We start from the raw sequence: 87,887 nt of genomic DNA, 5'->3' as shown, positions 1-87,887 counted from the left end.
AATGCGAAAGGCCGCCCCGAGGGGCGGCCTTTCTCCGTTTCGGCCTGGGCCGAAATCAGAACGTGGTCTTGACGGTCGCGGTCGCGAGGTAGGACGCGATGTCCGACGAGAGCGTGCCGGTTTCCTTGCGGATCAGGGTCAGCGCGGCGGCGCCGAGGCCGACGACGGCGGCGGTCAGCACGACCCAGTCAACGGTCACGGCGCCGTCTTCTTCGTTGCGGATCTTGCGGGCGATTTTGAAGAATTTCATGGGGTCTCTCCTTGGGGGCTCACTGGTTTCTCCGCGCTGCTGCCACCTCTGACCTTGGCTCGTTGCCTCGCGGTATGGGGATATATGGCCCCCGAATCGTGGCGGGATTTGGGCGGGGATAGGGTGATTTTACGAAGTGTTAACGTTCTTGTTTGAATTCAACACATTGAAATCGTTGAATTTGATGGGGCGGTTTGGGGCGAAAATCGTCCCGATGCGGCCTTCGCGCATCACGCGCGCGCCCGATTCCTCCGCAAGTCCCGTTTTCCTTGGATTTTCGGGGGTTTTTCGGGGATAAGGGAGAAAAGGGCAAAGACCCGGGCAGAGCAGGATAGCGCAAATGCGCCGCATATGGGCAGTCAGTATCGCGATTTGCGCGGCCTCAATGGCCGTGCCGACGCTGGCCGAGATCCGGCCGGCAACCCCCACCGTGAATTATTACAAGCCGAAACGTGTGCTGCCGCCGGCGCCGGGCACGACGCGGTTTCTCACGATCCAGATCAATCCGACGGAACAGGCCGCGGCGCTGGCCGCGCAGGCGGCGAAACCCTTCGCCCCGGTGACGAAGCTGCCGCCCGGTGCGACCGGCGCCGCGGCACCGCGCGCCGCCGCCCCCTCGAGCTACGCCTGGTTCTGGGATCAGGTCTCGCCCGGGATCGGCGATCGCTCCGGCCGCTTCTCCGCCGCGCTCGACGCGCTCGACGGCGGGCCGAACGGGCAGATCGTGCGCGCCCCGCGCCTCGACCATCTGCGCGACATCGCCAATCGCCACGGTCGCGACATCCTCGCCGCGACGATCGGCACCGAGGTCTCGCCCGCCTTCGCGCTCGCCGTGATCGCGACCGAATCGGGCGGGCGCGCCGATGCCGTCTCGAGCGCGGGGGCCGTCGGGCTGATGCAGCTCATCCCCGCCACCGCGACGCGCTTCGACGTCGACGACAGCACCGATCCGGCAAAGAACATCCGGGGCGGCGTCGCCTATCTCAACTGGCTGATGAAGGAATTCGACCGCGACCCGGTGATGGTGATCGCCGCCTATAACGCGGGCGAGAATGCGGTGAAGAACAACGGCGGCGTGCCGCCCTATGCCGAGACGCGCGACTATGTGCCGAAGGTGCTCGCCGCGTGGAAGGTGGCGCGGGGCCTCTGCCTCAGCCCGCCCGAACTGATGACCGACGGCTGCGTCTTCGCCGTGAAAGGGTAAGCATGACCGATCCGAAGCCGCTGGTGCTGGACGTCGACGGGACGTTCCTGAAGACCGATCTGCTGTTCGAGGGGTTTTGGGCCGGGCTCGGCCGCGACCCCTTCGCCACGCTCGGCGCCGCGGCGCGCCATTTCCGCGACCCCGCCCGGCTGAAGGCCGAACTTGCCCGGATCGCGCCTTTGCGCACCGATCTGATGCCGGTGAACCCCGAGGTCGCCGATCTCGCCGCGCAGGCGCAGGCCGCGGGGCGCGAGGTCTGCCTGGCCTCCGCCTCCGACCGCACGCTCGTGACGCAGCTCGCCACCGAAAAGGGGCTCTCGCCGCGGGTCTTCGCCTCCGACGGGGTGACCAACATGAAGGGCGCGACCAAGGCCGCCGCCCTCGTCGCGGCCTTCGGCGAGAAGGGCTTCGACTATGCCGGCAACGAGCCGGTCGACCGCAAGATCTGGGACCACGCCGAGACCGCGATCGTCGTCGGCGCCCCCGCCGAGGCGCAGGCGCTGCGCGCGCGCGGGCAGGCGGTGACCGAATGCACCGGCGGCTGGGCGCTCAAATCGCTCTGGAAGGCGATCCGCCCGCATCAATGGGTCAAGAACGTGCTGCTGATCCTGCCGATGATCGCGGCGCATCGCTTCGAACTGGCCACGCTGGTGCCGATCCTCTTCGGGATGATGGCGTTTTCCTTCGCCGCCTCCTCGATCTACATCGTCAACGACCTGCTCGACCTCGAGGCGGACCGGCTGCACCCGACGAAATGCCGCCGCCCCTTTGCCTCGGGCGCGGTGCCGATCCGGGTGGGGATGCTTGCCTTCTTCGGCCTCGCGGCGCTGGCGCTGGGCATCGGCGCGGCGCTGAACCCGGGCTTCCTCGGCATCGTCGTGCTCTACATGGTCACCTCGCTCGCCTATTCGCTGAAGCTCAAACGCATGCGCTGGGTCGATATCGCGACGCTTGCCGCGCTTTACACGATCCGCGTCGTCGCCGGCGCCGCGGCGGGGCAGGTCGAGGTTTCGGTCTATATGCTGATCTTCATCTTCCCGGTCTTCGTCGCGCTCGGCTGCGTGAAGCGGCTGACCGAGCTCACGCTCGCGAAGAATGACGAGCGTCTGCCCGGCCGCGGCTATGGCCGGCCCGACCGGGGCGACCTGCTCAATGTCGCGGGGCTCGGCGTCTTCGGCGCGCTTCTGATCTTCTTCCTCTACTCGGTCTCGGATCAGGGACGGATGCTCTACCCCGACACCTGGCTTCTGTGGCTCGCCATGCTGCCGATGGGCTGGTGGCTGATCCGCATGGTCATGCTCGGCTGGTTCGGCAAGCAGGATTACGACCCGATCGTCTTCGCGCTGCGCGACAAGTTCGGCCTCGGCATCCTGATGATGACGCTGAGCCTGATGTTCTGGGCCGCGGGCCTCTGGGCGAAGTGGTTCGGCGGCTAGGCCACGCGATCCCGGCGCAGGAAGGGCGCGAGCGGCGGCACGATCACCTCGGTGCCCGGGCGCAGATGCCGCGCGATCGCGATCAGGTCGCGGCGGCGAAAGGCGATGCAGCCGGCGGTGGGAAACGCTGGCCTGCGGCGCTGATGCAGAAAGATCGCCGAGCCCTTTCCCGGCGTCGCCTGCGGATAGTTCCAGTCGGTCACCAGCACGATGTCGTAAAGCGGATCGGGCCGCGCCAGGCGCTCATGGCTCGGCCGGAAGGGCGCCTTCACCGGCTGGTTGTAGGCGGGGTGATCCGCCGCGTCGCACCACAGATCCTGCGGCCCGATCGGGCGCGCCCAGCGCGCGGGCCGCTTCACCCGGTCGGCGCGGTAAAGCAGGCCGACGATCTTCCACCGCCCCGCCGGCGTCGCCCCGTCGCCCTCACGCTTCGCCAGCGTGATCCCGCCGCGGCCGATCTCGACCGGATAGCGCCGCCCCCGCCAGAGCAGCCCCGCGGGCGTCAGCCGCATCACAGGATATGCCCCGATTTCGCCGCCTTGGTCGCAAGATAGGCGGCATTGTGCCGGCTCAGACCGACCTTGAGCGGCACCCGCTCGACCACCTCGATCCCGTTCGCGGCGAGCATGTTCACCTTCTTCGGGTTGTTCGTCAGCAGCCGCACCTTGGAGAAACCAAGCTTCCGGAGCAGCCGCGCGCCAATGCGGAAATCGCGCTCGTCATCCTCGAAACCCAGCCGGTGGTTCGCCTCGACCGTGTCGAAGCCCTGATCCTGCAGGTCATAGGCGCGCATCTTGTTGGCAAGCCCGATGCCGCGCCCCTCCTGGTTGAGGTAAAGCAGAATGCCGGCCCCCTCGTGGCCCATCTGCGTCAGCGCCGCGTCAAGCTGCGGCCCGCAATCGCATTTCAGGCTCCCCAGCACATCGCCGGTGAAACAGGCCGAATGCAGCCGCGCGAGCACCGGCTGCGTGCGGTCGGGCGAGCCGATCTCGATCGCGTAATGTTCGGGGCCGCCGTCGTCGGGGCGGAAGATATGCAGCCGCCCCTTTTCCGCGGCGCGCATCGGCACGCGGGCGGCGGCCACCGGGGCGAGCAGCGTCTCGGCGGCAAGCGCGGTGAGCGTTTCGGTGGCATCGAGGCAGGTCAGCCCCTCGGGTGCGGGATCGGGCAGGGGGGCCAGCAGCGCGGCGGGCAGAAGCTGCGCCGATTTCGCCAGCGCGATCGCCGCGCGCGCATCGCTTGCCTCCCCCTCGCGCAGGCTCGCGAGCGGCCCTTTCATCGGCACGCGCAGATCGTCCGCCGGATCGGCGAGTGCGCGCAGCCAGGCGAGATCGGCGTCCTCCGGCACCCGGATCCGCGCGAGATCGTTGTTATAGACCCGCGCCTTCAGCGTCTCCGCCCGCCAGGAGGTCAGCGCCAGCGTGAGCGGGCCGAGCGCGCGCAGCGCCGCCAGCCGCTCGGGGCTCAGCGTCTCCACCGCGGCGGCGAGAAACCCGCCCCGGAACACGACGGGAAGGCCCATGCGCAGATCGGCGCGGGCCCGGTTGATGCGTTCGGCGGCGGTCAGGCCGAGGGGGAAATCTGTCGTCATGGCCCCGAATAGATAGCGACGGCTGAAACAAATTGAAACATCCCGCGGCTTCCCGTCACCTCCGCGTGAGAAAGATTTCACCCCTCTTGCCGTTCCCGTGATCGGCCGCCAGCTTTGCACCGAACGCAAGACCGCAATGACGGAGGCCGAGATGGCTGGTTTGAAGAAGATCCTCCTGGTCGATGACGACACCGATCTGCGCGAGGCGCTGGCCGAGCAGCTGGTCGCGACCGAGGATTTCGACGTGTTCGAGGCGGGTTCGGGCGCCGAGGCGGTGGAGAAGGCCAAGGCCGCGCTTTACGACATTGTCGTGCTCGACGTCGGCCTGCCCGACACCGACGGGCGCGAGCTGTGCAAGAAGCTGCGCAAGCAGGGGGTGAAATGCCCGGTGGTGATGCTCACCGGCCATGACACCGACGCCGACACGATCCTCGGCCTCGATTCTGGCGCCAACGACTACATCACCAAACCCTTCAAGTTCCCGGTGCTGCTCGCCCGGCTGCGCGCCCAGCTGCGCACCCATGAACAGTCGGAAGACGCGGTGTTCCAGCTTGGGCCGTATACGTTCAAGCCGGCGATGAAGATGCTGGTCGACGCCAAGGAGCGCAAGATCCGGCTGACCGAGAAGGAAACCAATATCCTCAAGTTCCTTTATCGCGCGACCGACGGCGTGGTGCCGCGCGACGTGCTCCTGCACGAGGTCTGGGGCTACAACGCCGGGGTCACGACCCACACGCTCGAGACCCATATCTACCGGCTGCGTCAGAAGATCGAACCCGATCCGCAGAATGCGCGGCTTCTGGTGACGGAATCGGGCGGCTATCGGCTGGTGGCCTGAATGCCGGCAGCGGGGGGTTCACACCCCCGCACCCCCGTGGAGTATTTCCTCCAAGAAGAAGCCAAGGCGCTTTCATCTTGCCGAAAATACCTCGGGGTGAATGCGCCGCAGGCGCAGAGGGGCAGCGCCCCTCACACCGTTGCCCCTCACACCGAAGGGTCGATATCCTCTTCCGCCTCTTCGAGGCTGAGGCCAAGCGCGTTGAGCCCGTCCTCGAGGTAATCGGCGAGCATCGGAATGCCGAGGAGGTAATCCTCCGTCGGCGCCGTCGCTTCCGCCCGCGCCGTCGCGATCGCCTCGTCGAGCTCGCTCGCGTCGAAGGTCTCCCGCCCGATCCACATCACCGCGGTCAGCGCGGCCTGCTCATCCTCGTTCAGCCCCGCGATGAAGGCGCGCAGTTCGCGCCCCTGACCCGAGCCGGGAATGTCGGAATCGAACTTCCGGGCGCGGATGATGATATGGGCGATTTTGGACGGGCTGATCGTCAGCATGGAAACCTCCGTGATGCCCTAATCTCGCGCCTGTGATCGCATTGCGCAAGCGCCAATCGGTCAGGACGGAAGTGGAACGGAGGGCTTTGTCGCGGGCTCGGGCGCAATCTCCTCGAAATCGAAATTATCGAGGCGATGCGCGCGTTTGCCGGCCTTTTCGGCGGAGATCTTGATCTCCTCGATATCCTTCGCGGCCTGCGCGAAATGGCGGTCGAGATTGGCGACGCGCCCGCCCAGCCGCTCGACATCGAGATAAAGCGCGGCGAGCTCGCGCCGGATCGCCCCGGCCTGCTCGCGCATGCGCGCGTCCTTCAGCACTGCGCGCATCGTGTTGAGCGTCGCCATGCAGGTGGTGGGCGAAACGATCCAGACCTTCGCGGCAAAGCCCTCGCGCACGAGGTCGGGGAAATTCGCGTGGAGTTCCGCATAGACCGCCTCGGAGGGCAGGAACATCAGCGCGCCATCGGCGGTCTCGCCCTCGATCAGGTAGCGATCGGCGATCGCGCGGATATGGGCGCGCACCGCGCCGCGCATCAGCCGCTGCGCCTCGGCAAGCTCGGCCTGCGTGCGGGCGCGGCGCAGCGCCTCATAGGCCTCGAGCGGGAATTTGCTGTCGATCACGATCGGCCCGGGCGGATTGGGCAGATGGATCAGGCAATCCGCCCGCCGCCCGTTCGAAAGCGTCGCCTGCATGGTGAAACTGTCGGCAGGCAGCGCCTTGAGCACGATGTCATGCAGCTGGATCTCGCCAAAGGCGCCGCGGGTCTGCTTGTTCGAAAGAATATCCTGCAAGCCCAGCACATTGCCCGAAAGCTTCTCGATATTCGCCTGCGCCTTGTCGATCGCGGCCAGACGCTGCTGCAGATCGCCGAGCGAGCGCGCGGTGCGCGTCGCCGATCCGTGCAGGCTCTCGACCATCGTGCGGTTCACCTCGGCGAGGCGCAGCTCCATCAGCTGCAGCATCTTCGCCTGGCTCGTCGCCTGCGCATCGGAAACGTGGTGCAGCCCGCCCGCAAGCTGCTGCTGCCCGTCGGAAAGCGCCTGCACCCGCTGGGCCAGCTGCATCATGTGCAGCCCAAGCGGCGCCACCACCTGCGCCGAGCGCGCCGAGGCCCGCCAGACGAGCAATAGCAGCAAAAGCAGCACGGCCCCCGCCATGAGCGCCGCGATCACCAGCGGATCGCCAAGGTCGATCCGATGCGCGCCGATCCCGATCATGTCCGCCCGAACAGCCGTTCGATATCGGCGAGCTTCAGCTCGACATAGGTCGGGCGGCCGTGGTTGCACTGGCCCGAATGCGGCGTCGCCTCCATCTCGCGCAAAAGCGCGTTCATCTCCTCGACGCGCATCTGCCGGCCCGAGCGCACCGATCCGTGGCAGGCCATCCGGCTCAGCACCGCCTCGATCTTCGCCTGCACGAGCTGGCTGTCGCCGAGATCGGCCAGCTCGTCGAGCACGTCGCGCAAGAGCGCCCCGGCGTTGATCTCACCCAGAATCGCCGGCGTCTCGCGCACCGCGATCGCCGAGCCGCCGAAGGGCTCGATCGTCAGACCCAGCCGTTCGAGCGCGCCCGCATGTTCAAGCAGCAGCGCCGCATCGCCCGAGGAGAGCTCGACGATCTCGGGGATCAGCAGCGCCTGCGCCGCGACACCCTTTTCCGCCATCTGCCGCTTCAGCCGCTCATAGACGAGCCGCTCATGCGCGGCGTGCTGATCGACGATGACGACGCCGTTTTCCGTCTGCGCGATGATGTAATTCTCATGCACCTGCGCGCGCGCGGCACCGAGCGGCGCATGGGTCAGCTGTGCGGTCTCGGGCGGCGGCACCTCGGCCCGGGCGCTGGGCGCGATCGGCGCGTAGCCGAGCGGCGCCTCGTCGAAGGCGGGGGCCTCGGTATCCGGCAGATCGAAGCCGCCGAAGGGCGCCTGCGCGGTGTAAGAGGCACGCATCGCGCCAAGGCTCGGGCGATCCATCTGATAGATCCGCGGCGGCAGATCGGCGGGCTCGGGCCGCATCGCGCCGAGCGTCGCCGTCGCCACCGTCGAGGACGCCCGATGCCCGGCCTGCGCCAGCGCATGGCGGATCGCGGTGACGATCAGCCCGCGCGGGATGCCCGACTCGCGGAATCGCACCTCGGCCTTTGCCGGGTGGACATTGACGTCGACGCGCTCGGGCTCGCAGCTGAGGAAAAGCACCGCGGCGGGGTGGCGGTCGCGGCTGAGGAAATCCATATAGGCGCCGCGCAGCGCGCCAAGCAGCATCTTGTCGCGCACCGGGCGGCCGTTGACGAAGAGGAACTGCTCCACCGCCGCGCCGCGCGAATAGGTCGGCAGCGCGGCATAGCCGGTCAGCCGGATCCCCTCGCGTTCCGCGTCGATCGCCAGCGCATTATCGGCAAAGGCGCGGCCGAGCACCCGGCCCAGCCGCCCCGAAAGCGCGCCGAAAAGCTCGCCCTGTTCGGCATCGGCGCGGAAGATCTCGCGCCCGGCGCCGCCGTCGCTGACATCGCGCAGGGTGAAGCTGACATAGGGCTCCGCCATCGCGAGGCGTTTGACGACATCGGCGATCGCCTGCGCCTCGGCGCGGTCGGTGCGCAGGAACTTGAGCCGCGCCGGGGTGGCGTAGAAGAGATCGCGCAGCTCGACCACGGTGCCACGGTTGAGCGCCGCGGGCTTCACCGGCGCGATCGCGCCCCCCGAAACCGAGATCACCGCCGCCTCGAACCCCTCGGCGCGCGAGGTGATGGTGAGCCGCCCGACCGCGCCGAGCGAGGGCAGCGCCTCGCCGCGAAAGCCGAAAGTGTGGATGTTGAGCAGGTCCGATCCGTCGATCTTCGAGGTCGCATGCCGCGACAGCGCGAGCGGCAGATCCTCCGCCGTCATGCCGCAGCCGTCGTCGGCGATGCGGATCAGCGTCTTGCCGCCCTGCGCATAGGTGACCTCGATGCGCGAGGCCCCCGCATCGAGCGCGTTCTCGATCAGCTCCTTCACCGCCGAGGCGGGGCGTTCGACCACCTCGCCCGCCGCGATGCGGTTCGCCGCCGCATCGTCAAGCTGCCGGATCACGGGGCGCGACGCGCCTATCTGGGGGGGCTGAGCATTCATTCCACAAGGGATAGCACAGCCCCGAACCGGCCCCAAGAGATTCGGATCAGAGCCCGCTCGGCCGCCCGACCACGACAAAGCGCAGCGCCTCCGCGTCGAGCATCCGCTGCGCCATCCGCGCGATATCCGCCTTCGTCACCGCGTTCACCTTGTCGTTGCGCGTAGCGATATAGTCGATCGGCAGCCCCTCGAGCTGCATCCCCGCAAGGATGTCGGCGATATTGCCGTTGCCGTCGAAGCGCAGCGGATAGGCGCCGGTCAGATAGGTCTTCGCGTCCTCGAGCTCCGTGTCGGTGACGGCGCCTTTCGCGGCCTTCGCCCATTCCTGCTTCACGATCGCGATCGCCTCGGCGGTCTTGTCGTTGGCCGAGGCGAAGCTGCCCTGCCAGGTCTCGGCCAGATCCTTCGGCACGAGATAGGTGTAGATCCCATAGGTCAGGCCGCGCTTCTCGCGCACCTCCTCCATCAGCCGCGAGGAGAAGCCCCCGGCGCCGAGGATCTGGTTGAAGACATAGGCGGCGAAGAAATCGGGGTCGTCCATCGCGAGCCCCTTCTGCCCGAAGATCACCACCGATTGCGGGCTGTCCCAGTCGACCTTGGTGACCCCGCCGGTCAGCTGCAGATCGGCACGCGGCGGCATTTCGGCCCCGGTCGCGGGCAGCGCGCCGAGCAGCCGGTCGAGCATCGCGCCCAGTTCCTCGGGGGTGATGTCGCCCACCGCCGAAACCACCAGACGATCCTTCGCCATCACCCGCGCCTTCGCGTCGAACATGTCCTCGCGGGTGAGCGCCTTCACGCTCTCCTCGGTGCCGTTGAGCGAGCTGCCATAGGGGTGATCGCCATAGGCGAGTTTGCGAAAGCTCTGCCCCGCGATCGCATTCGGATCCTTCGCATCCGAGGCGATGATCGACAGCACCTGACCCCGCACGCGATCGACCGAGGCCTGATCGAAATGCGGATCGGTGAGCGCGCCGCGCAAAAGATCGACCGCCTTGTCGCGGTTTTCCGTCAGCATCCGCGCCGAAATGCTCAGCGTGTCGTCGTCGACGTCGAACTTGAAGGCGGCGGCGAGCGCCTCCTGCGCGGCTGCAAAGCCCTGGCTGTCATAGCCGGCCGAGCCCTCCTCGAGCGTCGCGGTCATCAGGTTGATCGCGCCACGCTTGCCCGGCGCGTCGAGCGAGGCACCGCCGCGAAAGCGGATCTCGAGCGCGGTGAAGGGGATGTCATGCGCCTGCACGAGCCAGGCCTTGATCCCGCCGGGGGAGGTGACCTCCTCGATGTCGAGCGCCTGCGCCGGGGCGGCAAGCAGCAGCGCGGCGACGGCGAGCGCGGCGAGGCGGGCAGGGGCCCTGAGCAGAACGCGGATCATTGCGTCACCTCCGCACCCATCGCGGGCATTTCCGGCGCGGCCCCGGCCGGCGGCGGCGGGGCGTTCGCGCCGCGCTCGACATAGCCGGTCACCGAATCGTCGGGGTTCAGCAGATCGCGCGCCGCGGCCATCACGTCATCGGCGGTGACCGACATCAGCGCATCGGGCCAGCCCTGCACATCCTCGACCGAGAACCCCGAGGCGAGCGCCTCGCCATAGCGTTGCGCCAGCGCCATCGTGTCATCCTGTTCGTAGATCTCGCCCGCGCGGATCTGGGTGCGGATCCGCTCGAACTGCGCCGGGTCGATCCCGGTTTTCAGAAACTCGGCGAGCGCGGCGTCGAGCGCGGTTTCCGCCTCGGGCAGGCTCACGTCCGCCGCGGGCATCACGCCGATGCTGAAGGTGGTCTTGTCGATCGACATCCCGTCATAGCCCGCGGAGGCATAGATCGCGTCGCCCTTGTCGAAGACGAGCTTGCGCGAGAGCACCGAAGTCTGCGCATTGCCACCCAGAAGCTCGGCGAGGATCGTCAGCGCCGCGGCGGTCTTCTGATCGCCGGGGTTGCGCTCGGTGGCAAGGTAGGTGCGGCTCAGATAGGGCTGCGCGACGCGGTCATCCCGGTAGACGAGGCGCCGCTCGGCGCGCTGCGGCGGCTCCTGCGGGCGCATGCGCGGCGGAATGTCGGCGGAGGGTTCGAGCGGGCCGTAATATTCCTCGGCGAGCGTCTTCACCTCATCCTCGGTCACGTCGCCCGCAACCACCAGAACCGCGTTGTTCGGCGCATAGAAGCGGTGATACCAGGCAAGCGCATCGTCGCGGGTCAGCGCCTCCATCTCCTGGCGCCAGCCGATCACCGGCGTTCCATAGGGCGAATTGAGATATTGCGCCGCCCGCGCCTGCTCGCCGAACAAGGCGCCCGGATCGCTGTCGGTGCGCTGGTTGCGCTCGGCCAGGATCACGTCGCGCTCGGTCTTCCAGTCGTCGGGCGAGATCTTGAGATGCCGCATCCGGTCCGCTTCCATCTTCATGATGAGCGGCAGCCGGTCGGCGGCGATGCGCTGGTAATAGGCGGTGTAATCATAGCTGGTGAAGGCGTTGTCAGACCCGCCATTCGCCGCCACCGTCTTCGACAGCTCCCCCGCCGCCATCGTGTCGGTGCCCTTGAACATCAGATGCTCGAGGTAATGCGCGATCCCCGACTTGCCGCGCATCTCGTCGGCGGCGCCCGCCTTGTACCAGACCATCTGCACCACGACCGGGGCGCGGTGATCCTCGATCACCACCGCCTCGAGCCCGTTCGGAAGGGTGAAATGGCTGACCGGATCGGCCTGGGCCGGGCTGACCACGGCCGAGGTGACGAAAAGAACCGCAGTCGCGGCGGCAAGCGAAGCACGCAGCATGGAAACCTCTCTGTTGCGGCAACAGGTTACCGGGGCTGGCCCGGGAGGCAACCACGCATCGCCGCTTTGACGGACAGTTGAACGCGCGTTATTGCATCGCCTGCTGCGCAGTGCCCGAGGGCGGCGCGGCCGGCGTGCGCAGGCCAAGCCGGCGCCAACGCTCGAGTTCGGCCTCCTGGTCAAGCGCCATCGGCTTGTAGGCCTTGTAATAGATGTTCACCGCGAAGAGCTTCTCAAGCAGACGCCCGTCGTGATCCTTGCGATAGGCGTAATCCTCGGCGGCCAGGGTCTGGCGGATGTCGCCGGAGGCGCCGAAACGGTCCGCCCGCGCGAGAAGCGCCCCGTCGCCCGCCGGCACGCCCTTGCCCGTCGCGGTGACGCGGGCGGGGTTGCCGCCAAGCGCGGCGACGGCATCGGCCTCGGGCGTCGGATCGGTGAGATTGCTGCCGCCCGGCGTGGGCGCGGGCAGCTCGCTCAGGCTGTCGGGCATCTGCAGCGGTTTCGTCGGCAGGATGCCGAATTCATCCGGCCCCGCCGAATCGGAGCGCAGATGCATCAGCTGCGGCTCCTTGTTCGAGGAGCAGCCGGCAATGAAAAGCGCCGCGAAAAGCGCGATCCCGAGTTTGCCGATCATCTGGCGCATCCGCCGCTCCCTCATCCGTTCCGATCCCTCTTAGCCTATCGCTTCACATCCGTCACGCCCCAAAGGCGGCTCAGTGGCGGCGTTTCGCTCCTGCCTTCGCCGCCGACTTCGTGCCCGCCTTCGCCTTCGCCGAATCGTCGGGCGAAAACAGCACGAGGCCGATCGCGCCCAGGAAAATCGCGATATCGGCGACGTTGAAGGAATAGGGGTTGTGCCAGAAGGGCAGCGACATGTTCAGGAAATCGGCCACCGCACCATAGGCGAGCCGGTCGATCACATTGCCGAGCGCGCCGCCGATGAGCAGCCCCGCCGCCACCGTCACCCGCGCCGAATGCGCCCCGCGGGAGACCCAGCGCCCGACCCAGGCCGAGATCCCCAGCGCGAGCACGATCAGCCCCCAGCGCGTCCATTGATCCGCCCCCGCGAAGAGGCCGAAGTTCACGCCCTGATTCCACGCCATGCGGAAGTTGAGCCAGGGCGGCGCCACGTCGATCGACCGCCGCAGGTCGAGTTCCATCACATGCACGACCAGATATTTGGAAATCTGGTCGAGCAGGATCACCAGGGCCGCGACGCGCGCCGTGAGCTTCATGCCGCCCCCGTCAGTGCCGGAAGTGGCGCATGCCGGTGAACACCATGGCGAGGCCACGTTCGTTCGCCGCGTCGATCACTTCCTGGTCGCGCATCGAGCCGCCGGGCTGGATGATCGCGGTCGCGCCCGCCTCGGCCGCGGTGATCAGCCCGTCGGCGAAGGGGAAGAAGGCGTCCGAGGCGACGACCGAGCCCTTCGTCGGGGTCTCGGAGAGGCCGCAGGCCTCCATCATGTCCACGGCCTTGCGCGCGGCGATGCGCGTGCTGTCGACGCGGCTCATCTGGCCGGCGCCGACGCCGACGGTGGCGCCGTCCTTCACGTAGATGATCGCGTTCGACTTCACGTGTTTCGCGACCTTCCAGGCAAAGAGCAGATCTTTCAGCTCCTGCGCGCTGGGTTCGCGCTTGGTCACGACCTTCAGATCCGCCTCGGTGATCGCGCCATTGTCCTTGCCCTGCACGAGGAAGCCGCCGGCGACCTGGCGGAAGGTGGTGATCGCCGCCTTCGGGTCGGGCAGCGCGCCGGTGGTGAGCAGACGCAGGTTCTTCTTCGCGGCGAAGATCGCCTTCGCCTCGTCGGTGGCGTCGGGGGCGATCACCACCTCGGTGAAAATGCGCGAGATCTCCTCGGCGGTGGCGCCGTCGAGCGTGCCGTTCAGCGCGATGATGCCGCCGAAGGCCGAGGTGCGGTCGCAGTCGAAGGCGCGGGCATAGGCCTCGGCCAGCGTCGCGCCGGTGGCGACGCCGCAGGGGTTGGCGTGCTTGATGATCGCGACGGCGGGCTTCGCCGTGCCGAATTCGGCGACGAGCTCAAACGCCGCATCGGTGTCGTTGATGTTGTTGTAGCTCAGCTCCTTGCCCTGCCACTGCTTCGCGGTGGCGACGCCCGGCCGGTTCGAGCCATCAAGATAGAAGGCCGCCGCCTGATGCGGGTTCTCGCCATAGCGCAGGCTCTGCGCAAGCTCGCCGGCAAAGGCGCGCCGGCGCGGGGTTTCCTCGCCGATCGCCGCCGCCATCCAGGTCGAGACCGCCGCGTCATAGGCCGCGGTGCGGGCATAGGCGATCTGCGCGAGGCGCTGGCGGAACGGGTAGGTGGTGGCGCCGTCATTCGCATCGAGTTCCTCGAGCACCGCGGCGTAATCCTGGGTATCGACCACGGTCGCGACGAAGGCGTGGTTCTTCGACGCCGCGCGGATCATCGCCGGCCCGCCGATGTCGATATTCTCGATGCAGTCGTCATAGGCCGCACCCTTCGCCACCGTCGCCTCGAACGGGTAGAGGTTGACGACCAGCAGGTCGATCGCCTCGATGCCGTGCGCGACCATCGCGGCGACGTGCTCCTCGTTGTCGCGCAGCGCGAGCAGACCGCCATGCACCAGCGGATGCAGCGTCTTCACGCGGCCATCCATCATCTCCGGGAAGCCGGTGACCTCGGCCACGTCGCGCACGCTCAGCCCCGCCTCGCGCAGCGCCTTCGCGGTGCCGCCGGTGGAGACGAGCTCGACCCCGCGCGACGCAAGGGCACGGGCGAAGTCGATCAGCCCGGTCTTGTCGGAGACGGAAATCAGCGCGCGGGTGAGGGGGACGTTTCTGGTCATGGCTGGCAGTCCTTATGCTCAGAGGTCGGTTTCGCGGGGTCGCGGGGCGATATCGCGGGTCGCGGCGGGGGTATCCTGTGCTTTGGCCAAGGTCCAGCCGATTTGACAGCCGGGCTCGAACATCCGCCCCGAAAGCACGATCTGCTGCGTCGCGCGCGGGCGCAGGCGCCCCTTTTCGAGGTAAACGGAGGGATCGAGCGCCAGCTCGACCTCGCCGTCGAAGCGGAACACCCAGATCTCGCCGGATTTGAGCGCCATCGACACCGCCCAGCCACCCATGTCGAGCGTGGCGTCGACATCGGGGTGCAGGTGGAAGCGGATCTGATAGGCGACCCCCTTCAGCCCGCCGCGTTCGAGCACCGCCTCGAACCGCTTGCGATCCTCGGCGGTGGTGGCGGCAAGGGTCTCCTCGCCGCGCAGATGGCCGCCGTCGGGGCTCAGTTCAAGCGCGCGCAGATGGCTCAGCCCGTGGGTCGGGATATAGCCGTCATGGCCGAACAGCGCATGGCGTGCCGGATCGCCCTCGGGCCGCATCCAGACATCCTTCGGCGTCTCGTCGAGCCAGCTCTTCGGCACCCCGCCGAAACGCTGCTCGGGGCCAAGGCGGGAGGAGGAGAACCCCTCGATCGAGAGTGTCGAATGGCTGGCCGTGGCACGGCCGGCGCGCGCCCATTCCGGCCCGAAGATCGCGCCCGAGCCGCAATTGACGATCAGCGGCCGCCGCCCCGAGGTCAGCTCGAAGGCGAGCGTCGAGGCATGGGCATTGGCGGAGGCCGGCCCGCGCGGCGGCGCGCTCGCATCGACGACGATCGTGGTGCGCCCGGCATGCAGCCGCGCGAAACCCATCGCGAGCCCCTCGGGCGCGCCCTGCCGCGAGCCCGAGGCCGCAAGCGCCGCGTCGAGCCGCCCCTCGAGCCCGCGCCCGCCGCCGTGGAACCGCGCGAGCCCGCCATCGGCATGGCGCAGCGCGCGCAGCGTGGGGGCGATTCGCGCGATCGCGGCGAGGTGTTCGGGCGCCGGGGTGCGGCCCGCGCCGGTCAGCGCATCGGCGGCCCAGATCAGCAGCGTGAAAACCTCGAGCAATTCCTCGGGGTTGCGCGTCGGTATCCCACCCTCGGCGTCGATCTGCGCGGCGCATTCGCGCGCCAGCGCCTGCGCCGCGGGACCGGCATGCGCCTCCATCCCGGTGAGCGAGAGACCGGCATAGATCAGCCCGGTCAGCGCCTCGAACCGCGGCAGGCCGGGGCTGGCCGAGCGCCAGCGCCGCGCGAGGAACAGCGTCTGCTGCGCGAGGGTGCGAAAGAACCCCTCGGCCGCGGTGCGGTCGCGCCCGTTCAGGATCAGGATCGCGTGGTTGATGAAGCGGATCAGCCGCCGCCCGGTCAGATCCGGCGTCCAGCCCGGGCCGGTGCCGCCCGAAAACCGCTCGATCCAGCCAAAAACCCAGTCCTGCGCGCGGCTGCGCGCGGTGCGATCGCCCACCGCGGCCAGATCGTCGAGCCAGGCGCAGCCCTGCAGCGCGGCCTCGAAGCTCGGATCGGGCATCGGCAGATCCCAGATCGAGAGGCCCGGCCCCTCGATCAGATAGCCCGCAAAAAGGAAATTGCCGGCGACGAGCTGTCGGCCGCGCGCGTAGGAGCCGATCGTGCGCGGCTCGGGCTGGCTCACGAATCCGGTCGCGGGGCGCGCACGGGCGGCGCGCCGCGCCGCGAGCCGGTCGAGCGCGTGCTCCATCCGCCCCCGCGCGCTTCCCTGCGCCGATCTGCTGCCGCTGCCTGCCATCCGTGCTATCCCGTGCCCCGCCGGTTCGCGCGCACCATAATCCGCGCCCCGTCCCCTGTCACCGCCGATTTCCGCCTCAGGCGGCGGGCCGCAGATCGGCGATGAAGAAGCCGTCCATGCCGCCGCGCTCGGCCCAGAAATCCGGGCGCAGGCGCAGCGCGCCCTCGGGCGTGATCCACTCCGGCGCGATCCCGGGCAGCTCCGGCGCCGCGATGGTCAGCCCGGGGTGCCGTTCGAGTGCCGCCGCCACCTGCCGCTCGCCCTCCTCGGGCAGAAGCGAGCAGGTGCAATAAACCAGCCGCCCGCCCGGAGCGAGCCAGCCAAGCGCGCGGTCGATCAGCGCCGATTGCAGCGCGAACAGCGTCTTGATCCCCGCCGCATCCTTGACGAAGGGCAGATCGGGATGGCGCCGGATCGTGCCGGTGGCGGAGCAGGGCGCGTCGAGCAGGATCGCGTCGAAGGGCGCCGCGGGCGCCCAGTCGAGCGCATCGGCGGCGATCACCTCCGCCTTCAGATCGCAGCGCGCAAGGTTCTCGCGCAGCCGCGCGAGTCGCGGCTCGGAAATATCGAGCGCGGTGACCTCGGCCCCGGCGGCGGCAAGTTGCAGCGTCTTGCCCCCGGGCGCGGCGCAAAGGTCGAGCACCCGCATCCCGGGCCTTGCCCCGACCAGCCGCGCGGCGAGTGCCGCGGCCGCATCCTGCACCCACCAGGCCCCCTCGGCATAGCCCGGCAGCTCGGTGAGCTGTGCCCCGGGCGCCAGCCGCAACGAACCGGTCGGCAGAAGCTCGGCCCCCAGTCTCGCGGCCCAGGCCTCGGCATCCGATTTCACCGTGAGGTCGATCGGCGCGCCCATCAGATGCGCCGCCTCCATCCGCATCACCGCCGCCTTGCCCCAGGCCGACATCAGCCGCCCGCGCAGCCAGCCGGGCAGCGCCGGCGGATCGAGCCGCCCCCAGCGCTCGGTCTCGCCCGCGACCTTGCGCAGCACCGCGTTCACCAGGCCCGAAAACCCCTCCGTCCGCTTGCCCCCCGCATGGGCAAGCGCGACGGCGGCATTCACCACCCCATGCGGCGCCGTGCCGTCGAGGCAAAGCTCGACCGTCGCCAGCCGCAAAAGCGCGCGCAGATCGGGCGGCGGCGCCTTGCGCAGATGCGGCTTCAGCATCGCATCGGCGCGGCTCAGATTGCGCAGCACCTCGAGCGCAAGCCGGTTCGCCCGCGCGCGATCGGGCGGCGCAAGCGCGGCAAGCACGCCGGCCTGTTCGGCGAGGGTCTGCTGCCCCTCCGTCACCCCCGCAATCAGGGCGAGCGCGGCGCTCCGGGCGGGGTCGATGCTGGTCATGCCGGTTTCCCTTGTTGTTCGGGCGCGTCGACCGGCCTATATCCGACGTCAGAGAGAACCGCAAAGCCGGAGGCCGAGATGAGCGACGAACCCCGCAAGGATCTTCCCCCCGCGGCGCAGCGCGCGCTGGCCGAGGCCGAGGCGCGGCGCAAGGCCGCCCCTCCCGCCGATCTGCCGACCGAACTTGGCGGGCGCGACGGGCCGGAGCCGGTGCGCTTCGGTGATTGGGAAAAGAAGGGCATCGCCATCGACTTCTGAGTCGGTGCCTCTGATGGGCGAGGACGAACCATGCTGACCCCGGCGGATGCGGCATTTCTCGACGGGCTGCGCGCCGCCGGGATCGAGATCGGAGCGCCCGAACCGCGCTATCTCGAGGAGCCGCGGGGCCGCTGGCCCGGGCAGGCCGCCGCGGTGGCGAAACCGCATTCCACCGAACAGGTCTCCGAGATCCTGCGCCGCGCCCATGGTGCGCGCGTCGGCGTCGTGCCCTATGGCGGCGGCACCGGGCTCGTCGGCGGGCAGGTGATGGGGGAGGGGCCGCTGCCGCTCGTCCTCAGCCTCGAGCGGATGACCGCCTTGCGTGCGCGCGACGCGCAAAGCCTCGTGATCGAGGCCGGCGCCACGCTGCAGGCGGTGCAGGACGCCGCCGCCGAAATCGGCCGGCGCTTTCCGCTCACCATCGCGGCGCAGGGCACGGCGCAGATCGGCGGCTGCCTCGCCACCAATGCCGGCGGCGTGCATGTGCTGCGCTACGGCAATGCCCGCGCGCTCTGCCTCGGCCTCGAGGTGGTGCTCGCCGATGGCACGGTCTGGAACGGGCTCACCCGGCTGCGCAAGGACAACACCGGCTACGACCTGCGCGATCTGATGATCGGGGCGGAGGGCTCGCTCGGCGTGATCACCGCCGCGGCGCTGCGCCTCTACGAGCCGCCCGCGGTCGAGGGGCTGGCCTTCTTCGCCGTGCCCTCGCCCGCGGCGGCGGTCGCGCTTCTGGGCCTCGCGCAGGCGCGCTTTGCCGGCTGCGTCTCCGCCTTTGAACTGATCTCGCGCCAGGGGCTCGCGTTCCAGCGCGAGGTGGGGATGGAGCTGCATTTCCCCTTCGCCGAAGACCCCGACTGGATGGTGCTGATCGAACTGGGCCTGCCCGCGGGGATGGATGTCGAGGAAAGCTTCGCGGGCCTTTTCGAGGCGGCCGAGGATCTCGTCCTCGATGCGGTGATCGCGCAATCGGGCGCGCAGGTGGCGCAGTTCTGGGAGCTGCGCGAGAGCCTGCCGCTCGCCAATCGCCGCATCGGCGCGATCTCGAGCCACGACATTTCGGTGCCGGTGGCGTCGATCCCCGAATTCATCGCCGAGGGCGACGCGATGCTCGCCGCGATGGGCGACATGCGGATCAACTGCTTCGGCCATGTCGGCGACGGCAACCTGCATTACAACGTCTTCCCGGCGCGGGGCCGCAAGCGCGATGCGTATGACGCGCTGCGCAAGCCGGTGATGGAGGCGGTGCATGACCTCGTCGTGCATCGCTTCAACGGCTCGATCTCGGCCGAGCACGGCATCGGGCGTTTCAAGGTCGAGGAACTCGAACGCTACGCCGACCCGGCGAAGCTCGCGATGATGCGAGGGATCAAGGCGGCGCTCGATCCGCAGGGGATCCTGAACCCCGGGGCTGTGGTGCGGGGGTAGGGGCGGTTTGGGCGGTGAGCAGCCCGACGGCAACGCAGCATTGCGGTCGCAGCAATTTTCCGGAGCAGCCGTTGAGGCAGAGCGCAGCGAAATCATGGCTGGTTTAACCACAAGGGGCCGGGAGCCAATTGCGGCAGTTGCAGTATGGCGGAAGTAGTTTCCCACTGGAGCGGTCATCCGAATTCCGCCTAGCTGTCTGATTACACTTCAGTGAGCGGCCATTTCTTAAGATCAAACGACCGACAAACGGAGTTCGGCAATCGCTGGGACGAAGCGATCCGCAAGTCGCTGATCGCTCGTCACCAGAAGATAATCACGCTCTACAGCTTGGGCTACGATCCAGAGGTCGTTCTCATCGACTTGGAGAATCTGACCTGAGGCCCGATCTTGCCAGTTCTCCAGCCATCGGGGAGTGCGACGAGACAGGTCGAGGTAATGCTCAGCTAGGAGCGCCTTGACGTGGCCATATGCTTCGGCTGTATGGCGACCGACTTCTGCAAGTGGATACGCTGCTGCCTGAGTGAGCGTGTGACGGATATGGGAGACGTCCTGTCCGGCACGCTGGGCTGCTTCCATCCCGTAGCGAAGTTCGGCTAACACGACGGCCGAGAGATAGACGAGGTCGCTTTGGGCAAAGGCCTGCGCCCGCCCATGAACCGCCGCGAAATTGGGGCGGCGCGGATCGAACAGGACGGACACGAAATTTGTGTCGAGAAGAATCTGCTCCATCAGTCAAGGAACCTTGCGAGTGCATCATTTTCCTCAGCTGGTGCGGGCTTGAATACATCGAGCACCCAAGCGCCTTGGTTGGATGCATGATCTCGGGTCAGCCATTCGTAAAGTGGCACATATCCCTTCAGGTCCGCCGGCAGCCAGCCAGAGAAGCCATGCTGCACCGGTCGCTTACGACCTTCGAAATAGGAAAATAGCTGGCGTTCAAGACGTGGCGGCAGATCATAACCGTCAAGCACGAGTGCATCGATCCAGACGAGCAGGCGATCAAGACGCGAATCATACTCATTGCCTACGAGCACGGCATGGTGCTTCTCATCAAGAAGAGCTTCATATTCCCGCACGGCCGCACCAAGCTTAATCATATCCAATTTGCGTGGAAGCGGCATACTGCCGAGCATGACGTTGGTGAAATCATGATCGGTCGAATGTTCAGTGACGAAAGCATTGGCGAGCGGCCCGTTTAAGATCGCGGCCAGCGCTCGGATGTCATAGTCGCCAGTAGGCCAGATCCCAGTAAATTGCTGCGACGCCCAAAGCCCACTGTCATCGGCCGCCGCCGAGAGCCGCCATGGGCCCCGAGACGAGCGCTGGTTGTTGATCAGAACCTTGGGGTTGTCCCAGAGTCTTTGTAGCGGCCCTTGGCGATAGCTAAGCTCGGGATCGATGCTGAGCCACACCGTGTTCATCAAATGAAACGGGATAAGGCTATCGGCAGGCTTGTAGATTCCTCGTTCGCGCATCGGGCCAGGCGCATTAAACACGCCAGCACGCTGCGACCTCCATTGAAGTCCTCGGCCAATGTCCGCACAGTTACCTAGCCGGGGTGCGTCTTCGAGATAGGACCAAAGCGCGTCGAGTTCACCAATCCAGATGTTACCAGCGGGCGCAGCCCGAACCGAGTGACGCTGGGAAGTGACGGAGCCATGAGCGAGAAACCGTTCTCTGTCCGCATCGACAACAGTCTTGGCAATTAACCGAACGGGCTTAGTCAACGTTTCCACGGGACGCCGATCGGTCGCGATCACGAGAGCGCATGGATAGGTCGCCTTCTCGAAGATGCGATCGGGAAGCGAGACAAGCTCGATCCTGTCATAGGTGGCCGCAAGTCGTGCTCGGAGATTACGATATTGAGTCTGTTGCAGGACGCCACGTGGTAACACGAAGCCCAGCGCCTCGGGGCCTGCATCTATAGAGGCATGAAGCGCGACCATCGCCTTTGACGGCGAAACGGCGAAGGCCTCCGGATAGTCCTGCCGCTCCTCCACCGTAAAATCCTCGAACGGCGGATTGCATAGGATGAGCGTTGCACCTTCGAGGAAAGTGCCGAGGGCGCCGACCTTGAAAAGATCGGTTGAGCGGATGTGCCAGCCATTCGCATTGGGATAATCGGCCAGGATCAGCGAGAGCGTCGCCACCTCGCAAGCGAATGCGTCGAGTTCTGCACCCACCAGACGATCAACCAAGAATTGATGACGTCGTTCGGCCGGCCAATCCGGCGGCAGCAAGTCGCGGAGTTCGCGAAGCGCAGCGACCAAGAAAATCCCCGCGCCGGCGAAAGGTTCAGCAATCCGCACTGTTTCTGGATCGCAGCGCGAAAGATCGATCTGGCTCAGCACATACTCAGCCAAGGGGCGGGGCGTGCTATGTGTCCCGAAGAGCTTGCGGGTATCGGCTGTGACGAGCGTATTTTCGTAAACGAATGCCAAGCTGTCAGACGAGATATTCCGTAGCGTGATCGACGACCGAAGGCGCGCCCACGCAGATTCTATATCGTCGGCAGATACCGCGGCAACGTCGCTGCCGAGGAGGCCAAGGCTATAATAGCCTTGAATTCCGCTAAGGACGGCACTGGCATCATCGTGCGCCCAGTCCGCAGCGGCTGGATGCTCTCGATCAATCAAGATTTTGGCAGCGAGCAAGCGGAAAGTCAGGCGGAAAGCATCCTTCTGCCTTTCTTGCCCCGCGTCAGACGGCAGAAGCAGATCGAGCACTTCCGCCATGGTCCGATGGAGCTTGTGCTGGACCTCCTGCTCGATCGCCGGCAACAGCCCCAGATCGATGAAATCAACTTGGATCGGACCACGCGGCAGATCGAGCGACTTGGCGCGGTGGAGTGCCCGCGGAGTCCAGCTATCGCGGTAACGGCCAAACAGGTCGGAAAGCTGATCGACAGGAATTCGCTCAAGCAGGCGTGGCGCCTGGGCGCCAACTGCCCAAACGCCGACATCGCTACTGTCGATCGAAAAGAAGATCGGGGCGCCCAAGGCGCGATTGGCCATTACTGCGGCAGCACTGTCAGGCTCGCCTTCAACGACCCCGAAGGCGGCGGACCGGAAGGATTCCGGCGTCTGGGTGAAAGCGGCCAGCGCAACGGTGCGCGTCTGCGTAGCGGAATCGAGGACATCCGCGAAGCTATAGGCGCGGTGCAGCGCGTCGGCACTATAGCCCAAACCCAAGAGCTCCCGCTCGATCGAGACAAGCACGCTCATCGGATCCGCACCGCGCGAAACAGTGGAAGCTGCCCGCTCTGATCTTGGGGTGCGAATTCCACTTCGAGCACGTCAAGATGTGGGTCAAGATGCAGAAACAAGGTATCGGGCTCATTCACCCCGACATGGACTATGCCTTCAGAAAGTAGCTCGCCATGTTCCATGGCACGCAATGCCAACACGCAGCCGCGCAAAGCTGGAAAGGGCACACCCGAAAGAAGGTCGTGCAGCGCGTGCAGCAGATCCTTGTGCGCCTGCAACTCAATTCTGAACCGCTCGCGCAGAACCATAGCAATGCGCAGCAGTAAGACTGTTTGCCAGCTATAGAGCGCGGGCCGACCCGGACCGCCGGCCTCGATATCGGGCGGAACGAGATCGCGCCGATGAGCCCACTCCCTTAGCTGATTGGCGGTCAGGCCTGTCAATGTCTGCACCCGCCCCGCAGGGATCATGATCGCTATGCTCCTGAATGGGTATGATACCCTCTTGCTGCGACGAAGCGGGTATGAGACCCACTTTGCGGAGTGTAAACGGGCATCATACCCGCTTCAATCCTGTTCTCCGATGACGGGCAAGAAACCCCCATACTTCGCTTCGCACAACTTCAGTCGCGACGAGCGCTTCGCTGCTCGCCCTCTGAACGGCTGCTTGCGGGAATGCCGTCGCACAGCATGCGGCAGGGCTGAACGGCAGCAAAGGGCCGGAAGCGATCATATGCCCCTTCGGCCCTGCGTCACTCACGCCCCCTGTCTGCCCATCGCCAAACACGCCCCCCCGCCCCCCGGCCCAAATGAATGCGCCCTGCCGGGGGCGGCAGGGCGCGGCACTTTTGGTTCACGTGTTTGCAAGCAGCCGAACCATCAGGCCCGTTCTGGGTAGCGCGATTCGGGTTTCCGCTTCGTTAACGCCGTTAAGGCCCTCACGCATTTCCGGCGCTCAGGCGCCCTCGAATTCGCAGAGCACCGAGACCTCCATCCCGAGATCCTCGAGCAGCTTGCGCCCGCCAAGCTCCGGCAGATCGACGATGAAGGAACAGCCGACGATCTCGCCGCCCAGCCGCTCGATCAGCTTGATCCCCGCGCTGCAGGTGCCGCCCGTCGCCAGCAGGTCGTCGACGATCAGCACCTTCTCGCCCGGCGCGATCGCATCCTCGTGCATTTCCATCACCGCCTCGCCATATTCGAGACTATAGGCCTGCGAGATCGTCTGCCCGGGCAGCTTGCCCTTCTTGCGGATCGGCACGAACCCTTTCGAGAGCTGATGCGCGATCGCCCCGCCAAGGATGAAGCCGCGCGCCTCGAGGCCGACGACCTTGTCGATCTCCTCCCCCGCCCAGGGGTGCAGCATCTCGTCGATCGCCATGCGGAAACCCCGCGCATCGGCGAAAAGCGTGGTCACGTCGCGAAACAGGATCCCTTCGTGCGGGAAATCGACGATGGTGCGGATGTAGTCCTTGACGGTCTTGCGGGGGGTCATCTGTCAGGCTCCGAAAGTGGGTTTGACGGTCATCGGCGGCAAAGCCGCGGGGCGGACGGGGCAGCGGGCACTCACAGCACCCGGCCCATCACCGGCGCGAGCTTCGCCATCAGCTCCGGGTCGCGTTTCGCGGGCGCCGTCATGATCGCGCTGTCGAGCGCATGGCCACAGCCCGCTTCGCAATCCTGCGCCGGCTCGGCCAGCAGCCCGGGCAGCGCGGCGACCAGCGCGCGCGCCTTGTCGGCATTCGCCATCGCGGTGGCGACGACCTGCGCCACATCGACCGCGTCATGCTCGGGGTGCCAGCAATCGTAATCGGTGATCATCGCCACGCAGGCATAGCAAAGCTCCGCCTCGCGGGCGAGCTTCGCCTCCGGCATGCCGGTCATGCCGATCACGTCCGCGCCCCAGCTGCGGTAAAGCCGGCTTTCGGCGAGGGTGGAAAACTGGGGCCCCTCCATCGCGACATAGGTGCCGCCCTCGTGCACCGCGGTGCCGGTGGTGCGCGCCGCCGCCGCGCAGGCGGCCGAGAGCCGCGCGCAGGTCGGATGGGCAAAGGGCACATGGCCGACGAGCCCGGGGCCGAAGAAGGATTTCTCCCGCGCGAAGGTGCGGTCGATATATTGGTCGACGATCAGGAAATCGCCCGGCGCATAGGCCTCCTTCAGCGAGCCCACGGCGGAAACCGCGACCAGATCGGTGACCCCCATCGCCTTCATCGCACAGATGTTCGCGCGATAGGGCACGGTCGTCGGCGTATGCACATGGCCCCGCCCGTGGCGCGGCAGGAAGACCATCTTCACTCCGTTAAGCGTGCCGCTGAGCAGATCGTCCGAGGGCGCGCCAAAGGGCGTGTCGACCGCCTGCCACATGGCCCCCTCGAGCCCGGCGATGTCATAGACGCCCGAGCCGCCGATCACCCCGATGATCCGATCCATCGCCCTCTCCATGCTGTTTTGCGGGGCGAGATTAGGCGTGGTGGACGGCGGAGGAAAGGGCGTATTAAACTCGTCCGTCCGCCCCGGCGGAGGCATCCGGGGGAGGACGGAATGGAGAATATCCGCGGCGCGGCGCTGATGACCGTGGCGATGGCGCTTTTCGCGCTCGAGGACATGTTCGTGAAACGCGCGGCGGGGCATCTGCCGGTGGGCGAGGTGCTGATGCTCTTCGGGGCAGGGGGCATGATCGCCTTTGCGGCGCTCGCATTGGCGAAGGGGCAGCCGCTCTGGCATGCCGCGGTGGCGAGCCGGCTGATGCTGATAAAGGCGGTGTTCGAGATCCTCGGCCGCATCGGCTATACGCTCGGCATCGCGCTGACCCCCTTGTCGAACGCCTCGGCGATCTTGCAGGCGACGCCGCTCGTCGTCGTCGCGGGGGCGGCGATCCTCTTTCGCGAGCGGGTCGGGCCGCGGCGCTGGGCGGCGATCGGCCTTGGCTTTCTCGGCGTGCTGGTGATCCTGCGCCCCGGGCTCGAGGGCTTCGTGCCCGCCGCGATGTGGACGGTGCTCGGGCTTCTGGGCTTTGCCGGGCGCGATCTCTCGACCCGTGCGGCGCCGAAGGTGCTGACCAATTTCCAGCTCGGCATCTACGGTTTCGCCGCGCTGATCCCGGCCGGCGCGATCATCCTCGCCGTCACCGGCGGGGCCGCACCGCCCCCGGCCGCGGCGCTCGCCCCGATCGGCGGCGCCGTCGTCGTCGGCGTGATCGCCTATGCCTGCCTCACCGGCGCGATGCGCCTGGGCGAGGTCGCGGTCATCACCCCCTTCCGCTACACCCGGCTCATCTTTGCGCTGATCCTCGGCATGCTGGTCTTCGCCGAGCGCCCCGATGCGGCGACCCTCTTCGGCGCGGCACTGGTGGTGGCCTCGGGCGTCTACACGCTCCTGCGTGGCGCGCGCAAACAGGGGCTCTAGGGGGCGCTGCCCCCCGGCCTTCGGCCTCCCCCCGGGATATTTGGCCACTTTGGAAACGGGTTTCTACAGAGCTCAAATATCCCGGGGGAGCGCAGCGGGGGCGGGGCCCCCTCCTCAGCCGCCCGGGGGGCGATCGAGTTCGAAGGTCTCCGAGACGGCGGCGTAATCCTTATAGCCCAGCCGGCTGAGCCGGTCGGGCGGCAGGTAGCGGCCCTCACGCAGGCAATCGGGGCGGATATGCACCCCGGTCACCTCGCCATGGATCAGGAAATTCGAACGGCCGAGCAGCGGGATCACCTGCACCAGCCGGCATTCGAGGCTCGCCGGCGCCGCCGCCACCCGTGGGCAGTCGATCGTGATGCAGTCCGCCTTTTCGAGGCCCGCATGGGCGAATTCGTCCTCCCCCGCGGCGAGCGGCGCCGAGGAGGCGTTCATCGCGTCAATCAGCGCCGAGGTGACGAGATTGACGCAGAACACTCCGCTTTCGCGGATCTGGGCGCAGCTGTCCTTGGTGTCGCCGCGATCGGGCTTCGCCGAGGTCGAGGCAAAGACCACCTGCGGCGGCACATAGGCCACCGCGTTGAAGAAGGAATAGGGCGCGAGGTTGTCCCCCAGCGTGCCCCGCGTCGAGATCCAGCCGATCGGGCGCGGCGCCACGATCGCGTTGAACGGGTTATGCGGCAGGCCATGGCCGTCTCCGGGGCGGTAGAACATCGCTACTCCTTTGATTTGAACCTGACATTAGCGCGTGTTAGGCGCGTCATGCGAGGGATTCGGGGGCGGCATGTATCAGCTCGAGGAAGAGACCGAGGCCGACTGGTGGGAAGTGGAGGCGCTTTATGACCTCTGCTTCGCGCCCGGGCGCACGGCGCTGTCGTCCTACCGGCTACGCGACGGGGTGGAAAAGGTCCATCCGCTCTGCCTCACCCTGCGCGAGGACGGGGTGCTTGCCGCGGTGATCCGCTACTGGCCGGTGAAGGTCGGCGGGCAGCGCGTGCTGCTTCTGGGCCCGGTCGCGGTGCACCCGACGCGCCAGGGCGAAGGGCTCGGCGGCCTTCTGATGCACGAAAGCCTCGCCGAGGCGCGCCGCCTCGGCTGGGAGCGGGTGCTGCTCGTCGGCGACGCGCCCTATTACAACCGCTTCGGTTTCGAAAAGATCGAGGGTGTCGAGATGCCGCCGCCGACGAACCCCGACCGCATCCTCGCGCTCGAACTGCAGCCGGGCGCCTGGGACGGCGTGCGCGGGCGCGTCGAAAAGTTCACCGCCTGATCTGGTGCGCACCGGGGCGCCGGCCCATATTCGCAGGGCGGGATACCCCCGTCGCGAGGATGCCATGACCCCCGAGATCCTGTTGCCCGTGACCGATCCGACGGTCGTCTCCGAACTCGACGCGCTGGCGAAACGCCATCGCGCGGCCGCGGGGCCGGTGATGCAGGTGCTGAATTTCGTCGGCGGTTCCGCCGAGGGGCTGCTCGCGAAACTGCCGCAGCCGGTGCGCGACGGGCTCGAAGGCGCGACCGAACGCGCGCTCGATACCGCGATGGGGGCGGCGGCGCGCTCGCGCGGCGTGGTCGCCGACCGGCCCGACTGGGTGAACAAGCTGCTCACCACCGCGATGGGCGCGGCGGGGGGCTTCGGCGGTCTGCCCGGGGCGCTGGCGGAACTGCCGCTCACGGTGACGATGCTTTTGCGCGCGATCCAGGGCATCGCGGCGGAGCACGGCTTCGATCCGGCCTCGGAGGAGGTGCGGATCGAATGCCTGCGCGTCTTCGCCTCCGCCGGGCCGCTGGCGAAGGACGACGGTTCCGACATGGGCTTCGTCACCGCCAAGGTCACGATCACCGGCTCGGGCCTGTCGAACCTGATCGCGCGCGTGGCGCCGCGGCTTTCCGCCGTGCTCGGCCAGAAGCTCGCCGCGCAGACCGCGCCGGTGCTGGGCGCGGTGGCGGGCGCCGCGGTGAACTACGCCTTCACCAGCTATTATCAGGAGATCGCGCGGGTGCATTTCGGGTTGAAACGCCTCGCTCGCGAGAGCGGCGAGGACGAGGGCCTCCTACGCGAGGAACTGGTCGCGCGGATCACCCGGAAAAAGTGAGTTTTCCGCCTCCGGCGGGAGTATTTTAACCAAGAAGAAGACGCAGGGATTTCTTCTTGGCCCAAATACTCATCTGCCCCCGCCACCCGCGCGCGGTCGGTGGGTCAGAGCCCGGCGAGGTAATGCGTCACCACCGGGCGCACGCTTTGTGCGCCCTGCTTGCGCGCCTCGAGGATGAGGTGGCGCAGATCGTCGAGATTGGCGCGGCGGATCAGGTGTTTCACCGGGCCGATCGAGGCGGGGCGCATGCTCAGCGAACGGATGCCGAGCGCGGCGAAGGTCAGCGCCTCGATCGGGCGGCCGGCATCCTCGCCGCAGAAGCTCAGCGCGGTGTGGTTCACCTCGCAGCGCGCGATGATCCGCTCGAGGAAGGTCAGAAACGCGGTGTCGAGCGTGTCGTAGCGGCGCCGCACGCGCTCATTCTCGCGGTCGGCGGCGAAGAAGAACTGCTTCAGGTCGTTGCCGCCGATCGAGATGAAATCGCAGGCCTCGAAGAAGCTGTCGGGCGCAAAGCCGAGGCTCGGCGTCTCCAGCATCGCGCCGATCTTCAGCTCGGAGGGCACCGGCCGGCCAAGCGAGGCCTCTCGGTCGCGCTCGTGCAAAAGCGAGGCCTTCGCCGCGTGGAACTCGTCGGGGGTGGCGATGAAGGGGAACATCACCGACAGCGGCCGCCCCTCGGCGCCGCGCAGGAGCGCCTGCAACTGCATCCGCAGCACGCCCGGCTTGTCGAGCCCGACGCGGATCGCGCGCCAGCCCATCGCCGGGTTCGGCTCGTCCTGCGGCTTCATATAGGGCAGCACCTTGTCGGAGCCGATGTCGAGGGTGCGGAACTGCACGCGCTTTTCGCCCGCGGCATCCATCACCCGCTTGTAAAGCGCGGCGAGCTCCGAGCGCCGCGGCACCCGGGTGCGGATCAGGAACTGCAGCTCGGTGCGGAAGAGGCCGACGCCATCGGCGCCCGACCCCTGCAGCGAGGGCAGATCCGCCATCAGCCCGGCATTCATCATCAGCGAGATCGTCTGCCCGGAGAGATCCGTCGCCGGCAGCTCGCGCAGATCGGCATAGCGCTTCTGCGCCACCGCCTGCATCGCGATCTTGTCGCGGAAGGCCGCCGCGACCGTTTCCTCGGGGCGCAGATGCACGAAGCCCTGATCGCCGTCGACGAGGATCTGATCGCCGTTCAGCGCCTCCATCGTGATCCGCGTGGCATGGATCACCAGCGGAATCGCCAGCGCCCGCGCGACGATCGCCGCATGCGAGCCGACCGAACCCTCCTCGAGCACCACGCCCTTCAGCTTGCGCCCGTAATCGAGGAGCTCGGCGGGCCCGATGTTGCGCGCCACCAGCACCGGGTTGAGCGGCAGCTCCGCCCCGGTGTCGCTGCCCTGCCCGGTAAGCAGCCGCAACAGCCGGTTCGAGAGGTCGTCGAGATCGTGCAGCCGCTCGCGCAGATAGGGGTCGGTCGACAGCTCGAGCCGCGCCCGCGCGGTCGACTGTTCCTTTTCCACCGCCGCCTCGGCCGAAAGGCCAAGCGCGATGTCCTCGCCCATCCGCCGCACCCAGCCGCGCGAATGCGCGAGCATCTTGTAGGCCTCGAGAACCTGCCGCTGCTCCTTGTCCATCTGCGCGGCGCCGATCAGCATGTCGTCGATCTGCGCCTGCAGCGAGGAGACCGCCTGTTCCAGCCGCGCCTTCTCCGCCTCCGGATCGTCGCCGACCGGGTTCGTCACCACCACCCGCGGCTCGTGCAGCCAGACATGGCCCTCCGCCGCGCCTTCCTGCCCGGTGGCGCCACGGAACATGACCGGAAAGCGATGCGTCGCGCCGATGCCGTTCTGCTCGCCGGTGAAGGCGCCAAGCTCGGTCATTTCGGCCAGCACCATGGCCACGACCTCGAGCCCGTAAAGCTCGTCGTCGGAGAATTCCCGCGCCTCGCGCGACTGCACGACCAGCACGCCGAGCCTTTCGCCCACGCGCTGGATCGGCACGCCGAGGAAGCTCGAATAGATCTCTTCGCCGGTCTCGGGCATGTAGCGGAAGCCGGGTTCGGAGGGGGCGTTGCCGGTGTTCACCGGCTGGCCCGAACGCGCGACGCGGCCGACGAGACCCTCGCCCAGCCGCATCCGCGTCTGGTGCACGGCCTCGCGGTTGAGGCCCTCGGTCGCGCAAAGTTCGAGCGTCTCGGGGTCGCGGAAGAGGTAGATCGAGCACACATGGGTGCGCATCGAATCGGCGATCAGCGCCGTGATCCGGTCGAGCCGGTCCTGCGCGCCGCCGCCCGTGGCAAGCGTGTCGCGCAGGCGTCGCAACAGGGTGCGACTGTCGCTTTCGCTGCGATCGACCATGGCCCTAACTGCCCCCGACTCCTGACAAGGGCCTGATCCCGTTCAGCTCAGGCCGTTTTCTCCAGCTCGAATGCATCATGGAGGGCCTGCACGGCCAGTTCCATATATTTCCGGTCGATCAGGACCGAAATCTTGATCTCGGAAGTCGCGATGACCTTGATGTTGATGTTTTCCGCGGCGAGCGATTCAAACATGCGCGCGGCGACGCCGGCGTGCGAACGCATGCCGATGCCGACGACCGAGACCTTGGCGACGTCGGTGTCGATGATCAGCTCGTCATAGCGGATCTTGCCCTCGGCCTTCGCTTCCTCGAGCGCCTTTTGCGCGCGGGCGACCTGATTGATCGGGCAGGAGAAGGTCATGTCGGTGACGGCGCCCGGGTGACGCTCGTCATAGTCCTTCTCCGAGATGTTCTGCACGATCATGTCGACGTTTACGCCCGCCTCGGAAAGCGGCCCGAAGATCGCCTGCGCGACGCCGGGGCGGTCCTCGATGGTGAAGAGGGTGATCTTGGCTTCGTCGCGCGAATAGGCGACGCCGGAGACGACTTTCGATTCCATGATTTCTTCCTCACCGCAGACAAGGGTTCCAGAATTTTCGTCGGTATCCTCGAAGGAGGACAGCACCCGCAGGCGCACATTGTAGCGCATCGCCAGTTCCACGGAACGCGTCTGCAGCACCTTGGCGCCGAGGCTCGCGAGTTCGAGCATTTCCTCGAAGGCGATCTTGTCGAGCTTGCGCGCCTTCGACGAGATCCGCGGATCGGTGGTATAGACGCCGTCGACGTCGGTATAGATGTCGCAACGCTCCGCACCGAAGGCGGCGGCGAAAGCCACCGCGGTCGTGTCCGAGCCGCCGCGGCCGAGCGTGGTGATCCGGCCCTCGGGCGACAGCCCCTGGAAGCCGGCGACGACCGCGACCTTCATCCCTTCGGAGAATTTCGCGTCGATATTGTCGCGCGGGATCGAGACGAAACGCGCCGCGCTATGCGCCGAGGTGGTGTTGATCGGCACCTGCCAGCCCTGCCAGCTGCGCGCCGGCACGCCCATCTCCTGCAGGCGCAGCGCCATCAGCCCGGCGGTCACGTTCTCGCCCGAGGACACGACGGCGTCATATTCGCGCGCGTCATAGAGGGGGGAAGTCTGTTCGACCCAGCCGACGAGCTCGTTGGTCTTGCCCGACATCGCCGAGACGATCACGATGACGTCATAGCCGCGCTCGACCTCGCGTTTGACCTTCGCGGCCGCATTGGCGATGCGGTCGAGGTCGGCCACCGAGGTGCCGCCGAATTTCATGACGAGAAGCGGCATATTCCCCTCCAAAGTCGCGCCGGACCCCCTGTCCGGACGGTGCGCCCCTGCTAGCGGAAGGGGGCGACGCTTGCAAGAGTGCGGCTGCGTCGCAATCGCGCGATCGGCGGTCCTGGCGCCCGTTCCGGCGCCCTTTTGCCCGCCGCGAAAGCTTGTTCTCGCCGTGACGGGGACGTCGTGCGATCGTCATGCGACTGTCACGCAGGCGGAGTAGCCCGTTCGCGTCATGGTTGCGGAGGGGAAGATGAGTCTGGCTGAGGTCGAGGCACGGGAGCGGCGGGCGCAGGCGCGGGGGCTGTTTCGCGCGCTCGAGGTGCTGCGCGCGGATATGGCGCGGCGTGCGGGGGAAACGCTCGAGGGCTGGGACGAGCTGATCCGGCGCCCCGAATTCATGCCCTCGGCGCGCAATCTCGCCGATTATCTGGCGCTGCGCCGGGGCGATCTGGTGCCGTTCCAGGCGCCGCTCGCCTCGCTCGGGCTGAGCTCACTCGGGCGCGCCGAAAGCCATGTGCGCCCCTCGCTCGACGCGGTGCTCGCCTCGCTCGCGCTCATTGGCGGCGAGGGCGTGGCGGAATATCCGCCGGTCGAGATCTTCGCCGCCGGTCCCGCACGGCTCGCGGCGCGGCGCGATGCGCTTTTCGGCGCGCGCCGGGGCCATCCGAACACGCGGATCATGGTCACGCTGCCCTCCGAGGCGGCGACCAGCGCCGAGCTTGTCGCCGGGCTGATCGCCGAGGGCGCCGATTGCATGCGCATCAACTGCGCCCATGACGGCCCCGATGCCTGGTCGGCGATGATTGGCCATGTGCGCCGCGCCGCGGCCGAGGCCGGGCGGCGCGTGCCGGTGCAGATGGATCTGCCCGGGCCGAAGCTGCGGGTCGAGGAGGTCGCCCCCGGCAAGGCCGCGAAGAAGGAAAAGACCGACCCGGGCGAGACCGGCCGCCTCTTCGAGGGGGACAGGTTCGAGGTGGTCGACGTGCTCTCGGCGAAAGCCGAGCTGCCGCAGATCACGCTCAGCCATCCGGCGCTGATCGCCGCGCTGGAGGTCGACGGCGCGCTCTGGATCAACGACGGCAAGATCCGCGCGAAGATCCTCGAGGCGCATCCGGGCCGGGTTCTGGCCGAGATCACCAGCACGCCGAGCAAGGGCGCGAAGATCAAGGTCGAGAAGGGCGTGAACCTGCCCGGCGTCGATCTGCGGGTGCCGGCGCTGACCGAGGAAGACCTCGGCCATCTCGATTTCGTGCTGGGCCACGCCGATATCATCGGCTTTTCCTTCGTGCAGACCGGGGCCGACCTGCGCGCCCTCTTCGCCGAGCTCGAGGCGCGGGCGGAGCCGGTGGGCGAACGCTCCGGCCCCTCGCTGATGCTCAAGATCGAGACCCCGCTCGCGCTGCGCAACCTGCCCGCGCTGATCGTCGAGGCGGGCGGGCGGATGCCGGTCGGCGTGATGATCGCGCGCGGCGATCTTGCCGTCGAGATCGGCTTCGAGCGGCTCTCCGAGATTCAGGAGGAGATCCTCTGGCTCTGCGAGGCGGCCGAGGTGCCGGTGGTCTGGGCGACGCAGGTTCTGGAAAACATGGTCAAGGACGGCCAGGCGAGCCGCGCCGAGATGACCGATGCCGCGATGAGCCAGCGCGCCGAATGCGTGATGCTGAACAAGGGGGCGCAGCTCGGCGCGGCGGTGACCTTCCTGCGCGACGTGCTGGTGCGGATGGACCGGCATAACAACAAGAAATCGCCGCGGCTCGGCGCGCTCGGCCTCTGGCACGATTTCTGAACGGGGAGGGGGCTCCGCCCCCGCCGGCCAGGGCCGGCTCCCCCGAGGTATTTCGGGCAAGATGAAAGCGCTCGCATCCCTTCATCTTGCCGGAAATACCTCGGGGGGCTGCGCAAGCAGCGGGGGCAGCGCCCCCTCTGCCATCAGAACGGAATCGCGGTGCCGTCGTAGCTCTCGAAACAGCCGGTGGTGGCAAGGTCGAGCGCGGCAAAGCGTGCGCTCAGCCCCGCGACCGATTGCGCCGGCGTGATCTCCGCCTGCGGCCCGCCCATCTCCGTCTTCACCCAGCCCGGGTGATAGATCCCCACCGCGATCCCTTCGGGTTTCAGATCGGCGGCCAGATTGCGCCCGAGGTTCAGCGCCGCCGCCTTCGAGGCGCGGTAGATATAGCTGCCGCCCGGCGCCCGCGCATCCGAGGCCATCGCCGAGGAGATGATCGCGATCTTCCCCTGCGCCGCGCGCAGGTTCGGCAAAAGCGCCTGCACCGTCAGGAATACGCCGGTGACATTGGTGGCGAAACTGCGCTCCCAAAGCGCGGGGGCATAGCCCTGTTCGAGCGCCTGCCCCTTGTCGGCATAGACCCCGGCATTGCAGACGAGGAGGTCGATCGGCAGCCCGTTCAGCCGCCGCGCCAGCGCCTTCGCGCTCGTCGCATCGGTGACGTCATAGGGGATCAGGTCGCCCTCGGCGTGGCGCGTGGTGCCGAAGGCCGGGGTGCTGGTGTGGCGGTAATGCGCGAGAAGCGCCGCGCCGATGCCGCGGCTCGCGCCGGTGATGAGAATGGTCATTTTCCCTCCTTGCCTCGCCGCCATGATGGCGCTGCGCCGGGCGAGTTCAAGGGCGATTTCAACGGGATCCGTCGGGCGATCAGTTCGTCTTGCGCCGGCTCGGGAAGGGCAGGGGGGTGACCGGCACCCCCTCCTCGATCAGCGCGCGCGCCTCTTGCGGATTGGCCTCGCCATGGATCGCGCGCTCGGGCGCCTCGCCCGCATGCATCGCCCGCGCCTCGCGTGCGAAATCCTCGCCGACGTAATCGGAGTTCTCCTCCACCGCCCGGCGCATCGCGGCGATCGCCTCCTCCAGCGCCCCCTCGGGCGCGGAAAGATGCGGCGCCCCGGACGGCGGGGCCTCTGCGTCCACGGCCTCCGGCGCCGCGCCGGCCTTGCGCGCGGGGCGCACGGCGGGCGCCATCAGCGCCTTCTCGACCCGGGTCGAGCCGCACTGCGTGCAGCTCACCATCCCCGCGGCGCGCAGCTTCTCATAGGCCTCGGCCGAGGCGAACCAGCTCTCGAAGACATGGTCCTGGTCGCATTTGAGCGTGTAGCGGATCATCGTTGCGCCATCGGTGGGATCGCCCAGACATAGGCCATGGGGCGGGAAAAGCAAGCACCGCCGCCCGTGGCTCAGGTCCGCGGCAGGTTGCGCAGCATCACCGCAAGCTCGGGCTCCTGCACCGCCTTCGCGGCCTTCTTCGCCGACATCCATTTGCGCCGGCGCTGGCCACGTTCGGGAAACCGCGCCTCGAGCCGGTCGACGCGCACCGGATGCACCTCGACCCGGCAGGTATGCACGCGGCCCGGGGCGATCATCTTCGGGTAAAGATAGCAGCCGATCGCCGGGCCGGTCAGCGCGCCGATCACCCCGGCCTCTTCCCAAGCCTCGGTGAGCGCGGTCTCGCCGCCCGAACGGTCGGTCATCTGCCAGCCCTTGGGCAGAACCCAGCGTCCGGTATCGCGCGAGGTGATCAAGAGAACCTCACGTTTTCCCGCCTTCTTGCGGGTGCACAATGCCGCGAATTGAACCGGCACGACCCCGCGGGAATCCCGCAGCAGCGCCAGCTTTCGTTCAAACTTCATAACCTCGCCTGATCGGCCGTTCGGCCGGTTCTTGCTCCCTTGATGCCCGCAATATAAGGCAAAATGCCGCAAGTTTCCACCGCGTCACCGCGCCGGAACTGTGACAATTCACGAAAAGGCGGTGTTTTGGGCGTTCAGAGCCGGCTTTGCGCAAGGATTTCGCGCGCAAGTGTTGCCGGCCCGGCCCCGTCGCGCAGCGCGGCAAGCGCCGCCTGCGCCCGCGCGGCGAGATCGGCCTGCCCGGCGGGCGCGGTCTCGAAGGCCGCCGCCAGCGTCGCGGCATCGCGCACCGCCAGCGCCGCGCCGCCCGCATCGAGCGCGGCAAAGGCCGCCGCATGGTTCGCGACCGAGGGGCCATGCGCCAGCGCGCAGCCATAGGCCACCGGCTCGAAGGGCGTATGCCCCCCCTTCGGCGCAAGCGTGCCGCCGATGAAACAGATCCCCGCCGCCGCATACCAGTTCGCCATCTCGCCCATCGTATCGGCGAGCAGCACCGGCGCCCCGGGCGCGGCGCCACTGGTGCGGCTGACATGGGCGAGCCCCCGCGCCGCGATCAGCCGCGCGATCTCCTCCGCCCGGCGCGGATGGCGCGGCGCGAGGATCAGCCGCAGTTCCGGGTCATGCGCGCGCGCCCGGGCAAAGGCTTCAAGCACGATCTCCTCCTCGCCCTCGTGGGTCGAGGCGGCGAGCAGCGTCTTTTCCCGCGGCCAGGGCAGGGCGAAGCCGGGCGGCGGCGCGCTGATCTCGGTCTTCAGGTTGAGCCGGGGCAGCAGCCGCGCCGCGGGCAGGCCAAGGCTCTGGAAGGCCGCTTCCGAGGCCTCGTCCTGCGCCGAAAGCGCGGTGATCGTGGCCATCAGCCGCGGGCCGAGGCCGGTTTTGCGCCAGCGCGCGGCCGAGCGCGCCGACATCCGCGCCCCGATGACAAAGACCGGCAGCCCCCGCGCCGCCGCCATCGCGAAACGGTTCGGCCAAAGCTCGTTCTCGATCCCGATCAGCGCGGCGGGGCGGTGGCGCGCCAGAAACCGCGCCACGCTCCAGCGCGCGTCGAGCGGCGCTGCGCGCACCGCGATCCGGGGATCGCCCCAGCCCTGCGCCATCGCCCGCGCCGTCACCGTGTTCACCGTGACGAGGAGGCGCAGATCGGGCCGCGCCGCCTGCAGCGCCGCGATCAGCGGGCGCGCGGAAGCGAGTTCGCCATTCGAGGCGGCATGCAGCCAGAGCGCCCCGGGCGCGGCAGCCTCCCCGCCGCCAAGCCGCTCGGCCAGCATCGCGGCGGGCTCGCCCCCGCGCAGCACGCGGCCCAGAAGCCGCGCAAGCAGCACCGGCAGGGCGAGCGACAGAAGAAGGCGATAGAGGATCAAGCGGGGCTCCCGGGTTCGGCGGCATCAAAGCCGGGGCGGCGGGCGGATGCAAGCACCCGCGATGCTGCGCGCGCATTCGCGACCGGGCGCAAAGTCGTTTTGCGAAAATGCGCCTGCGCGCCCCCTTGCGAGGGGGCGCGTCCCTTGAGACCATCAAAGCTGAGACGCCCGGGGAGGGGCGACGGGGGAGACCGATGGAACGTTACGATTACGTCATCGTCGGCGCGGGCTCGGCGGGATCGGTGCTTGCGAACCGGCTCAGCGCCGATCCGCGCAACCGGGTGCTCCTGCTCGAGGCGGGCGGGCGCGACAATTACCACTGGGTGCATATCCCGGTCGGCTACCTCTATTGCATCGGCAATCCGCGCACCGACTGGGGCTTTGCCACCGAGCCCGAACCGGGGCTGAACGGGAGAAGCCTCGCCTATCCGCGCGGGCGCATTCTTGGCGGCTGTTCGGCGATCAACGGCATGATCTACATGCGCGGGCAGGCGCGCGATTACGACCTCTGGGCGCAGGCGGGCTGCACCGGCTGGGGCTGGGATGAGGTGCTGCCGCTCTTCTGCGCGCAGGAGGATTTCTTCCGCGGCGCAAGCGCGACGCATGGCGCGGGCGGTGGCCTCCGGGTCGAGGAGGCGCGCGTGCGCTGGCAGGTGCTCGACGCCTTTCTCGAGGCGGCGGAGCAGGCGGGCATCCCGCGCAGCGCCGATTTCAACGGCGGCGACAATGCGGGCTCGGGCTATTTCCACGTCACCCAGAAAAAGGGCTGGCGCTGGTCGGCGGCGACGGCCTTCCTGAAACCGGCGCTCGGCCGGCCGAACCTGCGCCTCGTCACCGAGGCCCAGGTCGAGCGGCTGACGATCGCCGAGGGGCGCGTCACCGGGCTGCGCTACCTCCGCGACAACGCGCCTTTCGAGGTTGCCGCGGGCGAGGTGGTGCTGGCCGCGGGCGCGATCGGCTCGCCGCAGATCCTCGAGCTTTCGGGCATCGGGCGGGGCGATCTGCTCGCCGCGAACGGCATCGCGCCGGTGGCCGAGGTGCCCGGCGTGGGCGAGAACCTGCAAGACCATCTGCAACTGCGGCTGATCTTCGGCGTGCAGGGGGTGAAGACGCTCAACACCATGGCGCATTCGCTGATCGGGCGCGCGCGGATCGGCGCGGAATATGCGCTTTTCCGCAGCGGGCCGATGGCGATGGCACCGAGCCAGGCCGGGATTTTCGCGCGCTCCTTCCCCGAAAAGGAAACCGCCGATCTCGAATGGCACCTGCAACCGGTCAGCCTCGACAAGTTCGGCGAGGCGCCGCACCGCTTCCCGGCGATGACGGCGAGCGTGTGCAACCTGCGCCCCGAAAGCCGCGGCTCGGTCCACCTGAAGGGGCCGGATTTCCGCGCCGCCCCCGCGATCGCGCCGAATTACCTCGCCACCGAGGGCGACCGCCGCGTCGCGGTGCAGGCGATCCGCAAAACGCGCGAGATCGCGGCGCAGCCCGCCTTCGCCCGCTTCCACCCCGAGGAGGTGAAACCCGGCGCCGCACTCACCGGCGCGGACGAGCTTGCGCGCGCGGCGGGCGACATCGGCACCACGATCTTTCACCCGGTCGGCACCTGCCGGATGGGCGCGGATCCGGGGGCCGTGGTCGACCCGCGGCTGCGGCTGCGCGCGCTCACGGGGCTGCGGATCGCCGATGCTTCGGTGATGCCCGCGATTCCCTCGGGCAATACCAACGCGCCGGCGATGATGATCGCGGAGAAGGCGGCGCGGATGATCCTCGAGGACGCGAAGGGCTGAAACGCGAAAGGGGGGCTGCGCGCCCCCCTCTGGCTGTCGCCATTCACCCCTGCGGAGTATTTTGCCAAGGAAAAGGCTTTTCCTGGTGCAAATACTCCCGCCGGAGGCCTCCGACGGCGGGGCTCAGCCCGCCGCGAGCCGTTTTTCCCGCGCCTCCCGCATCGCCGTATCCGAGGGCGAGATGAAGGTGTAGAACATCGGCACCACGAAGAGCGTGAACATCGTGCCGATCAAGAGGCCCGAGAACATCACGATCCCCATCGCCTCGCGCGCGGCGGCACCCGCCCCCTTGGCGAGCACCAGCGGCACCACCGCAAGCGCCATCGCCGCCGTCGTCATCAGGATCGGGCGCAGACGGGTCTTGGCCGCCAGCACGATCGCCTCGCGCCGGGTGTGGCCATGCTCCTCGCGCTGCTGATTGGCGAATTCCACCATCAGGATGCCGTGTTTCGTGATCAGACCGACGAGGGTGATCAGCCCCACCTGGCTATAGATGTTCAGCGTGCCGAGGCCGAGGTTCAGGGGCACGATCGCGCCGAAGATCGTCAGCGGCACCGCCATCATGATGATGAACGGATCGCGGAAGCTTTCGAACTGCGCGGCGAGCACGAGGTAGATCACCAGCACCGCGGCGCCGAAGGCGAGCATGATCGTATTGCCCTGCGTCACCTCGAGCCGGCTCTGCCCCGAATAGTCGATGAAGAAGCCCTCGGGCATCACTTCCTTCGCCACCGAGACGATCTCGGCCAGCCCGTCGCCGGTCGACTGCCCCGGCATCGGCAGCGCCGAGATCGTGGCGGAGTTCAGCTGGTTGAACTGTTCCACCGCGGCGGCGGCGACGCCCGTGGTGATCTTCACCACCGAGGACAGCGGTACCATGTCGCCGGTCGAGGCGCGCACGAAGTAATTGCCCAGCTCCTCGGGGTTGGCGCGATACTGTTTCGGCACCTGGGTGATGATGTCGTAGCTGTTGGAGTCGCGGTCGAACTGCGCGATCGAGGCGCCGCCGACCAGCAGGCCGAGCGTGGTGCCGACATCGGAAACCGGCACGTTCAGCGCCGCGGCGCGGTCGCGGTCGATCGTCACCCGGACCTCGGGCGCGTCATAGCTCATCGAGTTCTGCACGATGATGAACTTGCCCGATTTCTGCGCCTTCAGCCGGATCTCCTCGGCCACTTCCGCCACGCGGTCGGGCGAGTGGATCGACTGGATCACCACCGCGATCGGCAGCCCGCCGCCGGTGCCCGGCAGGGTGGGCGGCGCGAAGGCGAAGCCCTTGAGCCCGGTCGAGGCGTCGATCGAGCCCTGGATCTGGGTCTGGATCTCCTTTTGCGAACGCGCGCGATCGGCCCAGTCCTTCAGCGCCCAGATGTAGATGCCCGAATTGTCCGCCCCGCCGAAACCGGCGATCGAGAAATTCGTGCGCACCTCGGGGATGTCCTTCGTCGCCTGACCGATCCCGTCGATATAGCGCGCGGTGTAATCCGAGGTCGCATAGCGCGGTGCGGTCAGCATCGCGATCACCGCGCCCTGGTCTTCCTCGGGGGCGAGCTCGGTCGAGGTATGGGTGAACATGAAGCCCATCACGCCGATCAGCACCACCACGATCAGCACCGTCACCGGGCGATAATCGAGCGAGGAATTCACCCGCCGCTCATACCAGCCGGCAAAGCGCTCGAAGGTGCGGTCGACGAAGGCGGCGAAGCCGGTGGCATGCCCCTCCTTCAGGATCCGCCCCGACATCATCGGCGTGATCGTGAGCGCGATGATCCCCGAAAGCACCACCGACCCCGCAAGGGTGAAGGCGAATTCCTTGAAGAGCGCACCGGTCAGCCCGCCGGTGAAGCCCAGCGGCGAAAGCACCGCGGCAAGCGTGATCGTCATCGCGATGACGGCGCCGGTGATCTCCTTCATCCCCTGCACGGCGGCGGGGATCGGCTTCATCCCGTCCTCCATGTGGCGGTGGATGTTCTCCACCACCACGATCGCATCGTCGACGACGAGGCCGATCGCCAGCACCATCGCCAGCAGCGTGAGCAGGTTGATCGAATAGCCAAGCGCGAGCAGCACCGCCATCACGCCGATCAGCGAAAGCGGGATCGTCACGATCGGCATCAGCACCGAGCGGATCGAGCCGAGGAACAGCAGGATCACGACGACCACGATCGCCACCGCCTCGCCGATCGTCTTGAACACCTCGTCGATCGAGGCCGAGATCTGTTCGGTGGTGTCGTAGACGAGGGTGATCTTCATCCCCTCGGGCAGGGTGGAATTGATCGCGGGCAGCTCCGCGCGCACCGCCGAGGCGGTGTCGAGCGGGTTCGCCGAGGGCGTCTGCGAGATCCCGATGAAGGTGCCGCGCGAGCCGTTGAAGGTGACGATCTCGCCCGAGTCGTCGGAGGCGAGCTCGACCCGCGCCACATCGCGCAGCCGCACCACGCCGTCGGTATCCGAACGGATCGGCAGCGCGCCGAAGGCCTCGGGCGTCTGCAGCGTCGATTTCAGGGTGATCGCCTGGGCGACATATTCGTTTTCCGTCTTGCCGGGGGCGGAGAGGAAGTTCGAGGCCTTGATCGCGGCCAGCACTTCCGCCGCGGTCACCTTGCGCGCCGCGAGCTTGTTCGGATCGAGCCAGACCCGCATCGCGTAATCCGCCGCGCCGATCACGCTCACCTCGGCCACGCCCTGGATCGTCGACATCCGCGGCTTGATCACCCGGTTGAGATATTCGGTCAGCTGCTCGGGCGTCATGTTCGGGTTCTGCGCCGCGAGATACATCAGCGCGAAGCTGCGCCCGGTGCCCTTGACGATCACCGGATCCTTCGCGTCGGTGGGCAGGTCACCGCGCACCTGCTGCACCTTCGAAAGCACCTCGGTCAGCGCCGAGTCGGGGTTCGAGCCGAGCTTCATGTTGACCGAGACCACCGAGGCCGAGGGCCGCGAGGTCGAGGTGACGTAGTCGATGTTTTCCGTCGTCGCGACCGCCTCGGCGATCGGCGCGGTGATGAAGCCCTGGATCAGCTCGGGCGAGGCGCCGGCATAGGTCGTGGTGATCGTCACCACGGTCTCGTCGACCTCGGGATATTGTCGCACCGGCAGGTTGTAGAAGGCCTGGATGCCCAGAAGCAGCATGAAGGCGCCGAGAACGGTGGACAGCACCGGGCGGCGGATGAAGATTTCCGTGAAATGCATCGGGGCGTCCTCAGTTGCCGGCCGCGTCCGCCGCGGGGGCGGCATCGGGGCTGAGACTGTTGTCGATCACCACCGGCGCGCCCGAGGTCAGCTTGTTCTGCCCGGCGTTGACGACCTTGTCGCCCGCCTTCAGCCCCTCGGTGATCTCGATCTTCTCGCCCGAGCGGCGGCCGAGCTTGACGAAGACCTGCTTCGCGATCAGCTGCGCGGCATCGGCGCCCTCGGGCGTCTCTTCGCGCACGACGAAGACGCTGTCGCCGTAAAGGCTCGAGGAAACCACCGTCTGCGGCAGCGCGATCACGCCTTCCTCGGCGGGCAGGTCGACGCGGACATGGACGAACTGGCCGGGGGTGAGCTTGTCGCCGTCGTTGGGCATGTCGGCGCGCAGCGTGACGAGGCGCGAATTCGGGTCGATCTTCGGCTCGATGCCGGTGACCGTGCCGGAAAGCGAGAGATCGCCGACCTCGGTCGTCACGGTGACGGGCATGCCCGGGCCGACCTGGTTCGCCTGCTGTTCGGTCAGGGTGAAATCGGCGCGCATATGGCCGCGGTCCTGCAGCGTGGCATAGGTGGTGCCGGTGGTGACATATTGGCCGACCTCGATCTGCGGAATGCCGATCGTGCCGTCGAAGGGCGCGGTGAGCTGCTTCGTGGTCAGCACCGCCTCGATCTTGGCGACGTTCGAGCGCGCCTCGGTCGCCGAGGCCTCTGCGCTGTCGAGCGTGGTGGTCGCCGAGACGCCGCGCTGCGCGAGCTCGCGGGCGCGTTTCAGCGTGACCTCGGCGAGGTCGAGCGCGGCCTGCGCGGCGGCGAGATCGGCGCGCTCCTGGCGGTCGTCGATCTGCACCAGCACCTGGCCTTTCGCGACGACGTCGTTCGACTTGAAGCGGATCTCGCGCACCACGCCGGAGGCCTCGGTGGCGATGTCGGTGCCCTGCGCGGCGGTGGCGGTGCCGATCGCCTCGATCCCGGGCGTCCAGCGCACCGGCACCACCTCGGTCACCGAGACGGGGGAGGGCGCGGGCTTCATCGTCGCGAAATACTGCGCGATCATCTTCGCCTTGAAGAGGTTGAACCCGACGATGCCGCCGCCGACGAGGGCGAGTGCGAGGATCGCAATGATGAAACGCTTGATCATGAGGCTTCCGATCGTTCCTGCTGGTCCGGCGCCGGGCCGGTCTCCGTACTGTTCTGAACCGATCAGTTCAGACTACCGCGAGAGTGTCAATCGCACATCAAACTCTGTCGTGCAGTCGGAAAAGACAAGGTGCGGCGCGGCCACGCATTGCAAAGTTTGTGTGCGCCGATGCGCAAAGGTGGCTTGCTTAGTGCGATATTGTCTATTTTTTCGAGGGCGGGAGCGCGGTAACTTGCCCTTTACCCTCACCGGCTAGACTGGCCGGTGGCCCTGCGCGCGTCAATGCACTGCGCGCACCTCCAGTGGAGATTGCGATGTTCGACGAAGCCTTCCTGCCGTTGTTGCTGGCCGCGCAGGCCACGAGGATCGGGATGGAGGCGCAGACGGTGATCGCGATGCGGCTCGCGGGGATGGCCGGGCTCTGGGATTCCCCGCCCGACGAGATGCACCGGATGGTCGCGGAAAAGGCCGTCGCCGTGGTCGAGGCGGGCAGTGCCGCCACCCAGGCGACGCTGAGCGGGCTGAGCCCCGCGCGCGCGATGCATGCCGGCATGAGCACGATCGGCCGCTATACCTCGGGCAATGTGCAGCGTCTCGGCGACCGCGGCCCGACCTGGTCGATCTGGCCGCTCTGAGGGGTTTTCGCGATCCGTTAACCCCCCGTTAACCACGAGTCGCGAAGCTCGGGGCCGGAGGGTTCCATGTTCCGCAGTCTTTTCCGGCCTTTGCCATTTCTACGTCTGACGCTCGCGCTGGCCGCCTGCGGCGCCTCGCCGGCGCCCGCCTTCTTCGGCGCGACCCGCCATGACGTCACCTTGCAGGGCATCCGCTTCGCGGTGCTGGAAAAGGACGGCCGCGCCGAGGTGATCCGGCTCGACTATCTCTCGCTGCGCGACCGCGACCGGGTGCCGGCGCTGATGGTCGAGGCGGCGGAGCGCACCACCGGTTGCCGGGTGAAGCGGCCGGCGCGCGGCATCGGCCGCTCTCCGTCGCTGCCCGGCGACACCGGCGAGGCCCGGTTCGAGCTCGACTGCCCCGGCGCCTGAGGGGGCTGCGACAGCGCGCCGCGGGGGTGCGGGGGCGCGGGGCTCGGCGATCTGACTCAGATCAAAGTCTTGCGATGTGTAAAGATGATTGAACGATGCATGAAACGCGCCCAACGGAGGCTCCTTAATGTATCGTCTTTTCGGCATCATCTACGCGCTCGCCGGGCCCACCCTTGCCGGGATCCTGATCACCGCGGCGCTCACCATGAACATGGTCGACACCAAGTCCATGATCTATGCCGCCGTCGTGGGCTTCGTCGCGGCCCTGCCGATCGCCTGGATCGTGGCGCGGCAGATCGACCAGAACGCCTGAGGAGGGTTCCGCGCTTCGCCCCCCGGGGCGTAGAGCGCGGGCCGGGCGTCTTGCGGTTCGGGGGCGGGCGTGATTGTCTGCCCCCGAACGGCATTTTCATCCATCAGAGGTCATCATGACATCGCCCGCGGGCTATTCCCGTCTGCACATCATCCTGCACTGGCTCGTCGCCGTGCTCATCATTCCCCAGTTCCTGCTCAACGACGGCATCGGCGGCGCTTTCCGCGCGGCGATGCGCGGCGAGACGGCGGAAACCAGCCTGCTCGTGCCGCAGCACGTCTTCACCGGGATCGCGATCCTCGCGCTGGTGATCTGGCGTCTGGTGCTGCGCGCGAAGAACGGCGTGCCGCCGCTCCCCGAAGAGGAGGCGCCGGCGCTGAAACTCGTCGCCAATCTCACCCATTGGGGGCTTTACGCGGTGCTCGCGCTGATCGTCGTTTCGGGCGGCATGGCCTGGTTCGGCGGGCTGGGCTTCGCCGGCGGGGTGCATGAGGCGCTGACCACGGTGCTGCTGATCCTGATCGGCCTGCATGTCCTGGGCGCGCTGTACCAGCAATTCGTGCTGAAGACGAATATCCTCGACCGGATGCGCACGCCGCGCCTCTGATCCAACCTTCGACGAGGGCGACAGGGCCGTGCCGGGCGACCGGCGCGGCCTTTTTATCGCGCGAGGAAGGCGGCGACCGCCGCCTCGACGAGGCGCGGCTTTTCCGCATGAAGCCAGTGGCCGGCCCCGGCGATCGCCTCGAAGGCCGCCTGCGGGAACAGCGCACGCACCGCCGGCTGATATTCGGGGCGCATGTAGTCAGAGGCGCCACCATACAGGAAGAGCGCCGGCCCGCCGAAGGGATGCGCGCCCTGCGGCAGCGGCTCGGGCCAGTCGAGGATCGTCTCGAGATTGGCCTGCAGCGCGTCGAGGTTGAACTTCCAGCGCACCGGCCCCTCGCGCAGCTCGAGCGATTGCAGCAGGAAGGCGCGGGTGCCGGCATCCTCCACCGTCTCGCTCAGCCGCCGGTCGGCCTCCATCCGGCTCGTCAGATCGTCGATCTTCAGCGCCTTCATCGCCGCGATCAGCCCGCCATGCGCCGCCCCGTGGCGATAGCGCACCGGCGCCATGTCGGCCACGACGATGCGCTCGACGAGGCCCGGATGCGTCAGCGCCAGCATCATCACCGCCTTGCCGCCCATCGAATGGCCCAGCAGATCGCAGGCGCGGCCCTCCGCCTCGATCACCGCGGCCAGATCCTCGGCCATCGCCGGATAATTATGCGCGTCCGACCAGAAACTGTCGCCGTGGTTGCGCATGTCGAGCGCGAGCACGCGGCGCGTCGTGCTCAGATGTTTCGCGATCACGCCCCAGTTGCGCCCCGAACCGAAAAGGCCGGGAACGATCAGGAGCGGCGGCAGGGCGGTGTCGGAGCCATGGGCGATGAAATTCAGCATGGGCAAGAGGTAACGCCTTCGCGCGCCGGGTTCCAGTGCCCGCGCGCACAGGTTGCACTGCCCGGGGTGCACCGCTAGGCTCGCCCCGATCGCAGCGGAGGCCGGCATGGATCCCGTCACCCTCTCCCAGATGAACGAGCGCGTCTCGCAGCTCCTGGCCCAGCGGCTCGGCGCGCGGGGCCATTCGCTGCGCGAGCGGGTCGAAAGCCGCGCGCGGGTCTTGCCGCGCAAGGTGCGCCGCGCGGCGCAGGTGCTGATCGCGGCCCAGGCGCAGGCCGCCTCGCCGAAGATGATCCGCCAGCTCGATGCGGCGGCGGTCGCGCGCGCCTACGACACCTGCGTGCACCATCTCGCGCCGCTCGGCGCCGGGGCGCGGCTGCGCCGCTTCGCGCTTTCCGTGGTGACGGCGAGCGCGCTCGGCATCGTGGTGATCGGCGCGCTCGCGCTGATCGTGGCGCGGCTGCGCGGTCTGATCTGACATGCAAAAGGCCCCCGCGCGGGGGGCCTTTCGTCAGTACTTTGGATCGGATCACATGCCCGGATAGAGCGGGAACTTCGCGCAGAGCTCGGCGACTTCCTTGCGGACCTCGGCCTCGACCGCGTCGTTGTTGTCCTCACCATTGGCGGCGAGACCGTCGACGACCTTGATGATCATCCGCGCGATCTGGCGGAACTCTTCCTCGCCAAAGCCGCGGGTGGTGCCGGCCGGGGTGCCCAGACGCACGCCCGAGGTCACCGTCGGCTTTTCCGGATCGAAGGGGATGCCGTTCTTGTTGCAGGTGATATGCGCGCGGCCAAGCGCCTTGTCGGTCGCATTGCCCTTCACGCCCTTCGGGCGCAGGTCGACGAGCATGACATGGGTGTCGGTGCCGCCGGTGACGATGTCGAGGCCGCCCTTCATCAGCTCATCGGCCAGCGCCTGCGCGTTGGAGATGACCATCTGCGCATAGACCTTGAACTCGGGGCGCAACGCCTCGCCGAAGGCCACGGCCTTCGCGGCGATGACATGCATCAGCGGGCCGCCCTGGATCCCCGGGAAGATCGCCGAGTTGACCTTCTTCGCGATCTCTTCGTTGTTCGTCAGGATCATGCCGCCACGCGGGCCGCGCAGCGTCTTGTGCGTCGTCGTGGTCGCCACATCGGCATAGGGGAAGGGCGAGGGATGCGCGCCACCGGCCACGAGACCGGCGAAATGCGCCATGTCGACCATCAGCATCGCGCCGACTTCGTCAGCGATCTTGCGGAATTCGGCAAAGTCGATCTGCCGCGGGATCGCCGAGCCGCCGGCGATGATCAGCTTCGGCTGATGCTCCTTCGCAAGCGCGCGAACCTCGTCATAGTCGATCCGGCTGTCCTGCTTGCGCACGCCGTATTGCACGGCATGGAACCACTTGCCCGACTGGTTCGGCGCGGCGCCATGGGTCAGGTGACCGCCCGAGGCGAGGTTCATGCCAAGGATCGTGTCGCCGGGCTTCAAGAGCGCGTTGAACACGCCCTGGTTCGCCTGGCTGCCCGAGTTCGGCTGCACGTTGGCGAATTCGCAGCCGAAGAGCTGCTTCGCGCGGTCGATCGCAAGGTTCTCCGCCACGTCGACGAATTGGCAGCCGCCGTAGTAGCGCTTGCCCGGATAGCCCTCGGCGTATTTGTTCGTCATCACCGAACCCTGGGCCTCCATCACCGCCTTCGAGACGATGTTTTCCGAGGCGATGAGTTCGATCTCGTCGCGCTGACGACCGAGTTCGTTCCGGATCGAGCCGTAAAGCTCCGGGTCACGGGTGGCGAGGCTCTCGGTAAAGAAGCCAGCGTCGCGTTGGGCGGTCATGGGCGTCTCCTGAAGGATGTGGTCGCGGGTCGTTTATCGCAGAAATCCACGGCCCGAAAGCGCCCAAAACGACCAAAGGTCAATTTGCAGCGGCGTGGGCGGTGACGATTGACGTCTTGTGTTTCCGATCCGCGCTTGTCACATCTGGGGAAAATCGGGGGGCGGGGCGTGACCGGAACCAGCCATATCCATTTCGCCGCAGCGCGGGCGCCGGCGGCGCAGGCCGCCTGCGAGGATCTGATCGCGCGTTACGGTCAGGTGCCGCGCTATGCGGCCGACGTGATCGTGGCGCTGGGCGGCGACGGGTTCATGCTGCAATGCCTGCACGAGGGGACCGGCCTGCCGGTCTATGGCATGAACCGCGGCTCGGTCGGCTTCCTGATGAACGACTATGTCGCCGAGGATCTGCCCGAGCGTCTCGCCGCGGCCGAGTCGGCGGTGATCAAGCCGCTCGCGATGCGGGCCGAGACCGACGATGGCGTGGTGCATGAGGCGCTCGCGATCAACGAGGTCTCGCTTCTGCGCGCGGGGCCGCAGGCGGCGAAGCTGCGGATCTCGGTCAATGGCAAGGTGCGGCTGCAGGAGCTGGTCTGCGACGGCGCGATCGTCTCCACCCCCGCGGGCTCGACCGCCTACAATTTCTCGGTGCACGGGCCGATCCTGCCGATCGGCTCGGACGTGCTCGCACTCACCGGCATCGCGAGCTTCCGGCCGCGGCGCTGGCAGGGCGCGATCCTGCCCTCCTCGGCGGTGGTGCGCTTCGACGTGCTCGAGGCGGAGAAGCGCCCGGTGATGGCCGATGCCGATGGCCGCGCCTCGGTCAAGCCGGTGCTCTGGGTCGAGGTGCGCTCGGAGCCGAAGGTCGAACATCACATCCTCTTCGATCCGGGCCATGGGCTCGAGGAGCGGCTGATGCGCGAGCAGTTCGCGTAAGTTCTTCTGAATTTCCGGCGCGCCGATGAAGCGGCGCTAATCCTTCCGCCAGCTGTCCAGCTTGCGATAAAGCGTCGAGGGCGCGACGTCGAGATCGCGCGCCGCCCGCGGCACCGAACCGCCGTGCCGCGCGAGCGCCGCCTCGATCGCCTCGCGCTCGATCTGCGCGAGGCTGCGCGGCGTGCCGGTGCCGGGCGGCGGCGCGGCGGGCTCCGCCTCCGGCGGGCCGCTGTGCCCGTCGAGGGGCAGCATCCCGGCCTCGAGCGCGACCCCGTCATGCATCACCACCGCGGCGCGCAGCACATTCATCAGCTCGCGCACATTGCCCGGCCAGTCCTGCGCGCAAAGCACCGCCTGCGCCTCGGGGGCGATCCGCTCGAAGCTGCGCCCCTCGAGCGCGGCGTAGCGGCGCAGCAGATCCTCGGCGATCGGCAGGATGTCCTCGCGCCGCGCGCGCAGCGGCGGCATGGTGATCGGCACCACCACGAGCCGATAATAGAGGTCTTCGCGCAGCCGCCCGGCGCGCACCGCCTCGAGCGGCGGCATCGTCGAGGCGGCGATGATGCGCACATCCACGCGTTGCGGGCGGTCGGCGCCAAGCGGCTGGATCGCACCATCTTGCAGGAATCGCAGCAGTTTCGGCTGCAGCGCGGGGTCGAGCTCGCAGATCTCGTCGAGGAAGAGCGTGCCGCCCTCGGCGCGTTCGGCGGCGCCCGGACGGTCGCCGAGCGCGCCGGGAAAGGCGCCGCGGCGATGGCCGAAAAGCTCGGAATCGAGCCGTTCGGAGGGGATCGCGCCGCAGTCGAAGGTGATGAACGGGCCGCAGCCGCGCAGCGACAGCTGATGCACGGCCTGGGCGCAGAGCTCCTTGCCCGAGCCGCTTTCGCCCATGATGCAGACCGGCGCCATCGAGCGCGCCGCGGCACGAATGCGGGCATAGACCGCGCGCATCGCGGGCGAGCCGCCGATGAAGGCGCCGAGCGGCCCGGCGGGCTCGGCGCCATCGCCCGCGGGCGTGAGGTTCACCGCGGCGAAGGCGTTCTCGATCGCCGACATCAGCCGGTGTTCGCTCACCGGCTTCACGAGGAAATCCTGCGCGCCCGCCCGCATCGCCGTCACTGCGCGGTCGATCGAGCGGTCGGCGGTCAGCACGATCACCGCCGTTGCGGGGCGCAAGGCAAAGAAATCGCTCATCAATTCGATGCCGTCGCGGTCGGGCAGCATGAGGTCGAGCAGCACCACCGGCGCCTCGTGCTGGCGAAACAGCGCAAGCCCCTCTGCCGCGCTTGCGGCGGAAACCGTGGTGAAACCCGCGCGGCGCAGATGCGCCTCGTAGATCGCGCGCATCGAGGAGGTGTCCTCGATCAGCAGGATATCGGGGCGCGGCGGCGGCGGGGGGATGGGTGTGGCGAGGGTCATGGCAGCCCCCCGGGCGGCGTGAGCGCGCTGCGGCGCTGGGCGGTGAAATGGATCAGACGGTCGAGCTGCGAGAGCACCTCGCGGCCGAGCGGGCGCAGCAGCACGAGGTCGTCGCCATGGGCGCAGGCGTTGAGCGCCTCGCTGCGCGCGCGCAGCCGATCGGCGCCCACCGCCCCGGCGATCGCCACGAGCGTATGCGTCTCGGCGCGGATCGCGTCGCGGTCGATCTGGGTGAGCGCGGTGACGAGGTTGCGCTCGACCCGGGCGAGATCGCTGGCGAGGCGCTCGACCAGATCGGGGGCGCCCTCCGGCCCGGCGATTTCGATCAGCCGCTCGAAACGGCCGATGTCGAGCTCGGCGAGAGCGGCCGTCGCGGCGCGTTCGGGCGGCTGCGGCGCGCCCCGCCCGGTGGCCAGCACGATCGCGCGGGCGAGCGGCTCGACCCGGGTGAGCGGCTTCGCCACGATCGCATCGGCCCCCGCATCCTGCAGCGCCTCGCGATTGGCGCGCAGCACATAGGCGGTGCAGGCGACGATCGGCAGCGCGCGGTTCGGCCCGGGGCCCGCGCGCAGCCGGCGCATCAGCTCGATCCCGGAGAGCCGCGGCATCTCGACGTCGAGCACGGCGAGATCGTAGGGCAGCGCCTCGCACAGCCGCAGCGCCTCGAGCCCGTCGACCGCGAAATCGCAACTGGCGCCGAGCGTCGTGAGCATGTGATGCAGCACCGCGCGATTGACCGCGCTGTCATCGGCGATCAGCACGCGGCAACCGGCGAGATCGGGCAGCGGCCCCTCCTCCGGCGCGGGGGGCGGCAGGGCGCCCAGCGGCAGGGTGAGCGCGACGCGCGCCCCGCCTGAGGGCCGGTTCTCGACCTCGATCAGCCCGCCGAGCCGCCCCGCCATGTCGCGCGAGATGAACATGCCGAGCCCGTAGCCCGGCTTGCCGGTATCCTCGCCGCGCCCGCCATATTCGAAGAGCCGCTCGAGTGCGGCGGGGGAGAAGCCGGGGCCGTCGTCGAGCACGGTGATCCGCATCCGCTCGGGCGTGTCGAGCGTGGCGATCACCCGCACCCGGCCGCGATCGGTGTATTTGATCGCGTTCGAGAGCATGTTGGCGAGGATCCGCTCGAGCGCGAGCCGGTCGATCTCGAGCATCGGCGGCACGTCGGGGGCGAGGGCGACGTGGAAGTCGAGCCCCTTTTCCTGCGCCCGCCCCGACCAGCGCATCTCGAGGTCATAAAGCAGCCGCGCGGTCTGGATCGCCTGCCGGCAGGTGGTTTGTTCGGCGACGATGTCGAGCCCTTCCTCGATCAGCCGCGCCATCACCTCGCCCGCGGCACGCATCCGTTCGAGCTGCAGCCGGGTGGTGTCGTCGAGCGTCTCGTGCGAGATCATCCGCAGCCCGCCGAGGATGTCGGAGACGGCCGCGCGCAGATCGTGGCCAAGCAGGATGACCCGCGCCAGTTGCGCCTTTTCGTCGGAGAGGGGGGCGGGCTGCGAGGCGCCTGAAACCGTGAAAGAATTGCTCATGACCGAACCTTTGTCGGATCATTCCGACATGGCGGGCGCAAATCAAGAAATTGATGAAAGCGGCGGAAGAAATTAACCGTTTCCGGCGCCGTGCGGGAGGGCGGGGCGGAGGCCCGGGGGCCTCCGCCGATCGGTCAGCTGCGCGGCAGGCCCACGGCCTTCAGCGCGGCGGTGATCTCGTCGAGGATCGCGGGATCGTCGATCGTCGCCGGCATCTTGTAGCTTTCGCCATCGGCGATCTTCACCATCGTGCCGCGCAGGATCTTGCCCGAGCGGGTCTTCGGCAGGCGATCGACGACGAGCGCGTCCTTGAAGGCCGCGACCGGGCCGATCTGGTCGCGCACGAGGCCGACGCATTCCTTGATGATCGTGCGGTGGTCGCGGGTGCAGCCCTTGTTCAGGCACAGGAAGCCGAGCGGCATCTGGCCCTTGAGCTCGTCCGCGGCGCCGATCACCGCGCATTCGGCGACGTCGGGGTGCGAGGCGAGCACCTCCTCCATCGCGCCGGTGGAAAGCCGGTGGCCGGCGACGTTGATCACGTCATCGGTGCGCGCCATGATGTAGAGATAGCCGTCCTCGTCCTTGTAGCCGGCATCGCCGGTTTCGTAATAGCCGGGGAAATGGCTCAGATAGCTCTTCTTGTAGCGCTCCTCGGCGTTCCAGAGCGTGGGCAGCGTGCCGGGGGGCAGCGGCAGCTTGATCGCGATCGCGCCGAGCTCGCCATCGGGCAGCGGATGGCCGCCCTCGTCGAGGATCTGCACGTCATAGCCGGGCATCGGCACCGAGGGCGAGCCGAGCTTGATCGGCAGGAGTTCGATGCCAAGCGGGTTGCCCGCGATCGCCCAGCCGGTTTCGGTCTGCCACCAGTGGTCGATCACCGGCACCTTCAGATGTTCCTGCGCCCATTTCACCGTGTCCGGGTCGGCGCGTTCGCCGGCGAGGAACAGCGCCTGCATCTCGTGCAGCTTGTAGCGCTTGATCCAGTCGCCGTTCGGATCCTCGCGCCGGATCGCGCGCAGCGCGGTGGGGGCGGTGAAGAAGCTCTTCACCCGGTTGTTCTGAATCACGCGCCAGAACACGCCCGGATGCGGCGTGCCGATCGGCTTGCCCTCGAAGACGATCGTGGTCGCACCGGCGAGCAGCGGGCCATAGCAGATGTAGCTGTGGCCGACGACCCAGCCCACGTCGGAGGCGGCCCAGAACCGGTCGCCCGGTTCGATGTTGTAGATGTTCTTCATCGTCCATTGCAGGGCGACGAGATGGCCCGCGGTCGGGCGCACGACGCCCTTCGGCTGGCCGGTGGTGCCGGAGGTGTAGAGGATATAGGCGGGGTGATCGCCCTCGACCGCGACGCATTCGGCCGGTTTCACGCCATACTGGAAGCCGTGCCAGGAGAAGTCGCGGCCTTCGATCAGCTTCGCCACTTCCTGCTCGCGCTGGAAGATCACGCAGAATTCGGGCTTGTGGGCGGCGAGTTCGATCGCCTCGTCGAGGAGCGGCTTGTAATGCACGACGCGGTTCGGCTCGAGGCCGCAGGAGGCCGCGATGATCGCCTTCGGCGTGCAGTCGTCGATGCGCACGGCGAGTTCATGCGCCGCGAAACCGCCGAACACCACCGAATGGATCGCGCCGATGCGGGCACAGGCGAGCATCGCCTCGAGCGCCTCGGGGATCATCGGCATGTAGATGATGACGCGGTCGCCCTTTTCAACGCCGCGCATGCGCAGCGCGCCGGCGAGCGAGGCCACCCGCTTTTGCAATTCCTTGTAGGTGATGCCCTTGGTCGAATGGGTGATCGGGCTTTCGTGCATGATCGCGATCTGATCGCCGCGGCCGGCCAGCACGTGACGGTCCACCGCGTTCCAGCAGGTGTTGACCTGGGCGTCGCAGAACCATTCGTAAAGCGGCGCGTTGTCGTCGAACAGCGCCTTGGTCGGTTTCTGCACCCAGTCGATTTCCTCGGCGGCTTCCATCCAGAAACCGTTCGGATCCTGCATCCAGGCGTCGTAAACCTCTTTGTATCCCATCACATGCCTCCTCCAGACTGTAGGCTTGTTAAAAAGCCTGAAAGATTCCCGCAAGATTCTTGCGGGGGGTGAGGGGGCATTGTTGCGAAATATTTGCAGATCTTCGCGAGAACGTGACGCAAATTTTTGCAAACACGCTGAAATTATTCAATGTGACGCGGCGTCGCGAAGGTTTTGCAAATCTTCGCGACGCCGGGCGGGTCAGCCGTAGCTGGCGACCGGGGTGCCGGCGATCGCCGACATGTTGAGCAGGCCGCGGGTGGTGATCGAGGGGGTGACGATATGGGCGCGGTTGCCCAGGCCCATCAGGATCGGCCCGACCTCGAGCCCGCCGGCCTTCACCTTGAGGATGTTGCGCACCCCCGAGGCGGCATCGGTATTGGCGAAGACGAGGACGTTCGCCGCGCCCTCGAGCCGGCTTTCGGGCATCAGGCGCGCGCGGATCGCGGGGTCGAGCGCGGCGTCGATATGCATCTCGCCCTCATAGCCGAAATCGGGCTGGCGCTGGTCGAGCAGTTCGAGCGCGGCACGCATCCGCCGGCCCGAGTCGGTGTCGAGATTGCCGAACTGGCTGTGCGAGCAGAGCGCGACCTTCGGCACCAGGCCGAAGCGGCGGACGTGGCGCGCGGCGCCGAGCACGGTGGCGGTGATCTGCTCCGGCGTCGGCTCGTGATGGACATGGGTATCGGCGATGAAGAGCGGCCCGTCCTCGAGGATCATCAGCGAAAGCGCGCCCTGCGGATGCAGCCCGTCGCGCGCGAGCACCTGGCGGATGTAGTTGAGATGCCACAGATATTGGCCGAAGGTGCCACAGATCATGCTGTCGGCGTCGCCCAGATGCACGGCGAGCGCGGCGATCGCCGTGGTGTTGGTGCGCAGGATCGCGCGGGCGAGGTCGGGGGTCACGCCGCGGCGCGCCATCAGCCGGTGATAGGTCTCCCAATAGTCGCGATAGCGCGGGTCGTTGTTCGGGTCGACCACCTCGAAATCGGTGCCCGGGCGCAGCGGCAGGCCGATGCGTTCGAGCCGCGCCTCGATCACCTCGGGGCGGCCGATCAGGATCGGGCGATCGGTGGTTTCCTCGATCATCGCATTGGCGGTGCGCAGCACGCGCTCATCCTCGCCCTCGGCGAAGATGATCCGGCGCGAGGCGGTGGCGGCGGCCTCGAAGACCGGGCGCATCAGCAGGGCGGATTTGAACACCGAGCCCTCGAGCTTGCGCTTGTAGGCGGCGAGGTCGGCGATCGGGCGGGTGGCGACGCCGGTTTCCATCGCGGCCTTGGCGACGGCGGTGGAGACGACGCCGATCAGCCGCGGATCGAAGGGTTTCGGGATCAGGTAATCGGGGCCGAAGGTCATCTTCTCGCCGTGATAGGCGGCGGCGGCCTCGGCCGAGGTGGTGGCGCGGGCGAGCGCCGCGATCCCCTCGACGCAGGCCACCGACATCGCGTCGTTGATCTCCGTCGCGCCGACGTCGAGCGCGCCGCGGAAGATGAAGGGGAAGCACAGGACGTTGTTGACCTGATTGGGAAAATCGCTGCGCCCGGTGGCGATGATCGCCTCGGGGGCGACCGAGCGGACGGCGTCGGGGAGGATCTCCGGCGTCGGGTTCGCCAGCGCGAAGACGATCGGGCGCGGCGCCATGCGCGCGACATGTTCGGGCGTCAGCACGCCGGGGCCGGAAAGGCCGAGGAACAGGTCGGCGCCGTCGATCACCTCGCCGAGGCTGCGCTTGTCGGTCTTTTGCGCATAGGCCGCCTTGAGCGGGTTCATGTCCTCGGCGCGGCCCTCGTAGACGAGGCCGTGGATGTCGCACAGCCAGACATTCTCGCGTTTCACGCCGAGCTTGAGCAGCATGTTGAGGCAGGCGATGCCCGCCGCGCCGCCGCCCGTCGAGACCACCTTGATCTCGTCGAATTTCTTGCCGGCGATGGCGAGCGCATTGGTCGCCGCGGCGCCCACCACGATCGCGGTGCCGTGCTGGTCGTCGTGGAAGACCGGGATGTTCATCCGCTCGCGGCAGATCTTTTCGACGATGAAACAGTCGGGGGCCTTGATGTCCTCGAGGTTGATCGCGCCGAAGGAGGGTTCGAGCGCGCAGACGATCTCGGCGAGCTTTTCCGGGTCGGGCTGGTTCAGCTCGATGTCGAAAGCGTCGATATTGGCGAATTTCTTGAAGAGGACGGCCTTGCCCTCCATCACCGGTTTCGCGGCGAGCGGGCCGATGTTGCCCAGCCCAAGCACCGCGGTGCCGTTCGTCACGACCGCGACGAGATTGCCGCGCGCGGTGTAGCGCGCCGCGGTGGCGGGATCGGCCTTGATCTCGAGGCAGGCCTCGGCGACACCGGGCGAATAGGCGCGGCTCAGGTCGCGCCCGTTCGCGAGCGGCTTCGTCGCCCGGATCTCGAGCTTCCCGGGCTTGGGGAATTCGTGGTAATCGAGCGCCGGATGGCGCGCCGGATCGTGGCGGTCCTCGGACATGAGTCTCTCCCTGGGGTCTCTCCCCGAAACTGGTTTAGCCTTAAACTAGATGCTCGCCAGAGGAAATAGCCCGTGGTCCCCACGCCCGTCCCGGTGGGTGCAAAGGGCGTTTGACGGGTGCGCAGGGCGCGGGCCTCGCCGCGCCACCGCTTGCATCGGCGCGCGGCCCGGCGCAGAGTCCGAAACTGAACCACTTGGACAAATCACTCCGGAGGCCCCGATGTCCCTGCTCGAAGCCGCGCGCCGTGTGCGCGAGAATGCCTATGTGCCCTATTCGCGGTTCAAGGTCGGGGCGGCGGTGCGGGGCAAGTCGGGTGCCGTCTATGTCGGCGTGAACGTCGAGAATGTCGCCTATCCCGAGGGCACCTGCGCCGAGGCCGGCGCGATCGCGGCGATGGTCGCGGCGGGGGAGACCGAGCTCGTCGAGGTCGCGGTGATCGCCGACAGCCCGACGCCGGTGCCGCCCTGCGGGGGCTGCCGCCAGAAGCTTGCGGAATTCGGCCGCGGCGAGACGCCGGTGACGCTGGCCACCACCGACGGCGACCGGCTGGAGACGACGATCGGCGAGCTGCTTCCGGGGCGCTTCGACGCGGGCCACATGGATCGCGCCTGATGGATGCGCGCAGTGTCATCCGGGCGGTGCGCGATGGGGCCGGGCTGAGCGAGGAGGCCGCGCGCTGGTTCGCGACGGGGCTTGCCGATGGGGCGGTGTCGGACGCGCAGGCCGGGGCTTTCGCGATGGCGGTGCTGCTCAAGGGCATCGGCACCGAGGGGCGCGTCGCGCTGACCCGGGCGATGCGCGACTCTGGCCAGGTGATCCACTGGGATCTGCCCGGGCCGGTGGTCGACAAGCATTCGACGGGCGGCATCGGCGACAGCGTTTCGCTTTTGCTCGCGCCGGCGCTCGCGGCCTGTGGTGTCTATGTGCCGATGATCTCGGGGCGGGGGCTGGGCCATACCGGCGGCACGCTCGACAAGATGGAGGCGATCCCGGGCTATCGCGCGCTGCCCGGCGTCGAGGCGCTGCGCAAGGTGGTGGGCGAGGTCGGCTGTGCGATCGTCGGCGCGACCGAGGAGATCGCGCCCGCCGACAAGCGGCTTTACGGCATCCGCGACATTTCCGGCACGGTCGAGAGCATCGACCTCATCACCGCCTCGATCCTGTCGAAGAAGCTCGCCGCCGGGCTCGATGCGTTGGTGCTCGACGTGAAGGTCGGCTCCGGTGCCTTCATGGCGTCGATGGCTGAGGCCGAGGCGCTCGCGCGTTCGCTCGTCGCCACCGCGAACGGGGCGGGGTGCAAGACCTCGGCGCTGATCACCGACATGAGCCAGAGCCTTGGCCATTCGGCGGGCAATGCGCTTGAGGTGCTCGAGGTGATGGAGACGCTGACCGGCTCCTCGGTGAACGAGGCGCTTTGGGATGTGACCGCGGCGCTGGGCGGCGAGGTGCTGACGCTGGTGGGCAAGGCCGCGAACATGGACGACGGCGCGGCGATGATCGACCATGCGCTGGAAACCGGGCGCGCGGCGGAGTGTTTCGGCAAGATGGTCGCGGCGCTGGGCGGGCCGATGGATTTCGTCGAGCGCTACCCCGACCGGCTGCCCTCGGCGCCGGTGATCCTCGCGGTGCCGGCGCCGCGAGCGGGCTTCGTCGCCACGGTCGACGCGCGCGCGCTGGGCGAGGCGGTGGTGCATCTGGGCGGCGGGCGGCTGGTCGGCACCGACCGGATCAACCCCTCGGTCGGGCTGACCGGGCTGGCCACGATCGGCGAGGAGATGGCCGCGGGCGAGCCGCTCGCGCTGGTCCATGCGCCGGATGCCGCGAAGGGCGCGGCGGCGGTGGCGGCGGTGCGCGCGGCCTATCGGCTGGCCGAGGAGGCGCCGGAGGAGCCGGCGCTGCTGCATGGCCGGATCGGGCCGGAGGATGTTGCATGATGCCGCGTGCCTTTCTGATCGTGATGGATAGCGTCGGCATCGGCGGCGCGCCGGATGCGGCGCAGTTCTTCAACGACGGGCTGCCCGATACCGGGGCGAATACGCTTGGCCATATCGCGGCGGAATGCGCCGCGGGGCGGGCCGATGTCGGCCGCTGCGGGCCGCTGAAACTGCCGCATCTCGATGCGCTGGGCTTTTCGGCGGCGGCAGAGCTGGCCTCGGGCGCAAGGCCCGCGGGGATGGAGGCGACGCCGCACGGGCTTTGGGGGGCTGCGAGCGAGGTCTCGCGCGGGAAGGACACGCCCTCGGGCCATTGGGAGCTCGCCGGCGTGCCGGTGCCCTGGGAGTGGCATTACTTCCCCGAAAAGGAGAACAGCTTTCCGCCCGATCTCGTCGCCTTCGTCGCCGAGCAGGCGGGGACCGGGGGGATCTTGGGCAATTGCCACGCGCCGGGCACCGCGATCATCGAACGGCTCGGCGCCGAGCATATCGCGAGCGGCTGGCCGATCTGCTACACCTCGGCCGACAGCGTCTTTCAGATCGCCGCGCATGAGGAGAGCTTCGGCCTCGCGCGGCTCTTGCAGCTGTGCCGCGACATCGCGCCAAGGCTGCATGCGATGAAGGTGGGCCGGGTGATCGCGCGCCCCTTCGTCGGGCGCCCGGGCAGCTTCGTGCGCACCCCGAACCGGCGCGATTTCGCGATCGAGCCGCCGCGTCCGACGCTGCTCGACTGGGTCGAGGGCGCGGGGCGCGTCACCCATGCGATCGGCAAGATCGGCGATATCTTCTCGCATCGCGGCGTGACGCATCTGCACAAGGGCAAGAACGACGCCGATCTGATGGATCACCTGCTGCGCCTGGGCCAGGAGGCGGAGGAGGGTTCGCTCACCTTCGCCAATTTCGTCGAATTCGACAGCCTCTATGGCCACCGGCGCGATGTCGCGGGCTATGCGCGCGCGCTCGAATGGTTCGACGCGGCGGCGGGGCGGTTTCTGGCGCGGTTGCGGCCGGGCGATCTTGCGATCTTCACCGCCGATCACGGCAACGATCCGACCTGGTCGGGCACCGACCACACCCGCGAGCGGGTGCCGGTGCTGGGCCATGGCCTTGGGCCGAAGGCGATCGGGCAAGTGGGTTATGTCGATGTCGCGGCCTCGGTCGCGGCGCATCTGGGCGTGCCGGCGCAAGGGCCGGGGCGCTCCTTCATCTGAGAAACGAAAGACGAAACGGGGATGGCTATGGACGAATTCGTGACGGTGGTGGACCACCCGCTGGTGCAGCACAAACTGACGCTGATGCGCGAGAAGGATACCTCGACCGCGTCCTTCCGGCAGCTTCTGCGCGAGATCAGCCTGCTTCTGGCCTATGAGGTCACCCGCGGGCTCGAGCTGACGACGAAGACGATCGAGACGCCGCTTTGCGCGATGGATGCGCCGATCCTCGAGGGCAAGAAGCTGGCGCTGATCTCGATCCTGCGGGCGGGCAACGGGCTGCTCGATGGTATCCTCGAGCTGATCCCGGCGGCGCGCGTGGGCTTCGTCGGGCTTTACCGCGACCCGGAGACGCTGCAGCCGGTGCAGTATTACTGCAAGGTGCCGCCGATGCTCGACGAGCGGATGGTGATCATCGTCGACCCGATGCTGGCCACCGGCAACAGCTCGGCCGCGGCGGTGCAGCTGATGAAGGAGAAGGGCGCGAAGAACATCCGCTTCCTCTGCCTGCTGGCCGCGCCCGAGGGGATTGCGCGCATGCGCGAGGCCCATCCCGACGTGCCGATCGTGACAGCGGCGGTGGACGATCACCTCAACGATCACGGATATATTGTGCCCGGGCTAGGGGATGCGGGAGACCGCATGTTCGGCACAAAATAGGCCGTTTATTCTTTACTCGGAGACAATACTGCGGCATTTTCCCTATAACTTGTGATGGGGAAAAAGATGCGGTTTGGCGGGGTTCTGACGACGGCGCTGATGATGGCGGTCCTGGGCGCTTCGGGGGCCCGGGCTGAGCTGAATATCAACGGCCCGGCGGAGGTGCCGCCGCCCTCCTTCAAGGGCCGGCAATATGTCGACAGCGCCGGTTGTGTCTTCGTGCGCGGCGGCTTTGCGGGCAACGTGAACTGGATCCCGCGCGTCGGGCGCGACAAGAAGCAGCTTTGCGGCTACAAGCCGACCTTCCAGAACGGCGAGAAGGTGCTCGAGGTGGCGAAGGCGGGGCCGGTTGCCCCGGCTCCGGCCGCGGCCCCCGCGCAGGTGGCGCGCGTGGCGCCGAAGGCCGCGCCCGCGCCGATGCCCGCCCCGACCCCGGCCCGCACCGCAGCGACGCGCCCGGTCTCGCCCTTCGCGCCGACCCCCGGCGTGGGCAAGCCGATGGCGACGATCGCGCTGACCGAGACCCCGCCGCAGATCGGCCGCATGGCCCCGGTGGCACCGGCCGCCCCGGTCGCCGTTGCCGCCGCTGCGCCGGCTGTCGTCGTGCCGGCCCCCGCGCCGGTCGCGCCGGCCGCCCCGGTGAAAACCGCCGCGGCGCTGTCGCGTGCCGATTACGTCTCGCCCTATGCGCTCGCCGGGGCGGCGGTGCCGCGCTACCACAATACCGTTGCGCTGCCGGCCGCACCGCAGGCCGCGCTCGGCCCGGTGACGATCCTCGCCGCCGAGGCGGTGCCGGTTGGTGTCACCTCCTGCCCGCCCGAGACGCCGGTCGCGACGCGCTACCAGCTTTCCGACGGGCGCCGCGTGGTGCGCTGTGGTGCACCCGCCGAAGACCCGGCCGCCTTCATCAACCAGGCCGCGGTGCCCGGGCTGACCGTGGCCGCCGCCGCGCCGGCGATGACGCGCTCGGGCTATGTCTCGCCCTATGCCGTTTCGGGCTATTCCGGGGCGCCGCTGGTGGGGGGCACCGGCTATGGCGCCTCGGCGACGAATTACGCCGGCGCGAACACGGGCGCGCCGCTGGTCGGCGGCACCGGCTACAGCGTCACCATGTCCTCGCAGAACGCGCCGAAGGAGGTCTATGTCCGGCCGCGCGCCGGGGCGCCGGTGACGCTTGCGCCGGTGGTGGTCTCGACCGAGGTCGGCCCGACGGGCTATCGCCCGGCGTTCCAGGACGGGCGGCTGAACCCCTATCGCGGGCCGCGCACGGCGGCGGGCGATGCGCAGCAGGCGCAATACTGGTCGAACACGGTGCCGTCGAAATGGGTGCCGCCGGGGGCCGCGCCGGTCCCGGTCTATTACGTGCCGCAGCCGGTGCTGCAGGCGCGGGTCTCGTCGAAATCGCCGAATGCCGCGGCGCTTGTCGCGCCGGCGCGCCCGGCGCTGGCGCAGCCGCAGGCGGCCGCGGGCGGGCGCTTCGTGCAGGTCGGCATCTTCGGCGTGGCGCAGAATGCCGAGGCCGCGAAGGCGCGGCTGCGCGCCGCGGGCCTGCCGGTGGCGAGCTCGACCCTGCGCAAGGGCGGCAAGCTGCTGTCGGTGGTGCTGTCCGGCCCCTTCGCCGATGCCGGCCAGGCGCTGGGCGCGGTGCGGGCGGCGGGCTTCGGCGACGCGATCCTGCACTGAGCGCGGAGACGCGGTGGTTTCGCGGCGCCCTCCGGGGCGCCGTTTCAGTTGCAGATGTCCTTCAGCGCGAGCCAGTCGGCATCGGTGAGCACCGGGCGCGGCGCCGGGGCGCCCTTGAACGGATCGGCCTCGATCAGGCCGAGCACGCTTTCGCCCGAGGGATCGCGCGCATAGGCATAGGGGGTCGCGGAGACCCCGGCCCTGGCGAAGGCGGCGAGCAGCGGCTCGGCCTCCGGCGCGGCGGGCGGCGTCGCGATCAGGGCGGCGCCGGAGCCGGTCACCGCATCGTCGGGCAGATCGCCGGTGGTGAGCAGTTTCAGCGCTGCCATCGCCCCGGCGCGGTGCAGGAGCGCGCGCAGCGGGTCGTTGCCCGCACCGGCGACCTCGGCCGCGATGATCTCGCCCGCGGCGACCTCGGGCGTGTCGGGGCCGTCGAGCACATCGGCGCCGAGCACGACGATCTGGCCGGGCAGCAGCCGTGCGCCCTTGAGCGCGCGGGGCACGACGACGATCCGGCTTGGCTCGACGAGGCGCTCGGCCAGGGCCTCGAGCGCGGCATCGCCCGCGGTCGAATGGCAGGGGGTGCCGGTCGTGCGCGCGAGATCGTCGAGCATGGCGCGGCCGATCGCGGCGCGGGTCTCGTAGGGGGCGACGCGCGCGGCCTGATCGACGAGCGCGCCGGGCAGCCAGACGAGCGCGGCGAGCACGACCACGGCGCCGGTGCCGAGCGTGGCGAAGCGGCGCAGCCTTCCGGGATGGGGGCGGCGCGCCTCGATCGCGGCCTGCACCTTCTCGATCGCCTCGATCATCGTCGGATCGTCGATCTCGAGCTCTTCGCCCTCCTCCTCGGAAGGGGCGTAGAGCGCGGGGCGCCGGCCCGGATTGCGCCGCGCGATCGCGGGCAGCGACCAATGGGTGAGGGCGCGGGCGGAACGGTCGTCGGCGATCACCAGCGTGGCATCCCCGAAGGAGACGATCACCTCGCGCCGCTGCGCCTCCGGCGTCTCGCGCCAGATGCCCGGGGCTTCGAGCCTCTCGTATTGGGGAAGTGCGGTCATCCGTCCGTTTCTGCTCTGTTTCGGGCAGGATAGCGGATCGCGCCCCCGGGTCAATCGGCGCCCGACAGAAGACGGCCGGGAGGCGGTCAGCCCCCCGGCCAGATCGGTGTTCGCGGCGCGGGGGTTCCCCCGCCCGGAAGGTCAGTCGAGCAGCTTCGCGACGGCGCGCAGCTCGAATTTCTGGATCTTGCCGGTGGAGGTCTTCGGCAGGTCGGCGAAGACGATGCGCTTGGGCGTTTTGAACCCGGCGAGGCGCTCGCGGCAGAAGGCGATGATCTCCTTGTCGGTGACCGTGGCGCCGTCCTTGAGTTCGACGAAGGCGCAGGGCACCTCGCCCCATTTCTCGTCGGGCTTGGCCACCACCGAGCAGAGCGAGACGGCCGGATGCGCCGCGATCACGCCCTCGACCTCGACCGAGGAGACGTTCTCGCCGCCCGAGATGATGATGTCCTTCGCGCGGTCGGTGATCTTGATATAGCCGTCGGTGTGCATGAAGGCGATGTCGCCGGAACGGAACCAGCCGCCCTCGAAGGCCTCCTGCGTGGCCTGCACGTTCTTGAAATAGCCCTTCATCACCGAGTTGCCGCGCATCACGATCTCGCCCAGGTGGACGCCGTCGCGCGAGACCTCGTGGCCGCGGTCATGCACGGTGACGGTTTCCATCATCGGCATCAGCACGCCGGTGCGCGCCTTGATCGCGGCGCGTTCCTCGCCCTCGATGCCGGCCCATTCCGGTTTCCAGGTGCAGACGGTGGCGGGGCCGTAGACCTCGGTCAGGCCATAGACCTGGGTCACGTTGAAGCCGAGCGGCTCGATCGCGGCAAGGGTCGCGGCGGGCGGCGGGGCGCCGGCGGTGAAGACCTCGACGACATGGTCGAAGGGGCGGCGATCCTCTTCCTTGCAGTTGATGATCGTGTTGAGCACGATCGGCGCGCCGGCGAAATGGGTCACGCCCTCGTCGGCGATCGCGTCATAGATCGCCTTCGCGGTCACGTCGCGGCAGCAGACGGTGGTGCCGCCGAGCATCGGGATCATCCAGGGATGCGTCCAGCTGTTGCAGTGGAACAGCGGCACGATGGTGAGCAGCACCGGATATTGCCCCATCTGCCAGGAGATCGCGTTGCCCATCGTGGCAAGATAGGCGCCGCGGTGGTGATAGACGACGCCCTTCGGCTTGCCGGTGGTGCCCGAGGTGTAGTTGAGCGCGATGCTCTCCCATTCGTCCTGCGGCATGATCCAGTCGAACATCGGATCGCCCATCGCGACGAGTTCCTCGTATTCGAGGTAATGCCCGCCCGCCTTGAAGCCGTGCTCGGGGTCGCCGACTTCGATGATCTGCGGCGGGGTGCCGTGCATCTGCTTGATCGCCGCCTCGGCGAGTTTCAGGAACTGGGTGTCGACCAGCACCATCTTCGCTTCGGAATGTTCGAAGATATAGGAGACGGTGTCGACGTCGAGGCGGGTGTTGATCGCGTTCAGGATCGCGCCGCAGGCGGGCACGCCGAAATGCGCCTCGACCTGAGGGGCGGAGTTCGGCAGGATCGCGGCGACGACGTCACCCGGTTCGATCCCGCGCTCCTTCAGCGCCGAGGCGAGCTGGCTCACCCGGGCGTGGAACTCGACGTAATTGCGCCGGATCGAGCCGTAGACGACGGCGGTCCGCTCGGGAAACACCTCCAGCGCGCGGTTGAGATGCGAAAGCGGCGTCAGCGGCACGAAATTCGCGGCACACTTGTCCAGCCCGGTTTCATCGCGAAGCCAACCCATGGTACTCCCCCCTGATGGCTATGTCCTGTCCCGGCGATAATCGGCATCGGCGCGGGGAAAGAAAAGGGGGGGCGGGGACTTGTCACAAATGGTTTACGCTACGTCATCCGTGGCGATCCGGTCGCCGCGGCACTCGCCCGCGGGTTGTTATCGCTAACCCGGGGCGCGGCAGGGCAGGGCGGCGATCGGGGCTTCTGATCGGCGGGCCGCGGCGCTAGTCTTGCGCCATGATCGTGTCGCCGGGCCGCCGTTACATCTTCGTCCATATCCCGAAGACGGGGGGGACCGCGCTTGCGCTTGCGCTCGAGGCGCGGGCGATGGCCGATGACATCCTCGTCGGCGACACGCCGAAGGCCCAGCGCCGGCGGGGGCGGCTGAAGGAGGCGAAGACGGCGGGGCGGTTGTGGAAGCATTCCACCCTCGCCGAGGGGGTCGGGCTTTATACCGAGGCGCAGGCGCGCGACTGGTTCACCTTTGCGCTGGTGCGCAATCCCTGGGACCGGATGGTGAGCTATTATCACTGGCTGCGGGGGCAGAGTTTCGCGCATCCGGCGGTGACGCTGGCGAAGAACCTCGATTTTGCGGGGTTCCTCGCGCATCCGCAGACGCAGGCCTCGGTCGGTGGCGCGCCCTATGGCAGCTATCTGCGGCTTGGCGGGGCGGACGCGGCCTCCGCCTTCCTGCGGCTCGAGCATCTCGAGGAAGATGCCGCGCCGCTGGAGGCGCATCTGGGCTTTCGCGTCACGCCGTTGGCCCGGGCCAACGTTTCGGAGCGCGATCGCGACTGGCGGCGCTATTACGACGCGGCCTCCGCCGGGATCGTCGCCCGAATTTGCGCCGAAGACATCGCCCGCTTTCACTATTCTTTCTGAGAAATTTACCGACACCCGCCTGATTGCCGCGGGTGCGGGCAACAATGCGGGGCAGGCGGGAAGATCACGCGGTGCAGCGTGAACAGTGCCTTTTTTGCGCCGCAAACCTGCCGCCGAATCTTCCTTGGAATCACCCGAACTGGTCTCAAGGAAACGCCGGAACGCGAAGCGGCCGGGAGCGAAAGGGAAAAGCGATGTTCGGACTGAATACCCCCCGGCGTGCTGCGGAATGGGATGACGAGAGCGCCTTCGAAGGGTTCTTCGCGTCGCAACGGTTCGAACCCATTTCCGGCGCGGGCGAGTCCGAAGGCATCGTCGCCGGCACCCGGATCGCGACCGGCTTCGGCTGGCGCCCGGTCGAGGCGATCGCGGCGGGTGACATGGTGATGACCTTCGATCACGGTCTGCGCCCGGTCGTCGCGGTGAAGCGCACGCATCTCTTTGCCGGCCGCAACAGCTGCCCGCGCCACCTGATGCCGCTTGCGGTGCCGGCCGGCGCGCTGGGCAATGCCACGCCGATGCTGCTTTTGCCCGAGCAGAGCGTGCTCGTCGAAAGCGATCTCGCCGAGGCGGTCTTCGGCGACCCCTTCGCGCTGATCCCGGCCGCCGCGCTTGACGGGTATCGCGGCATCGCGCGGATCACCCCGCATCAGAAGGTCGAGATCGTCGTGCTGCAGTTCGACGAGGACGAGGTGATCTATGCCAATGGCACCGGCATGATCCATTGCGCTTCGGTCCATGGCATCGGCTTCGACACGATGATGGAGGAGGAAGGCACCTATTCGGTGCTGCCGCTCGACATGGCGCAGGCGATCGTCGCCTCGATGATCGACGCCGAGGCGCTCGGGGTCTGATCCGCGGATCACCCCTGCACGCGTGAAGCCCCACTCACGCGCAACGCCGGGCCAGTGGCCCGGCGTTCTTCTTTTGCCTCCGGCGGGAGTATTTTCGCCAAGAAGAAACCGGGGCTTCTTCTTGGTCCAAATACTCATGCCCGGGCCCGGGCCGGGCGATCAGGCCGCCTTGGCCGCCTGACCCGACCCGTAGCGGCCGTAGAAGGTTTCCCCCGTCGCGGCGAGATCGCGCAGCAGCGCCGGGGTCTCGAACCGGGCGCCGAAGCGGGTGGTGAGCTCGTCGCAGATCTCGACCGCGCGCGGGGCGCCGAGGATGTCGAGCCAGCTGAACGGGCCGCCGGACCAGGGCGCGAAGCCCCAGCCGAGGATCGCGCCGACGTCGCCCTCGCGGATGTCCTCGAGCACGCCCTGCTCAAACGCGCGCACCGCTTCCAGCACCTGCGCCATCAGCAGGCGATGCTGCACCTCGGCGAGATCGGGCTGTTCGGCGGCCTCGGGGTATTTGGGCGCAAGCCCGTCCCAGAACCCGCCGCGCTTGCCGGCCTCGTCGTAGGTGTAGAAGCCCGCCTTGTTCTTGCGACCAAGACGGCCCTGATCGGCCATCCAGAAGATCACCTCGTCGACGGCCTCGTCGGGATAGGCATCGCCCATCGCGGCCTTGGTCGCCTTCGCGATCTTCACGCCGAGGTCGATCGAGGTCTCGTCGACGAGCTGCAGGGGCCCGAGCGGCATGCCGACAAGCTTTGCCGCATTCTCGATCAGCGTCGGGCTGACGCCCTCGGCCAGCATCCGGATCCCCTCGTTGATATAGGGGATGATGCAGCGGTTGGCGTAGAAGAAGCGCGCGTCGTTGACGACGATTGGCGTCTTGCGGATCTGGCGCACGAAATCGAGCGCCTTCGCCACCGCGACCGGGCCGGTCTGTTCGCCCTTGATGATCTCGACCAGCAGCATCTTGTCGACGGGCGAGAAGAAGTGGATGCCGATGAACTGTTCGGGGCGTTTCGACGCCTTCGCCAGCATCGAGATCGGCAGCGTCGAGGTATTGGTGGCGAAGATCGCATCTTCGGGGATCACCGCCTCGGCCTGGGCGGTGACGCCGGCCTTGACCTTCGGATCCTCGAACACCGCCTCGACGATCAGATCGCAGCCGGCGAGCGCGGCGTAATCGGTCGTCGCGGTGATCTTCGCAAGCAGCGCTTCCTTCGCCTCCTCGGTCGTCTTCTTGCGGCTGATCGCCTTGTCCATCAGCCCGGTCGAGTAGCTCTTGCCGCGCTCGGCCGCCTCGATCGTGCTGTCGATCAGCACCACCTCGATGCCGGCCTTCGCCGAGACATAGGCGATGCCCGCGCCCATCATGCCAGCGCCGAGGATGCCCACCTTCTTCACCGTCTGATCGGCGACCTTCGGGCGGTTCGCGCCCTTTTCCAGCGCCTCCTTGTTGATGAAGAGCGAGCGGATCATCGCGGAGGATGAGGGGTTCAGCAGCAGGTTGGTGAACCAGCGCGCCTCGATCTTCAGCGCCTGGTCGAAGGGCACGAGCGCGCCTTCGTAGACCGCGGAAAGCAGCGCCTTCGCGGCGGGATAAACCCCCATCGTCTTGCCATGCACCATCGCGGAGGCGCCGACGAAGGTCATGAAGCCCGCGGGGTGATAGGGCGCGCCGCCGGGCATCTTGTAGCCCTTCGCATCCCAGGGTTTCACCAGATCCGCGTCCTTCGCGGCGAGCACCCAGGCGCGCGCCGCGGCCATCGGGTCATCGGAGACCTCGTCGACGATCCCCGCGGCCTTCGCCTTCATCGGGTCGGAAAGCTTGCCTTCGAGCAGGAAGGGCGCCGCCATCATCGCGCCCATCTTGCGCACGAGCCGCGTGGTGCCGCCGCCGCCCGGGAAGATGCCGACCATGATCTCGGGCAGGCCGATCTTCGCCTTCGGATTGTTGGCGGCGAAGATGCGATGGGTGGAAAGCGGCAGCTCGAGCCCGATGCCGAGCGCGGTGCCCGGCAGCACCGAAACGATCGGCTTGGCCCCCTTCAGCGTCTTCGGATCCATCCCCGCGCGTTCGATCTTGCGCAGCACGGCATGCATCTGCATCACGCCGGCGAAAATCGCCTCGGGCCCGCCCTCGCGCATCTTCGCGATGACGTTGAGGTCCATGCCGCCGGCGAAATCCTTCTTGCCGGAGGTGATGATCACGCCCTTCACGGCCGGATCGGCGAGGGCCTGGTCGATGAAGCCGTCGAGGGCGGCGAAACCCTCCATGCTCATCACGTTCATCGACTTTCCGGGCACGTCCCAGGTGATGATGGCGACGCCGTCGGCGCCGAGATCGTAGGTGAAATCAGTCATTTGTCTCTCCCCGGACTCAGACGCGTTCGATGATGGTGGCGGCGCCCATGCCGGACGCGATGCAAAGCGTGGCGAGGCCGGCGTTCAGATCGCGGCGTTCGAGCTCGTCGAGCAGCGTGCCGATGATGATCGCGCCGGTCGCGCCGAGCGGGTGGCCAAAGGCCATCGCGCCGCCGTTGACGTTGACCTTGTCGGGCGAGACGTCGAAGGCCTGCATGAAGCGCAGCACCACGGCGGCGAAGGCCTCGTTCACCTCGAAGAGGTCGAGATCCTTGATCGACATGCCGCTGTCTTTCAGGATTTTCTCGGTCACCGGGACGGGGCCGGTGAGCATGATCGTCGGATCGGTGCCGATCTTCGCGGTGGCGCGGATACGCGCGCGCGGCTTCAGCCCGTGGGCAATGCCGAATTCCTTCGAGCCGATCAGCACGGCGCCCGCGCCGTCGACGATGCCCGAAGAGTTGCCGGCGTGGTGGATGTGGTTGATGTGGTCGAGATGGGGATATTTCAGCATCGCCACCTTGTCGAAGCCCGGCATCACCTCGCCCATGTCCTTGAACGAGGGTTTCAGCGCGCCGAGGCTTTCCATCGTGGTCTGCGGGCGCATGAATTCGTCGTGGTCGAGGATGGTCAGGCCGCTCTGGTCCTTCACCGGCACGATCGACTTGGCGAAACGCTTCTCGGCCCAGGCCTCGGCGGCGCGGCGCTGGCTTTCGACGGCAAGCGCGTCGGCCTGCTCGCGGGTGAAGCCGTATTCGGTGGCGATGATGTCGGCCGAAATGCCCTGCGGCACGAAATAGGTCTTCATCGCAAGGCTCGGGTCGACCGCGATCGCGGCGCCGTCGGAGCCCATCGCGACGCGGCCCATCATCTCGACGCCGCCGGCGATATAGGCCTGGCCGGCGCCGCCCTTGATCTGGTTCGCGGCGAGGTTCACCGCCTCCATGCCGCTCGCGCAGAAGCGGTTGATCGCGAGGCCCGGGATCGATTCATCGAGATCCGAGAGCAGCACGGCGGAGCGCGCGAGGCAGCCGCCCTGTTCGCCGACCTGGGTGACGTTGCCCCAGATCACGTCCTCGACGGCGTGGCCCTCGAGCCCGTTGCGTTCCTTCACCGCGTTGAGCAGCCGCGCGGAGAGCGCGACCGAGGTCACTTCGTGCAGGCTGCCGTCGGCGCGGCCCTTGCCGCGGGGCGTGCGGCAGGCGTCATAGATATAGGCTTCGGTCATCTTTCCTCCTCAGGCCCGATCCGATGGATTGCCGGGCATCATCTCGTAAGGGTGTTTCCAGCCGGGCAGCGCGGAAATGCGGCTCAGCCAGGCGTCGATGGCAGGGGATTTCGCGCGCTCGAAGCCGAAGGGCTCGGGGTAGTAGAGATACCCGCAGCAGGCGAAATCGGCGAGGGAAGGGGCGGTGCCGACGATCCAGTCGCGCCCCGTCAGGTGATGTTCGAGCGTGGCGAGCGCGGTCTGCACCCGGCCCGAGAGCCAGCGGATCGCCTCGGCCGGGCGCTTTTCCAGCGGCACGAAATTCATCAGGAAGCGCAGGCTGCCCTGCTGACCGGAGCCCTTCTGCGCGTCCCAGAACAGCCAGCGCATCATCTCGGCGCGATCCTCGGCAAGGAATTTCCCGGTCTTTTCCGCGACATGGAGCTGGATCACGCAGCTTTGCGTCAGCGTCAGATCGCCTTCGGTGAAGACCGGCGCCTCGCCCATCTCGTTGATCGCGAGGAACTCGGGCGTCTTCGAGCCGCCGTGAAAGAAATCGACATAGACCGGCTCCCAGTCGTAGCCCGCGAGCGACATCGTCAGCGCAGCCTTGTAGGCATTGCCGGACTCGCCGAAGCAATAGAGTTTCGCCGTCATGTGGTCCTCCCAGATCCCGATTGCATATTGGCACGAATTGACGTGCGCGTAAGGCCCCTGCGGACGATGTGGCGCAACGTCATCGCACCGGGACGCTGCGTCCATCGTGGGGATTTGAGTATTTTTGCCAAGAAGAAGATAGCGCGTAAGGCAAAGTTAACCACGCCATGCGAGGCTGATTTCGCGGTACAGGCTGGAGAGCCGATGACCGCCCAAGGAGAAGTCGCCCCGGCCGCGTGTGAAGCTCTCACTGCGGGGCTGGACCGGCCTCCGGGGCCGGGGCGCGCCTTCTGTCTTCTTCTTGGTCCAAATACTCATGCGACGGCGCCGCAAGCGCCGCGCTCAGGCCTTGCGCGCCGCGAGCTCCGCCTTGAAGAGGCGCAGCCGCGCCACGAGGTTGTCGCGGTTGGTGACCGAGCCGAAATGCTCGAAAAGGAAGGTGAGCGCCTCGTCCGGGGTGATCTCGGCCTCCGCGGCGAAGCGGTGCAGGGTGCGATAGGCGTCGTTCGTGAGCGAAACCGGAAAGCGGCGGGTCAGGCGCAGGCGCTTGGGCATTACGGAACCTCGGGGGCTTGATGGCTGAGGACGGCCGCGGCGAGGGCGGGGTCGGTCGCGCGGTCGGGCAGCGCGCCGATGCCGGCAAGCCAGGGCACGCGCGATTGCACGCCCTCGTTCTCGAGCGGGGCGAAGGGGAAATCGAGGGTGAGGCAGCCGGCCATGATCTCGATCCCCTCGGCGTCGCGGTAATAAAGCGGCGTGCCGCAGGTCGGGCAGAAGCCGCGCCAGGCGAGGTTTGACGACGCCCATTCCGCGGGCCTGCCCTGCCAGCTGACGCGCCCGTTCGGCACCTTGTAGAGCGGCGCGAAGGCATTGCCGGTGGCGCGCTGGCACATCCGGCAATGGCACAGGCCGGGCTCGGCCGGCCCCGCCGAGATGGTGAAGCGCACCGCGCCGCACTGGCAGCCGCCGCGGGCCTCGGGGAAGTCGCGTTCATGCGGGTGCATCGGGGCCTCCGTTGCCGATCGCGCAAAGCCTATTGCGCGCGGGGCACGGATGCCAGCCCCTTGCGGCGGCCGGGGGCGAGGCCCTATGTCAGGCGCAGGGCCGTGCCGGCCCGGGAGACGGGCAATGCGCAATGCAGCGCTGGTGCTGGGCATCATCGGCGGGCTGATCGCCCTGATCGTGGGGTTTTTCGGCTATGGCTACACCGAGGTGGTGCGCGCCCATGCCGAGGTGGGCGACATGTTCGGGCGGGTCGAAGACCCCGGCCTGATCCGCTTCGCGAGCTTCCTTTCGCCGCTTCTGGCGATTGCCGGCGGGGCGATGGCGAAGATCCGCGCGCTCTGGGGCGGGGTGCTGATGCTCGCGGGCGGCGGGCTGATGTATTACGCCTTCGGCTTTGGCGTCTTCACGATGTTCCCGATCGGGTTCTGTCTGGTGGGCGGTTTGCTGGCGCTTGCCGCGGGCAAGCCGGATGAGCCGAAGGCGCATTTCTGAGGGGGGTGTCGCTTCGTCTCAGGGCGCCGCGGGCGCTTTCGGCGGGCGCGATGCCAGCAGGACTGCAAGGACCAGATCGCCGATCAGCAGCGCCAGGTGAATCCGGGCGTTTCCCTCGCCGTTGACAAAGCTTCCGGTGCGCAGGGCGATCGGGACGGTGATGAAAAGCCAATAGGCGAGCCAGGGCAGCCCATAGGCCAGCACGATGCCGAGGCGCAGGCGTTTCGCGGTGAAGAGGCTCATCACCGGAACGGATGCGGCGTAGATCAGGGCGGCGAGGAAGCAGAAGGCGACGAAGAGGAAGATGTCCTCGGGGCTTCCTGCGCCAAGGAGCGAGGACGTGTCGTTCCAGATCCGGGCCTGCAGCTCGTTGTTGAGCAAGGCGCCGAGGGTGACGACAAGGGACAGGATGATCCAGTGCCTCAGGCCAAGCGCGAGCCGGGGGGAAAGTCGGGTCATCGGAGTGCCTCGGGATGTGGTGCTCAGTCGTCGATGATCTCGAGTTTCATCCTGGCGCCATCCGGTGGCAAGCCGGATGAGCCGAAGGCGTATTTTTGAGGGTGGGCTAGAGCAAGGGCTCGTTGGTTCGGCGGGTGGAAGGGCCTGTGCCCTCCACGCATGTAATGAAATACGATTCTCCAGATCCCAATATTGAATCCATAATTGGATAGCCAATATTGACACGCCAAATTTGACGGGCCATCAGTCGTGCTAAGATATCGACATCAACTAAGGAGATTCTTATGCCCGCTGGTTCGCATCAAGGCTTTAAACTATCCGCCCTGACAAAGGTGAGTCAGTTCGACGATGTCACGGCAGATGACATTGAGGAGGCTCGCCAAAGCCTCTCACTCACCCCTTCCGAAATGGCTGAAGCCTTGGGTTGGTCTCCCAGGAAATATTCGCGCACCCTCAATGCGGCGCGGGACGAGGAAGTCGTCAGTCGTGACTTCGCACTCGCCGTCCGTGGGCTCATCGAAGTCTCAGGCGACCGCCATGGCAAGTTGCGACATTCTGTGGATGACGAGGCGTTTCTTAATGGAAAGACCTTCGAGCATATCTTCAGAAGGAATTGTGACGCCATCGGTGGCTGGAGCGCTGAAGTTGCCCCGCATTTGCTACGTCTCTTGGTCGAGCGAGTTGCACACGGCGGCGGCGTGATATCTTATGGTGAGACGGCCACGATGCTGGAGGAACGTGGGCTGACCCACCGCGTCTGGCCGCGCACCGCATATGGGCGGCCCCTCGGGTTGATCTGCAGGGCACTTCTCGATCTGGGCAAGCAGACTGAAGAGCGTATCCCGTTACTTTCGGTCATTGTAACGAAGGCGGGCGGCGACCCGGCCGAAGGGATAGATGGCCTTCTGAGGGACTATCTCAATCTCTATGAATTGGAGACCCTTAGAAAGAAGAAGCTCGCCGAGTTCAGACAAGATCGCAGCGCGCTGATCAATGAAATGCAACGCGAAGCTCTACGGTATAAGCACTGGTCGGGCGTCGTCCGGGCCCTCTTGGGGCGAGAGGGTTGATAGGCGTTAACTGATGGCTGCACCAGTTCCACCATGACCCTCGGCAATTCGCGCAGCGTCGACGTGCTTGTCTAAAGCCGTAAGCACCGAAGTGTTTTCAGCGCTATATCTATTAGTGAGACGCCTCTTGTCTGTCTCCCGTATTTCACTGTGGGGCCGCGAAACGCCATCCCCGAACCAAACGGCGCCCCTTAGGGCGCCGCTCTCATTTCCAGTCTGCTCGTTCTCAGAACTGCTCGACGTCGAGCGCCATCACCGGCTCGGCCCCGCTCTCGATGCGGGCGAGGTGCATCGCACAGGCGGGCAGCTGGCGCGCCATGTAGTAGCGCCCGGTCGCGATCTTGCCCTCGTAGAAGGCCTTGTCCGAGGCGCCGGCGTCGAGCGCGGCATGGGCCGCCGCGGCCATCCGCGTCCACATCAGGCCAAGGCAGACATGCCCCATCAGATGCATGAAGTCGTAGCTGCCCGAGAGCGCCGCGTTCGGGTTCTTCATGCCGTTCTGCATGAAGAACATCCCCGCCGCCTGCAGCTGCTTCGAGGCGGTCTTGAGCGCGTCGGTGAAGGGCTTCATCCGGTCGTCGGCGTCATGCGCCTTGCACTCGGCCTTCACCATCTCGAAGAAGGCCATCACATGCTTGCCGCCGTCCTGCGCGAGCTTGCGGCCCACCAGATCGAGCGCCTGCACGCCGTTCGCGCCCTCGTAGATCATCGTGATCCGGGCGTCGCGGGTGAATTGCGACATGCCCTGTTCCTCGATGTAGCCGTGGCCACCATAGACCTGCTGCGCGAGCACCGCGGTCTCGAAGCCCTTGTCGGTGAGGAAGCCCTTGATGACCGGGGTCATCAGCGAGATCAGCCCCTCGGCCGCGGCGTCATCGGCGAGATGCGCGCGGTCGATCAGCGAGGCGCCCCAGAAGGTGAAGGCGCGGGCGCCCTCGAGGAAGCTCTTCTGATCCATCAGCGAGCGGCGGATGTCGGGGTGCACGATCAGCGGATCGGCGGCGCCCGTGGGGTTGGCGACACCGGTCACGGCGCGGCCCTGCAGGCGGTCCTTCGCATAGGCGAGCGCGTTCTGATAGGCGGCCTCGCCCACGGCATAGCCCTGCAGGCCGACGCCCAGACGCGCCTCGTTCATCATCGTGAACATCGCGCGCATGCCCTTGTGCAGATCGCCAAGGAGCCAGCCGGTCGCACCGTCATAGTTCATCACGCAGGTCGAATTGCCGTGGATGCCCATCTTCTCTTCGAGCATGCCGACGGAGACCGGGTTGCGCGCGCCGAGCGAGCCATCCGCGTTCACCAGGAACTTCGGCACGATGAAGAGCGAGATCCCCTTCGTGCCCTCGCCGCCGCCGGGCGCCTTGGCAAGGACGAGGTGGATGATGTTCTCGGCCATGTCGTGATCGCCCGCCGAGATGAAGATCTTCTGGCCGGTGATCTTGTAGGAGCCGTCGTCCTGCGGTTCCGCCTTGGTGCGCAAGAGGCCCAGATCCGTGCCGCAATGCGGCTCGGTCAGATTCATCGTGCCGGTCCAGTCGCAGCTGACCATCTTCGGCAGATAGGTCGCCTTCTGCTCGGCGGTGCCATGGGCGTGGATCGCCGAATAGGCGCCATGGGTCAGGCCCTGATACATGTTGAAGGCCATGTTGGCCGAGACGAAGATCTCGCCCACCGCGCAGTTGAGCAGATAGGGCATGCCCTGACCGCCATACTCCGGGTCGCAGTCGAGCGCGGTCCAGCCGCCCTCCTTCATCGCTTCGAAGGCCTCCTTGAAGCCCTTCGGCGTGCGCACGATGCCGTTTTCGAGCACGCAGCCTTCCTTGTCGCCCACCGCGTTCAGCGGTTCGAGCACCTCGGAGGCCACCTTGCCGGCGGCGTCGAGCACCTGTTCGGTGAAGTCGCGTTCAAGGTCGTCGTAGCCGGGCAGCCCGGCCTCGGAAACCTTCAGAACCTCGTGCAGCAGGAACTGCATGTCGCGGGTATTGGCGGTATAGCTCGTCATAGTCCTCTCCCTTGAGCCAGTCTCAGGCCTGGTGCGGCGCGCCCTCCCCCGGCTCCTCGCCGGCGATCTGGCCTTCGCCCCAGGCAATCTGTTCCGCCAGCTCCTCGATCGCCTGACCGAGTTCGTCGCGCTGGCGTTTCATCTCGTCGAGCCGATGACGCGCCACCTTGAGCGTCTCGGCCAATTGCGTCTTCTGCTGATCCCCCATGTTGTAGAGGTCCAGCAGCTGGCGAATGTCCTCGAGGCTGAAGCCGAAGCGCTTGCCGCGCAAAATCAGTTTCAGCCGCGCCCGGTCGCGCCGGGTGAACAGCCGCTTCTGACCCTCGCGGATCGGAAACAGCAGCTCCTTCGCCTCGTAGAACCGCAAGGTGCGCGGCGTCACATCGAACGCATCGCACATCTCGCGGATCGTCATCACATCCTCGCTCATCGAGCGCCTCCCGGTTTCCTTGCGTAAGCCAGAGCGGGAGATCGAATGTCCGCCCCGACATTACAAGTAAAGTTGACGTTCGCGTCACCGTAACGTGGCGTCACGGTGACGCTGACGTAATGTCAGGAAAAACTGACCGCCTGGTTAAGAAATTTCGTGACCTGCAACCATCGCAAATTCGGGCGCCGCAGAGGAGGATCGCTCCCCTCCGGCGGGCGAATTCGAACCGCTTTCGGGGTCAGGAATCAAGCATCTTCGCGACGTCGTCACGCAATTGGCGCAGATCGGCGATGGTGCCGTCGAGGTCTTCGCGCTGCTGCGTCAGCACGCCGAGCTGGCGATTGGCGAGCTCGATCCAGGCGCGGTTCTGCGCCTCGGTGCCCTTCTGGTCGTAGATCTGCAGCCATTGCCGCAGCTCCTCGAGGGAGAAGCCGAAGCGGCGCCCGCGCAGGATCAGCGTCATCCGGGCGATCTCGCGCGGGCCGTAGAAGCGGGCGCGGCCCTCCTTCTGCGGCGAAAGCAACTCGATATACTCGTAATAGCGCAGGGTGCGCGGCGTCACGTCGAAACGCGCGCACATTTCCTTGAAAGTCAGAACGTCGGGCATGGTGGTCTCCCCTGGCGCGAAGCTAGCGCCTTGCCCGAAGGGGTTCAACCGGCATATCGGGGCGGGGCGACGTAACGGCGAAGCCCGCGCGGGGCGCTTGCGCCGGGGCGCGGGGCGCGGCATCGTCGGGCAAACGGAGGCGAGGATGAGTGACACGGGCGATCTGAAACTTTCGGCGGCGCGGCAGTTCATCGCGGCGATCCCGCATGCGCGCGCGCTCGAGATGCGGCTCGATGCGCTGGGCGGCGGGGCGGCGGAGATCTCGATGCCCTGGTCGGAGGTGCTGGTGGGCGATCCGCGCACCGGGGTGATCCATGGCGGGGCGGTCTCGGCCTTGATGGACACCTGCTGCGGGGCGGCGGTGATGAGCCACCCGGAGGGGCCCACCGCCACCGCGACGATCGACCTGCGCATCGACTACATGCGCGCCGCGACGCCGCGCCAGCGCATCACCGCGCGCGCCGAGGTCTATCACATCACCCGCACCGTGGCCTTTCTGCGCGCCACCGCCCATGACGAGGAGGCGGGGCTGCCCGTCGCCACCGCCACCGGCGCCTTTACCGTCGAACGTCCGAAAGGGGGCGCGAAATGAGCCGGCCGAAGCCCGAACCCGTGCAGGTGGTGAAGCAGCGCCGCGATGCCGCGCTGAGCGCGCTGGTCACCGGCGTGCCCTATATCCGCTTTCTCGGCATCGAATTCGACCGCCGCGGCGACGAGCTGACCGCGGTGCTGCCCTTCGACGAAAAGCTGATCGGCAACCCGTTCCTGCCGGCGCTGCATGGCGGGGTGACGGCGGCCTTCCTCGAGGTTTCGGCGATCGTGGAACTCAGCTGGTCGATGCTCTGGGAGGATGTCGAGGCCGGGCTGATCGACCTTTCCGCGCCCGAGCCGGTGCTGCCGCGGCTGCCGAAGACGATCGACTTCACCGTCGATTACCTGCGGTCCGGCCTGCCGCGCGACGCCTATGCGCGGGCGCGGGTGAACCGCTCGGGCCGGCGCTATGCGAGCGTGCATGTCGAGGCCTGGCAGGACAATCGCACGCGGCCCTTCGCGCAGGCGACGGGGCATTTCCTGATGCCCGATCCGGCGGCGCATGGCTGAGATCACCCATCGCCGCGTGCTCTCCATCGCGGCGCCGATCGTGCTGTCGAATGCGACGGTGCCGCTTCTGGGCGCGGTCGACACCGGCGTCGTCGGCCAGATCGGGGCGGCGGCGCCGATCGGGGCGGTGGGGCTTGGCGCGGTGATCCTGGCCTCCGCTTACTGGGTCTTCGGTTTTCTGCGGATGGGCACGACCGGCCTTGTCGCGCAGGCGAAGGGGCAGGGCGACGCGACCGAGGTTGCCGCCGGTCTTGCCCGCGCGCTGATCGTCGCCTGGGCCGCGGGGCTTTGCCTGATCGTGTTGCAAGGACCGCTCTTCTGGGCGGCGTTCCGCCTCGCGCCCGCCTCGGCCGAGGTGGAAACCCTCGCGCGGCAGTATCTTTCGCTGCGGATCTGGGGCGCGCCGGCGACGATCTCGCTTTACGCCTTCACCGGCTGGCTGATCGCGGTGGAGCGCACCCGCGCGGTGCTGGTGCTGCAGCTGGTGATGAACGGGCTGAACGTGGGGCTCGATCTCGGCTTTGTCCTGGGCCTCGGCTGGGGCGTGCGGGGCGTCGCCGCGGCCACGCTGATCTCGGAATGGACGGGATTTGCGCTGGCACTCTGGCTGGCGCGCGGGGCCTTCGCCGCCGGGCTGAGCCGCGCCGCGGTGCTTGCCCGGGCGCCGCTGAGGCAGATGGCGCGGGTGAACACCGACATCATGATCCGCTCGGTCGCGTTGCAGGGCAGTTTCACCGCCTTCCTCTTCCTCGGCGCGGGGCAGGGGGATGTGAAGCTCGCCGCGAACCAGGTGCTGATGCAGTTCCTCGAGACCACCGCCTATGCGCTCGACGGTTTCGCCTTTGCCGCCGAAAGCCTCGTCGGTCAGGCGGTCGGCGCGCGTTCCGTGCGACAGCTGCGCCGCGCGGCGGGGCTTGCGTCGCAATGGGGCGTGGGCGGGGCGCTCCTGCTTGGCGCCGTCTTCTTCCTCGCCGGGCCCGCGATCATCGACCTGATGACGACGGCGCCCGAGGTGCGCGAGACGGCGCGGATCTACCTGCCCTGGCTCGCCCTCGCCCCCGCGATCGGCATCGCGAGCTGGATGTTCGACGGCATCTTCATCGGTGCCACGCTGACGCGCGAGATGCGCAATGCGATGCTGCTGTCGGTCGCGGTCTACGCGCTGGCGCTGGGCCTGCTGATCCCGGCCTTCGGCAACCACGGGCTCTGGGCCGCGCTGATGGTGCTCAACGCGACGCGGGGGCTGACGATGGCGCGGCTTTACCCGCGCGCCGAGGCGAAGGCGGCGGGCTGAGCCGGTCAGACGTGCTGGCCGCCGTTCACCTCGATCTCGGTGCCCGAGACATAGCTCGAGGCCTCGGTGCAGAGGAACCAGATCACGTCGGCCACCTCGCGCGGCTGGCCGAGGCGGCGCAGCGGCAGGGTCTCGACGATCTTTTCGGTGCCGGGGGAGAGGATCGAGGTCTCGATCTCGCCGGGCGCGATCGCGTTCACCCGCACGCCGAGGGGGCCGAAGTCATGCGCCATCTCGCGGGTGAGCGCCTTCAGCGCGGCCTTCGAGGTGGCATAGGCGGCGCCGGCAAAGGGGTGCACGCGCGAGCCCGCGATCGAGGTGACGTTGACCACCGCGCCCTGCGTCGCCGAAAGCTCCTCCTTCAGCCCGCGGGCGAGCACGATCGGCGCGAAGAAATTGACGTGGAAGACCTGGCCCCAGGTCCGCAGGTCGGTGTCGATCGAGTTGAGCCGGCTGCCGCCCGGCCCCTTGGGCGAGATGCCCGCGTTGTTCACCAGCGCGTGCAGCTTGCCGTCGAGGCGGGAGCGGATCTCGGCGATCGCCTCGATCGTGCGCGAGGGATCGGCGAGGTCGATCTGGATGTGATCCTCGCGCCCGCCGCCCCAGGGGCATTCCTCGGGGAAGGGCTGGCGCGAACAGGTGATGATCCGCCAGCCCTCGCGCGCGAATCGTTTCACCGTGGCATGGCCGATCCCCCGGCTCGCCCCCGTCAGCAGCATCACCTTGCGTTCGTCCATCGTCGCACCTCATCTTTGGCCCCAACCTAAACCCCGGCGCGGCCTTGGCAATAGCCCGGGCGCGCGTGGTCGGACGGGCCTTGGCAGGGGGGGCAAATCGCTCTAACACTTTCCCGACTTTTCCCGGGGGCAGATCATGAGAAAGCAGACCATGGACCGTGACTGGATCGCCACCGCCCGGACGCTGTCCGAGGCGCTTCCCTACCTGCAGCGCTACACCGGCGCCGTGGTCGTCGTGAAATTCGGCGGCAACGCGATGGGCGACGACGACGCGATGGCGGAATTCGCGCGCGACGTCGTGCTGATGAAACAGGTGGGCATGAACCCGGTCGTCGTGCATGGCGGCGGGCCGATGATCAACGAGATGCTCGCGAAGCTCGGCATCAAGTCGGACTGGGTGCGCGGCAAGCGCGTCACCGACAAGGCCACCGTCGAGGTGGTCGAAATGATCCTCTCGGGCCTTGTGAACAAGCGCATCGTGCAGGCGATCAACGACCAGGGCGGGCGCGCCGTCGGCATCTCGGGCAAGGACGACGACCTGATGGTCTGCGAGGCGGACGATCCCGAGCTTGGCTTCGTGGGCCGGCCGGTGGAAATGAACGTCGAGGTGATCCGCGACCTTTACAACGCCGGGCTGATCCCGGTGATCGCCCCGGTCGCGACCGGCGTGAACGACAACGAGACCTTCAACGTCAACGGCGACACTGCCGCGGGCGCGATCGCGGGGGCGTTGCAGGCCGATCGCCTGCTCCTGCTCACCGATGTGGCCGGGGTGAAGAACAAGACGGGCGAGGTCATCACCCAGATGTCGCCCGAGGAGGTCGAGGGGCTGATCGAGGACGGCACGATCTCGGGCGGGATGATCCCGAAGGTCGAGACGGCGCTCAAGGCGGTGAAGGAGGGCGTGCGCGCCGTCGTCATCCTTGATGGCCGCGTGCCGAACGCCTGTCTGCTCGAGCTTTTCACCGAACATGGCGCGGGTTCGATGATCCGATCGACCTCGCCGCGGGTGAAGCCGCGCCGGCGGTGAGCCAGCCAGAGATGAGCCTGCCCGGGCCGCTGCGCGCCGCGCTGGCCGCGGAGCGCCTTTTCGTGTCGGGACTGGTGGCGGAGGGGGCGGAGACGATCGCGCTCCTCTCCCCCGACGAGCCGGGCTTCTGGGCGCATGTCACCGCGGCGCCGGAATTTGCCGATGGCGCGCCCGATCCGCTAGACCGCTGGTCGGAGCGGGTGATCGGGCGGATCGCGGCGGAGCAGGGCGCGCGGGCGCTTTTCCCCTTTGGCGGGCCGCCGCATCAGCCCTTCTTCGCCTGGGCGCTGCGCTCGGGGCAGGCGGTTTCCTCGCCGGTGCGGCTGATGGCGCATGCGCGGATGGGGCTCTGGGCCTCGTTCCGGGGCGCGCTGGCGCTGCCCGGGGCCTTGGTGCAGGTGGCGCCCGCCGCCGATCCCTGCGCGCCCTGCGCTGCGCCCTGCACCCGGGTCTGCCCGGTCGGCGCGATGTCGCGCGAGGGCTACAACGTGCCGCTTTGCCACGATTTTCTCGATACGCCCGAGGGCGCGGAATGCCTTGAACGCGGTTGTCTTGCGCGCCGCGCTTGCCCCATCGGGCAAACCTATGGCAGGCTGGAGGTGCAATCGGCCTGGCACATGAGGCACTTCCACAGATGACCCCTTCCGGATACCGCCGCCTGATCCTCACGCGGCACGCGAAATCGAGTTGGGACGACCCGCTCATGGCCGATATCGACCGGCCGCTGAACGCGCGCGGCCATGCGGCGGCGCGCGAGCTGGGCGATTTCCTCGCCTCGCGCGGCTATGACCCGGAGGAGGTGCTCTGCTCCTCGGCGCGGCGCACCCGCGAGACCTGGGACGAGGTGGCGCGCGCCGCGCTCGAGACCCGGCCGGAGCTGCGCTACCTGCCCGAGCTTTACCACGCGACGCCGGAGGCGATGATGGCGGCGCTGGCGCAGGCGAGCGCGCCGACGGTGATGATGATCGGGCACAACCCGGGGATCGCCGAATTCGCCGCGCGCCTGCCGGCGAAACCGATCTACAGTGGCGATTTCCGCAAATATCCGACCTGTGCGACGCTGATCGTCGAGTTCCAGGCGGAGGACTGGCGCGAGGTCACCGTCGGCTCGGGCGCGATGCTCGAATTCTTCACCCCCTCGAACCGGGGGCGGTGAGGGGCGCCGCAGCGCCCCTTGCCGGGGCGCTCAGCGCGAGCGCACCATGCCCATGATGTCGAGCGTCTTCGCGAGCACCGGCTGCGCGATCGCATCGGCCTTTTCGGCGCCCTTGCCCAGGATCCGGTCGATTTCGGCCGGATCGTTCATCAGCCGCGACATCTCGGCCGAGATCGGCGCGAGCTTCGCCACCGCGAGATCGGCGAGCGCGGGCTTGAAGACGCCCCAGCCCTGACCGCCGAATTCCGCGATCACCGCCTCGGCGCTTTGGTCCGAAAGCGCGGCGTAGATGTTCACGAGGTTGCGCGCCTCGGGCCGCTCCGCGAGGCCCTCGAGCGTTTCGGGCAGCGGCGCCGGGTCGGTCACCGCCTTGCGGAACTTCTTCGCGATCGTGTCGGCATCGTCGGTCAGGTTGATCCGGCTCGCATCCGAGGGGTCGGATTTCGACATCTTCTTCGAGCCGTCGCGCAGGCTCATCACCCGCGTCGCGGCGCCCTCGATCAGCGGTGCGGGGGCGGGGAAGAAATCGACCTTGTAGTCATGGTTGAACTTCGCCGCGATGTCGCGGGTAAGTTCGACATGCTGCTTCTGATCCTCGCCCACCGGCACCATCGTCGCGTGATAGACGAGGATGTCGGCCGCCATCAGAGCCGGATAGGCAAAGAGGCCAAGCGACTGCGCCTCGGCATTCTTGCCGGCGGTCTTGTCCTTCCACTGCGTCATGCGGTTCATCCAGCCCATCCGCGCGACACAGTTGAGGAGCCAGCCCATTTCCGCATGGGCCGAGACCTGGCTTTGGTTGAAGAGCACCGAGCGCTCCGGGTCGATCCCCGCGGCGATGAAGGCGGCGGCCGCCTCCCGCGTCTGGCGTTTGAGCGCCTCGGGCTCCTGCCAGACGGTGACCGCGTGCAGATCGACGAGGCAATAGATCGTCTCGATCCCCTCGTCCTGTTTCTGGGCAAAGCGCTTCAGCGCGCCGAGGTAGTTCCCGAGCGTCAGGTTACCCGACGGCTGGATCCCCGAAAAGATGCGCGGTTTGAAGGCGGCGTTGATGTCTGCAGGCTGGTCGCTCATGGCGGAAGGCTCCGGGCTGGATAATCGGATGCCGAGGGCTTATCGCTAAAGCGCGCGGGGCGTCAACCGGACCCCCGGAACCGGAGGCCCCATGCGCTACGATTACCAGGAACATCCGATCAACCCGCTGCCGCCCGTGGTCTGGCTGCTGGTCGCGCCGATCATCCTTGGCGAGATCCTGTTCGGCCTTGGCCATGCCGGCCTTGCCGGAGAGGCGGCGACGGCCTGGCGGCTCGAGGCGTTGCAGCGTTTCGCCTTCGATCCGGAGATGCTGCGCCGGATGGTGGCGCAGAACCAGTGGCCCTGGCGCGGGGTGGCGCGGCTTTTCACCTATTCCTTCGTGCATGCCTCGCTGACGCATGCGGCGATGGCGGGGGTGTTCATCCTCGCGCTCGGCAAGTTCGTGGGCGAGATCTTCCGCGGCTGGGCGGTGGCGGCGGTGTTCTTCGTCTCCGCGCTGGTCGGCGCGCTGGTCTATGCCGCGATGCCCTTCACCCAGGTCGCGCTTTACGGCGCCTATCCCGGGGCCTACGGGCTGATCGGCGCCTTCACCTGGATCCTCTGGGTGCGGGTCGGGGGCACGCCGCAGCATCGCGCGCAGGCGTTTTCGCTGATCGGGATGCTCGCGGCGGTGCAGCTGATCTTTGCCGCGATCTTCGGCGCCTCGCCGGACTGGATTGCCGAATTCGCGGGCTTTGCCGCGGGCTTCGGGATGAGCTTTCTCGTCGGGCCGGGGGGCTGGCGGCGCACGCTCGACCGGCTGCGCCGCCGCTGATCCTTACGCCCGCTTGCGGCGCAGCATCGACTTGAGCTCGCCCGCGCCATAGACGCCGACCGCGGCGCCAAGGCCGAAGTAAAGCGCGATGCCCGAGCCGCAGAGAATGCCGAGCGCGCCCCAGCGCGCGGCGCCGTGGCTTGCGAGCATCGGGGCGAGCGCATCGGCGGTGAACCAGAGCTGCACGCCCATCACGGCCGAGACCGCGAGGATGCGCCAAAACCGGCGCCAGAAGCGCGCGTCGGGATGCGCGGCGCTGCCCATGCCGCGCGCGCCCCACCAGAGCTGGGCGACCATCGTCCAGCCCGAGACGGTGGTGGCAAGCGCGGCGGCCATGAAGCCCATCACCGGCATCATCCCCACCGCGAAAGCGGCGTTCACCACCATCGAGGCCACGGCGTAATAGAACGGGCGGCGGGTGTCCTCGCGCGCGTAGAAGAGCGGTTGCAGCACCTTTTGCAGCACGAAGGCGGGCAGGCCGAGGCCATAGGCGGCGAGCGCCAGCGCCGTGGCGGTGGTATCCTCGGGGCGCCAGGCGCCGCGATCGTAAAGCACCGAAATGAGCGGCGTCGCGATCACGACCAGCGCCACGGCGGCGGGCACGGTGAGGAAGAGCGCGAATTCCGCGCCGCGCGAGAAGCTCTCGCGCGAGGCGGCATGATCGCCCGCGCGCAGGTGGCGCGAAAGCACCGGCAAAAGCACGGTGCCGATCGCGATGCCGACGACGCCGAGGGGGAGCTGATAGAGCCGGTCGGCATAGCTCAGCCAGGCGACGGCGCCCTCGGTGAAGGAGGCCACCTGACGGCCGACGAGCAGGTTGACCTGCACCACGCCCCCCGCGAGCACAGCGGGGCCGGCGATGATCAGCAGGCGCTTCAGCTCGGGCGTGATCCGCGGCCGCCCGGGCCACAGCGCGAAACCGAGCCTTTGCGCCGCGACCCAGGTGAAGGCGAATTGCGCGACGCCGGTCAGTGGCACCGTCCAGGCGAGCGTGAGGCCCATGTCCCAGCCCGCCTTGTCGGCCATCCACATCGCGACGATGAACATCAGGTTCATCAGCACCGGCACCAGCGAGGCCTCGGTGAAGTGGCCAAACGCGTTCAGCACGCCCGAGAGCAGCGCCACGAGCGAGATGAAGAGGATGTAGGAGAACCCGATCCGGCCATAAAGCACGGCGAGGGTGAAGCGCTCGTCGCCGTGAAAGCCCGAGGCCATCGCCCAGACGAGCCAGGGCATCGCCAGCGTGCCGAGCACGGTGAAGAAGATCAGCACCGCGGAAAGCCCGGCGAAAGCGTCCTGCGCGAAGCCCTTCGGATCGTCGCCCGCCTCGAGCTTTTTCGCGAACATCGGCACGAAGGCCATGTTGAACGCGCCCTCGGCGAAGAAGCGGCGGAACATGTTCGGCAGCGAGAAGGAGACGAGGAAGGCCTCGGCCACCGGGCCGGAGCCGAGATAGGCCGCGATCATCATGTCGCGCACGAAACCCAGCAGGCGGGAGCCGAAGGTCCAGCCGCCGACGGTCAGGAAGCCCCGTACGAGGCGGACGGGTTTCATGCCGTGGCCGCCCGTTCCGCCCCGCGGGTGATCGCCTCGCGCAGGCGCTTGTCGAGCGCCTCCTTCTTCGACTTCGACAGTTTGAAGCCGAAGCTGTCCTTGACGTAGAAGCTGTCGACGACCTGCGCGCCATAGGTCGCGATCACCGCCGAAGCGATATAGACGTTGTTTGAGGCGAGCGCGCGGGTCAGGTCGTACAGCAGGCCGGGCCGGTCGCGGGTATCGACCTCGATGATCGTGTAGATGTCGGAGCCGCCGTCGTCGAAGGTGATATGGGTCGGGAACTTGAACTCGCGTTCGCGTTTCTTGACCTTGTCGCGGTCCTTCAGCGCCTCGCGCGCGACGACCTCGCCCTTCAGCGTGCGCTCGATCATCTTGCGCAGCCGCGGCAGGCGCGCGGCCTCGTAGGGGTGGCCCTCGGCGTCCTGGATCCAGAACACGTCGGTGGCGTAGCCGTCCTTCGAAGTGTAGCTGCGCGCGTCGACCACATTCGCGCCGACAAGCGCGAGCGCGCCGGCGAGCCGCGAGAAGATGCCCGGATGGTCGGCAAGCGCAAAGGCCGCGCGCGTCGCGTCGTGGTCGGGGTCGGCATGCAGGTCGATGCGGATCTCGTCATCGCCGATGCGCTTGAGCAGCTGCGCGAAGATCACCTGCATATCGGTCGAGAGCCCCTGCCAATAGGGATCGTAATGGCGCGCGGTTTCGGCACGCAGATCCTTCGTCTCCCAATCCGAGAGCGCCTCGCGCAGGGCACGTTTCGCCTCATCCGAGCGCTGTTCGCGGTTGACCGCCTCGAGCCCGTGTTCGAGCGCGCGGGCGGTTTCGGTGTGCAGCCGGCGCAGGAGCGTCGCTTTCCAGTTGTTCCAGACACCGGGGCCGACGCCGCGGATGTCGCAGACGGTGAGCACGGTGAGCAGGTCGAGCCGCTTGCGCGATTTCACCAGCTTGGCGAAGTCGCGGATCGTGCCCGGGTCCGACAGGTCGCGTTTCTGCGCGACGTCGGACATCAGCAGGTGATGGCGGATCAGCCATTCGACGGTTTCGCATTCCTCGGCATTGAGGCCGAGCCGCGGCGCCACCTTGCGCGCGATCTGCGCGCCGAGGATCGAGTGATCTTCGGGCCGGCCCTTGCCGATGTCGTGGAGCAGGAGCGCGACGTAAAGCACGCGCCGGTTCACCCCCTCGTCGAGGATATGCGAGCTGAGCGGCAGGTCTTCGACGAGCTCGTGGCGCTCGATCTGCGCCAGCGTCGAGATCACCTGGATCGTGTGCTCGTCCACCGTGTAGCTGTGATACATGTTGAATTGCATCATCGCCACGATCGGCTCGAATTCCGGGATGAAGGCGGCGAGCACGCCAAGCTCGTTCATCCGGCGCAGCGAGCGTTCCGGGTTGCCGTGTTTCAGCAGCAGGTCGAGGAAGATGCGCTGCGCCTCGCGGTTCTCGCGGACCTTGTCGTCGATCAGGTCGAGATGCGCCTGAACCACCCGCATCGCGTCGGGGTGGATCAGGAGGCCGGTGCGCAGCGCCTCCTCGAAAAGGCGCAGCAGGTTCAGCGGATCGGCGAGGAAGGCCGCCTGATCGGTGATGTTGATCCGGCCGTTGTCGTCGAAAAGCGGGGTGGTCAGCGGCTTGCGCCGGCGGAACAGCCGCTTGAGCACCGGCGGGCGCTTGACGTGCTGCGCCTCGAGCTTGGTGAGGAAGATCCGCGTCACGTCACCCACCCGGGTGGCATGGCGGAAATAGTCCTGCATGAAGATCTCGACGCCGCGGCGCCCGGCGGTGTCGGCGTAGCCCATGCGGCGGGCGACCTCGACCTGCGCGTCGAAGGAAAGCTGGTCGGAGGCGCGTTTCGCGATCAGGTGCAGATGGCAGCGCACCGCCCAGAGGAAATCCTCGGCGTCGCGGAAATGCTGATATTCCTCGGGGGTGAAGACGCCGAGCGGCACGAGCTCGGCCGCCTTGTTCACGCCGTGGATGTATTTCGCGATCCAGTAGAGCGTCTGCAAGTCGCGCAGGCCGCCCTTGCCCTCCTTCACGTTCGGTTCGAGCACGTAGCGCTGCCCGCCCTGGCGGCGGTGGCGCTCGGCCCGTTCGGCGAGTTTCGCCTCGGTGAACTCGGGGCCGGTGGTGCGGAAGAGGTCGTTGCGCAGCGTGTCGGAGAGGCGATGCGCGAGGCCCGCGTCGCCGTCGATGTAGCGCAGTTCCAGCAGTGCGGTGCGGATCGTCACGTCCTCGCGGCCAAGGCGCAGGCATTCCTCGACGGTGCGCGAGGCATGGCCGACCTTCAGCTTCAGATCCCAGAGCATGTAGAGCATGGTCTCGATCACGCTCTCGCCCCAGGGGGTGATGTGATGCGGCATCAGGAACAGCAGGTCGACATCGGAGGAGGGCGCCATCTCGGCGCGGCCATAGCCGCCGACGGCGAGCACCGAGAAGGCCTCGCCCTTGCCCGGATGGATCCGCAGCGCGACATGGAGCACGGCGCGGATGATGCCGTCGGTCATCTTCGCGTAATTGTGGACGGTTTCACGGGCCTCGCGCGGATGGCTCATGAAATCCGCCTCGATCCAGGGCAGCGCCGCGTCGCGCGCGGTGGTGAGGAAATGCACCGTCTCGCTGCGCAGCGCGCGTTCGTCGGTTTCCTGGCCGAGCGCGTCGTCGAGCGCCTGGATCAGCGGAAGGCGGGTCAGAAGCAAGGGCGCCCCGGCGCTGGCCGGGGCGGAGGTCGTGGTTTCGGTCACTTGATCGCCTGTTCCCAAAGCGGGCCTTTCCTGGGGCCGTCGGGGCGCGCCCGGGAGGGGGCGCGCCGGTTAGCTCAGAACCCGGCGCCGAAGGAGCGCGGTGCGGGGTCGATCACCACGACCTGGCTGTTGCGGATCTCCGCCACGGCAAGGCCGCGTTCGTTGGTGCCCTCGTTGCGCAGCCGGAAGATGCCGTTGACGCCGACGAAGCCCGAGGGCTGGGTGAGCGCGCCGCGGGTGAGCGCATCGGCGCGGCCCGATTTCACCCGCGCGCCGATCGCGGCG

The 87,887-nt window shown here is 67.8% G+C and carries 80 protein-coding genes and 1 pseudogene; 32 read left to right on the top strand and 49 right to left on the bottom strand.

Features of this window, described 5'->3' with window-relative positions; genetic code table 11:
* Window positions 1-55 precede the first annotated feature (55 nt).
* A complete protein-coding gene (locus tag AB7U46_RS04540) occupies window positions 56-250 on the bottom strand; it encodes a hypothetical protein (protein ID WP_428335747.1) in 195 nt (64 codons plus the stop codon).
* Between the two features lie 385 nt (window positions 251-635).
* Between AB7U46_RS04540 and AB7U46_RS04535 the strand changes: the two genes are divergently transcribed.
* Together AB7U46_RS04535 and AB7U46_RS04530 are read left to right on the top strand one after the other, a co-directional pair.
* Window positions 636-1,454 (top strand): lytic transglycosylase domain-containing protein, encoded by an 819-nt coding sequence (locus AB7U46_RS04535; RefSeq protein ID WP_428335746.1) that lies wholly within the window; start codon window positions 636-638, stop codon window positions 1,452-1,454.
* Window positions 1,455-1,456: 2 nt separating this feature from the next.
* Complete coding sequence (locus tag AB7U46_RS04530; protein ID WP_428335745.1) at window positions 1,457-2,890, top strand: UbiA family prenyltransferase; 1,434 nt, start codon at window positions 1,457-1,459, stop codon at window positions 2,888-2,890.
* On the opposite strand, the gene AB7U46_RS04525 is transcribed toward AB7U46_RS04530, so the two are convergent.
* Window positions 2,887-3,402, bottom strand: coding sequence for a L,D-transpeptidase family protein (locus AB7U46_RS04525; RefSeq protein WP_428335744.1), 516 nt, complete (start codon window positions 3,400-3,402; stop codon window positions 2,887-2,889). The genes AB7U46_RS04530 and AB7U46_RS04525 overlap by 4 nt on opposite strands.
* Entirely contained in the window at window positions 3,402-4,481 is a 1,080-nt protein-coding gene (ribA, locus tag AB7U46_RS04520; protein ID WP_428335743.1) for a GTP cyclohydrolase II, read from the bottom strand. Before ribA ends, AB7U46_RS04525 begins: the two co-directional genes overlap by 1 nt.
* Window positions 4,482-4,632: 151 nt before the next feature.
* Here ribA and AB7U46_RS04515 point away from each other — a divergent pair, with 151 nt between their 5' ends.
* Window positions 4,633-5,319 carry a response regulator transcription factor gene (locus tag AB7U46_RS04515; RefSeq protein ID WP_428335742.1) on the top strand — a complete coding sequence of 229 codons (687 nt, stop codon included), beginning with the start codon at window positions 4,633-4,635 and terminating at the stop codon, window positions 5,317-5,319.
* Window positions 5,320-5,465: 146 nt separating this feature from the next.
* Here AB7U46_RS04515 and AB7U46_RS04510 read toward each other — a convergent pair whose 3' ends face one another.
* The 10 genes from AB7U46_RS04510 to AB7U46_RS04465 all read right to left on the bottom strand — a co-directional run bounded on the left by AB7U46_RS04510 (window position 5,466) and on the right by AB7U46_RS04465 (window position 17,639).
* Window positions 5,466-5,810, bottom strand: coding sequence for a DUF3775 domain-containing protein (locus tag AB7U46_RS04510; protein ID WP_428335741.1), 345 nt, complete (start codon window positions 5,808-5,810; stop codon window positions 5,466-5,468).
* 60 nt (window positions 5,811-5,870) lie between these two features.
* Entirely contained in the window at window positions 5,871-7,028 is a 1,158-nt protein-coding gene (locus AB7U46_RS04505) for a DNA recombination protein RmuC (protein ID WP_428335740.1), read from the bottom strand.
* Window positions 7,025-8,914, bottom strand: a complete 1,890-nt coding sequence (gene mutL, locus AB7U46_RS04500; RefSeq protein WP_428335739.1) for a DNA mismatch repair endonuclease MutL — start codon at window positions 8,912-8,914, stop codon at window positions 7,025-7,027. Before mutL ends, AB7U46_RS04505 begins: the two co-directional genes overlap by 4 nt.
* A 46-nt stretch (window positions 8,915-8,960) precedes the next feature.
* Complete coding sequence (locus tag AB7U46_RS04495; protein WP_428335738.1) at window positions 8,961-10,283, bottom strand: M16 family metallopeptidase; 1,323 nt, start codon at window positions 10,281-10,283, stop codon at window positions 8,961-8,963.
* Window positions 10,280-11,683 carry a M16 family metallopeptidase gene (locus AB7U46_RS04490; protein WP_428335737.1) on the bottom strand — a complete coding sequence of 468 codons (1,404 nt, stop codon included), beginning with the start codon at window positions 11,681-11,683 and terminating at the stop codon, window positions 10,280-10,282. The genes AB7U46_RS04495 and AB7U46_RS04490 overlap by 4 nt, the downstream gene beginning before the upstream one ends.
* An 88-nt stretch (window positions 11,684-11,771) precedes the next feature.
* Window positions 11,772-12,326: a DUF3035 domain-containing protein gene (locus tag AB7U46_RS04485; RefSeq protein WP_428335736.1), complete on the bottom strand. Its 555-nt coding sequence runs from the start codon at window positions 12,324-12,326 to the stop codon at window positions 11,772-11,774.
* 70 nt (window positions 12,327-12,396) lie between these two features.
* Window positions 12,397-12,918 (bottom strand): signal peptidase II, encoded by a 522-nt coding sequence (gene lspA / locus AB7U46_RS04480; protein WP_428335735.1) that lies wholly within the window; start codon window positions 12,916-12,918, stop codon window positions 12,397-12,399.
* Window positions 12,919-12,928: 10 nt separating this feature from the next.
* Window positions 12,929-14,515 carry a bifunctional phosphoribosylaminoimidazolecarboxamide formyltransferase/IMP cyclohydrolase gene (purH, locus tag AB7U46_RS04475; RefSeq protein ID WP_428335734.1) on the bottom strand — a complete coding sequence of 529 codons (1,587 nt, stop codon included), beginning with the start codon at window positions 14,513-14,515 and terminating at the stop codon, window positions 12,929-12,931.
* 18 nt (window positions 14,516-14,533) lie between these two features.
* Entirely contained in the window at window positions 14,534-16,297 is a 1,764-nt protein-coding gene (locus tag AB7U46_RS04470) for a heparinase II/III family protein (RefSeq protein WP_428335733.1), read from the bottom strand.
* 76 nt (window positions 16,298-16,373) lie between these two features.
* On the bottom strand, window positions 16,374-17,639 hold the full coding sequence (locus AB7U46_RS04465) for an RsmB/NOP family class I SAM-dependent RNA methyltransferase (protein WP_428335732.1): 1,266 nt from the start codon (window positions 17,637-17,639) through the stop codon (window positions 16,374-16,376).
* 78 nt (window positions 17,640-17,717) lie between these two features.
* On the opposite strand from AB7U46_RS04465, the gene AB7U46_RS04460 reads away from it, so the two are divergent.
* Both AB7U46_RS04460 and AB7U46_RS04455 read left to right on the top strand, forming a co-directional pair.
* Complete coding sequence (locus AB7U46_RS04460; RefSeq protein ID WP_428335731.1) at window positions 17,718-17,897, top strand: DUF1674 domain-containing protein; 180 nt, start codon at window positions 17,718-17,720, stop codon at window positions 17,895-17,897.
* A gap of 30 nt (window positions 17,898-17,927) precedes the next feature.
* Window positions 17,928-19,325, top strand: coding sequence for an FAD-binding oxidoreductase (locus AB7U46_RS04455; protein WP_428335730.1), 1,398 nt, complete (start codon window positions 17,928-17,930; stop codon window positions 19,323-19,325).
* Between the two features lie 231 nt (window positions 19,326-19,556).
* On the opposite strand, the gene AB7U46_RS04450 is transcribed toward AB7U46_RS04455, so the two are convergent.
* The 5 genes from AB7U46_RS04450 to AB7U46_RS04430 all read right to left on the bottom strand — a co-directional run bounded on the left by AB7U46_RS04450 (window position 19,557) and on the right by AB7U46_RS04430 (window position 24,963).
* Complete coding sequence (locus tag AB7U46_RS04450) at window positions 19,557-20,054, bottom strand: PIN domain-containing protein (protein ID WP_428335729.1); 498 nt, start codon at window positions 20,052-20,054, stop codon at window positions 19,557-19,559.
* Entirely contained in the window at window positions 20,054-22,549 is a 2,496-nt protein-coding gene (locus AB7U46_RS04445; protein WP_428335728.1) for a DNA methyltransferase, read from the bottom strand. Before AB7U46_RS04445 ends, AB7U46_RS04450 begins: the two co-directional genes overlap by 1 nt.
* Window positions 22,546-23,001: a MerR family transcriptional regulator gene (locus AB7U46_RS04440; protein WP_428335727.1), complete on the bottom strand. Its 456-nt coding sequence runs from the start codon at window positions 22,999-23,001 to the stop codon at window positions 22,546-22,548. Before AB7U46_RS04440 ends, AB7U46_RS04445 begins: the two co-directional genes overlap by 4 nt.
* A gap of 484 nt (window positions 23,002-23,485) precedes the next feature.
* A complete protein-coding gene (locus tag AB7U46_RS04435) occupies window positions 23,486-24,025 on the bottom strand; it encodes an adenine phosphoribosyltransferase (protein WP_428335726.1) in 540 nt (179 codons plus the stop codon).
* A gap of 71 nt (window positions 24,026-24,096) precedes the next feature.
* A complete protein-coding gene (locus AB7U46_RS04430) occupies window positions 24,097-24,963 on the bottom strand; it encodes an S-methyl-5'-thioadenosine phosphorylase (RefSeq protein ID WP_428335725.1) in 867 nt (288 codons plus the stop codon).
* A gap of 111 nt (window positions 24,964-25,074) precedes the next feature.
* Between AB7U46_RS04430 and AB7U46_RS04425 the strand changes: the two genes are divergently transcribed.
* The gene (locus AB7U46_RS04425) at window positions 25,075-25,938 is read left to right on the top strand and encodes a DMT family transporter (protein ID WP_428335724.1); all 864 of its coding nucleotides are present in this window, start codon (window positions 25,075-25,077) and stop codon (window positions 25,936-25,938) included.
* Window positions 25,939-26,052: 114 nt separating this feature from the next.
* Here AB7U46_RS04425 and AB7U46_RS04420 read toward each other — a convergent pair whose 3' ends face one another.
* Window positions 26,053-26,652: a flavin reductase family protein gene (locus AB7U46_RS04420; protein ID WP_428335723.1), complete on the bottom strand. Its 600-nt coding sequence runs from the start codon at window positions 26,650-26,652 to the stop codon at window positions 26,053-26,055.
* A gap of 70 nt (window positions 26,653-26,722) precedes the next feature.
* On the opposite strand from AB7U46_RS04420, the gene AB7U46_RS04415 reads away from it, so the two are divergent.
* Together AB7U46_RS04415 and AB7U46_RS04410 are read left to right on the top strand one after the other, a co-directional pair.
* A complete protein-coding gene (locus tag AB7U46_RS04415; RefSeq protein WP_428335722.1) occupies window positions 26,723-27,208 on the top strand; it encodes a GNAT family N-acetyltransferase in 486 nt (161 codons plus the stop codon).
* Window positions 27,209-27,272: 64 nt separating this feature from the next.
* Entirely contained in the window at window positions 27,273-28,034 is a 762-nt protein-coding gene (locus AB7U46_RS04410; protein ID WP_428335721.1) for an EcsC family protein, read from the top strand.
* Between the two features lie 104 nt (window positions 28,035-28,138).
* On the opposite strand, the gene ptsP is transcribed toward AB7U46_RS04410, so the two are convergent.
* Together ptsP and AB7U46_RS04400 are read right to left on the bottom strand one after the other, a co-directional pair.
* Window positions 28,139-30,379, bottom strand: coding sequence for a phosphoenolpyruvate--protein phosphotransferase (gene ptsP, locus AB7U46_RS04405; protein WP_428335720.1), 2,241 nt, complete (start codon window positions 30,377-30,379; stop codon window positions 28,139-28,141).
* A gap of 47 nt (window positions 30,380-30,426) precedes the next feature.
* Window positions 30,427-31,689, bottom strand: a complete 1,263-nt coding sequence (locus AB7U46_RS04400; protein ID WP_428335719.1) for an aspartate kinase — start codon at window positions 31,687-31,689, stop codon at window positions 30,427-30,429.
* A gap of 244 nt (window positions 31,690-31,933) precedes the next feature.
* Here AB7U46_RS04400 and AB7U46_RS04395 point away from each other — a divergent pair, with 244 nt between their 5' ends.
* A complete protein-coding gene (locus AB7U46_RS04395; RefSeq protein ID WP_428335718.1) occupies window positions 31,934-33,469 on the top strand; it encodes a pyruvate kinase in 1,536 nt (511 codons plus the stop codon).
* Window positions 33,470-33,612: 143 nt separating this feature from the next.
* On the opposite strand, the gene AB7U46_RS04390 is transcribed toward AB7U46_RS04395, so the two are convergent.
* From AB7U46_RS04390 to AB7U46_RS04375, 4 genes are all read right to left on the bottom strand, one after another.
* Window positions 33,613-34,257, bottom strand: coding sequence for an SDR family oxidoreductase (locus AB7U46_RS04390; protein ID WP_428335717.1), 645 nt, complete (start codon window positions 34,255-34,257; stop codon window positions 33,613-33,615).
* A gap of 79 nt (window positions 34,258-34,336) precedes the next feature.
* Complete coding sequence (locus AB7U46_RS04385; protein WP_428335716.1) at window positions 34,337-34,801, bottom strand: DUF1178 family protein; 465 nt, start codon at window positions 34,799-34,801, stop codon at window positions 34,337-34,339.
* Between the two features lie 71 nt (window positions 34,802-34,872).
* Window positions 34,873-35,325 carry an NUDIX hydrolase gene (locus AB7U46_RS04380; protein ID WP_428335715.1) on the bottom strand — a complete coding sequence of 151 codons (453 nt, stop codon included), beginning with the start codon at window positions 35,323-35,325 and terminating at the stop codon, window positions 34,873-34,875.
* A gap of 134 nt (window positions 35,326-35,459) precedes the next feature.
* Complete coding sequence (locus AB7U46_RS04375) at window positions 35,460-36,686, bottom strand: 3-deoxy-D-manno-octulosonic acid transferase (protein WP_428335714.1); 1,227 nt, start codon at window positions 36,684-36,686, stop codon at window positions 35,460-35,462.
* A 194-nt stretch (window positions 36,687-36,880) separates the two neighbouring features.
* Here AB7U46_RS04375 and AB7U46_RS04370 point away from each other — a divergent pair, with 194 nt between their 5' ends.
* Entirely contained in the window at window positions 36,881-38,476 is a 1,596-nt protein-coding gene (locus AB7U46_RS04370; protein ID WP_428335713.1) for a GMC family oxidoreductase, read from the top strand.
* 123 nt (window positions 38,477-38,599) lie between these two features.
* Here the strand turns inward: AB7U46_RS04370 and AB7U46_RS04365 are convergent, their stop codons facing one another.
* Window positions 38,600-41,668: an efflux RND transporter permease subunit gene (locus AB7U46_RS04365; RefSeq protein WP_428335712.1), complete on the bottom strand. Its 3,069-nt coding sequence runs from the start codon at window positions 41,666-41,668 to the stop codon at window positions 38,600-38,602.
* A 10-nt stretch (window positions 41,669-41,678) separates the two neighbouring features.
* Window positions 41,679-42,806: an efflux RND transporter periplasmic adaptor subunit gene (locus AB7U46_RS04360; RefSeq protein WP_428335711.1), complete on the bottom strand. Its 1,128-nt coding sequence runs from the start codon at window positions 42,804-42,806 to the stop codon at window positions 41,679-41,681.
* Window positions 42,807-43,120: 314 nt separating this feature from the next.
* On the opposite strand from AB7U46_RS04360, the gene AB7U46_RS04355 reads away from it, so the two are divergent.
* From AB7U46_RS04355 to AB7U46_RS04340, 4 genes are all read left to right on the top strand, one after another.
* On the top strand, window positions 43,121-43,441 hold the full coding sequence (locus tag AB7U46_RS04355) for an antifreeze protein (protein ID WP_428335710.1): 321 nt from the start codon (window positions 43,121-43,123) through the stop codon (window positions 43,439-43,441).
* Window positions 43,442-43,507: 66 nt separating this feature from the next.
* Entirely contained in the window at window positions 43,508-43,852 is a 345-nt protein-coding gene (locus tag AB7U46_RS04350) for a hypothetical protein (protein WP_428335709.1), read from the top strand.
* A gap of 127 nt (window positions 43,853-43,979) precedes the next feature.
* Entirely contained in the window at window positions 43,980-44,165 is a 186-nt protein-coding gene (locus AB7U46_RS04345; RefSeq protein ID WP_428335708.1) for a CTP synthetase, read from the top strand.
* Between the two features lie 115 nt (window positions 44,166-44,280).
* Window positions 44,281-44,772, top strand: coding sequence for a cytochrome b (locus AB7U46_RS04340; RefSeq protein WP_428335707.1), 492 nt, complete (start codon window positions 44,281-44,283; stop codon window positions 44,770-44,772).
* Between the two features lie 53 nt (window positions 44,773-44,825).
* Here the strand turns inward: AB7U46_RS04340 and AB7U46_RS04335 are convergent, their stop codons facing one another.
* On the bottom strand, window positions 44,826-45,608 hold the full coding sequence (locus AB7U46_RS04335; RefSeq protein ID WP_428335706.1) for an alpha/beta fold hydrolase: 783 nt from the start codon (window positions 45,606-45,608) through the stop codon (window positions 44,826-44,828).
* Window positions 45,609-45,714: 106 nt separating this feature from the next.
* Between AB7U46_RS04335 and AB7U46_RS04330 the strand changes: the two genes are divergently transcribed.
* Window positions 45,715-46,086 carry a hypothetical protein gene (locus AB7U46_RS04330; RefSeq protein ID WP_428335705.1) on the top strand — a complete coding sequence of 124 codons (372 nt, stop codon included), beginning with the start codon at window positions 45,715-45,717 and terminating at the stop codon, window positions 46,084-46,086.
* A 51-nt stretch (window positions 46,087-46,137) separates the two neighbouring features.
* Here AB7U46_RS04330 and glyA read toward each other — a convergent pair whose 3' ends face one another.
* The gene (glyA, locus tag AB7U46_RS04325; RefSeq protein ID WP_428335704.1) at window positions 46,138-47,430 is read right to left on the bottom strand and encodes a serine hydroxymethyltransferase; all 1,293 of its coding nucleotides are present in this window, start codon (window positions 47,428-47,430) and stop codon (window positions 46,138-46,140) included.
* Between the two features lie 168 nt (window positions 47,431-47,598).
* On the opposite strand from glyA, the gene AB7U46_RS04320 reads away from it, so the two are divergent.
* A complete protein-coding gene (locus tag AB7U46_RS04320; protein WP_428335703.1) occupies window positions 47,599-48,363 on the top strand; it encodes an NAD kinase in 765 nt (254 codons plus the stop codon).
* A 36-nt stretch (window positions 48,364-48,399) separates the two neighbouring features.
* Here AB7U46_RS04320 and AB7U46_RS04315 read toward each other — a convergent pair whose 3' ends face one another.
* The 4 genes from AB7U46_RS04315 to AB7U46_RS04300 all read right to left on the bottom strand — a co-directional run bounded on the left by AB7U46_RS04315 (window position 48,400) and on the right by AB7U46_RS04300 (window position 55,819).
* On the bottom strand, window positions 48,400-49,782 hold the full coding sequence (locus tag AB7U46_RS04315) for a sigma-54-dependent transcriptional regulator (RefSeq protein ID WP_428335702.1): 1,383 nt from the start codon (window positions 49,780-49,782) through the stop codon (window positions 48,400-48,402).
* Window positions 49,779-51,311 (bottom strand): ATP-binding protein, encoded by a 1,533-nt coding sequence (locus tag AB7U46_RS04310; protein WP_428335701.1) that lies wholly within the window; start codon window positions 51,309-51,311, stop codon window positions 49,779-49,781. The genes AB7U46_RS04315 and AB7U46_RS04310 overlap by 4 nt, the downstream gene beginning before the upstream one ends.
* A gap of 134 nt (window positions 51,312-51,445) precedes the next feature.
* Window positions 51,446-53,338, bottom strand: a complete 1,893-nt coding sequence (locus tag AB7U46_RS04305; RefSeq protein WP_428335700.1) for a propionyl-CoA synthetase — start codon at window positions 53,336-53,338, stop codon at window positions 51,446-51,448.
* Window positions 53,339-53,539: 201 nt separating this feature from the next.
* Window positions 53,540-55,819, bottom strand: a complete 2,280-nt coding sequence (locus AB7U46_RS04300; RefSeq protein WP_428335699.1) for an NADP-dependent malic enzyme — start codon at window positions 55,817-55,819, stop codon at window positions 53,540-53,542.
* A 220-nt stretch (window positions 55,820-56,039) separates the two neighbouring features.
* Here AB7U46_RS04300 and AB7U46_RS04295 point away from each other — a divergent pair, with 220 nt between their 5' ends.
* The 5 genes from AB7U46_RS04295 (at window position 56,040) to AB7U46_RS04275 (ending at window position 61,308) form a co-directional block, all read left to right on the top strand.
* Window positions 56,040-56,432 carry a cytidine deaminase gene (locus AB7U46_RS04295; protein WP_428335698.1) on the top strand — a complete coding sequence of 131 codons (393 nt, stop codon included), beginning with the start codon at window positions 56,040-56,042 and terminating at the stop codon, window positions 56,430-56,432.
* A complete protein-coding gene (locus AB7U46_RS04290; RefSeq protein WP_428335697.1) occupies window positions 56,432-57,754 on the top strand; it encodes a thymidine phosphorylase in 1,323 nt (440 codons plus the stop codon). The genes AB7U46_RS04295 and AB7U46_RS04290 overlap by 1 nt, the downstream gene beginning before the upstream one ends.
* Window positions 57,754-58,965, top strand: coding sequence for a phosphopentomutase (locus AB7U46_RS04285; RefSeq protein WP_428335696.1), 1,212 nt, complete (start codon window positions 57,754-57,756; stop codon window positions 58,963-58,965). Before AB7U46_RS04290 ends, AB7U46_RS04285 begins: the two co-directional genes overlap by 1 nt.
* A 27-nt stretch (window positions 58,966-58,992) precedes the next feature.
* Window positions 58,993-59,625, top strand: coding sequence for a uracil phosphoribosyltransferase (gene upp / locus AB7U46_RS04280; protein ID WP_428335781.1), 633 nt, complete (start codon window positions 58,993-58,995; stop codon window positions 59,623-59,625).
* Window positions 59,626-59,691: 66 nt separating this feature from the next.
* A complete protein-coding gene (locus AB7U46_RS04275; RefSeq protein ID WP_428335695.1) occupies window positions 59,692-61,308 on the top strand; it encodes an SPOR domain-containing protein in 1,617 nt (538 codons plus the stop codon).
* A gap of 44 nt (window positions 61,309-61,352) precedes the next feature.
* On the opposite strand, the gene AB7U46_RS04270 is transcribed toward AB7U46_RS04275, so the two are convergent.
* On the bottom strand, window positions 61,353-62,366 hold the full coding sequence (locus tag AB7U46_RS04270; protein WP_428335694.1) for a hypothetical protein: 1,014 nt from the start codon (window positions 62,364-62,366) through the stop codon (window positions 61,353-61,355).
* A gap of 141 nt (window positions 62,367-62,507) precedes the next feature.
* Window positions 62,508-64,133 (bottom strand): AMP-binding protein, encoded by a 1,626-nt coding sequence (locus AB7U46_RS04265; RefSeq protein WP_428335693.1) that lies wholly within the window; start codon window positions 64,131-64,133, stop codon window positions 62,508-62,510.
* A 227-nt stretch (window positions 64,134-64,360) separates the two neighbouring features.
* Here AB7U46_RS04265 and AB7U46_RS04260 point away from each other — a divergent pair, with 227 nt between their 5' ends.
* Both AB7U46_RS04260 and AB7U46_RS04255 read left to right on the top strand, forming a co-directional pair.
* The gene (locus tag AB7U46_RS04260) at window positions 64,361-65,005 is read left to right on the top strand and encodes a sulfotransferase family 2 domain-containing protein (RefSeq protein WP_428335692.1); all 645 of its coding nucleotides are present in this window, start codon (window positions 64,361-64,363) and stop codon (window positions 65,003-65,005) included.
* Window positions 65,006-65,199: 194 nt separating this feature from the next.
* Window positions 65,200-65,859: a Hint domain-containing protein gene (locus tag AB7U46_RS04255; protein ID WP_428335691.1), complete on the top strand. Its 660-nt coding sequence runs from the start codon at window positions 65,200-65,202 to the stop codon at window positions 65,857-65,859.
* Window positions 65,860-66,018: 159 nt separating this feature from the next.
* Here the strand turns inward: AB7U46_RS04255 and AB7U46_RS04250 are convergent, their stop codons facing one another.
* The 5 genes from AB7U46_RS04250 to AB7U46_RS04230 form a co-directional block, all read right to left on the bottom strand.
* A complete protein-coding gene (locus AB7U46_RS04250; RefSeq protein WP_428335690.1) occupies window positions 66,019-68,208 on the bottom strand; it encodes a 3-hydroxyacyl-CoA dehydrogenase NAD-binding domain-containing protein in 2,190 nt (729 codons plus the stop codon).
* Between the two features lie 16 nt (window positions 68,209-68,224).
* Window positions 68,225-69,436 (bottom strand): acetyl-CoA C-acetyltransferase, encoded by a 1,212-nt coding sequence (locus AB7U46_RS04245; RefSeq protein ID WP_428335689.1) that lies wholly within the window; start codon window positions 69,434-69,436, stop codon window positions 68,225-68,227.
* A 9-nt stretch (window positions 69,437-69,445) separates the two neighbouring features.
* A complete protein-coding gene (locus AB7U46_RS04240) occupies window positions 69,446-70,072 on the bottom strand; it encodes a glutathione S-transferase family protein (RefSeq protein WP_428335688.1) in 627 nt (208 codons plus the stop codon).
* A gap of 342 nt (window positions 70,073-70,414) precedes the next feature.
* Complete coding sequence (locus tag AB7U46_RS04235) at window positions 70,415-70,627, bottom strand: hypothetical protein (protein WP_428335687.1); 213 nt, start codon at window positions 70,625-70,627, stop codon at window positions 70,415-70,417.
* A complete protein-coding gene (locus AB7U46_RS04230) occupies window positions 70,627-71,076 on the bottom strand; it encodes a GFA family protein (protein ID WP_428335686.1) in 450 nt (149 codons plus the stop codon). Before AB7U46_RS04230 ends, AB7U46_RS04235 begins: the two co-directional genes overlap by 1 nt.
* Window positions 71,077-71,200: 124 nt before the next feature.
* Between AB7U46_RS04230 and AB7U46_RS04225 the strand changes: the two genes are divergently transcribed.
* Window positions 71,201-71,569 carry a hypothetical protein gene (locus AB7U46_RS04225; RefSeq protein WP_428335685.1) on the top strand — a complete coding sequence of 123 codons (369 nt, stop codon included), beginning with the start codon at window positions 71,201-71,203 and terminating at the stop codon, window positions 71,567-71,569.
* 18 nt (window positions 71,570-71,587) lie between these two features.
* Here AB7U46_RS04225 and AB7U46_RS04220 read toward each other — a convergent pair whose 3' ends face one another.
* The gene (locus tag AB7U46_RS04220) at window positions 71,588-72,028 is read right to left on the bottom strand and encodes a hypothetical protein (RefSeq protein ID WP_428335684.1); all 441 of its coding nucleotides are present in this window, start codon (window positions 72,026-72,028) and stop codon (window positions 71,588-71,590) included.
* Window positions 72,029-72,312: 284 nt separating this feature from the next.
* Between AB7U46_RS04220 and AB7U46_RS04215 the strand changes: the two genes are divergently transcribed.
* Window positions 72,313-73,098 (top strand): hypothetical protein, encoded by a 786-nt coding sequence (locus AB7U46_RS04215; protein WP_428335683.1) that lies wholly within the window; start codon window positions 72,313-72,315, stop codon window positions 73,096-73,098.
* Window positions 73,099-73,324: 226 nt separating this feature from the next.
* On the opposite strand, the gene AB7U46_RS04210 is transcribed toward AB7U46_RS04215, so the two are convergent.
* The 3 genes from AB7U46_RS04210 to AB7U46_RS04200 all read right to left on the bottom strand — a co-directional run bounded on the left by AB7U46_RS04210 (window position 73,325) and on the right by AB7U46_RS04200 (window position 76,137).
* Window positions 73,325-75,100: an acyl-CoA dehydrogenase C-terminal domain-containing protein gene (locus tag AB7U46_RS04210; RefSeq protein ID WP_428335682.1), complete on the bottom strand. Its 1,776-nt coding sequence runs from the start codon at window positions 75,098-75,100 to the stop codon at window positions 73,325-73,327.
* Window positions 75,101-75,122: 22 nt separating this feature from the next.
* Complete coding sequence (locus AB7U46_RS04205) at window positions 75,123-75,530, bottom strand: MerR family transcriptional regulator (protein WP_428335681.1); 408 nt, start codon at window positions 75,528-75,530, stop codon at window positions 75,123-75,125.
* 238 nt (window positions 75,531-75,768) lie between these two features.
* A complete protein-coding gene (locus AB7U46_RS04200) occupies window positions 75,769-76,137 on the bottom strand; it encodes a MerR family transcriptional regulator (protein WP_428335680.1) in 369 nt (122 codons plus the stop codon).
* Between the two features lie 145 nt (window positions 76,138-76,282).
* Here AB7U46_RS04200 and AB7U46_RS04195 point away from each other — a divergent pair, with 145 nt between their 5' ends.
* Genes AB7U46_RS04195 through AB7U46_RS04185 form a run of 3 tightly spaced genes read left to right on the top strand, consistent with a single transcriptional unit; the run spans window position 76,283 to window position 78,532 of the window.
* Window positions 76,283-76,729 carry a PaaI family thioesterase gene (locus AB7U46_RS04195; RefSeq protein WP_428335679.1) on the top strand — a complete coding sequence of 149 codons (447 nt, stop codon included), beginning with the start codon at window positions 76,283-76,285 and terminating at the stop codon, window positions 76,727-76,729.
* Window positions 76,726-77,238 (top strand): PaaI family thioesterase, encoded by a 513-nt coding sequence (locus AB7U46_RS04190; protein WP_428335678.1) that lies wholly within the window; start codon window positions 76,726-76,728, stop codon window positions 77,236-77,238. The genes AB7U46_RS04195 and AB7U46_RS04190 overlap by 4 nt, the downstream gene beginning before the upstream one ends.
* A complete protein-coding gene (locus AB7U46_RS04185; protein WP_428335677.1) occupies window positions 77,231-78,532 on the top strand; it encodes an MATE family efflux transporter in 1,302 nt (433 codons plus the stop codon). The genes AB7U46_RS04190 and AB7U46_RS04185 overlap by 8 nt, the downstream gene beginning before the upstream one ends.
* A gap of 5 nt (window positions 78,533-78,537) precedes the next feature.
* Here AB7U46_RS04185 and AB7U46_RS04180 read toward each other — a convergent pair whose 3' ends face one another.
* Window positions 78,538-79,269 (bottom strand): SDR family NAD(P)-dependent oxidoreductase, encoded by a 732-nt coding sequence (locus tag AB7U46_RS04180; protein ID WP_428335676.1) that lies wholly within the window; start codon window positions 79,267-79,269, stop codon window positions 78,538-78,540.
* 151 nt (window positions 79,270-79,420) lie between these two features.
* Here AB7U46_RS04180 and argB point away from each other — a divergent pair, with 151 nt between their 5' ends.
* Genes argB through AB7U46_RS04165 form a run of 3 tightly spaced genes read left to right on the top strand, consistent with a single transcriptional unit; the run spans window position 79,421 to window position 81,455 of the window.
* The gene (argB, locus tag AB7U46_RS04175; RefSeq protein WP_428335780.1) at window positions 79,421-80,299 is read left to right on the top strand and encodes an acetylglutamate kinase; all 879 of its coding nucleotides are present in this window, start codon (window positions 79,421-79,423) and stop codon (window positions 80,297-80,299) included.
* Complete coding sequence (locus AB7U46_RS04170; protein ID WP_428335675.1) at window positions 80,296-80,937, top strand: ferredoxin; 642 nt, start codon at window positions 80,296-80,298, stop codon at window positions 80,935-80,937. Before argB ends, AB7U46_RS04170 begins: the two co-directional genes overlap by 4 nt.
* The gene (locus AB7U46_RS04165; RefSeq protein WP_428335674.1) at window positions 80,934-81,455 is read left to right on the top strand and encodes a SixA phosphatase family protein; all 522 of its coding nucleotides are present in this window, start codon (window positions 80,934-80,936) and stop codon (window positions 81,453-81,455) included. Before AB7U46_RS04170 ends, AB7U46_RS04165 begins: the two co-directional genes overlap by 4 nt.
* Before the next feature lie 30 nt (window positions 81,456-81,485).
* Here AB7U46_RS04165 and trpS read toward each other — a convergent pair whose 3' ends face one another.
* On the bottom strand, window positions 81,486-82,529 hold the full coding sequence (gene trpS, locus AB7U46_RS04160) for a tryptophan--tRNA ligase (protein ID WP_428335673.1): 1,044 nt from the start codon (window positions 82,527-82,529) through the stop codon (window positions 81,486-81,488).
* Window positions 82,530-82,620: 91 nt separating this feature from the next.
* On the opposite strand from trpS, the gene AB7U46_RS04155 reads away from it, so the two are divergent.
* A complete protein-coding gene (locus AB7U46_RS04155) occupies window positions 82,621-83,304 on the top strand; it encodes a rhomboid family intramembrane serine protease (RefSeq protein ID WP_428335672.1) in 684 nt (227 codons plus the stop codon).
* Window positions 83,305-83,307: 3 nt separating this feature from the next.
* Here AB7U46_RS04155 and murJ read toward each other — a convergent pair whose 3' ends face one another.
* The 3 genes and pseudogenes from murJ to AB7U46_RS04140 all read right to left on the bottom strand — a co-directional run.
* Window positions 83,308-84,858, bottom strand: coding sequence for a murein biosynthesis integral membrane protein MurJ (gene murJ / locus AB7U46_RS04150; RefSeq protein WP_428335671.1), 1,551 nt, complete (start codon window positions 84,856-84,858; stop codon window positions 83,308-83,310).
* Window positions 84,855-87,551 (bottom strand): [protein-PII] uridylyltransferase, encoded by a 2,697-nt coding sequence (locus AB7U46_RS04145; RefSeq protein WP_428335779.1) that lies wholly within the window; start codon window positions 87,549-87,551, stop codon window positions 84,855-84,857. Before AB7U46_RS04145 ends, murJ begins: the two co-directional genes overlap by 4 nt.
* Window positions 87,552-87,676: 125 nt before the next feature.
* Window positions 87,677-87,887 (bottom strand): annotated as a pseudogene (locus AB7U46_RS04140) (penicillin-binding protein activator); the annotation flags it as partial.

Source organism: Paenirhodobacter sp., from assembly GCF_050177655.1.
Lineage (GTDB): Bacteria > Pseudomonadota > Alphaproteobacteria > Rhodobacterales > Rhodobacteraceae > Rhodobacter.
This window is presented reverse-complemented; position numbering and strand designations above follow the sequence as displayed.

Excerpts from the sequence above, each read along its gene's own strand:
- AB7U46_RS04155 (WP_428335672.1), top strand. The coding sequence starts at position 82,621 with ATGCGCTACGATTACCAGGAACATCCGATCAACCCGCTGCCGCCCGTG.
- AB7U46_RS04275 (WP_428335695.1), top strand. The coding sequence starts at position 59,692 with ATGCGGTTTGGCGGGGTTCTGACGACGGCGCTGATGATGGCGGTCCTG.
- AB7U46_RS04515 (WP_428335742.1), top strand. The coding sequence starts at position 4,633 with ATGGCTGGTTTGAAGAAGATCCTCCTGGTCGATGACGACACCGATCTG.
- ptsP (WP_428335720.1), bottom strand. The coding sequence starts at position 30,379 with ATGGTCGATCGCAGCGAAAGCGACAGTCGCACCCTGTTGCGACGCCTG.
- AB7U46_RS04305 (WP_428335700.1), bottom strand. The coding sequence starts at position 53,338 with ATGGGATACAAAGAGGTTTACGACGCCTGGATGCAGGATCCGAACGGT.
- AB7U46_RS04505 (WP_428335740.1), bottom strand. The coding sequence starts at position 7,028 with ATGATCGGGATCGGCGCGCATCGGATCGACCTTGGCGATCCGCTGGTG.
- AB7U46_RS04270 (WP_428335694.1), bottom strand. The coding sequence starts at position 62,366 with ATGACCGCACTTCCCCAATACGAGAGGCTCGAAGCCCCGGGCATCTGG.
- AB7U46_RS04205 (WP_428335681.1), bottom strand. The coding sequence starts at position 75,530 with ATGAGCGAGGATGTGATGACGATCCGCGAGATGTGCGATGCGTTCGAT.
- upp (WP_428335781.1), top strand. The coding sequence starts at position 58,993 with ATGGACGAATTCGTGACGGTGGTGGACCACCCGCTGGTGCAGCACAAA.
- AB7U46_RS04345 (WP_428335708.1), top strand. The coding sequence starts at position 43,980 with ATGTATCGTCTTTTCGGCATCATCTACGCGCTCGCCGGGCCCACCCTT.
- trpS (WP_428335673.1), bottom strand. The coding sequence starts at position 82,529 with ATGAGCGACCAGCCTGCAGACATCAACGCCGCCTTCAAACCGCGCATC.
- murJ (WP_428335671.1), bottom strand. The coding sequence starts at position 84,858 with ATGAAACCCGTCCGCCTCGTACGGGGCTTCCTGACCGTCGGCGGCTGG.
- AB7U46_RS04340 (WP_428335707.1), top strand. The coding sequence starts at position 44,281 with ATGACATCGCCCGCGGGCTATTCCCGTCTGCACATCATCCTGCACTGG.
- AB7U46_RS04200 (WP_428335680.1), bottom strand. The coding sequence starts at position 76,137 with ATGCCCGACGTTCTGACTTTCAAGGAAATGTGCGCGCGTTTCGACGTG.
- AB7U46_RS04495 (WP_428335738.1), bottom strand. The coding sequence starts at position 10,283 with ATGATCCGCGTTCTGCTCAGGGCCCCTGCCCGCCTCGCCGCGCTCGCC.
- AB7U46_RS04300 (WP_428335699.1), bottom strand. The coding sequence starts at position 55,819 with ATGTCCGAGGACCGCCACGATCCGGCGCGCCATCCGGCGCTCGATTAC.
- AB7U46_RS04350 (WP_428335709.1), top strand. The coding sequence starts at position 43,508 with ATGTTCCGCAGTCTTTTCCGGCCTTTGCCATTTCTACGTCTGACGCTC.
- AB7U46_RS04440 (WP_428335727.1), bottom strand. The coding sequence starts at position 23,001 with ATGATCCCTGCGGGGCGGGTGCAGACATTGACAGGCCTGACCGCCAAT.
- AB7U46_RS04190 (WP_428335678.1), top strand. The coding sequence starts at position 76,726 with ATGAGCCGGCCGAAGCCCGAACCCGTGCAGGTGGTGAAGCAGCGCCGC.
- AB7U46_RS04365 (WP_428335712.1), bottom strand. The coding sequence starts at position 41,668 with ATGCATTTCACGGAAATCTTCATCCGCCGCCCGGTGCTGTCCACCGTT.
- ribA (WP_428335743.1), bottom strand. The coding sequence starts at position 4,481 with ATGACGACAGATTTCCCCCTCGGCCTGACCGCCGCCGAACGCATCAAC.
- AB7U46_RS04315 (WP_428335702.1), bottom strand. The coding sequence starts at position 49,782 with ATGACCCTCGCCACACCCATCCCCCCGCCGCCGCCGCGCCCCGATATC.
- AB7U46_RS04450 (WP_428335729.1), bottom strand. The coding sequence starts at position 20,054 with ATGGAGCAGATTCTTCTCGACACAAATTTCGTGTCCGTCCTGTTCGAT.
- AB7U46_RS04525 (WP_428335744.1), bottom strand. The coding sequence starts at position 3,402 with ATGCGGCTGACGCCCGCGGGGCTGCTCTGGCGGGGGCGGCGCTATCCG.
- AB7U46_RS04335 (WP_428335706.1), bottom strand. The coding sequence starts at position 45,608 with ATGCTGAATTTCATCGCCCATGGCTCCGACACCGCCCTGCCGCCGCTC.
- AB7U46_RS04250 (WP_428335690.1), bottom strand. The coding sequence starts at position 68,208 with ATGACTGATTTCACCTACGATCTCGGCGCCGACGGCGTCGCCATCATC.
- AB7U46_RS04430 (WP_428335725.1), bottom strand. The coding sequence starts at position 24,963 with ATGGATCGGATCATCGGGGTGATCGGCGGCTCGGGCGTCTATGACATC.
- AB7U46_RS04420 (WP_428335723.1), bottom strand. The coding sequence starts at position 26,652 with ATGTTCTACCGCCCCGGAGACGGCCATGGCCTGCCGCATAACCCGTTC.
- AB7U46_RS04290 (WP_428335697.1), top strand. The coding sequence starts at position 56,432 with ATGGATGCGCGCAGTGTCATCCGGGCGGTGCGCGATGGGGCCGGGCTG.
- AB7U46_RS04165 (WP_428335674.1), top strand. The coding sequence starts at position 80,934 with ATGACCCCTTCCGGATACCGCCGCCTGATCCTCACGCGGCACGCGAAA.
- AB7U46_RS04310 (WP_428335701.1), bottom strand. The coding sequence starts at position 51,311 with ATGAGCAATTCTTTCACGGTTTCAGGCGCCTCGCAGCCCGCCCCCCTC.
- AB7U46_RS04240 (WP_428335688.1), bottom strand. The coding sequence starts at position 70,072 with ATGACGGCGAAACTCTATTGCTTCGGCGAGTCCGGCAATGCCTACAAG.
- mutL (WP_428335739.1), bottom strand. The coding sequence starts at position 8,914 with ATGAATGCTCAGCCCCCCCAGATAGGCGCGTCGCGCCCCGTGATCCGG.
- AB7U46_RS04195 (WP_428335679.1), top strand. The coding sequence starts at position 76,283 with ATGAGTGACACGGGCGATCTGAAACTTTCGGCGGCGCGGCAGTTCATC.
- AB7U46_RS04410 (WP_428335721.1), top strand. The coding sequence starts at position 27,273 with ATGACCCCCGAGATCCTGTTGCCCGTGACCGATCCGACGGTCGTCTCC.
- AB7U46_RS04295 (WP_428335698.1), top strand. The coding sequence starts at position 56,040 with ATGTCCCTGCTCGAAGCCGCGCGCCGTGTGCGCGAGAATGCCTATGTG.
- AB7U46_RS04395 (WP_428335718.1), top strand. The coding sequence starts at position 31,934 with ATGAGTCTGGCTGAGGTCGAGGCACGGGAGCGGCGGGCGCAGGCGCGG.
- AB7U46_RS04185 (WP_428335677.1), top strand. The coding sequence starts at position 77,231 with ATGGCTGAGATCACCCATCGCCGCGTGCTCTCCATCGCGGCGCCGATC.
- AB7U46_RS04225 (WP_428335685.1), top strand. The coding sequence starts at position 71,201 with ATGCGCAATGCAGCGCTGGTGCTGGGCATCATCGGCGGGCTGATCGCC.
- AB7U46_RS04465 (WP_428335732.1), bottom strand. The coding sequence starts at position 17,639 with ATGACCAGCATCGACCCCGCCCGGAGCGCCGCGCTCGCCCTGATTGCG.
- AB7U46_RS04230 (WP_428335686.1), bottom strand. The coding sequence starts at position 71,076 with ATGCACCCGCATGAACGCGACTTCCCCGAGGCCCGCGGCGGCTGCCAG.
- AB7U46_RS04220 (WP_428335684.1), bottom strand. The coding sequence starts at position 72,028 with ATGACCCGACTTTCCCCCCGGCTCGCGCTTGGCCTGAGGCACTGGATC.
- AB7U46_RS04390 (WP_428335717.1), bottom strand. The coding sequence starts at position 34,257 with ATGACCATTCTCATCACCGGCGCGAGCCGCGGCATCGGCGCGGCGCTT.
- AB7U46_RS04415 (WP_428335722.1), top strand. The coding sequence starts at position 26,723 with ATGTATCAGCTCGAGGAAGAGACCGAGGCCGACTGGTGGGAAGTGGAG.
- AB7U46_RS04435 (WP_428335726.1), bottom strand. The coding sequence starts at position 24,025 with ATGACCCCCCGCAAGACCGTCAAGGACTACATCCGCACCATCGTCGAT.
- AB7U46_RS04535 (WP_428335746.1), top strand. The coding sequence starts at position 636 with ATGGCCGTGCCGACGCTGGCCGAGATCCGGCCGGCAACCCCCACCGTG.
- AB7U46_RS04265 (WP_428335693.1), bottom strand. The coding sequence starts at position 64,133 with ATGGGTTGGCTTCGCGATGAAACCGGGCTGGACAAGTGTGCCGCGAAT.
- AB7U46_RS04210 (WP_428335682.1), bottom strand. The coding sequence starts at position 75,100 with ATGACGAGCTATACCGCCAATACCCGCGACATGCAGTTCCTGCTGCAC.
- AB7U46_RS04360 (WP_428335711.1), bottom strand. The coding sequence starts at position 42,806 with ATGATCAAGCGTTTCATCATTGCGATCCTCGCACTCGCCCTCGTCGGC.
- lspA (WP_428335735.1), bottom strand. The coding sequence starts at position 12,918 with ATGAAGCTCACGGCGCGCGTCGCGGCCCTGGTGATCCTGCTCGACCAG.
- glyA (WP_428335704.1), bottom strand. The coding sequence starts at position 47,430 with ATGACCGCCCAACGCGACGCTGGCTTCTTTACCGAGAGCCTCGCCACC.
- AB7U46_RS04180 (WP_428335676.1), bottom strand. The coding sequence starts at position 79,269 with ATGGACGAACGCAAGGTGATGCTGCTGACGGGGGCGAGCCGGGGGATC.
- AB7U46_RS04285 (WP_428335696.1), top strand. The coding sequence starts at position 57,754 with ATGCCGCGTGCCTTTCTGATCGTGATGGATAGCGTCGGCATCGGCGGC.
- AB7U46_RS04460 (WP_428335731.1), top strand. The coding sequence starts at position 17,718 with ATGAGCGACGAACCCCGCAAGGATCTTCCCCCCGCGGCGCAGCGCGCG.
- AB7U46_RS04235 (WP_428335687.1), bottom strand. The coding sequence starts at position 70,627 with ATGCCCAAGCGCCTGCGCCTGACCCGCCGCTTTCCGGTTTCGCTCACG.
- AB7U46_RS04255 (WP_428335691.1), top strand. The coding sequence starts at position 65,200 with ATGTTCGGACTGAATACCCCCCGGCGTGCTGCGGAATGGGATGACGAG.
- AB7U46_RS04455 (WP_428335730.1), top strand. The coding sequence starts at position 17,928 with ATGCTGACCCCGGCGGATGCGGCATTTCTCGACGGGCTGCGCGCCGCC.
- AB7U46_RS04485 (WP_428335736.1), bottom strand. The coding sequence starts at position 12,326 with ATGCGCCAGATGATCGGCAAACTCGGGATCGCGCTTTTCGCGGCGCTT.
- AB7U46_RS04510 (WP_428335741.1), bottom strand. The coding sequence starts at position 5,810 with ATGCTGACGATCAGCCCGTCCAAAATCGCCCATATCATCATCCGCGCC.
- AB7U46_RS04445 (WP_428335728.1), bottom strand. The coding sequence starts at position 22,549 with ATGAGCGTGCTTGTCTCGATCGAGCGGGAGCTCTTGGGTTTGGGCTAT.
- AB7U46_RS04260 (WP_428335692.1), top strand. The coding sequence starts at position 64,361 with ATGATCGTGTCGCCGGGCCGCCGTTACATCTTCGTCCATATCCCGAAG.
- AB7U46_RS04215 (WP_428335683.1), top strand. The coding sequence starts at position 72,313 with ATGCCCGCTGGTTCGCATCAAGGCTTTAAACTATCCGCCCTGACAAAG.
- AB7U46_RS04470 (WP_428335733.1), bottom strand. The coding sequence starts at position 16,297 with ATGGCAGGCAGCGGCAGCAGATCGGCGCAGGGAAGCGCGCGGGGGCGG.
- AB7U46_RS04425 (WP_428335724.1), top strand. The coding sequence starts at position 25,075 with ATGGAGAATATCCGCGGCGCGGCGCTGATGACCGTGGCGATGGCGCTT.
- AB7U46_RS04245 (WP_428335689.1), bottom strand. The coding sequence starts at position 69,436 with ATGACCGAAGCCTATATCTATGACGCCTGCCGCACGCCCCGCGGCAAG.
- AB7U46_RS04540 (WP_428335747.1), bottom strand. The coding sequence starts at position 250 with ATGAAATTCTTCAAAATCGCCCGCAAGATCCGCAACGAAGAAGACGGC.
- AB7U46_RS04355 (WP_428335710.1), top strand. The coding sequence starts at position 43,121 with ATGTTCGACGAAGCCTTCCTGCCGTTGTTGCTGGCCGCGCAGGCCACG.
- AB7U46_RS04380 (WP_428335715.1), bottom strand. The coding sequence starts at position 35,325 with ATGAAGTTTGAACGAAAGCTGGCGCTGCTGCGGGATTCCCGCGGGGTC.
- AB7U46_RS04370 (WP_428335713.1), top strand. The coding sequence starts at position 36,881 with ATGGAACGTTACGATTACGTCATCGTCGGCGCGGGCTCGGCGGGATCG.
- AB7U46_RS04530 (WP_428335745.1), top strand. The coding sequence starts at position 1,457 with ATGACCGATCCGAAGCCGCTGGTGCTGGACGTCGACGGGACGTTCCTG.
- AB7U46_RS04400 (WP_428335719.1), bottom strand. The coding sequence starts at position 31,689 with ATGCCGCTTCTCGTCATGAAATTCGGCGGCACCTCGGTGGCCGACCTC.
- purH (WP_428335734.1), bottom strand. The coding sequence starts at position 14,515 with ATGACCAGAAACGTCCCCCTCACCCGCGCGCTGATTTCCGTCTCCGAC.
- AB7U46_RS04385 (WP_428335716.1), bottom strand. The coding sequence starts at position 34,801 with ATGATCCGCTACACGCTCAAATGCGACCAGGACCATGTCTTCGAGAGC.
- AB7U46_RS04330 (WP_428335705.1), top strand. The coding sequence starts at position 45,715 with ATGGATCCCGTCACCCTCTCCCAGATGAACGAGCGCGTCTCGCAGCTC.
- AB7U46_RS04490 (WP_428335737.1), bottom strand. The coding sequence starts at position 11,683 with ATGCTGCGTGCTTCGCTTGCCGCCGCGACTGCGGTTCTTTTCGTCACC.
- argB (WP_428335780.1), top strand. The coding sequence starts at position 79,421 with ATGGACCGTGACTGGATCGCCACCGCCCGGACGCTGTCCGAGGCGCTT.